Genomic DNA, 115,343 nt, shown 5'->3' with positions numbered 1-115,343 from the left:
TCTACTTTCCGTGAAGGGAAAGCCGTTACTATCCTTACATACGGCACGATGGTTTATGTTGCAGAAGCTGCTGTGAAAGAAACAGGCATTGATGCTGAAATCATTGACCTGCGTTCACTGCTACCGCTTGATGTGGATGCGATTGTTGAATCAGTGAAGAAAACAGGCCGCTGCATGGTGCTTCATGAAGCAACACAAACATCTGGTTTTGGTGCTGAGCTTGCGGCTCAGGTTCAGGAGCGTTGCTTCTACCACCTTGAAAGCCCGGTTGTTCGTGTAGCCGGTTACGACACACCATACCCACACGCACAGGAATGGGATTATTTCCCTGGTCCAGCACGTGTTGGCCGTGAACTCAAAGCTATGATGGAGGCGGTATAATGGGACTGCATAAAATCCAGATGCCAGATGTTGGTGAAGGTATTACCGAAGCTGAAATCGTAGAATGGAATGTAAGCGTTGGTGACGTTGTCAAAGAGGATGACGTTCTCGCTGCTGTAATGACAGACAAAGCAACGGTTGAAATCCCAAGCCCGGTTGATGGTGTGGTGAAAGAAATCTCTGGCACAATCGGTGATATGACACCAGTTGGCGCCGTGATTATCACACTTGAAGTGGAAGGTGAAGGCAACGAAGCGATGATTTCGGCTGAAGCTGACGCGCCAGCACCTGCTGCTGAAGAAGCGCCGAAAGAAGAAGTAAAGCCTGAAGCGAAAGCTGAGCCGGCTCCAGCTCCTGCGCCAAAGAAAACCGCTGTTGTGAAGAAGCCAGTGGCTTCTGCAAAGAAAGCAACATCTGGCGCACCACGCAAGGAAGGTGAGAAGCCAATCGCTTCTCCTGCTGTGCGCAAACGTGCCGCTGATGCAGGTGTGAAACTACAGTATGTTTTTGGTACTGGCCCTGTAGGCCGTATCACGCACGAAGATCTTGAAGATTATATCTCTGGCGCTTCTGCACCGGTTGGTGGTTCATCAAAGCGTGCTGATACATCTGTTGAAGAGACAAAAGTTATCGGCCTGCGCCGCAAAATTGCTGAGCGTATGCAGGATGCCAAACAGCGTATTCCGCACATCACTTATGTTGATGAGATTGATGTAACAGCGCTTGAAGAACTGCGTGAGCATATGAACGCGACACGTAAGGAAGATGATCCGAAGCTAACAATCCTGCCTTTCATCATGAAGGCGATGGTTATGGCGATCAAAGATTATCCAAAGCTGAACAGCCACTATGATGACGGCAATGACATGCTTTACACATATGGCGGTGTTCATATTGGTATGGCTGCGCAAACACCAGGCGGCCTTATGGTGCCAGTGCTGAACCACTGTGAAGCAATGGAAATCAATGATTTTGCGAACGAGGCAAAACGCCTTGCAAATGCTGCGCGTGATGGTTCTATCTCTCGCGAGGAATTGACAGGCTCAACAATCACGCTTTCAAGCCTCGGTAAGATGGGCGGCATTGTTTCTACACCTGTGATGAACAGCCCAGAAGTTGCGATTGTTGGCGTGAACAAAGTAGCGACCCGCCCTGAATGGCGTGATGGTGGTTTTGTACCGCGTAAGATGATGAACCTTTCTTCATCGTTTGATCACCGCATTATTGATGGTTGGGATGCTGCTGAATTTATCCAGCGTATTAAGCAACTGCTTGAAAACCCTGCAACTCTCTTCATGGAGCGCTAATTATGAAAACGATTAACTGTAAAGTTCTCGTGCTTGGCGCGGGGCCGGGGGGCTATGTTGCTGCTATTCGTGCGGGGCAGCTTGGTCTTGATACCGTGATTGTAGATGGGCAGGCACCGGGCGGTACATGCCTGAATGTTGGCTGTATTCCGTCTAAAGCCCTTATTCACGCTGCTGATGAATTTGAAAAATCCATGCATTTCACTGGTGAAAATGTGCTGGGTATCAGTGTTCGGGCGCCATCTATTGATTTGTCTAAAACCATTGAATGGAAAGACAGCATCGTAAAGCGCTTGAACAGTGGTGTTGCTGGCCTTCTTAAAAAGAACAAAGCACAGCTTGTTAAAGGCTGGGGCAAGATGGTTGACGGTAAAACTTGTTTGGTGGCAACCGATGAGGGCGACGTAACTATCAAGGCTGAGAATGTAATCTTGGCAACTGGTAGTGTGCCTGTTGAAATCCCAAGCCTGCCATTTGGTGGTAATATTATTTCTTCTACAGAAGCGCTTTCGCTTGATGGTGTGCCTGAGAAGTTGGTGGTTATCGGCGGTGGTTATATCGGCCTTGAGCTAGGTACAGCATACGCGAAAATGGGTGCGAAAGTTACAGTTGTTGAAGCTGCTGAGCGTATCCTGCCACAGTATGATGCTGATCTTTCTAAGCCGATTATGGCGAGCCTTAAAGACCTTGGTATTGAAGTGCTTCTGAATACGAAGGCTAAAGCAGCTAACGAAGACGGTACCGCGCTTACTGTTGAAACAACAGATGGTGATAAAACACTGGAAGCAAGTAAAATTCTCGTAACTGTTGGTCGCCGTGCGAAAACAGAAGGCTTTGGTCTTGAAGAGCTTGATCTAACCATGAATGGCCGCGTTGTTGCGATTAACGACAAATGCGAAACATCCATGACAGGCGTTTATGCGATTGGTGACCTAACAGGCGAGCCAATGCTGGCCCACCGTGCCATGGCACAGGGTGAAATGGTTGCTGAGATCATCTCTGGCATGAACCGCACGTTCGATAAAGTTTCTATCCCAGCCGTTTGTTTCACAGACCCTGAAATCGTGACAGCTGGCCTATCACCTGAAGAAGCGGAAGCTGCGGGTTATGAAACTAAAATCGGTGTCTTCCCGTTCGCAGCTAATGGCCGAGCGATGACAATGGAAGCTGAAACTGGTTTTGTTCGTATCGTTGCGCGTAAAGATAACCACCTTGTGCTTGGTATTCAGGCTGTGGGTAAAGGTGTTGCTGAACTTTCAGCGGCCTTCTCACTTGCCCTTGAAATGGGTGCATGTCTTGAAGATGTGGCAGGTACAATTCATGCGCACCCAACACAAAGTGAAGGTTTCCAGGAAGCAGCGCTTAAAGCCCTTGGACACGCTCTACATATCTAAGGTCTGGAGCTCCTTAAATTCCAAAGCCGGGCACTCAGGTGCTCGGCTTTTTGCATTTCTAACCTAATAATTTCCGCTAGATAGAATGTAGTTAAAAATAATTTCTAAAATACAGTATTAGTATTTCACAAAACTGTTGTTTTTTATGTTTCTTCTTGCGTTTAATTCTTCTCTGTAAGAGCTTGCTACTAATTTACCGAGTTTTGGGAGGCAAACATGGCAGATAAAAAGGCGGCAATGAATATTTCACGCAGAAAGCTGTTGTTGGGGGGCGTTGGTTCCGCCGCTTTCATGCTTGGCACAGATATTCCATTTTTGAAGAACATGCCTAAAGGCCTATTGCCTGTCGCTTATGCGAATGACGATGTTGGGTTGGATGATGAAGCGCTTATTGTCCAGAAGGAAGGTCTCACGCTGCTCAATGCTCGCCCGATTAACATGGAAACACCAGCGCATTTGTTGGATGATGCTATCACACCTGCAAGCAGGTTGTTTGTACGCAATAACGGTATTGTGCCGGATTATGAAGAGCACCCAGCTGATAGTTGGACAATCACTATTGATGGTGAAGTTGAAACGCCTCTAACGTTGTCGATTGCAGACCTAAAACGTAATTTTGAAGTGGTTACCAAACAGCTGTGGATAGAATGCGGCGGCAATGGCCGTAAGTTCTATGAACCGGGCGCTTCTGGTAACCAGTGGTCGTTAGGTGCTATCGGGTGCCCTCAGTGGACAGGGGTACGCCTCCGTGACGTGCTGAAGAAAGCTGGCGTTAAAGATACAGCCGTTTACACAGCCCACCACAGTGTGGATATGCACTTGTCTGGTGATCCTGAGAAAGCGCCAATCTCGCGAGGTGTTCCAATTGCTAAAGCCTTAGAAGAAGATAGCATCATTGCGTTCGAGATGAACGGTGAACCGCTTCCTGTGCTTAATGGTTTTCCGATGCGTCTAGTGGTGCCGGGTTGGCCGGGCTCATGCTCACAGAAATGGCTTAAGCGTATTCAAATCAGAGACCAAATCCATGATGGTCCGAAGATGACAGGTACGGCATACCGTATGCCTGCGTACCCTGTTAGCCCGGGTACGGAAGTGCCAAAGGAGGATATGGTTATCATCCACGAAATGCCTGTGAAATCGCTGGTTACATACCCTGTAACGGGTAGTCGCGTGAAGCTGGGGGAAGAGATTGAAATCCGCGGTCATGCATGGTCCGGGCAGGGTGATGTATCTGAGATGGAAGTCTCTATTGATTTCGGCGCTACATGGCAAAAAGCGAAACTGGATAAACCAGTGAATAAATTCGCGTGGCAGCACTGGAAGGCAATGCTTACCTTCCCGAAGGCTGGATATTATGAGGTTTGGGCACGAGCTACAGATCATACTGGAACAAGCCAGCCTTCAGTGGTGCCTGGCTGGAACCCTAAAGGATATCTGAATAACATGCAGCACCGTGTTGCTGTATTTGCGGTTTAGGTGCTTTGATGCGTGCTGTTATAATCAGTGTATTGATGCTCGCTGCGTGTAGCGAAGCAGAGATACCGGAAGTAGATAAGGAGCTGCAAGAGCACCGGAATACTCGTGTGGAAGCTATGGCCGCTGTCTATGATGGCTCTATCCAGTACAAAGATACCTTTAACGCCCTTGATCCTTTGATTAAACGTTCTGCGATCGCGCGTAGTAGCAAGTTTGACCCGAATGATGATTATTGGGGTTTACCGCGCACAGAAGGGTATGAAGAGGTGGCTGCTTACTGTGCTTCTTGCCATAGTTTGGCGATTGTGATGCAGCAGCGTGTGACGCCAGAACGATGGGATTATCTTCTCAATTGGATGGTTGAAAAGCAGAATATGCCAGAACTGGAAGCAGAAGAACGTGCGCTTATCCATCGTTATCTCGTAGAACATTTTTCTTCAAATAAGGAATAGTGTTCCAAATTTTGGAACGCATTGTCGCAAAAATCGCGCTTTTGTGAGCAGAAAAATCTCCCTAAGTTTGTAATGTGAAAATTTGCAGGTTTGTCGGTGTTGAGTATTCGGGCCTGTCGTTTGTCAATAAAATCAGAATGTTGATACATTTTTTGTAGGTTCTCGTGATTGAATTCGCACTGTGAGAGTATGCAAAACACATTCAGACGAGGAGTTTTATAATGAAGTTACTAAAAACGGCTGTAATTGGTGCATCTCTCGCACTTGGTTCAATCGCTGCGCCTGTAATGGCAGCTGATGTAGCGGCGCCATCAGGTGTTTATAAAGTTGATCCAACACATGCGAGCGTGACATGGAAAATCAGCCACCTGGGCCTCTCAGTTTACAATGCACGTTTTACTAAGTTTGATATTGATCTAAACCTTGATGTAGATGATGTAAGCAAATCATCTGTGAAGGCAGTGATTGATGTGACATCTGTTGAAACAGATTATCCGGGCGAGACCGATTTCAACGGTGAAATCGCGAACGATCCTAAATTTTTGAACAGCAGCAAGTTCCCGAAGATTGAGTTTGTTTCCAAATCTGTTGAAAAAACAGGCGATAAAACAGCGAAAATCCACGGCACAGTAACAATGCTGGGTGTTTCAAAAGATATGACACTTGATGCAACGCTTATTGGCGCAACAGATGCTCATCCATTTGCGAAAGTACCAGCGGTTGGTTTTAACGCAACAGGTACATTGAAGCGTTCTGAATTTGGTTTCACACACCTTGTGCCTTACATCGGTGATGAAGTTACCTTCAATATCGACGCTGAATTTCAGAAAGCTAAGTAATTATGAGCGCGGCGAATAATACAGAGCGTTACACCAAAGTTGCCATCCTTCTGCACTGGTTGATTGCTTTTGCGATTATTGGTTTGATGGCAGCAGGTATCTGGATGACAGGCGCGATTAAGGAAAAGGAAACTCAGGCAACTGCGTTTGAGGTTTACCAAATCCATAAATCAATCGGCCTTACGGTGTTGGTGCTTAGTGTTGTTCGCCTTATCTGGCGCTTTACCCATAAGGCGCCAGCAATGCCGTCAGGCATGGTTGCATGGGAACGTATGGCGGCACACACCACTCATTTTCTGTTTTATGCCTTGATGATTGGCCTTCCCATAACGGGGTGGTTGATGGTTTCTGCAAGCCCGTGGGGCCTTCCAACCATGTATTTCAACCAGTTTGAAGTACCGCATCTGCATGCGCTTTCAAGCCTTGATATGGCGGGCAAACAGGAATGGGAAGGTGTGTTCAAGGAAATGCATGAAGTGATTGCATATGGCGGTATCGCACTTATCGTTCTGCATATTGGTGCAGCACTGAAGCATCATGTAATTGCAAAAGATAATACGCTTGTGCGCATGCTGCCGTTCCTGAAAACTCCAGTACAGCGAGAAGAAGAATAATGATAAAAAACTTTATAATTGGTGCCATTGCATCTGTATTGATTGCTGGCGCTTCTTTTGCGGCGGATTGGAAAGTGGATCACAGCAAAAGCGAGGTACGTTTTGGCGGTACCCATGCAGGGAATGAATTTACCGGCGTATTTGAAAAATGGCAGGCAGATATCAATTTTGATGCCTCGAATCTTGCGGCTTCAAAGGTGAAAGTAACTTTTGATCCATCAACAGCGAAAACAGGCAACGGCCTTTATGACGGTACTTTGAAAGGTGAGGACTGGTTCAAGGTTGATACGTTTAAAACAGCTGTTTTTGAAGCGGTAACTTTCGCCCACACAGGCGGGAATGCTTATACGGCTGAAGGAACACTTCAAATCCGTGATAAAACCTTACCGCTTACCCTTGCGTTTACGCTGGATACGAGCGGCAATATTGCCGAAATGAATGCGAGCCATTCGATTGATCGTATCGCTTACGATCTTGGTGTGCAGTCAGACGCCGATGCTGCGTGGGTTTCAAAAAATATTGAGCTGAAGATTAAAGTGGTGGCTTCCCACTAATCAGTGTTTTCGGTCTGTCAGCTTATTCAGTGTAAGTACCGGGATCAGGCCAATTAAAACAATCGCGATGGCGGCAGTGGAAGCTTCCGCCAAGCGTTCATCCCCCGCCAAACGGTAAACTCGTGTTGCCAGCGTTTCAAAATTAAACGGCCTTAGAAGTAGAGTTGCCGGTAGCTCTCGCATTGTATCCACGAAAATTAAAATACCTGCTGCTACCACTGAGCGCTGCATTAGGGGGAAATGGATTTCTTTCACTAGTCTGAATGGTTTTGCGCCAAGGCTGCGTGCCGCTTGATCATAAATCGGTGGTATCTGCTCAAGTCCGCTTGAGGTGGTGTTGTAGGCTACTGTCAGGAAGCGTACTACATAGGCATATACCAGTGTTGTCACTGTGCCAGTAAGCAAAAGGCCAGAGCGCCAATCAAAGGTGGTTTCAAAGAATTCAGCCAACCAGCGATCAAGTTGGGAAAGTGGCGCAAGTAAGCCGATCGCGAGCATCGCACCGGGAAGAGCATAGCCAAGAGTGGAGATTTGAATGGCGCCCGTCGTTGTTTTTGTTGGTGCAATACGCTGTGCATACGTAAGCATAAGTGCCGCAATGAGGGCGACACCAACGGCCATCCCTGCAACCGAAATGCTGTTAATGGTGAATTCGCTGAAATCATAACCGAGTTTTGGGTCACCCACAGTGATGGCTAGATTGCCGAGAACTGCGAGCGGAATTACACATCCAAGAAGCACAGGAAGCGCGCAGATTAAAACAGCACCAACGGCTTGCATGCCCTTAAGTGGTGCGCGGTTCATGGCAGCATCACGGGCATGGGCGCTTTGCGTGGTCCCCTTACGGCTCCATTTCTCAAGCACAACAAGGAATGCCACGATAATGAACATCACGGCTGCCAGTTTCATGGCTGCCATTTTCTCCCCCATCGCGAACCATGTTCTGAAAATACCTGTGGAGAAGGTGGGGATGCCGAAGTATTCCACCACGCCAAAATCAGCGAGTGTTTCCATCAGTACAAGCGCTAGGCCCGCGGCGATTGCGGGGCGCGCAGCAGGTAGAGCGATTTTGAAGAATGCCTTTAGTGGACGGGCGCCCAGCGTGCGTGCGGCATCAAACAGGGTAGCGGATCGCTGAACAAAGGAAGCTCGCGCCAGCATATAAACATAAGGATAGAGCACAAGGCTCAGCATAAGGGCTGCACCTGTTAATGACCGAATTTGCGGGAACATATAATCCCCCGCTTCATAGCCAGTGATCGCTCTGAAAGCAGTTTGCACGGGGCCACTGAAATCAAGCAGGTCGGTATACACATAGGCCACGATATAAGCAGGGGCAGCGAGCGGCAGCATAAGCGCCCAGGAGAAGAATTTCCTACCCGGGAACTGTGTGGCTGCAGTTAACCATGCGGTGGAGACACCTATAATGGTGGAATAGAGGGCAACCTGTGCCATCAATAGAACTGTGTTGCCAATATAGCTTGGTAGGATTGTTTCCTTCAGGTGGGTCCATGCAGGGTCAGAACCGGAAAACAGGCTTATGATAATAAACACCATTGGCACAGCGATAAGAGTGGAAATCAGCAAACTTGAAAGCTGCCATCCATAACTTGTGCCACTGAGTTTTTTCATAAAACAATCCCGAACTAAAAAGCGCCTATCTTCTTGGTGAAATGAATACCCTGTGATAATCCGTCTCACACTATGAAGCAGGCTTGGAATATCTTCTTCATTAGATTAGGGTTCAATTTCAAGTAAAAAGACAAAGCATTTCCTGTTTATGACCTTAACTTTCCAAAATATTTCTCATGCTTACGGTGATAACGCCGTTCTGAAGAATGTAAACCTCGAAGCAAAAGCTGGTGAAATCACCTGTCTTTTAGGCCCGTCAGGTGGCGGTAAAAGTACTATGTTGCGTTTAGCTGCTGGCCTTGAGCCACTTCAGGCTGGTGAGATTTTGGTAGACGGTGAAACACTGGCAACACCGGGGGATGAACCCGCGCCAGAAGATCGCCCTGTTGGTTTAATGTTTCAGGAAAATGCACTGTTTCCGCATATGACCCTTGCGGAGAATATCGCTTTTGGTCTTGAGGGAAAGACCAGAGCGGAAAAAGAGGCAATTGCTTCAAGCCTCTTGAAGTCCATCGGGCTGCCGGATTTTGAAAACAGGTATCCCCACACCCTTTCAGGTGGGCAGCAACAACGTGTAGCGCTGGCAAGATCACTCGCACCAAAGCCGCGCGTTCTGTTGATGGATGAACCATACGCAAGTATTGATAGCACACTCCGCCGTGCGCTCAGGGAATCTGCGCGCCGTACGCTTAAGGAAAGTGGGACAACCACAATCCTTGTAACGCATGATCCATCAGAGGCGATGGAAATGGCGGATGTGATCGCAGTGCTTGATGCCGGGAAAATTGTTCAGGCGGCTACGCCTAAGGAACTGTATGAAAACCCGGTTGATCCAACGGTGGCTGGGCTGTTTGGGAATGCGCAAACCATTCCCGCGCTTTGCACAGAAACTGGTTACCTCACGGATTACGGCAGCATTGGCTGCCCTAAGGCTGACACATCTGAACGTAAGAATTGTACGCTCGTTGTACGGCCAAGTGGCCTTAAGTTAGAAAAGGTGGAAGAAGCATCGCTTCGTATTGCAGATATTCGCTTTGTTGGAAGCAGTTGGTTGGTGTTTTTGTTGCCGGTTGAGGCGGCACCATCCCTTGCTCCACTTCGAGTGTCGGTTCCAAACGCAGATAACCTTTCAGTAGGGGATAATGTTCGTCTCTCTGCTGCTTCGAAGGAATTCTTCGTTTTCCATCACCAAAAATAATCCAGAGGCTGGACAATTAATTTTGTTATTGATAATTACTATCAATAAATATGAAAGAAAATAGGGGATACCATGATTCGCCAATTTACGAAGACAGCAATGGCCGCAGCGATGGCAGTAACAGGCTTGTTCGCGAGCTCAGCAAATGCGGATGGTGTTGTGAATGTATATAGCGCACGCCACTATGATACTGATCTCGCGCTTTACGCTGATTTTGAAAAACAGACAGGCGTTAAAGTTAACTTGATTGAAGCAGCGAGCGATACGCTCATTGAACGTATCCTGAACGAAGGTAAATACAGCCCTGCTGATATTCTCATTACTGTGGATGCTGGGCGTCTGTACCGCGCAGAGCAAAAAGGTATCTTCGCACCGTTTACGTCTGCTGTTCTGGAAGAGCGTGTGCCAGCACATCTTCGTCACCCGAAAGGTCAGTGGTATGGTCTTTCCAAGCGTGCTCGCGTGATTATTTATAATGCCGCAAAAGGTAAGCCTGAAGGCCTGAACACTTATGAAGATCTGGCGAAGCCTGAGTTTAAAGGTCAGATTTGCGTTCGTTCGTCTTCCAATATTTATAATATCTCGCTTCTCGCTGCTATGGTTGGCCGCGTTGGTGAAGAGAAAGCGGAAGAATGGACAAAAGGCGTTGTGGCAAACTTCCGCCGCCGTCCACAAGGGAATGATACAGCAAACATCCGTGCGGTGGCTTCCGGTGAGTGTGAACTTTCAATTGTGAACACCTATTATCTGGCACGTTTGCTTGCAAGCGGTAATGAAGTGGGCAAACAGGTTGGTGTGATCTATCCGAACCAGGAAACATCAGGTACACACGTGAACATCAGCGGTGCGGGTGTGCTTAAGTATGCACCAAACCGTGAAAACGCGATCAAATTCATTGAATACCTAACAGAAAACCGTGCTCAATACCTGTTTGTTGAAGGTAATAATGAGTACCCGGTTGTTAAGGGCGCGAATGTTACTGATGTTGTGAAGCAGATGGGCGAGTTCAAGGAAGATACAATTAATGCAAGTGAACTGGGTATAAACCAAGCTGCTGCTGTACGTATCTTTGACCGCGCGGGCTGGAACTAGGTTTTAAACGCCATAGAGTGATTTAAGGGAGCTGTTTAGCTCCCTTTTTTATTTGCCTAATCTGCCCAAAGGCGGGTGAGGTTGCTTTTTGCCTTGAGAGTTTGCATGCGAGCCTCGAGGTTTTCGTCTGTGTCTGGCAGCTGCGCGAGCGCCGTATGCAGGTCAAACAGAATTTCTCTATGCTCGGCAAGGCGAACACGGCTTTGCACCCACCCAACGGCGGCGATGCGGGTGCCTTCTGTTACTTCAGCTACATGGTGTAGTGTGGTGGACGGGTAGAGGGTAAGCGCGCCCTTAGGCAGTTTTACCTTTTCTTCCCCATCATGCTTGCAGAGTACCAGCTCACCACCTTCGTATGTTTTTGGATCAGACAAGAACAAGGTGAAAGAAAGATCAGTGCGTGTGCCAGCGATAATCGGGTCATCCACATGCGTGCCATACTGCATACCGGGGCCGTACCGGTTGATCATGAGTTTCGCGAATTTCTGAGGGAGTGCAGCCGCTTTGAATACAGGATGATTCATCAGCGCTTTCTCAATAAGTTTTAAGGCCCCTTTCACTTCAACAGCATCAGGGCGAGCCTGAAGGTTTGATTTCACCCGGCGCGCGGTGCGGCCTGCGGTTTTCTTTCCGTCCTCATAAAGCGCATCATTTGATAAAGAATCTGTAATGGCCTTGAGTGTGTGGGAATCTAAGATATTATCGAGAAAAATTTGCATGATCTTTTATAATAATGAGAATTGTTTGCAAAATAGATTAATCATGATTAATCTGCCGATCAACTAAATTAAACCCGCATGTTTTTTTGTCAATTTTGAAGGGGTAGGATCAATGGAAAAGCGTACCAAGCTTTGGACGAATATGAGCGCTATTGCCTTTGCTAGTGTTACAGCGCTGAGCGGCTGTGCCACAGGCGGAGAAGGTGAAGGCGAGGGGGAAGGTGAAGGCGAAGGCCATCAGGTTGTTGTTGACGGTTCCCAAACATCACAAGTTGCTTCTTCTGGCGGTGAAGGCGAAGGAGAAGGTGAGGGCGAGGGTGACGCTGCCCCTGCCCCTGCTGGTGAAGGCGAGGGAGAAGGAGAGGGCGAAGGCGCTGCTTCTGATGCTGAACTCGCGAAAGATGATCTGGCATACCTAACACAACTTGGCCTTATGCGCGGCCACCTTTTTGTGGGTAATGAGCTTTATAAAGCAGGCCATATCGATCACGCTAAAATGCATATGAAGCACCCGAAGAGTGAGCTTTATGCTGAAGTTGTACCTGCGTTTGAAGCACGCGGCTCTAAAGGATTTGCTGAAGAGCTTGAAATGCTTGCAACAGCTGTTGAGGGCGAAAAAGGTGATGCGGCCGTGGCTGCTGGTTATGCAACTGTAACAGCCGCAATTGCGAAGAATGAAGGCTTTGTATCTGCGGCAAGCGGCACTGCTGCTGAAAAGTTGAAGCTTGCTGTTGCGCTTCTCCGCACGGCTGGTGAAGAGTATGCAATTGCTGTTGTAGACGGTAAAATGCAGAATGCACACGAATATCAGGATGCATTCGGTTTCACAAACATCGCGAAGGCTATTCTTGAGACATCTTCTAAATCTACTGCTGCTGAGGAAGAGGTTGTTGGTAAAGCGGTAGCTATCATTGAAGGTTTGAAACCACTTTGGCCGGGTATTATGCCTCCAGAAACGTTGACAACAGAAGCTGGCCAGCTTTATGGCGCCGCTTCACAGATTGAGCTCTTGGCGCTTGGCCTAGAATAAATCTACAAAAGCATAGAAAAGACGAAGCCTCGGTTTTTCCGGGGCTTTTTTTATGCCGAACAGTATAAATCTTGGTTTTGTTCACATATTCGCAATAAAATCTCTGCAACTACTTTCTAAATATGGTAGGCAAATATCCAATCGTATAAGTGAAGGTGTTAAACCTTTAGGGGTGTTGGCCTTGTATAAATTAAAGACTATGGATGTGTGATGAGTAAGCAGGACATATACCAAACCACAGAAAGCCAGATTTTGGCGGTTCTTGAAGGCGAAGAGAATGTAACAGCGCAAATGGCAACTGTTTCTTGCCTGCTATCGCTCGCCTTTCCGGAAACTTATTTCTGGACTGGCTTTTATGTAGTTGATCCAGCGCAGGAACGTGTGCTGGTTGTTGGGCCTTATCAAGGTACGCTTGGGTGTTTGCGCATTCCATTTGGTCGCGGTGTATGTGGTACAGCTGCTGAAACCCTTGAAACCCAAGTGGTTGAAGATGTGCATGCATTAGCAAATCATATTGCCTGTGATAGCCGCTCGAACAGTGAAATTGTTGTGCCAGTGATAAACACAGCTGGTGAGCTAATCGCTGTGTTTGATGTGGATTCAGAACAGCACGCAGCATTTGATGAAACAGATAAAGAATGGCTCGAACGCATTCTTGGTAAAGTTTTCTCAGGAAAATAAGATGAAATATCTCCATACAATGGTTCGGGTAACGAACCTTGAAGAATCTATGGATTTCTACTGTAACAAGCTTGGGCTTAGGGAAGTAGGCCGGAAAGAAGTGGAAGCAGGGCGTTTCACGCTTGTTTTCCTCGCGGCTGAAGGCAACGAGGATGCTCAGGTAGAGCTTACATATAACTGGGATCCGGAAGAATATGATGAGGGCCGTAACTTTGGTCATCTAGCTTATGCGGTGGATGATATTTACGAAACCTGTCAACGTTTGATGGATAAAGGCGTGGTTATTAATCGCCCTCCGCGCGATGGATATATGGCCTTTATCAGGAGCCCGGATAATATTTCTATCGAGCTATTACAAAAAGGTGGACGCCTAGAACCGCAGGAACCGTGGGCTTCGATGGAGAATATCGGCAAGTGGTAAAAAAAATACCGTTTTTTTTGTCAATAGGCGAGATTATCGGTTTCTGTAAACCGAATATTTAGGGTTGTTCACCAAGGTATAATGTTAAGAGTGGAATCGCAGGGGATTTTTTCTTGAAACTGCATTGGTCAGACAGATTATCGTTTAAGCTAGCGCGTACAGCAGTAATTATTGCATTTGTTGTAGGTTTAATCTTATCAGCCGGTCAGGTGTATCTTGATTATCTTGAAGAAGGTGATCTGCTTGATCAGAAGGTGAATAAAAGTTTGGCGGTGGCGCAAAAAGCTGCGACACGAGCTGTACTTATCCTTGATTCCGATTTGGCGACAGAGGTTGTCTCCGGCCTGATGGAATATGATTATATCGCGGAAGCGGCTATCCTTGATGATCACGGAGCCGTACTTTCTGCAGACCAGCAGGATACCTCAGGTTTCGGCACAAATAGTGTACGGGTCGCCAGGCAGTTAATCACAGATATTTCCACCTACGAACGTGAACTTGAACTACCAGATACCATGGCGGATCAGCCAGGCAGCTTGCGCGTTGTAGTTGACCGAGCTGTGGGTTTGCAGCCTTTCTTCTCGCGTGCTGTAACAACCTTTATGTCAGGGCTTGTACGCAACCTTTTGCTCGTGCTTCTCCTTTATTTCGCGTTCCACCAAGGGCTTACAAAATCCCTTGTTCAGATTGTGGAAAAGATTTCTGCGATTAACCCTGAACAACCTAGAGAACAAAGGATCGCGGTTCATAAAAAACACCGCAAAGATGAGCTTGGCCTTCTTGCGAGCCAGATTAACCTGTCTTTTGATGCGGTGCAGGTGCTTATTGATAACCTTAGATCAACAAACAAAGCACTTTCATCGTCTGAGGAAACACTACGTAAACGGTCCTGGGAACTTGAACAGGAAGTTGAGCGTACCAAGAAAACCACTATGGAGCTTTTGGTTACTAAAGAGCAGGCCGAAGCCGCGAACCGAGCGAAAAGTGTGTTCCTTGCAAACGTGAGCCACGAACTCCGCACACCGCTTAATGCGATTATTGGTTTCTCAAGCATTATGGCTGATCAGATGTTCGGGCCAATTGGTCATGAAAAATACCGTGAGTATCTTCAGGACATTCGAAACTCCAGTGAACATCTCTCCGATATTCTGGGTGAGGTGCTTGATTTGGCTAAAATTGAAGCTGGCCAGTTCAACATGGAAGAAGAAACTGTTGATGTGGTGAAAATGTTCCATGAAAGCCTTGCGCTTATTGGTGGGCAGGCGCTGCAAAAAGGTTTCCAGATCGACCTGAAGTTACCCCCAAATGAAGACCTACCTAAAGTTAACGGAGACCGTTTACGTCTTAAACAATCTGTTCTTAACCTCCTGTCTAATGCTGTGAAATTTACTCCGGCAGGTGGCAATAATGTGCAAATCGCCTCTTGGGTTACAGATAGCGGTGAGTTAGCAATTAACGTTAAAGACAGCGGTATTGGTATTCCAAAAGAAGATCAGGAATTGGTTTTCTCACCATTTGTACGAGCTGCATCAGCGCTTAGTAAAAACCATGAAGGCACAGGCCTTGGTCTTGCATTGGTGAAGGTTTTTGTTGATATGCATGATGGCAGGGTTGAGCTTGAAAGCACCATGGATGTTGGCTCGAGCTTTACCATTTACCTTCCAAATGAACGCATTATCGAAGAAGCTTAAGCCGTTTTAACCTTCGTTTAGCAAGGAATAATATCGCTTTTGTTTCGCTCGTTCTTTCTATATCGGTGAATGTGGAAGTGAGGGGAAATACGGTGATTAAGAAACATGTAATGGTTGGGGCACTTATGGCTCTTTCATCAACCGCTGCAGGGGCAAGTGACGTAAGTCCTGAAGATATGGTTATCAAACTTTTTGATGCGATGCGCGCCGGTAATGGTGGTGCTATCCGCGAAATGGTGGTGGCAGACGCACGGCTTGACCGTTTGAAACCAGATGGCACGTTACAGCAAGGCACTTTTGAACGCTGGATTAGTTGGGTTGATACGCAGGAAGATGGCGATGCTGATGAACAGGTGTTTGGTGTGAAAACACTTTCTGCATCACCAGAACTGGCGACTGTTTGGGCGCCGTTTGAGCTTACTTATAAAGGTAAGTTTGTTGGGTGCGGTATTAACCAGTTCACATTGGCTAAATCGAAGGATGGTTGGAAATTCCTGTACGGCATTGATATGCACCATGATGGTGATTGCGCCGAGTTTAAGAAAGAAATTATGAAGTAGCCCGAGGAAAACGGGCGAGGGTAGAAAGGGAAGCAAGCGGTGGGCTTACTTCCCTTTTTTAATTACATTGCGTCTAGCGCTTGGGATAGATCAGCGATCAGATCATCAGCGTTTTCAACACCAACAGAAATGCGGAGCATGGACTCTGTAATACCGAGGCGTTCTTTTACGTCATCAGGTACATCAGAGTGTGTCATAGCGAATGGATGTTCCATAAGGCTTTCTGTACCGCCTAGACTTACCGCAAGTTTAATAACCTGGAGTGCATCAAGCACGCGGAACGCCGCAGCTTCATCACCGTTTACATCAAAGGCAAATGTTGCACCTGCGTGACCGCCACATTGCTCTTTGAAAATGCGGTAACATGGGTGGTTTTCTTCAAGGAAACCAAGGTAATGAACTTTACCGACCTTAGGGTGATCTCGGAGGAATTCAGCAATCTTTTTAGCATTCTCAGAAGCAGCTGACATACGGAGTTTAAGCGTTTCAAGAGAGCGCATAATCAGCCAACCAGTGTGCGGATCACACATTGTGCCGAGGATTGTACGGAAGCCTGCGACAGGGCCCATACGTTCAGCGCTACCGACAGCTGCACCTGCTACAACATCAGAGTGGCCAGCCACATATTTTGTAAGTGAGTAGATAACAATATCCGCACCATGCTCAAGCGGGTGCTGCCATACTGGGCCAAGGAAGGTGTTATCTGTCATAATAACAGGGCGTGTGCCTGTTTCTTCACCAAGTTTATCGGCAGCGTCACGGCAGGCATTTAGATCAACAAGGCCATTCGTTGGATTGGCTGGTGTTTCTGTATAAATTACTGCAACACGGCCAAGCTTTTTCGCTTCTTCGATAGCTGGTTCAAGTGTTGGCTCTGTGCCGCCAGATTCAAATTCAACAGCTTTGATGCCGTATTCCGGTAGAATATTACGGATAAGATACTCTGTACCGCCATAGATTGGCGCAGAATACACAATCACATCACCAGGGCGAAGATGCGCCCAAAGACAAGTAGAAATCGCCGCCATGCCGCTTGAGAAAGTAAGGCCTTTATCAGCGTTTTCCCACAATGCCAACCGATCTTCTAGAACTTCTAGGTTTGGATTATTGATACGGGAATAAATCAGGCCTGGCTCTTCACCTTGTTCCGCTTCGCGTTTGCCGTATGCAAGCTCAAAAAACTCTTTACCGTCTTGTGCTTTATCAAACACGAATGTGGATGTCATAAATACCGGTGGCTTTAGAGAACCTTCCGAGAGTTTTGGGTCATAGCCATAACCCATCATTTGTGTTTCGGGGCTCAGGCGGTGGTTACCGATTGATTTTTTACGGTAATCTTTTGTCATTGGGATATCCCTCTGTTGGATTTTATTATTGTTCTTCGGTTGTTTCTTTAGGTGCAAACTTTGCTTTTAGAATATCAAGGTTTTGGCTGAATACGTAGGTGGAAAGTGCATATGTCGTGATCGCGGGAATTGCTTCTGCAACACTGTCGTATATCAAATGAAAACCAATGGCGCCGATAGATGTGATCATAATGCCCAAAGCGCCATATGAAGCAATCCAGTGTCTGCGGTACAACACCAAGGTAACCGCACTGAAGGTTTCAATAGCGCCGACTATTGCCATAAGTTCACGGTTCAAGCCAAAACGCTCGAAATAGCCAAGGAAGTTCTGTGTCATCTCAACATGCCAGCCAACGAATTTGATACTACCAACAAATCCGAAAAAGATAATAAGGATGATGGCAGCAACCCAGCCGAATACTGAAAAGAAAGTGGACCTGTTCATAAGCGTTATTTCCTTGACGTTTAGAAATCTTTGTCGGTGAAAAAAGTTTCCTTTGCAACTGAAATCTGCACTTGTGGGCTAATTAATGGAATCCCTTAATTTGTGCGGGTTTTCAGCACTTAATGGAAAGTGTTATAGGGCTTTGGGCGAATTTGTTTGCGCAATCAGCCACTAATGTTTAGCCATTGAATATTCAATAATTCAGAGAGTTTTACGCGTGCTTCAGAATAGAAATGTTTTTTTACTTTTGTTTGCCCAAGCTTGTTTTCTAGCCGTGTCCATGACAGCGGTAACCTTCTCTGGTCTTGCCGGGAAATTATTGGCTGCTGACCCAAAGTTTGCCACGCTTCCAACCTCGCTGGTAATTGCAGCCACAGCACTTTCAACCGGGCCTATGTCAATGCTCATGCAGCGGTATTCTAGGCGATTTGGTTTTCGGCTTGGTGCCGGGTTTGGTTTACTCGCGGGGCTTGTTGCTTCGGCGTCTCTGTATTTTGGTGATTTTTATATGCTCTGTGCAGCGATGGCACTGTTGGGGCCGTTTCAGTCAAGCGCGCAATATTACCGTTTTGCTGCTGCTGAAAGCGTTCCTGCGACCCATGCACCACGTGCGCTTTCTCTCGTGCTTGTTGGTGGGCTTATTGCTGCGGTATTTGCTCCGTCCGCAACACTTTATCTGAATGATAGTTTTGCACCGTACAGTTTTATGGGCGCGTTTGTTTTTGTTGTGATGATGACAACACTGATTTTTGTACCCATTGCTTTTCTTAAGCCTCTGGATAAGCCGCTAACTGTTCAGAACACTGAAGATAAAGGGGAAACTCGCCCGCTATCAAAAATTGTCAGAACACCTAAATTTATTGTGGCCGTCATAAACGGCGCATTAGGCTTCGCGATGATGAGTTTTGTGATGACAGCAACCCCACTTGCTATTGAGGCTTGCGGGTTTGGTACAAATGTGAGCGCCAGAGTTATTCAGGGGCATGTTATTGCCATGTTTCTGCCAAGCCTATTTACGGGGCATTTAATCAGCCGTTTCGGACTGGTTCCAATTTTGTTATTAGGGCATGTGATGTTTGCTATCGCTTTTATAACGGCTCTTTCAGGTATTCAGATTTGGCAGTTTTCTGTGGCACTTATTGCTCTTGGTCTTGGGTGGAATTTCTGTTTTATCGGAGGCAGTAGTTTACTCACTCAAGTTCATTCAGATGCAGAGAAAGGGAGAGTGCAGGGGCTTAATGAATTTCTCGTGTTCGGCATGTCTGCGGTTGCATCCTTCGCTGCGGGCATTATCTTGGATACATATGGTTGGAGCCTCGTTAATCAGGCCGCGTTTGTGATGCTGGTAATAGCCTCACTGGTGACGCTCTGGTGGGCTTTGTGGTTAGAGCCTCGTAAGGCAGCATCATTAGTTAATTAAAGTGGAAATTCGTCATGCTTATCGTTCTTTCTCCCGCAAAGAAACTTGATTTCGAAAGTGAAAACCTCCGTACGGATGCAGATACCCCTGCGATGCTTACACAGGCTAAAAAACTGGTGAAAGTAGCTAAAACTCTGAAGGCTGAAGACCTCAAGGCTATGATGGGGATTTCGGATAATCTCGCGGAGTTGAATGTGCAGCGGTTTAAGGCTTTTAAAACGCCTTTCACTCCAACTAACGCACGTCCAGCCATAGATGCATTTCAGGGTGATGTATATGTAGGCCTTGATGCCGCAACATTGAACGACGAAGACCGCGAGTATGCAAATGGCCGCATTCGTATTCTGTCAGGCCTTTACGGGCTATTGAAGCCGCTTGATTTGATGCAGGCCTACAGGCTGGAGATGGGTACCAAGTTTACAAGTGAGCGCGGTGCTAATCTATACGCCTTCTGGGGCGACCTGATTTCAAAGGCACTGAATAAGGATATGGCAGGCGTAGAGCACCAAGTGCTGATCAATCTGGCATCTAATGAATATTTTAAGGCTGTAGATCAAAAGGCTCTCAAGGCCGAGATCATTACGCCCGTGTTTCAGGATGTAAAAGATGGTAAAGCACGTGTGGTATCTTTCCTTGCCAAAAAGGCCCGCGGTATGATGGCTCGCTATGTAATTGATAACCGCATTGATAACCCTGAAGCACTAAAAGCTTTCAGTGAAGGTGGTTATACATTCCAACCTGATTTGTCTGACGGTAAAAAGTGGGTATTCCAGCGCCCACAGCCATAGATCTTTTAAAAGTGCATTAATTGCCCGGTAAAGTGGGGCTCTGCATTGAAATCATGTTTAGTATCTACTTCGTGTCAGCATAACCAGGCGCGAAGAGTTCCATCGATTGCGCGTATTCTATTTGTGATGCTGCTTTAACTATATTTAATACAATTAAAGCAGGTTTAGGGCTGGTATAAACTTAGTTTATATAATAACATTACATTCATCGTAAACTTTCACTTGATTGACTGGGGAGGGTCGTGATGAAGCGTATCCTGATGATAACGGGAACAATTCTAGTTGTGTTAAGTGGTGTCGTATATGCAATGCAGCGAGATAATCCTGCTCCGTACAGTGCAGAGGAATATATTCAGTTTCTCACCATTGAAGAATTGTATGCTGGTAGAGGCAATGTGGGAGAGACCACAGGAATGCCAATTGTATGGTTTAAGGTGCGCAATAATGGGGTATCTACCATTGAGCATATTCAGGTAACTGTTGAGTTTCTCAATGATGAAAATCAGGTGGTGTTTGAAAAGAAGCTACATCCTGTACACCAGGGAAGGGAGTCTGGTGAACCTGTACAGCCTCTTGGGCCAAATGAAGTTTGGCAAATGTCTGCTATACGGTACTATATTGTTAGGCAAGTGCCGCATACATGGCAACTGGGCAATGTAAGAGCGAAGATTACCGAGATTGAATTCAAAACATAAAAAAAGCCCGATTCACGGGCTTTTTCATTTATTAAATCTATGCGTTTTTGCTTCTACGGCGGGCCATAACCATTCCCATCACCGGTAGTAGCAATAGTGCTGCACTTGGCTCAGGAATTGTGGCTGGATTGATCGTTAGGGATGTGGAGGCAAAACCTGTGTTTCTGTGACCATTAATGTTTGGAGAGAAACTGAGGCTACATGTTGGGTTTGTGCCGTATGTAATGCCATCAATCCGAATACCAGCATCACACTGTGAAAAACCAATGTTTGAATCCGGAAGAACAAAGCTTGCTGCAGTGCTTGGAATATCAACAATCAGACCAAGCTGATAAGTACCAGGTGCGGTGAAAAGTGACCCAATGCCTGTATTCACTGCAAGGTTCAACACACTTGAAGCGTTCGCGCCGGAGCCTGAGGCGATAATTTGCGTAACGTTGTTGATAGTGAGATTCCAGGTTATTGTGAAATCTGTAAGATCATCAAGTGTACAGAGGCCATAAATTCTGTTGGCCGAGGGCGTAGACCCACCACGAACTGATTGGCGGACATCTGAACCACACGCACTAAGATTAAGTGTTTCGCCTAAAGCTACAGGATCATATGTCCCGGGATCAGAAAATACATCAACACCGATGTTGAAAGTTGCATGAGCACTATTAAGCCCAAGAAGTGCAACTGAAATTGTTGCGGCTAGTCGCTTTACAAACTTATACATACTATATTCCTAAAAAGGAACGACCCCTACTGCGCGCATATTTCAATACGATTCTGTTCATCTGTAACTAAAAGTAGTGATTATTGCAATGATCACTTCATCAACGCTTTGTGAGTTTTCGAGAGGTTGGCGGGAAATATTGAGCTTTAGCGCAAAATGAAAGCCCCATAATTAGATGGAGCTTTCGAATTTTTCTAACAGATTGCCAGGTTTATTTGGCTGTCTTTCTTCTGCGTCTGGCAGCAATTGCGGCAAAAGCAGGCAAAAGCAGTAACGCAGCGCTTGGTTCCGGAATCGTCGCAGGGTTGATTGTAAGTTCCGAGAAGGCAACACCAGTATTACGAAAGCCATTGATATTAGGTGAGCCACTAGTGGCACCACTATAGTTTCCGTAGGTGATTCCATTGATAACAATACCGGAATCGCTACCAGCACGGTACCAATAGCCGTTCGGAAGTAAAACCCAGTCATAACTATCAGGGATATCAATGATCAGGCCTAAAGTATATGTGCCTGCAACTGTAATGGCAGAACCAACACCTGTGTTTATCGTATGATTTAAACCGTTAACCGCGTTTGAACCGGAATAAGTGGTTGTCGATACAACAGTATTGTTCAGTGATAACTGCCACGTGAGCGAGAACTCACCAAGATAGGAAAGGGTGCAGAGACCGTAACTGCCACCATAGGTCACATCATTAACCGATGAACCGCAGGCAGAAACGTTAATATCATCACCCAGTGTAACGGGACTATATGTGCCTGGGTCTGATTCAGCATCAATATACCCATATGTTGCTTGAGCTGCTGTACTGCACATAGCAATGCCGCAGATAACCCCTATCTTCTTCAGCAAATTATTCATGTTTATTGTGCCTTTTCATCACACAAATTTTACGTTCTTAGGATTACACCAAGAACAATGTACGCGTAGATTGTTAACAATAATGTAAATATACTAAATTTGCGAGGAAAAAGCGTTTTTGATGCTTCTTTGTAGTGATGAGATAAACATAAGTTGTTTAGACAAATGATCCTCTTGATATATAGTAACGTCTCTTAGGAAGACAATTCAGAGGGGAAATCTCCATGGACTTTAAAGTCAATGGTAAGGCCGTGTCATATGGTGGTGATGCGGAAATGCCGCTTCTTTGGTATCTACGAGACATCGCGGGCATGACTGGAACCAAGTTTGGTTGTGGTGAAGGGCTGTGTGGCGCTTGTACGGTGCATGTTGATGGTGCTGCTGTACGTTCTTGTCAAACGTTTATGGAAGATGTTGAAGGGTCAAACATCACAACGATCGAAGGATTGGGGAGTGGTGATAAGCTGACTGCGCTTCAAAAGGCATGGGCAGAAAATGATGTGCCGCAGTGTGGTTATTGTCAGTCCGGCCAGCTTATGCAGGCGGCGTCTCTTTTGAGTGAAAACCCGAATCCGAGTGATGAAGAAATTGTTGATGCGATGGAAGGTAATATCTGTCGCTGTGGTACGTATGAGCGTATTAAAAAGGCTATTCGCCAGGCAGCGGGGGCATAGTCATGAGCAAGCATCTTGAAAATGTATCACGTCGAGGTTTTCTTAAAACTGCTGGTGTTACTTCAGGCCTTATTCTCGCTGCGCCGATGTTATCCAACCATGTTATGGCAGCCGCACGGGGTGAGGAAGAATTAGTGTCCTCAGGGTATTTAGCAATTAAGCCTGATGGTACTGCTCATGTATTCGTTCACCGCGTAGAAATGGGACAGGGTAGCCGTACGGGTTTGCCACAAGTTGTCGCTGATGAGCTTGAAGCTGATTGGGGTCGTCTTCATATTGAAGCTGCTTTTGGTGATAAAGCTCGCTTTGGTGATCAGAACACTGATGGTTCTACCTCTATCCGGAAATTCTATGATGCTTTTCGTCAGGCAGGCGCTGCGGCGCGTATGATGATTGAGCAGGCGGCAGCTAACGAATGGGGTGTCTCAGTTTCCGATGTGGAAGCTAAAAAACACAGAGTGATCAATAAGATCACCGGTAAATCTGAAGACTTCTCTAAGTTTGTTGTGGCAGCTTCAAAACTTGAGGTACCAAAAGATGTGCAGTTGAAGAAAAAGGCAGACCGCACGTTTATCGGTAAACCTCAACGTAACATCTATATGAAGCAGATTTTAACCGGGGGTACCCAGTTCGGTCAGGATACCATTCGTCCAAATATGGTGTTTGCCGTTGCAGCGCGCCCGCCAGTTGTGGGGGGCAAGGTAACGTCATACGATAAAGCAGCGGCTATGGCTGTGGATGGTGTGCTTGATGTAGTTGAGCTTCCTGCGCTTGAAATGCCTGCACTCTTTAAGCCGGTTGGTGGTGTTGCTGTTGTGGCTTCAAATACATGGGCTGCGATGAAGGGCCGTGAAGCACTGAATGCGCAGTTTGAAGACGGGGCAAACGCTTCTTACGATTCCGCTGAATATGAAAAACAGCTCTGGAAATCCATTGATGGTGATAGCGTAACACATATGAAACGCGGTGATGTGGATGCAGCTCTTGAAGGAGCATCAAAAACATATAGCGCAGATTATTATGTACCGCACCAACATCATATCCCGATGGAGCCGCCAGCCGCGACGGCTGAGTGGAATGGTGATGATCTGAAGATGTGGGTTTGCTGTCAGGATCCAACATCTGTACAGGAAACAGTTGCTGCATTCGTTGGCAAAAAACCTGAAGAAATTTATGTAGAAGCAACACTGCTTGGTGGTGCGTTTGGCCGTAAATCTAAGCCTGATTTCGCCGTTGAAGCAGCGCTTGTTGCTAAAGCTGTTGGGCGCCCGGTTAAAATGGTGTGGAGCCGTGAAGATGATGTTCGCCACGGCTACTATCACACCGTTGCAGCACAGCGTGTGAATGTTGGTGTGAAAGACGGCAAGGTAACCGCTTGGAAGCATAAAGCCGCGTATCCATCTATTGGTGCTACCTTTAACCCTGCAGCTGACCAGCCGGGTGCTTTCGAGCTTGGCCTTGGTCTTCTTGATATGCCATTTGATACAGCAAATATGCAGGTGGATACCGGTAAAGCGCCAGCTCATGTACGTATTGGCTGGATGCGATCAGTAGCTAATATCCAGCAGGCATTCGCCGTTGGTTCAATGGTAGATGAAATTGCACAAGGCGAAGGCAAAAATACTGCTGATATGTGGATGGAATTGATTGGTTTTGACCGCAAGATCAACCCAAGTGTTGATCTGGTGAAACAGCCTGGCGCCCCACGTGATCCTCAATACAGCAACTATGGTGAAAGCCTAGAGCGCCATCCTGTTGATACAGCCCGCTTGAAAGCTGTGCTTGATAAAGTGGTGCAGATGTCTGGTTACGGTAAAGATATGCCAAAAGGCAAAGGTATTGGTATTAGTGTGCACCGTAGTTTCGTTTCCTATGTTGCTTGCGCTGCTGAAGTTGAGGTGACTGACGGTGAGCTAAAGGTAACAAATGCCTGGATGGCGGTTGATTGTGGTGTTGCAGTGAACCCGGACCGTGTGAAAGCGCAGATGGAAGGGGCTGTCCTCTTCGGTATGTCTATTGCGATGCATGGTGAGATTACAGCGAAAGATGGCGCTATCGTTGAAGGAAACTTTGATGGTTACCCTGTGTGCCGCATGAGTGAATGCCCGCCGGTAGAAACAGCGATCATTGAAAGCGATGCAGTTCCGGGTGGTGTAGGTGAGCCAGGTGTGCCGCCAGTGGCACCAGCCATTACTAATGCGATCTTTGCGGCCACTGGTAAGCGTATTCGCAGGCTGCCAATCAAAGATCAGTTAAGTACTTGATCTGATATACTCACGGAAACAGAAAACGCCGCTCTGTATAGGGCGGCGTTTTTATTTGGGAAAAGATATATGAATTAAACGGTGGCTGTTTTTCGTCTTCGAAGATAGGCCATACCGCCTAGGCCACTTAATAACAGGAATGCTGATGTAGGCTCTGGGACAGGGGCTGCAGAGCGAAGAGCGCTGAAGTTGCTTACATTGCGTGTGTTACCTTCTGCGATAGCAATTTCCAGTAATCCAGGACCGCCCTGATCAAAGTGTTCAAGTGTAAAGTGATTGAGGCCTGCTGCAAGTTCAACAGTATGGAAGGTAATGCCAAAGTTGATCTGTGTCAGCGTGCGTTGTCCACTGTTGATGTTGAAGCGGGTTGAATCGTCCGAACGAAATAAAAGGGAATATGTCCCTGTTTCTGCCACATTAAAATACCCGCTGGTACGGGATACAAATGCGTTTGATGTATTGCTTGGCAGAACCACTGGAGGACCAAAAAGAGGACGTAACGCACCGCTGTTCAGAACAGCATCGTTATAGGAAATCACTTCATTTTCGAAGCTGAAATCAGGTGTTCCAGAAAGTAGGCTGGTCAATCGAGGATCAGAAAAAATGCTGGAAGTGCTAAACTGTCTGTTTGCCACATGAAATACATCAATGTTGAATGTTGCTTGTGCTGACGTGGAGAATAAAGAAGAACAAACTATAGCTGCTGATACAATAAAACTCTTTAAACGCTTCATACTAAATACCTTTTCCCCCCAATAGAATCTATACTACTTCAAATTTTAGAGAAAATCCATCCGAGGCAGATTAAATTATCTGTGATCGGCTATTGATGTGGAAAAAAAGGGGCATGATGCCCCTTAATATATTCTCTATTCCCCATTTTCGTCAGATGTTTCATCATCTTCAAGTTCATCAAAGAGATCATCGTCCTCTGATGGAGGGTTGCCATCATGGATTTCAAACAGGCGGTTTTGGCGATACGCTGAGCGCATTAGTTCATACCCATTTTCATCTTCATAAATGGAATTGATTACGTTATGAGCACGTGCACGCTGATCAAGCGCATCTACACCCGTACGAGTCAGGTTCAGGCCTTTCACATTAAGCTTTGCGATACCGATTGTAACGGGATCTGCAAAAACATAGGTGCCGAAACCGATAGCATCTCTACCATTTGATGGACCTACAAATGGGATGATGAAATATGGACCATCCCCAACACCCCAGGCTGCTAGCGTTTGGCCAAGGTCTTCAGAGTGGTACGGAATGCCCATACTTTCAGAAATTTTGAAAATACCGCCGAGGCCAATTGTTGTGTTTACAACTAAACGGCTCAGTGTTGTGCCTGCGCGCTTAAACTTAAACTGAAGAATGTCATTCACCAAAACCCAAGGCTCACGAAGGTTGCGCATAATGTTGCTTATACCCTGTCGTGGCGGCTCTGGGATAACTGTCTGGTAAACGGAGGCAACAGGGCGATAGATGTTTTGATCAACAGCCTTATTGAAACCATAAGCCGCACGATTATAGCCTTCCCATGGGTCATTCGGGTCAGTCGTTCCTTGAGTGGAAGCACAAGCGCTGGTGAGAGCGATTAATGCAGCGGCAGCCAACTTTTTAGGGGAAAAAATAGTGGGCATAGTTTCCTCATACATTCTTCATATATTTATCAATACTTAAAACAGGTGCAGTAGCCGTACAATATGGCTAAGGTGTGACGCACTTTAAAGTCTCTTTACCATCCTTTGATGAAAAGCTTCATTCACAAAAAGATGAAGTGTGGTTAATGGATGGTTAATAAAATAAAGCTTTACTTATATAAAGAAACCTTTATATTGAGTCTCGTTTGAAAATGAGGGTCATGTATGGAACTGCTTTTATCAGCTCTGCGAGCCGCGGCAGAGGCTACTCGCCTTAGGATATTGGCACTGCTTGCTAAAGGTGAACTTACTGTTGGTGAGCTTGTTAATATTCTCGATCAAAGCCAGCCTCGTGTATCTCGTCATTTAAAGCTCATGTGTGAAGCAGGTGTGCTTGATCGTTTTCAGGAAGGCACCACAGTTTTTTACCGTTTGGCAGACCAAGGTAAAAATGGTGCTTTGAATAAGGCGATTATTGATTTGGTGCCTTTGGGCGACCCTGAGTTTTCAAAAGATTTACTGGCACTTGCCGATATCCGTGAAGAGCGTTTTGAAAAGGCACAGTCTTATTTCAGGGAAAATGCAGCAAGTTGGGGCGAAATTCGTTCTCTTCATGTTGCAGAAGGGCAGGTTGAAGAAGCGCTGATAGAGCTTCAAGGGAAAAAGCAGGTTTCCCGTTTGCTTGATGTTGGGACAGGCACAGGGCGGATGCTTGAACTATTTGCGCCTTACGCATCTCAAGGGCTAGGGCTTGATGTTTCTCGCGAAATGCTGGCAGTGGCACGTGGTAACCTTGCTAATAAAGGGCTTGAGAACAGCCAGGTTCGCCAAGGTGATATGTATGAACTGGGTGTTGGGGATGCTAGCCAGGATCTCGTGGTTTTTCATCAGGTACTTCATTTCGCTGATGAGCCATCAAAAGCCATTAAGGAAGCTGCAAGAGCGTTGGTGCACAATGGTGAACTGTTGATTGCAGATTTTGCACCACATCAGGAAGAGTTTTTGCGCGCGGATCATGCGCACCGCAGGCTTGGTTTTGCGGAAGAGGAAATGATCCAAATGGGGGAGCAGGCTGGGCTGGCTTGTAAAGCAGTGAAGCATCTGGATGGTGGTAAACTGCGCGTTACACTTTGGCAATTTGGGCAAGTATCATCAGGTGAGGAGTAGGCCAGTGGCCCCTATTAATGACCCATACGGACGTGCGAGTTCGCTTTTCGCTGAACCCGTGAAAGACGTGAATGTATCTTTCGAATTTTTCCCGCCCAAAACGGAGAAAATGGAAGAAACATTATGGGCTTCTGTGAAAAAGCTTGAGGAGCTTAACCCAAGTTTTGTTTCTGTTACATACGGTGCTGGTGGTTCTACCCGTGAGCGTACCCATAAAACAGTGAAGCGTATTCTGGATGAAACATCCTTGAAACCGGCAGCTCATCTTACATGTGTTGGTGCTTCCAAAGGTGAAGTGGATGAAGTTATTCAGGACTATTGGGATGCTGGTGTTCGTCATATTGTGGCGCTGCGTGGTGATCCAGAAGAGGGTGCTGATAAATATGTGCCGCATCCAGATGGATACCAAAACGCAGCGGATATTATTTCAGGTATCAAGAAAATTGGTGATTTTGATATCTCCGTCGGCGCTTACCCGGAAATTCACCCTGATAGCCCCAATTTGGCCGCTGACCTAGATAACTTGAAGCGCAAGATTGATGCTGGCGCGACGCGAGCTATCACTCAGTTTTTCTTTGAGGCAGACAGCTATTTCCGGTTTGTGGACCACTGCCAATCTTTTGGAATTGATGTGCCGATCGTGCCTGGCATTCTCCCAGTAACAAATTTCAAAACATTGAAGAATTTTGCCGGTGCATGCGGGGCAAACGTTCCAGCATGGCTGGGTGATATCTTCGAAGGGCTTGATGATCGCCCGCAAACGAGGAACCTGGTAGCCGCGAGTGTAGCAAGTGAAATGTGCCGCCGCTTATATACTGGTGGTGTGAGAGATTTCCATTTCTACACACTTAACCGTGCAGAGCTAACATATGCAATTTGCCATATGCTGGGGCTTAGGCCTCCAGTTGGGTTAGGAACAGAATAATGAGTATAGTAACAGAAACGCTCACGAAACTTGCCAAAGAACGTATCCTTATTATGGATGGTGCCATGGGCACAATGATCCAGAAAGAAGGGCTTGAGGAAGCAGATTATCGTGGTGAGCGATTTAAAGATTATCATCTTGATCTCAAAGGCAATAACGATTTGCTCGTTATCACGAAGCCTGATGTGATTGCGAAAATCCATGGCGAGTTTCTTGCTGCTGGTGCTGATATCATTGAGACAGACACCTTTAACGCAACCAGCGTTTCTATGGCGGACTATGATATGCAGTCTCTTGCCAAAGAAATTAACGTTGAGGGCGCGAAGCTTGCACGCCGTGTAGCGGATGAATGGACAGCGAAAACTCCTGAAAAACCGCGTTTTGTTGCAGGTTCTATCGGGCCGATGAACCAGTCGCTTTCCGTATCACCAGATGTGAATAACCCGGGGTACCGTTCTGTTACATTTGATGAAGTAGCTGCTGCTTATAAAGAACAGGTTGAGGGCCTAATTGAAGGCGGGGTGGATATCATCCTGATTGAAACAGTGTTTGATACCTTGAATTCAAAAGCTGCAATTTTCGCGACAGAAGAAGTATTTGAAGAAAAAGGTGTACGTCTTCCGGTGATGCTTTCCTGTACAATCACGGATATGTCTGGCCGGAATCTTTCAGGGCAAACTATCGAGGCTTACTGGAACAGCGTTCGCCATGCCAAACCTTGGTCTATCGGTCTTAACTGTGCCTTTGGCGCAGAACAGCTAAGACCGCATGCGGTAACCATTTCAGATATCGCTGATACACTGGTGTGCGTATATCCGAATGCGGGCCTGCCGAACGAGATGGGTGAGTATGATGAAACGCCTGAAATTACGGGTGGATTGCTTGGTGGCTGGGCTGAAGAGGGCTTGCTGAATATTACAGGTGGGTGTTGTGGCACTACACCGGATCATATTGTAGCTATCGCGAAGGCGGCGGAAGGTAAAGCCCCGCGCAAGGTACCGGTATTTGAGCCTGTTATGAAACTTTCAGGTATTGACCCTGTTAAAATTAACTGTATGGAACCTGTTGAGTAGCTGATATGACCAAGCCAATTGCACAGTTTATCAATGTTGGTGAACGCACAAACGTTGCGGGTTCCGCCAAGTTCAAAAAACTGATTTTTGAAGAGAATTACGAAGAAGCAGTAACTGTTGCCCGCCATCAGGTAGAAGGTGGCGCGCAGATTATCGATATCAACATGGATGACGCCATGCTTGATGCTGAGGATACGATAGAGAGATTCTTGAAGTTGATCGCTGCGGAACCGGATATTTCCAGAGTTCCGGTTATGATTGATAGCTCCAAATGGTCTGTGATTGAAACAGGCTTAAAGTGTGTTCAGGGTAAAGCTGTGGTGAATTCTATCAGCTTGAAGGAGGGCAAGGAGCCTTTCGTTGAACAGGCGAAACGAATTATGCGCTATGGTGCCGCTGTTGTTGTGATGGCGTTTGATGAGCAGGGGCAGGCCGATACTATCGAGCGCAAATTTGAGATTTGTAAGCGCTCTTATGACGTGCTGGTGAATGAAGTTGGCTTCCCGCCCGAGGATATCATCTTTGATCCAAATATCTTCGCGGTGGCGACGGGTATCGAAGAGCATAACAATTATGGTGTGGATTTCATTGAAGCGACGCGCCTGATTAAAACCCATCTGCCATACGCCAAAGTTTCCGGCGGTGTATCTAATATCTCTTTCTCTTTCCGTGGTAATAACCCGGTGCGTGAGGCAATGCACAGTGTGTTCCTGTATCACGCCATTAAGGCTGGTATGGATATGGGGATTGTGAATGCGGGCCAGCTTACGGTCTATTCAGATATCCCTGATGAGCTTCGTGAGCGGGTGGAAGATGTAATCCTGAACCGCCGTGATGATGCGACTGAGCGTCTTCTTGATGTGGCAGATGAATACCGTGGTCTTATCAAAGAACGTAAGGAAGATCTTTCCTGGAGGGAAGAGCCTGTTGCCAAGCGGATAGAACATGCGCTCGTTAAAGGTATCAATGATTTCATTGAAGAAGATGCAGAGGAAGCACGTCAGCAGTTTGCGCGCCCTATTCAGGTAATTGAAGGTCCACTGATGGACGGCATGAACGTGGTGGGTGATCTGTTTGGTTCCGGTGAGATGTTCCTGCCGCAAGTGGTGAAGTCCGCACGCGTTATGAAACAGGCGGTAAATTATCTTCAGCCTTTCATTGAAGATGAAAAAGAAGAGGGTTCCAAAGCCAAAGGCAAGATCATCATGGCAACCGTAAAAGGTGATGTTCATGATATCGGTAAAAACATCGTTGGTGTTGTGCTGCAATGTAACAACTTCGAAGTGATTGATATGGGCGTGATGGTGCCGTGGGCTGATATCCTCAAGGCTGCGAATGATCATGATGCTGATATGATTGGTCTTTCTGGCCTTATCACACCATCTCTTGACGAAATGGTAACTGTCGCGACCGAGATGGAGCGTAAAGGCATGGATATGCCGCTTCTTATTGGTGGAGCCACGACAAGCAAGGTGCATACGGCGGTTAAGATTGCCCCGACTTACACAGGGCCAATTACCCACGTACTTGATGCATCTCGCGCAGTAGGTGTTGCCAGTACGCTGGTATCTGAAGACCTGAAGGCTGGTTTTGTGACCAACACCAAAGCTGAATATGCTGATATCCTTGAAAAACGCCTTGCGAAACCAAAGGCAGACAGGCTTGTCAGCATAGAAGCCGCTCGTGAAAATAAAGCGATGCCAGATTTTGAGGCTTTCACACCGGTGAAGCCAAGTTTCCTTGGTACAAAAGTATTTGAAGATTATCCACTTGAAGATCTAGTTGAGCGTATTGACTGGACACCTTTCTTCCGCACATGGGAGCTTGCGGGTTCATTCCCTGCAATCCTCGAAGATGAAGTTGTTGGTGAAAGTGCTACAAGCCTTTACGCAGACGCACAAGCGATGCTGAAGCAGATTGTGGATGAAAAATGGCTTACGGCAAAAGGTGTGATTGGTTTCTGGCCCGCGAACAGTGAAGGCGATGATATCAAGCTCTACACGGGTGATAACCGAGGTGAGGAACTGTCAACTATCCACTGCCTAAGGCAGCAGGTATCAAAGCGCGCTGGGCGCACAAATGATTGTCTCTCTGATTTCATCGCGCCAGTTGGGTCGAAGCCTGATTATATGGGCGGTTTTGCGGTAACTGCTGGCCACGGTATTGATGAGCATGTAGAGCGCTATAAAGCTGCGCATGATGATTATAATGAAATCATGCTCAAGGCACTTGCTGATCGCCTTGCTGAAGCGTTTGCTGAACGTATGCACGAGCGCGTTCGGAAAGAGTTTTGGGCGTATGCGCGGGATGAAAACCTCACAAACAAAGAGCTTATTCAGGAACGTTATCAAGGTATTCGCCCGGCTCCCGGTTATCCCGCATGCCCAGACCATTCAGAAAAGCCTGAGCTTTTTCGTCTACTGAATGCACAGGAAGAGACAGGTATCGAACTTACTGATAGCTTTGCCATGATGCCAACAGCCTCAGTATCCGGCTATTATTTTGCCCATCCAGAGGTGCGTTATTTTGGTGTAGGTAAAGTTGGTAAAGATCAGGTTGAAGATTATGTGGAGCGTCGTGACAGTGATATTGAAACGATTGAGCGTTGGATCAGGCCTAATCTCGGTTACTAATTAAAAAAAGCCGCTTCATATCGGAGTGGCTTTTTGTTTAAGGCTTTAACTCTGGAAAATCACTAAACAACCGCTCGTTGATGGCGTGTCTGTTGTTCCAGAGATGCTGGTACCACTCAAGCCGTTTATGGGCATGCTGCATAAGCATACGATTTCTCGTAACGTAATTTTTGGCATTGCGGCCCAGTTTTTCACGTAGAGCTTTATCTTCGATTAAGCGTCGAAAGCCTTGTTCCCACTCTTCAGGTGTATCTGCAATCAAGCCATTATGTTCATGGACAATGGTATCCGCATAAACGGTTGGGCTAGCGATCATCGCAGCTCCGCCAGAACCTGCTTCCAGAAATTTAATATCGCTTTTGTAGCGGTTGAACACTGAACCATCAAGCGGGGTGAGAACAACGTCGCAGCTGCTAATAATACGAATATATTCATTATATTTCACAAGAGGGCTGAACTTTTTATTGGGGCTTTCAATAGCCTCAAAAAATTCTTTATCGAATAGGATAACAGGCTCGATCTCTGGGTGATCAGCGATAACCTTATTGTATACATCAATAAGGGGTTCCCAGGCGTTCTTGCGGTTAAGTGCACCAAAGAAAACACGGATACTATCTTTTGGTTTCAAGGCCGGTGCTGGCATGCGCATCAACTGGTTTTCGAATAGGGCAACTTCGCTATTATGAGTTAGAAATGCATCGGCTAGTGGTTTAGTGCTGCACTGGACGCCGTGACACATCTGGAAACGTACCCAATCAAGTGATGCAGCGCGTTTTGCTGCATTAAATGGATTTTCCGGGTAATCATCATATTCAACAACAAAGACCCAATCCCGTTCAATGCAGCTTTTTACGGCCTTCGGCCAATCTGTCTTACTAAGAAAGGAACGCTGAAGTACAAGCACTTTGGGTTCATCTTGTGGTACATCGCTAATGAATTTTAACGATCTTTCATTCAATTGGATGTTGGCGCCTAACATGCGCAAGGCCTCAACAGGTTGGCCGACACGTACATCCATTGCAGCTGTTGCGTACGCGCAGAAAGAAACATGGATGTTATTATTAAAACCGCTCGAATACATTCTAAATTCCCCAGAAATATCAGCGGCACCATACACTTGGAAGATGTAGCAGCCAAGATAGAAATAAAACTCTGATGCACCTCATTTGTTTTGTATGCTTAATGATGTTGCCTGTCTATCCAGTCAGTTACGGTATTGAATGTCTCAGTCATATTGTTATGACCAAGGTTGGAGAATAATATATATTCATACGGTTTGCCTGCGCTAATGAGGGTTTTCAGACGCGATACCGAGAGGTCAATTGGTACGCTGCCGTCTTGTTCTCCGAATACCCAGAGACCAGGAATAGCAAGGCGCGCTAAATTTTCAGATGGATCGCTGTTTTTACCCAGAAAGTCTGGCCAAATGTATTCTCTGGTTCTGGCATTTAATGCCTCTGCGTAACTAGGTACACGCTTACTATCTAAATCGCGCGTGTATTTACTATAGATATCTTCTTCGCTGACTTTGCAAACTGGCCCACTCCACAACACCATAAAATCCACATTGTCCGCTTTTTCAGCAGCAATAGGTACGATCCAGCCTGCTTGGCTTATACCAGTTAGTCCAACCGGGATGGTGCTGGTATTTGGGTGTGTTTGAACCGCTTTCACTGCAGCGACGGCATCGTCTGCAAGCAAGGCGATGTTTGGTCCGCTTACGCTTTGGTTGCTTTCATATATGCCGCCAGATTTACCTGCTCCGCGTTTATCATAAACGAGTGCAGCAATGCCAGCATCAGCAAAACGTTTGGCCCAGTGTAGGTTTCGGGTTTGTTTGCCTGAACCATGAACAAATACAACAGTAGCTTTTATAGGTTTATCGGTGGGCAACACTAGCGAACCAGAAAGCTGTATGCCTTGACTAGGGAATTCTATTTCTTCAATGAGATAATCGTCGGCAAAAGTGGCTGTGCTAAAGAGCAGTATTATGGCTGCAAACAGAAGCTTCTTCATTACTTTATCCTCGCTATGTTTTATATTTTTATAAAACCAGCTTAAAGGATGAGTTGAAAAGCTCAACCGAGAACTCAATACAGCATACTAAAGTGCTATATGTGTATATAAGTTTGAGAGAGGTTTTTGAGGAAAGTGGTGCCCGCACACGGACTTGAACCGCGGACCTGATGATTACAAATCAACTGCTCTACCAACTGAGCTATACGGGCATGCTTGAAAAAGCATCTCTGTTTCAGGATGGTGCCCGCACACGGACTCGAACCGCGGGCCTGATGATTACAAATCAACTGCTCTACCAACTGAGCTATACGGGCATGTAACCATCCTAAACAGGGTGCTTCCTGCGGAAGCGAGCTAGGGTATAATCCGAAGATTTCCTATGCGCAAGAGAAAACGTCAAAAAAATTACACTAATATCGCCGCGCCAAGGGAAGTGGGCGATTTTCCACGAATTTTGTGGGGTTTAAAGACAGAAAAACTACCTGATTGAAAGAGTAAATAGTCAGAGCAGGCAGATAAAAAATAACTTGTGTGAGTTTAAAGGTTGAATCAATCGTATCAGCTGTTGGATTTTAGGTATTTTATAGCACCGCGCGCTGCTTGCCTGCCTTGTGCCATACAGGCCGTTAGAAGGTAGCCACCAGTAGGCGCATCCCAATCCAGCATTTCTCCAGCGCAGAAGGTGCCGGGAATAACTTTCAGCATTAGATCTTTATCCAAACTGTTCCACATCACACCGCCAGCCGTACTGATGGCTTCCTCGATAGGTCGCGGAGCGTCAATATGGATGGGAAGGGCTTTAATGGCTGCAGCTAATAGCGCTGGATCATTTCGAGTGGTTTCATCCAGACACTCACGTATCAATGCAGCTTTAACACCACTGAGACCAGTTGTTCGTTTGAGGTGTGTGGAAAAGCTTTTTTTGCCCTTAGATCTGCTGAGTGAGGCTTTTAAGCGTTCAAGGCTGCGGTCTGGTGTTAGGTCTAATGTCAAAATGGCCGACTGTTTGCCAGTACTGATAGCTCTGCGGATATGGGAAGAGAGAGCATAGATTGCACTGCCTTCCAAACCGTATCCACTTATCACAAAATCGCCCTGAACCCGGTTGGAGCTAAAGCTTAAAATAGTATTCTTAATTGGTTCGCCTGCATTACGTTCCTTGAAGTGATCAGACCAGTTCACCTCAAAGCCACAATTAGATGGCTGAAATTCGGTGGCATTTACGCCGTATTGTTGAAGTTGCGGAAACCAACTGCCATCAGCGCCAAGTTTAGGCCAGCTGCTACCACCAAGCGCGAGAATGGTTGCTTTTGTCTTTATATATCGGGGGCCTTCACTGGTGTTAAAATGGAGTGCTTCGTCGTTCCAGCCCTGCCAGTGACAGCGTGTGTGAAGTGTCGTACCAAGGTTTTCCAGCTTTTTTAGCCACGCGCGTAGGAGTGGAGAGGCCTTCATAACCTTTGGGAACACTCTACCAGAGGAGCCAACGAAGGTTTCTGTACCCAGTTCGTCAGCCCAGACTCTCATATCACTGGGGGTGAAAGCTTTAATTGCAGGTTTAATTTCTTCTGAGCCTTCTGAATAGCGTGTTAGAAATTTATCCAGTGGCTCGCCGTGAGTGATATTAAGGCCAGATTTTCCAGCCATAAGGAATTTGCGAGCTGGAGTAGGCATGCGTTCAAAAATATGCGGTTTAAAGCCAGCTTCAGCACAAACTTCTGCCGCCATAAGACCTGCTGGGCCGCCGCCAATAATAGCAATTTCAACTTCACTTGGCAGCGATGGCATTTCTGTTTCCTGTCATTAGGGTGCATTCAGGCGCACCCTAATGTTTTTGCTTTCAGGCAGCAAGTGTTTGCTTATTCGGTCCTGAGTGCATCAATCGGATCAAGTTGGGATGCTCGACGGGCAGGGTAGAAACCAAAGAAAACGCCCACAAAGGCGGCTGCGCCAACGGCGATCAAAATTGTGGTACTTTTGATGAGTACAGGCCATTCGCCAAGTGAACCAATAAGCTCCGTTAGGCCAAAGCCAATGCCAATACCAATCACGCTACCTACAAGGCAGAGTACGACAGATTCCACAAGGAACTGATTCAGAATATCAATGCCCCTCGCACCTACAGCCATCCTGAGGCCAATTTCTTTCGTACGTTCCGTCACCGATACCAGCATGATGTTCATGATGCCGATGCCGCCAACTACGAGAGAAATCGCAGCTGTCGCAGCAAGTAAAACGCCCAGTGTTCGCTGGGTAGCCGAACGAGCTTCAATAAACTCAGATAGATTTCTTACCGAAAAATTATCTTCTGAACCCGGTGAAATTTTGCGTTTGTCTCGCATCACATATTTAATTTCTTCTTCAGCTTCAGAGATATCGAACCCCGGATCGACCGTAAGAGATATTGAACCAACAGAATTAACAGATGCGCTAGACCTACGACCGCTTACCCGCATTCGGTGAGTTGAAATAGGCACCATGACAATATCATCCTGGTCTTGACCCCAGGAAGATTGCCCTTTGCCTTTCAGGGTGCCAACCACAGTAAAAGGGATGTTTTTGATGCGGAAACGCTGGCCGATGGGATCATTGCCACTGAAAAGTTCGTTAATGATGGTTTGGCCTACTAGAGCAACCTTGCCGCCAGTTTTTACCTCTCGTTCAGTAAAGTTTCGGCCTTCTTCTATTTCCCACTGGCGAACATCAATATAATCTGGGTGAATACCCGCAACTTCTGCCTGCCAGTTGGTGCCGGAAAATACCATAGCGCCACTTGAACGTAGATAGCCTGATACACCTTCCACAAAGTTTAGTTCCTTTAGTACTGAAACATCGGTTTCCGTCATCGGAGGGGCAGAACCGGCGCCGCCTCTTCGCCCACCAAAGAAACTGGAGCCCGGGCGTACCATCAGCATGTTAGTGCCAAGACTGTTGATGCGTTCGTCAATTTGCTGTTGGGCACCATCTGAAATTGATACCATGACAATAACAGACGCGATGCCGATGATAATGCCGAGCATGGTTAATAAGCTACGGAGTGCGTTCAGGCGCAGTGCAATAAACGCGATCTGGAAGCATTTGATAATACTCATTCTGCGGCTCCCATACTCTGTAGATTATTACTGTCTGATAGGAGTTTCCCATCACGAAAAACAAGCTGGCGATCGCAGAATTCGCCTACTTCCTGATCGTGGGTAACAATAATCATGGTGATCCCGCTCTCATTCAGCTTCCTGAACAGTTGAAGAATTTCCTTGCCGGTTTTGTAATCAAGTGCACCAGTTGGCTCATCGGCAAGAATAATGCGTGGGCCATTCACGAGTGCGCGTGCAATGGCAACCCGTTGTTGTTGACCGCCCGAAAGCTGGTTGGGATGGTGGTCCATTCTGTCACCAAGGCCGACTAACTCTAGGCATTCTTTTGCTCGTTCATCGGCGTTAAAACCATGAAGGTTGCCGTACATAAGTGGCAGCTTCACATTCTCAACAGCTGATGTGCGAGGTAACAGATTGAAGTTTTGAAATACAAAACCGAGTGTGTGATTTCTGAGGCGGGCGAGATCATCACGATTCATTTTTGCTATATCATTCCCTTCAATATGAAGACCACCGGATGTTGGTGTATCAAGTACGCCAAGCATGTTCATAAGGGTTGATTTCCCGGAACCGGATGCTCCCATAATGGAAATAAGTTCACCTTCGCCAATGTTGAAGCTTACGCCGTCTAGGGCATGAACAACCTCCGATCCCATCCGGTATTCTTTTCTAAGACCATTGCAGGCAATAAGCGGTGCGCCAGTGCTTACCTGTATTGCTGAGGGGCTCATTATTGGGTTGCCTTACGAACGCGGGTGATTACCTCGGCACCTTCGGGCAGATTATCACCGATCACTTCCGTATGGCTGCTATCGGCAATGCCAATACGAACAGGAACAGCTTTGATTGCACCGTTTTCTTCCTTTACCCAAACAGTAGCACGGCGAATTTCAGCTCTTTGGCGCTGAAGTTCTTCATATTTCTTATATTGTTCATCGGTAAGGTGGCGCTTAAGAACTGCTGAAGAACGTGCACGGAACAAATCACGCATTGCGCTTCTATCACCGCCATTTTGCATTTGAGCTCTCAGGCTTTGCATTGCCTGCTGCATGTCAGCTTGAATGGCAGACCGCTGTTCATCACTAGCTCCAATCGCTTCAAACATTTGTGCAAAACGTGCGCCGCCACGACCGCCGCGTTGGCCCTGTGGTTTTGCTGCTTCTTGCGCTGCTTGTTGGGCAGCTTTCATTTCATCAGAAGCACGTACCCGGAGCGCTGTATTTGGAATTCTGAGTACATCAGAACGCTGTCCGGTTTTAATTTCCATATTCGCGGTCATACCCGGGAGCAGAAGTTGACGGTCATTCCGAGCATTGATGATAACGGTGTAGGTTACTACGTTATTTAGCTCCAGTGGTGATAGGCGAACCTGAGCCACGGTACCGGTGAACTCTGTACCTTCATGCGCATCCACTTGGAATGTAACCTCGTTGCCTTCACGCACTCGGCCGATATCAGATTCGTCAACGCTGGCTTCAATCTGTATTTGTTTCAGGTCTTGTGCGATTTTGAATAGTACTGGGGCTGAGAAGCTTGCGGCAACAGTTTGTCCCTGATCCACATTTCGTTCAATGATAACTCCATCAATCGGAGAACGAATGTCAGTACGCTCAAGGTCAATTTGGGCATTCGCTAGAGATGCCTCACGCTGTTTAATGGATGCTTTGGCGCTGATCACCTGAGCTTCCGCAATCTGCACGCCTGCTTTGGCACTTTCCAGAGCTGCACGGGTAGCATCAAGTGCGGCTTCCGATATGGCCCCATCTTTCTGGAGAGGAAGCTGTCGATCATAATCGCGTTGTGCTTGCACAAGAGTGGCGTTTGCGCGAAGAACAGTTGCTTCCTGAACGGCTAAATTCGCTCTTGCTGCTTCAAGGTCTGCTTGGGATTGGTGTACCCTCTGTTGAAAGGTTTGCGGGTCAATTTTGGCGACGAGTTGGCCTTTTTTTACTTCATCGTTAAAGTCGGCATGGAGTTCTTCAATGTTGCCTGAAAGCTGAGAGCCAACTTCAACAGTGACCAACGCTTCTACTCGACCTGTAGAAGCAATTGAACGGGTGATATCACCTCTGTTGGTTGGCGATGTTTCGTAAGTGGTACCAGTTGCGACTGCTTCCGTGGATGATGATTGAAAGGCATATGCGCTACCTGCAACAATACATGCGCCTATCCATAAATATTTGTTTTTTATTAGTTTTTTCATTGGCCCCATTTCCTCAAAGCAAGTTTAGAAGCGCGCTTTTAGAAGCGCTGCCGTTATTCTCTATTAGTTTGTACGTAAGAGAAGGCTAAACCATTCACTAAAATATGCTTTTTAAAAATTATGTGATTGAGGAAGCCATAAGTTTCAGGCCTATAACGAAGGCAGCGGCATAGATAATTCTGTAAAATATTGCCTCAGGAACACGTTTGTTCATCCACACCCCAAGGAAAAAACCTATTGGCACTAATGGTAAAAGCGATGCTGATATAACCAGAGTTTCGATACTTATTTGCGATGCTAGAAAATATGCAGGCAGTTTTACCAAGTTTACAATTGCGAAAAACCAAACTGCTGTAGCTGTAAGCATACGGGGCGATAGCTGTTTCGGGAGGATATATACGTGAAATGGCGGAGAGCCTGCGTGAGCAATAAAACTGGTATAACCAGCGATGCTACCCCAAAAAATCCCTAAAGGTGTTGGAGCATCGGAACCATCAGTATTCTTTTGCTTGGGCCACCAGCGGTAGAGCACGAACACAACTGCTATGACGCCAACAATAAACTGGATGATCTGATCATTTACAAAAGAAGCAGTGAGGGTACCAACTATGATACCAACAATGGCGCCGGGTAATAGTAATTTCAGATGGCTCCAGTCAGCCTCGCGTCGATATTCCCAGATACCTAAAGCATCCATAGCGAGAAGAAGAGGGAGCATAACAGCCGCAGCGGTAGTTGCAGGCATTACAAGCGCTAATAGGGGCACCGCTAACAGTGCAACACCACCAAACCCACCTTTTGATATACCGGTAAAAATAACGGCAATGGCAGCTACCAGATAGAATGTAGTATCAGTTTCCACGCAACATGCTCCAAAATTTACGAGGCCACCATACACGTTATTTAGTGTGGAAGTGTTGCAAATTATGAAACGTAATGTGTGATAAAAGCGTGATTGGTAGCGCTACCAATAATACAGGCCTCCGAGGAGCTAACGGAGGCCTGATAGTGCTTATAGGCTTGTGCCTAAGCAAGCGAGTAAGCAGTTTTTACAGTTGTGTAAAACTCTGCGGCATAGCGGCCTTGTTCTCTGGAACCATAGCTTGAACCTTTAGTGCCGCCAAATGGAACATGGTAATCAACACCAGCTGTTGGCAGGTTCACCATCACCATGCCGGCGCGGCTCATTTGCTTGAAATGGTTCGACGATTTTAAGGATGTGGTGCAAATACCTGCAGATAGACCGAAGTCGGTATCGTTTGCGAGGGATATTGCTTCATCTAGATTGTTTGCTTTTAGTACTGTCGCGACTGGGCCGAAGATTTCTTCGCGGTTAATCCGCATATCATTGTTTGTATCTGCAAAGAGAGCCGGCGCCATATAGAAGCCCGGTGTTTCTCTTTCAAGCAGTTCACCACCACAAAGAAGGTTTGCGCCTTCCTGTTTTCCGATATCTACATATTTCTGGTTCTGGTCAAGTTGACGCTGATCAACAACTGGGCCAATTTGGGTGCCTTCCGCCAGTGCATCACCTACTTTAAGGCCAGCTACTTGCGCATGAAGCTTTTCTGTGAATTCATCATAAACGGATGCTTCAACGATCAGTCGTGAAGAGGCGGTACAGCGCTGACCTGTGGAGAAGAAGGCGCCGTTGAGTGCACATCCAAGTGCGTTGTCAATATCAGCGTCATTCAGCACAATAAGAGGGTTTTTACCTCCCATTTCAAGCTGATACTTTGCGTTTCGTGCGCTACATGCAGCTGCAACGCGAGAGCCTGTACCAACTGAGCCAGTGAAAGAAACCGCATTTACACGCGGGTCATCCAGAAGTGTTTGGCCTACTTCGCGACCAGCACCCATTACCATGTTGAAAACACCGTTAGGCAGGCCTGCGCGAGAAATAATTTCTGTAAGTGCCCATGTGCTGCCAGGTACGAGCTCAGCAGGCTTGATAACCACTGTGTTGCCGTATGCGAGCGCGGGTGCAATTTTCCATGCTGGGATTGCAATTGGGAAGTTCCACGGAGTGATAATACCCACAACACCAACGGCCTCGCGGGTTACATCAACAGTAACACCCGGGCGGACAGAGGCCAGCATATCACCTTGGATACGAAGCGTTTCGCCCGCGAAAAACTTGAATATCTGCCCCGCACGAGCTACTTCGCCAATCGCTTCTGGAAGAGTTTTGCCTTCTTCCCGAGCAAGAAGTTCACCAAGTTCAGCTTTACGGGCAAGGATTTCAGAACCGATGAAATCAAGTGCATCGAAACGTGCCTGAATATTGCTGTAACGCCATGTCTTGCTGGCGTCCTCTGCTGCAGCAATTGCATCAAGTGTCTGCGATTGGCCAGCACGTGCATATTCACCAACAATGTCATTTGTATTTGATGGGTTGATGTTTGAGATAGCATTGTCAGCGGCTACCCATTCACCGTTGATATAGTTTTTAAAAATCGACATGGTTTTATCTCCGTTCAAATATCTAGATGTCACTCAGAAGCTGCTTATCCAAAGCGAGCAGGGCAATAAGGTGCTTCTGGGATGTAGCGTTCTTTCTCGGTCATAATTTCAGCAATTAGTCGGCCTGTTGCAGGGGCAAGCATTACCCCCATCATACCGTGACCCGTTGCGATGCATGTGTTTTCTAAACCCGGTAATCGTCCAATCATCGGTAAGCTATCCCATGTCATGGGACGCCATCCGTACCATTGTTTTTCTTCAAGGCTAGAAATATCTGACAGCAGGTAATCATCAACACTTGTGCGTAGTTGTTCTATTCTGTGAGCAGGCACGGTGCGGTCAAAGCCTACAAATTCCATCATGGAACCTATCCGTAATTCATTCTTAAAGGGCGTTATAGCCACATTCTTTTCTGGTATGATCAATGATGTTCTTGGGGATACTTCAGGTTTTGGTAAGGTTATGGAATACCCTTTGCCCGGTAGAACTGGGATCGAGCATTTGAGATCACGCGCGAAACTATTTGATAACGCTCCTGATGCGATAACAAGTTGCCCGACATCAAGAACGCCCGAGGAAGTTTTTAGTCTGCTTGCAACCCTGCCATTGAGTTCAATCCCTAAAACCTCGCAATTCTCAATAAAGGAAACACCACGCTTTTTGAGGTGTTGTGCCCAGGATAATGTTAGGTTTTCTGGCTCCAGCAAGGCATCGTCTTTATAGAAAAAGCCTCCTGCGAGGTCTTCTTTTAAAGCAGGGTCATATTGCTTTAAATTATTTCCCTCGTACCTTTCGGCTTTAAGCCCAAAATTCTTGTTGAGAAGGTCATCTGTTTTGGCAAAACCATCCAGAGCTTTTTGATTTTTAAAAGCATACATTAAGCCGGATTTATGCCAGTTGCAGTCAAAAACTTTAGCTGCGATTAGTTGTTCATATTCAGCAAAAGCGGCGTCTAAAATAGCCTTTAAATGGCTTGCTGTATCCAGCATTTTATCAGTTTTGCAGTTTATGGCGAACTGAAACATCCAGTTTAAGAAAGATGGTTTTAGCTGTGGTTTTATCCTGAAGGGAGATTTGCTGTTAACAAGTGATAGCAGGCCAGTTTTTAAGGCTTCCGGTGAGTTAAGTGGCAGGATGTGGCTGGGGATAATATGGCCACAGTTGCCAGCTGAACAACCAGAAGCAATAGTGCCGCTATCAAGCACAAGAACTTTATGGCCTTCGGCAGATAGATAATGTGCACAAGCGAGGCCAATGATACCAGCCCCGATTATGATGGTAGGTCTATCTGATAGTTCTTGTGTCATGGCATTCCCAAGCGGAATGGATCGTTCTCATCAAAAATTAATCTTGCTTCACCGCAGATATAGGCACTGCCAGTAATGGAAGGGATGATCTCGCCAGCACTGTTTTTTCTATATGAGGCCTCAAATACACTGCCTACAATACTTTCCTGTAGCCAGCTTTCGCCTTCATTTAATTTACCATCATCAGCAAGGCAGGCCACCTTGGCGCTGGTGCCTGTGCCGCATGGAGATCTGTCATAAGCGCCCCCAGGGCACATAACAAAGTTCTTGCTGTTAACACCGTTAAGTTTTGAGGGGCCAAAAAACTCAATATGATCAATTTCCGCACCGTTTTTGCCAGTAATGTTATTAGCAGCTAATGCACGGCGGACACAGAGCGATTTGTAAGTAAGATCAATGATGTTATCGGTGATCAGCTCTACAGGGCTATCCTGTACCAGAAAGAACCAGTTGCCTCCCCAGGCAATATCTCCCGTTACGTCACCTATTTCAGGCACATGGACAGTTACATTTTTCCTGAACCGGTAGCTGGCAACATTTTCGATGCGCACTTTGTTATCAGAGAGAAGCTCAGCTTGCACGACGCCAACTGGCGTCTCTATATAATGAATGCCTTCACTAATTTTCCCCAGATATGCCAGTGTGTTGATCAGGCCAATAGTGCCATGACCACACATTCCAAGAAACCCTGCAGTATTGAAGAAAATCACACCTGCAGTATTCTTTGGATCGACCGGTTCGCACAAAAGGGCACCAACCGCCGCGTCCGAACTTCGCGGTTCACGGATGGACTTCGTACGGAAATTATCAAATTTGCGTGCGAATAATTTGCGGCGTTCTGCCATAGAGTTGTGGCCCAAATCTGGGCCACCTTCAATAATAACGCGGGTGGGCTCACCCCCGGTATGTGAATCTATAACTCGCATTTAAGGTATTACCCTACCTTGCCTGGCCAGCTATCCCACCAGTTTCTGAACTGTTGCCATGCTTGTTCGATAAAAGCTTTTTGAGAACTGGAAAGCTGGTCAAAATCATTTAATTGGTGCGTATATTCAGGGTTGCCTTCCAGCACCATCAAATGTTTGTAGTAGAGAACCAGATCAGGGCCTTCATCAAAGGTAGCTAATACCTGCAAGGCAGAATCGAGTTCGTAGGCAAGGCGGCGCGCTTCTGCATCGCCCTTCGCTGCCCGCTGACAAAGCTCAACAAGACGCAAGACTTCCGTTGGCAGAGCGTTACCAACACCGGTAATCGCGCCACCTGCGCCACAGTTTACAAACCCGTGGAATGCCTGAGTATCTACACCTACCATGAGAATGAGATTGTCATCACCTGAAGTGATGTTTTCTGCTGCATAAGTAAGGGATTGAGCACCGCCAAATTCCTTGAAGCCAACAAGGTTTGAATTTTCTTCTCTTAGTTTAAAGAAGAGGTCCGCTTTGGTTTCATAGCCATAATAAGGGCTGTTATAAATAACAGCAGGAAGTTCAGGTGCTGCCTTTAGTACAGCCGAGAAATGATGATACTGTGCGGTGGGAGAAATCCCTCGGGAAAGAACCCGAGGGATAACCATTAGGCCCGCGGCGCCAACGTCAGCCCCGTGTGCGGCTAGGGCTGCCGCACGTTTAGTGTTTTGGGCGCCAGTGCCTACAATAACCGGTACACCTGCTTCACAAAGGGCTTCCACCCCTTGCATTCGCTCTTCATCAGTGAGAAGCGGCCAATCCCCCATCGATCCGCAGTAAACAACAGCACTCATGCCAGCGTCGATCTGCTCACGACCCTTCTGCGCCAAAGCAGCGAAATCGGGCGTTCCGCTATTGTCGCAGGGTGTCATCAACGCCGGCATACAGCCAGAAAAAATACTGTTGTTTGTCATAGTAAACGTCCTCTTGACTACCGTGTTATTGCAGTATTGATAATATCATCGGGGTTCTTTTACGTCTTGGCAATTATCTTGATATAAACTTGATTTTTTGCATAAAATGAATTTCTTAAACCACCAGAAAATAGGTTTTGTGTATGGTTGACAAGCGTTATTGCCCGACAGAGGAATTATTTGATTGTTTGCCAGATACTGTGTTTTTCATCAAAAACACAGCTGGACAATATGCTGTGGTGAATGAAACTCTTGTTAAAAGATGTGGCCTCCGCAGAAAGAGCGAACTGATAGGAAAAAAACCGTCAGAGGTGCAGGGACGTTCGCTTGGTGCTGATTATGAAAAGCAAGACCTGAAGGTTTTATCTAGCGGCCAACCCATCGTAAACCAGCTGGAACTTCATACTTATCCGGATCGTTCTCTCGGATGGTGTATGACTAACAAGTATGCAGTTTATGATGATGAGGGTATCCTGTTAGGGCTCGCTGGGGTTTCACAGGATTTGCGTGCTCCTGATGAAAATCATGCAGATTATGCCCAATTGCAATCAGTTATTGAGTATACGGAAAATCATCTATACTTACCACCGGACGTGAAAAGTTTGTCGGAAAGAGCTGGTTTTTCTCCTTATCAGCTCGATCGTCGTATCCGTGATATCTTTGGTCTTTCCACGGGGCAATGGATACTTAAGTTGAGATTGGACCTGGCTCGAAAACAGTTGCTTACAACAAAACTTCCCATTGCGGAAATCGCGAATAATGTTGGCTATGCAGACCAGAGCGCATTTAGCCGGCAGTTTTATCGAGCAACCGGTTTCTCTCCGCTTGCTTTCAGGAAAACTGGAAAATACTAAGCACCTTTAAAGTATCTAATGTTGCATTTTCTGGAACGCTAAGTGTCAGTTATCGCTGCTTGTGCCTAGTCCTCTAACGCCTATTTCTTCAACATGTTTAAGAATAAGGAGATGCGAAATGCTGACAGTGAGAAGAAGCGAGGATCGTGGTTATTTTGATCATGGCTGGCTTAAGAGCCATCACAGTTTTTCCTTTGGTGATTATTATGACCCACAGTTTATGGGGTTTGGTTCCCTACGTGTGATTAATGATGATATTATTGCCCCGAATATGGGGTTTCCAACTCATCCTCATCAGGAGATGGAGATTGTTTCCTACGTGGTGCGTGGTGGTTTGAAACACAAAGATACACTAGGTAATGGCTCGGTGATTAAAGCTGGTGATGTGCAGCGCATGACAGCAGGTACGGGTATTCGCCATAGCGAGTTTGCAGGTGATGAAGAAGTTCATCTCTATCAAATATGGATATTGCCGGGCACAAAGGGCCTTGAACCATCCTATGAGCAAAAACAGTTTTCAGCGTCGGAAAAGCAAGGCGCCTGGAAACTGGTTGGTAGTGAGGATGGGCGGCATGGTTCTGTGACTATTCACCAAGATATCTCAATGTATTCAACGTTGGTTGATGCTGGTGATACAGTTTCCTATGCTCCTGAAGATAATAGAAAGCTCTGGCTACAAATGGTTTCCGGTGAAGCCGAGGTAAATGGCGAAGTCCTTTTCGCGGGTGATGCCGTAGCGATGGCTTTCGAAGATGAAGTTAGTTTTAAAGCCCTTAAAGACAGTGAAGCACTGCTGTTTGATATGGCAATGTAAATGAAAAAGCCCCGTATTGTACGGGGCTTCTGCTATTTCGTTTTAAGGTAGGTATAACCCTTAAGGCAATTCTCATAAAAGTCTGTGAGTTTCACGCCTTGCCTGGATTTAATTGTGCCTGCTGCGATTTCCTGATCAATGGCATCTTTCACGCGGTCAGCCATAGCACCCGGGTTATACTGCATGATCTTCAGTACCTGAGCTGCCGTGGAACCAGTTACCACTTCCTCGATATAAAAATCGTTCGGATCATCATCATCGCAGGAAACATGTACCTCATTCAGGCGACCAAAGAGATTATGCATATCGCCCATCACATCTTGATAGGCCCCAGTCAGGAATAAGCCAATATAATATGGTTCTTCTTCGTTAAGCGCGTGAAGAGGCAGGGTGCTGTTGGTAACAGTATCGCCTATGAACTGTGCGATTTTACCGTCGCTGTCACAGGTGATGTCCACGAGCGAGCAGTTTTTTGTCGGTTCTTCATTCAAACGGCTGATGGGCACAACTGGGAGTACCTGATCAATCGCCCAGCTATCAGCTGCAGATTGGAAGACGGAGAAGTTGCAGAGATATTGGCTAGAGAGGCGCTCAGTAAGGCTGGTGCTTTCTTCTGCCATACTGTCGTGGGTATCCAGGTTACCTTCCACCCGGCGCATTACAGTCCAATACATGGTTTCAATGCGACCAAGTTCCTTAAGGCCGATCACACCCAGTTTGAAACCAGCTTCCGCATCTTCCTTGATTTTCTGAGCTTCGTTATGAGCAGCCTGATAGTTTTGAAGGTCATGCAGATTTTCAACCAGATCACGCATGTTGGTTACAAGAATATGTTCATCTTCAACAGCTGCAGTTGGCACAAGGCCAGTATCGTTTTTAATCTCACCGATCACTTTGGTTACAACGCAGCTATGATGTGCGGTGATGGCGCGGCCGCTTTCGCTAACCAGCGTTGGGTGTGGTGCTCCTTCAAGGTCACATACCTGCTTGGTGCCATACACCACAGATTCTACATATTCCTGTAGGGAATAATTGCGAGAGCTTTCGCTGGTTGAACGGGTGCCGTCATAATCAATGCCGAGGCCGCCACCTACATCCAGATATTTGAGCGGTACACCAAGTTTATAGAGCTTGGCATAAATGCGTGCAGCTTCGTCTATAGCATCCTGTACTGAGCGAATATCAGTGAGCTGGCTACCGATATGGAAATGGAGCAGGGAAATGCTGTCTAAGTATCCCTCAGCTTCGATAAGCTCAACGGCATTCAGGATTTCAGAAATACTGAGGCCAAATTTAGCGCGTTCTCCGCTAGAGCTTTCCCATTTGCCTCGGCCTGTAACGCGCATCTTAGTGCGAAGGCCGATAATCGGCTTCACTTTCATCTCAGTTGCGAGATCCAGAAGCGGCTTGATTTCAGAAAACTTCTCAATAACCACCACTGTGTTACGGCGAAGTTTATTACCAAGCAGGGCAAGGCGCAGGAACTCTTCATCTTTATAGCCGTTACAAATGGTAAGTGCTTCAGAGCTGGTTTGGTAAGCTAGAACAGAAAGAAGCTCGGCTTTTGAACCAGCCTCCAGGCCAAAATGGAAAGGCGCACCAGCACGGGTGATTTCATCCACCACTTCACGCATTTGGTTCACTTTTATTGGGTAAACACCGCGGTAGGGTGCGCCGTATTCTGCTTCTGCGATTACTTCACCAAAGGTGCGGTTCAAGCGTTCCACCTGACTGCGGAGAATATCATGGAACCTGAGTACTACGGGAAATTGGATACCTTCCTGAACAATCTCATCAAGCACAGCACGCATATCAATACGAACGCTGTGATCTGTTTCAACGGGTAAAACATGCATATTGCCGTTTTCGCCAATATCAAAGAATGTGCCACCCCACCGGCTTACACGGTAGATGTCTTCAGATTGTTCAATAGTCCAGTTTTCCAATTCAGATAATCCTTACTTATCAAGAACAAGAATAAGTTCACGTACCACTTTTGCAGCAAATACTTCGCTGTTGCCAGTGCTGTCGATGGGCGGTGATAGTTCAACTACGTCTGCACCCACAAGGTTTTTCTCGCGGAGAATTTTCATAAGACTGATAAACGAGTGGAAATCCTCACCACCCGGTTCTGGCGTGCCTGTGCCCGGGAAAATGCCCGGATCAAAATAATCCAGATCAAGGGTCAGGTAAATTGGGCGTTCAGCAGGAATAGCTTTCACTCGTTCGAGAAACTCGTCACGGCTGGTGGCGATGGTTTTATGCTCACGCATATAATCATATTCTTCGCGAGTGCCGGAGCGGATACCGTACTGAATAAGTTCGTTCTGATCTGTGAAATGATCAAGCGAGCGGCGAATGATGGATGCGTGGCTATAGTGATAGCCTTCATAGCCATCCCGTAGGTCAGCATGAGCATCAAGATGCAATAGTACCATATCAGGGTATGCTTCTAAATGCCGCTTGATAGGAGCGTATGAAATGCTGTGTTCACCGCCAATCGTTAGGATTCGCACTTTGTCACCAGCCAGATCAATATCTTTGAAGATAGTTTCGAAATCACTGGATGCTGATTTCCACTGTTCTTCAATACCTGTTGAGGCATCAAGCTTCAGATTACCTAGATCATAAAACTTGCGGTCTTCCGTGCAGCCGTTCTGGTAGGGTGAAAAGCTTTCAATACCGTCTGATACGTACCTGAGAGCATCGGGGCCAAAGCGGGTTCCCTTGCGAAAACAAGCAGTTCCATCAAATCCGAAGCCGATCAAGTGCGTGCTGTTTCGGTATAGGCCACTACCTTCTTCGGCACAGTAATAAAGATCATCTGGTGTGTTCAGTGCGACAGTGATGTCGCAAATCTTTTCGCTCATTTTTACTTTCCTCAGCAGAAGAATACTGACAGTATCATTTTCTTGCTCGCATACCTTAAAAAGTTAGGGTATGTCATCCCCCCAATTTTACCGAGGACTATTTCTTTGTGGAGCTAGGCATTGTTCTTTGAAGGATCAGAAAAAAAAGCTGAAATTATCTTAAGCAGTAACAAGATCAATCTGCTTGATGATACTTATAATGATTTCTGGGCAGATATGGTGGAAAAATGCCATGCACAGATACTTTCCAGCACAACGAATGATCGCTGTAAGGCGTTTCTCTTATCAGAATCTAGTTTGTTTGTTTGGTCAGACAGACTGCTTATTCTTACGTGTGGAACAACGCGTCTTGTGAAGGCTGTGGAATATTTCCTGCAAAAGTTTGGAACAGATGCAGTGGAGCAGGTGATTTACCAGCGCAAGAATGAATATTTTAGCCACAAACAGCATAGCAATGTTCTTGACGATGTGGCGCTGCTTAATGAATATGTGCCGGGTTCAACTTTCCGTTTCGGAGAGCTTGATAGCCATCATGGGTATCTTTTCAGTGTGGATAATGATTTCCGTTCGCAGGATAGCGACCGCACATACGAATTGCTCGTGTACCAGATTGGCCGTGAAGCTTCCACGAAGTTGACAGACCCATCCCTTTCGTGCGCCGATGTGTTTGAATTCCTTGAGCTCGACGAGATTATCCCGGGCTTTCAGGTGGATGATTTTCTCTTCGAACCATTTGGTTACTCACTGAATGCTATCAAAGGGGATGATTACCTGACCATTCATATTACACCGCAGGCGAACAGCAGCTATGTGAGCTTTGAAAGCAGTGTAGACCTTATCGAACATGCGCCGCGTATCCTGAAGGTTCTGCGCCCGGCGTCGTTTGATTTGATGACGTATAATGATTTTGATTTTGCTGACCGCATCAGTGAAATGATCCCTGAAGAATATGTAAGCAAGGAGCTGGTGAGCTATAAAATGCCATCTGGCTATGATGTGAAATTCGCAAGCTTCCTGCGCCCACAAACAAAATTTACTGAACCAACCAAGGTTTTTGCCCAAGGAGAAGATTATGTACTCTGATCTATGGATTGAAGAAAAATTTGAAGACTTCCTAGGCCTGCGCCTGAAGGTTGAAAAAGTGCTGTTCTCAGGCAAAAGTGAGTTCCAGAGCGTGGATGTGGTGGAAACCAAGGGGCACGGTAAAATGCTCTTGAACGACGGCCTGATTATGGTGACGGAAAAAGATGAAATCGCCTACCATGATATGATTGCGCACGTGCCGCTTTTCACGCACCCAAACCCGAAGAAGGTTTTGGTAATCGGTGGTGGTGATGGTGGTACTGCCCGTGAAGTGATCCGCCATAAAGGCGTTGAAAAATGCGTGATGGTAGAAATTGATGCGATGGTGGTTAATGCCTGCAAAGAGCATATCCCGCAAACATCTTCTGCGCTTGATGACCCACGCATAGAACTTATCATCGGGGACGGTGTGAAATATGTGAAGGAAGCATCAGAAAAGTTTGATGTGATCCTTGTCGATTCAACAGACCCGATTGGTCCAGCTGCGCCGCTTTTTGGTGCTGAGTTTTATACCGATGTTATGAACTGCCTTTCTGATGATGGTATCGTTGTTTCGCAAGGTGAAAACAGCTGGTATGCCCTTGATGTGCAGCAGTCACTCCTCAAAGTGCTGAACGGTGTGTTTGAAAATGTATGGCTTTATAACTTCTCAAACCTCACATACCCGGGCGGGATGTGGAGCTTTACGTTTGCATCGAAGAAATATGATCCGATCAAAGATTTTGATGCGAGCCGTGTGGCAGCTTCTGGCCTTGAATTTGATTATTATAATGTCCCACTTCATACAGGTGCATTTGCTATCCCGAGCTTTGCCGTGAAAGGCCTTGATGGGCTTATCAAAAACGGTAAGTAGATTTTTGCGCCATATAAAATAAAGCAGGGCTACAGACGAATCTGTAGCCCTTTTTTTAGCTTCTGTAGAACAAGTAGCGCTGCGTTTTAGAAACGGAAGCGTGCCCGGATTGTGGCTGCGTGACTATCAAAGCCAGACCGGAACTCCCCATCGTAGCCGAGGGAAATTGTAGTGCCGCGCTCGGCGAGCAGCGCAACAGAAGCATCCACTTCAAAACTTGATTGGCTAGGGTCAGCACCAATCAGGTTGAAGTTGTTGGAGCCAGCGAAAGAAGCACCCAATGTGCGCTCATCACCAGCAAAGTCGTAGTAATATCCAACAGAAAGTTGAGGCAGGAGCTTGTAGCTGCCGAAGTCAGTCGGAGCAGCGAATTTCACGCCCACACCACCTTCGAAGTAGCTTACACTATCTGCTTCAATATTAAGGCCAAGGCCGCCAGTTTCCTGATAATCATCTTGATCAACAGATGCGTACTGAAGGCTTGCAAATGGTGTTACCTCAATGCCTGAGAAATCAGTTTTGATACCACCAACAACCTTTGCGGAGAATTCGTTCACATCAAACTCACCACGGATAGTTTCATCAAGTGTGCTGAGGCGTGCGCTGTCCGCATTACCAAACACATAAGAAAGTGAGCTGTTCAGGAAGGATGTGCCGTCATCAAAACCAGCGTAAGCGTTGATGCTGTAGCTGTCGATGCCAGTTACTTCACCAGCGCCGCCTACCTCATCGATATCAATATCTGAGTATGAGAAAGCTACACCAGCTCGAACATCATCACTAATCGGTGTATCAAGACCAATCACAAAACCATATGCATCAGCATCATAGCCAGTTTGGGAAAGATTGTTTTCGCCGTCTTGATCAGCTGTACGGCCAAATGCCTGACCCCACAGACCAAAGCCTGCGCTTTCACCGAAACCGGAGAAACGATCTTCGATCAGAGATAGAACCTGGTTTTGGGTTTCATACACCTCACGAACGATACCAGTATTCAGTGTTGGTAGAAGGCTTTCAGCTGCACCAGTAAACTGATCGTTGCTTGTAAAGCCGTTTACAGCGTTTGCGACTGTACCAAAAGCGGCATCGCCTGAGCCTGATGTAAGCGCACCAGTGAAAGCAGAAGCGAAGCCGTTGATGTTTGCATCTGAAGATACGTTGCTTAGGTTAGCAACTGTTGGTGTAAGCGTGATGCTGTTACCTGTCGTTGCCAAGGCAAAATCAACAAGGAAACTGTTATCCCCGGTGAAGTTTACCGAACCTGTTAGATCACCTGTTGCTGTAAGCAGTGTCTGTGTTGTGCCAAAGTTCACTTGGGTTACATCAGCGATATCTTGCGCAATTGTGCTGTTAGCTCCAAGAGCCACATCACCAGTTACCGCCAGCGTACCGTCCTGTGTGAAATTCAGGCCACCATTTACTGCAACATCGCTGTTGATAGTGCGTGCCGCATCAACAACAAGGTTCTCTGCATTGATGTTTACCTGATTATCACCAGTGCCCAGATCAATGTTACCGTTGATCGCGCCGCCCGTGATGTTCAGAACATCGTTACCGCTACCTGTTAAAACGTCACCGTTCAGTGCACCACCAGTTTGGTTGATGATTACATTACCTAGAGATGTACGTGTATCAATCGCTGCTGTTGCACCGCTGATGGTACCTGAGTTGGTAATAGAACCCGTGAACGTGATATTTTCAAGCAAGATACCTGCTGAGGTTTCAGAAGCAACTGTGCCTGAGTTATCAATTGTTAGGTCCACCTCAGGGCGCATCATGTTTGGTGGGTAGAAGGCACGGATACCAGCAGAAGCACCAGATGCCAGAGCATCACCACGGCCCTGAATTGTGCCGGAGTTAGTGATTGTGTGCGTGCGAGTGCCAGCTAGTGCCTGAATGGATACACCAGAACCGTTGTTGCCAGCGCCTGCGTCAATAGTACCAGTGTTATTCAGGGTGATGTTGTTTGCAGTGCCGTCAAAGTAAACAGTACCATTACGCTGGTCACCAGTACCGAGAATGGAACCAGAGTTATTAACAACAAGGCCTGTACCGTCGATGTTAAGCGCGCGGCTATCTGATGAGATCGTACCAGCGTTGTTTACAACACCGCCTGTGTGATCAGCACCACCAGCTGGAACTGGATTACCAAAGTATAGGCCATTGTTCACACCAGAGATTGTGCCGCCAGCTTCGTTGGTAAGTGTACCTTGGAAGCTCACACCGTTCACGAAACGGATACCAGCTGTTGTGCCTTCGGTAGCTTCGCTGTTGATCAGGCCAGAGTTGGTGATTGTACCAGTGAATAGGCCTGTTGTTGAACCGTCCAGCGCACCGTCAATACGTGTGCGTTCAAAACGGATGCCGTCACCAGCTGTTGCTACTCCTGCGCTTGCCTGACCGCGGCCTTGGATTGTGCCTGAGTTTGTGATGGTGAAATCGTTCCCATCTGCAGAAAGTTGCGCAGAGAAACCTGCACCTTCATTGCCTGCGCCAGCATCAATTGTGCCGCTGTTGTTCAGGTTGAAATCCTGAGCAGTGATGTCAGCATACACAGTACCGTTACGCTGGTTGCCAGTACCAAGGATGTTGCCTGAGTTAACGACTGAAAGATTTGTGCCGTCAATGTTCAGAGCGCGGCTGTCAGATGAGATCGTGCCTCGGTTGGTAAGGCCACCACCGAAATCTACGCCGTCAACCAAACCACCATCGTGGTTACCTGTGCCGAAATATACACCGTTATTAACGCCAGAGATTGTGCCGCCTTCTTCGTTTACAAGCGCGCCTTGGAAGTTAACACCATTCACCGCTCTGAAGCCGCCTGTTGTGCCAGCAGTTGCTTCACTGTTGATTGTGCCTGAGTTCGAGATAACACCAGTGAATGTACCCGTTGTGGAGCCGTCGAATGCACCGTCAACACGGGTGCGTTCGAGCCTGATACCATCACCTGCAGTTGCTGCGCCTGCGCTCGCCTGACCGCGGCCTTGAATAGTGCCTGAGTTATCGATCACAAAGTTGCTGCCATCAGCAGATAACTGTGCAGAGAAGCCTGCACCTTCATTGCCTTCGCCAGCATCGATTGTACCGCTGTTGTTTAGGGCGAAATTCTGGGCAGTAATGTCACTGTATACAGTACCGTTACGTTGGTTGCCTGTACCTACGATATCGCCAGAGTTATTAACTACGAGGCCAGAACCATCGATGTTCAGGGCACGGCTATCGGATGAGATTGTACCAGCATTGTTTACAACGCCACCTGTGTGATCTGCACCACCAGCAGGAACTGGGTTACCAAAGTAAAGGCCATTGTTCACGCCAGAGATAACACCGTCTGCTTCATTGGTAAGCGTACCTTGGAAGCTCACGCCATTCACGAAGCGGATACCAGCTGTTGTGCCGGCAGTTGCTTCGCTATCAATCGTGCCAGAGTTGGTGATTGTACCAGTGAACAAGCCTGTTGTTGAACCGTCTAGCGCACCGTCAACACGTGTACGTTCAAAACGAAGGCCATCACCTGCAGTTGCTGCGCCCGCGCTTGCCTGACCGCGACCTTGGATTGTACCTGCGTTTGTAATGGTGAAGTCATTACCCTCAGCGGATAGTTCAACTGAGAAGCCTGCACCCTCGTTGCCTTCGCCAGCGTCTATTGTGCCACCTGTTTGGTTGTTCAGTGTGAAGTTTTGTGCTGTGCCATCAGCATATACAGTACCATTACGCTGGTTACCTGTGCCTATGATATTGCCTGAGTTGTTGATCGTTAGATCAGAACCATCAATGTTTAGCGCACGGCTACCAGACGAAATTGTACCCGTGTTTGTTAGTGTACCGCCTGTGTGTTCGCTATCACCAAAATAAACACCGTTGTTCACACCGGAAATAGTGCCGCTGTTCTCGAAAGTGCCTTGGAAGGCAATAGCGTTATTGAAGCGTACGCCAGCAACTGGGCCAGAAGCGCCTTCAGAACTAATTGTACCTGAGTTGTTGATTGTACCTGTGAATAGATAAATTGGAGCAAGGCCAGGACCCTGGAAACGAAGACCATCACCAGCTGTGTTAGCCGGGGCAGCATCTTGCCCGCGACCTTGGATAGTACCAGCATTATTGATTGTTGCGTTAACGGAACCGTCTAGTTCCAGAGCAACACCCGCGCCATTATTGCCTGAGCCTGCATCAATCAGGCCACCAGCATTGTTGTTGATAGTATAGTTGTCAGCTGTGCGGTTGGCATAAATTGTACCGTTACGCTGATCACCTGTACCCAGAATACTACCTGAATTGTTTAGCGTGGTGCCATCAACTGTTAGGTTAACCGCACGGGATTCGCCTTGAATAATGGCACCAGCCGCGTTGTTAATAGTAGCATTCAGGCCACCGGTACCGACATTTACAGTCTGTGTTACACCAGTTGTAGAGATTGTTCCGTTGTTATTAAAAATTACACCGCTGTTGATAATGTTGACCACAGGGTTACCAGCGACTGTGCTGCTGTTACCCGACGTTACAACTATAATTTCATTGTCTGCTGTGCTGTTAACAGTGGCGGTGTTGCCGTTCGGCACTTCTGTTTGCGCAGCTGCAGCTGTGGAAAGAAAAGCGATAGTGGAGACAGAGGCCGCCAGCATCAGCTTTCTACTTTTATTATGACTTAATGAATAACTCATTTTTCTTCCTTCCGAGGAACCTATACCTTCGTAAGAAAATGCATTGGGGGCATTTCCTGAACGAGGCAAAGGTCATGGTGGGAGGAAAAAATATCTAATTCTATTTAGTTATAGAAAATATTACTTTGTAAAATAGCTGTTTAATTTCAGTGCTTTAGATTGATGTATATCACATCCATGTGTATGCTCTAGTATAGTTTCGTGATTGGCTGTGAACTGAGTTGTTTAAAATTTTACGTAATTTAGAAAATTTCTTACCTATTCATAACTGTATTGTTAATCTGGCGTTCATATTACTTAACAGTTTTCACCTATACTAGGGAAATAACCTGTGGAGGCATGTATTTACCTAGCGCTTCAATAATGCCGGGAACTAGGTTCAAGCGCGGGCAGCTGCTGCGGTATGCAAAACCAATAGTTCGGATAAATCTTTCCGAATTTATGCGGATATAAGCGCAGTTCAGATCCCGTTTTTTACACTCTTCAACGCCCATTGCAGGAAGAAGTGTGCAGCCCATACCTTTTGATACATACTGAACTAATGTTTCAAGGCTGGTGGCGGAAAGGTCTGACGGAAGGTTGGAGCCTACTGATTTGTCCTTGCAAAGTGCCAGTGCACTATCTTTTAGGCAGTGCCCACCCGCGAGCAGGATAATATCTCTGTATGGTAATTCGCTTTCTTCCACACTTTCTTGCCCTGCAAGAGGGTGATCTTTGTGAACCGTGAGGTAAAGTTCTTCATCGTACAAATCAACGGTTTCGACACCATCGCGCCGTTGCGGCATGGCCATCATCGCGATGTCTACTTTACGGTCTATCAGGTTATCTAGAAGAACTGCGGGCCCTTGTTCACTGAAAACCAGTTGAACGCCTTCAAATTCCCTGCGAAGGGCATCGCAAATGGTCGGCAGCATATAAGGGGCCACCGTTGGGAAGATGCCTATCCTGATCGGCACGGCAAGAGGATCACTGTATAGCTTCACCAGATCAGACATTTCCTGCATGCCAACAAGCACGGAGGCTGCGGCATCCATAAACTTGCCACCTGCATCGGTTAAACTAATACCAGTTTTCTTGCGGTCGAACAGAGTGAGGCCGATGCGGGTTTCTATCCGCTTTATCTGATTTGAAAGCGCGGGCTGTGTAACATTACAGGCTTGTGCAGCTCGGCTGAAACTTTGGTGTTGTACAACAGCGGAAATATATTCAAGATCGCGCTGGTTTACCTGCATCGTATAATCCTTCAATTTAAAAAATTAATAGAATATTAACTATGCTGGAACCGAAACAAAAATAACAATACTGTAATATGTGTTTAGTTTAGGGTCGGGGAAGCAGGGTTTTATGAACGGATCGTCAGGAAAAATTACCAGATGGCTTGAAAAAGCCCCTGCACCTTTATTTGTCCTATATGCTACCAGCGCGGCATTTATTACTTATTTTTGTATGTATGCTTTCAGGAAGCCTCTTACCGTCGGCACCTTTGAGAATGTTGTCGGTTGGGAAGGGGGTATTGATTTTAAAACCGCTTTGGTGATCTCTCAGCTTGTTGGGTATGCCGCTTCCAAGTGGATCGGGATTAAGGTTGTTTCTGAGATGACTGCTGCAAGGCGCGCACTTGCAATTTTGTTATTGATTGGGATAGCAGAAATCGCGCTTGTCCTTTTCGCATTATTGCCAACGCCACTGAACCTTATTCCTTTGTTTTTCAATGGTTTGATGCTTGGCATGATATGGGGGCTGGTATTTTCCTACCTTGAAGGACGACGCACCAGTGAAATTTTGGGAGCAGGGCTGGCGACCAGCTTTATCGTGTCGTCTGGCGTAGTGAAATCAGTTGGGAAATACTTGATCCTTGATTGGAATGTATCTGAATACTGGATGCCAGCCTTAACGGGAGCTTTGTTCTTTGTGCCATTATTCATTGCTGTTTTCTTTCTTTCCAAACTGCCGCAGCCAACTGAAGAAGATGAGATGGAGCGATCAGCGCGAACTCCAATGCATAAGGCAGAGCGATTATCATTTTTGAAAGATTATATGGTAGGACTGTTAGCTCTCGTGCTTGCCTATGTGGTTTTCACAGCTTTCCGGGATTTCCGGGATAATTTTGCTGCTGAGATCTGGATAGCGCTTGGTTTTGGTGATGCGCCGAGCATGTTTACCCTTTCTGAAGCACCAGCCACACTTATAGTTCTTGTGGTGCTTGGTGCGACTATGTGGATTAAAAGCAGCAAGTTTGCATTAAAGCTCTATCATATGATTATTGCCGTAGGCGCTGGTATTTTGGCTCTCGCTACCTATGCTTTTCAGGCAGGCATAATTGGGGGCGCGCTATGGATGGTGCTTTTGAGCTTGGGATTATACCTCGCCTATGTACCATTCAACTGTATCCTTTTTGACCGTATGATGGCAGCAGTGAAAAAGCCAGGGAATGCGGGTTTTCTTATCTATCTGGCTGATGCTTCGGGCTATGTGGGAAGTGTTGGGTTAATGCTCTATAAAAGCCTTGCAGCGCCTGATTTGAATTGGATCGAATTCCTGGAAGGGTTTGCCTATATAACTGCCGCTGTTGGTCTAATTTTGGTGGTTTTATCAAATTTATATTTCAGTAAGCGTATTCATACATAGAAACGTCATATTAAGTTTGTTATGTAGTAACGAAATTACCTGAGAGGCCATGATGAAGCTGGATAGAAGACAATTTAATAAAGCTATTGGATCAATTGCATTTGCTGGGCTTGCGGCAAGTATGGCGGGCTGTAGCCCATCTGTTGCGAGAGAGAAACTACAAGCTTATGGCCCGCTTATTAAAGATCCTGATGGCCTTCTCGATCTGCCACAAGGCTTTAGCTACAAGGTTATCTCCAAACTTGGCGATAAGATGAGTGATGGCTGGACGGTACCTGACCGTGCTGATGGTATGGGTTGCTTTGCGCTCAGTGGCTCAGAAGTAGCACTTGTGCGAAACCATGAATTAAAGATTGGTCACACGGGTGAGGGGGCTTTTGGTGAAACAATACCGGAAGGTGTTGAAGTTTATGACACCAATGATGATGGTGAGATCATGGCAGGCGGCACTACCACCATTGTGTATGATGTGATGAGCGGTGAACGTGTGAGAGAATATGTAAGCCTTGCAGGTACGATCAGGAACTGTTCTGGTGGTGTAACACCGTGGGGGAGCTGGCTGACCTGTGAAGAAGATGTAACGAATGCGGGTGATGGCGCTCATCGCGATCATGGCTATGTTTTTGAAGTGCCGGCGGATGCAGGCGGCGTAGTTAACCCTGTGCCTCTTAAGGAAATGGGGCGTTTCAATCATGAAGCTGCGGCGGTGGACCCTCGCACCGGCATTGTTTACCTGACTGAAGATCGTGACAACAGCCTCTTTTACCGTTTTATTCCAAAGGTAAAAGGTAAGCTTGCAGAGGGTGGAAAACTGCAGGCGCTAGTTCTCAAGAAAGCCAAGGGTATGGAAACCCATAACTGGAATGATAAAAATCTGACAGTAGGTGTTTGGGAAGCTTCAGAGTGGGTTGACCTGGATAATCCTGAAAGCCCGGAAGATGATCTTCGTTATCGCGGGCAGGAAAAAGGCGCGGCAACCTTCGCTCGTGGTGAAGGTATTCACTGGGGTGATGGTGAGCTTTACTTCTGCTGCACCTCCGGCGGTGCTGAAGGTTATGGACAGATTATGCGCTATAAACCTTCTGAACATGAAGGCGAGAGCGGTGAGGCTGATAATCCGGGGCAGTTGCAGTTGTTCCTTGAATCCAGAACATCTGAAGAATTTAACTTTGGCGATAACCTTACTGTAGCACCAAACGGGCACCTGATTGTGTGTGAAGACCAATATAGTCTTGTTGTGGATAACCATCTGCGCGGTGTTACCCCTGAAGGTAAGTTATATGATTTCGCGAAATTACAGTCTCAGACAGAACTTGCGGGCGCTTGTTTCTCACCTGATGGTTCTACACTATTCGTGAATGTTTATAGCCCTGCAAAAACACTGGCAATTACGGGGCCGTGGGTGGATTTTAAAAACGCTTAATGGAGAAGGGGCTTAAGCCCCTTTTTTTATGCTGACACGACGGCTTTAATCAGCGCCAGCGTTTCTTCGTTCCATTCAATATCTGATGTCTCTAAACGGTTAAGGCGGTGGTATTCCGCAGCAGCGAATTTGCTTTCACCTAAACCGTTTTCTTTCTGGTCAGCGGCCTCCAGCAGTGTAATGACATAATAAAAGATATCTGCCATCTGTTCGATTAGCTTCTTTAACTTCATGGACTGCAATGCCGTGCTGGATGATTTGCATGCTTCCATATCTTTCCTGAGAATGGTGAGATAGCTTTCTGCCTTTGCTTTTTCAGATGTGACAGAAGCGGGAAGCATAGCTAGATAATCTTCCATTGCTTTAAAGTAAGCTTTATCATGAGCATAGCGAGCGATATCCCGCTGCACCTGCACGATAAGCGTATTATGGGTGCCTTCCCAGTTCTCGTAAATCACACTGTCCCTGAGTAGACGCGGCAGGCTTGATTGTGTTTCAATAGCGCCGTTACCGCCCAAAGTGTCAATTGAATGGTGGACATTATCAACCACGCGTTTTGAGATAATGCTTTTGCTGATGTTGGTCATCAGGCGGAGGAAGGCATGCATATAGTCGGGCATCTCTTTACCTGTGTCCGCATCGTCCTGTCCAGCAAGCAGTGCGTACATACCAGCAAGACCAACGGTTACGTCAGTTTTTATGCCCGCAAGGTTTTCCTGTACTAGCGGATAATCAATGATGGTATTTCCAAAGGCTTCCCGGGTATCTGCATAGTTTCTAGCAGTTTGATACGCACGCTCGTTCATGCCGAGAACGGAGATTGCTAGTGAAATGCGGGAGAAATGAACCACCTGTTCCATCATGCGGTTAAAGCCGCGCTCTACGCTGCCCGCAGGCACTGCATAGGCATCGTGAAAATCAATCTCGGAAGAGGCAAGGGCTTTTGTACCCATTTTTTCCTTCAGGCGGCGGAAGGTGAAGTCATTCTTGCTGCCATCAGGTTTACGTGCTGGTACGATGAAGACTGACAGCCCTTTGGTGCCTTTAAATTCTTCGCTGTGGCGAGCAGTGATAACCATTAATTCAGCATTAGCGTTAGAGCAGAACCATTTTTCGCCGCGAATACGCCAGTTGCCGTCGCTGTCCTTCCAGGCCTTGGTCGCGTTTTTACCAACGTCTGATCCGCCCTGAACTTCTGTAAGGAACTGGGATGACGTGAAGTTATCGTCGTAGTTTGGCACTTCAAGCATATCAATCCAGTGCTGACGCTCAGGAAAATCATCTACATAACGGAGCAGGCGAACAGTCTCAAACGTGCAGGCAATTGGGCAGTTATGGCCAGCTTCACCGGAATATGAAGACAGAAGGAAAAAAGCCATTCCTTCTTTCAGGCCACCCATCGTGCCGAGCCGCTTGATCATGCCAGAGCCGTAGATGATATTCCCAGCTTCGTTATATTTGGGGTGGTGGATGATGCGGTCATCCCGGTCACCAATACCGTTAAAATGTTCAACACGCGGGTTGTTGAAGCGGAGGTCATTTTCCATCACGGCCGGTTCAAGTTCAGCTGGAACTCGCGCGCCGAAAGAAACTAATTCCGGGTGCAGTTCCTCATATTCATCGCCAAGCCAATACCGGAATGTGTGAACAATATCTGGGTCAGTCAGGTAAGCATTTTCTTGCATTTTTGCCATCCACTGGCGCATGCCTTCTCGACCTTTGTTCTGTTCAGGACGCGTTTCTGCAGCCCCCATACGTTTTTCATCCAGTGCGGCTGCCGCATCTTTGGCTAAATTCTGGTTCATGTTCATCTTTCGTCCTCCAACCCGCAGAAATGAGCGATTTTCATCATTATCTTCTTGAATTTGGCTGAAATACTATGGTATTTAGGACAAAATGTTTGGTGTACAGGTCAAAGGAATATGATCATATGAGCGGTAAGAAGATTCTGGTGTATTGCCCGAAAGAAAGCCTTGGGTTCAGCGCTTATATGATTCAGGAGCTTTGCTGGGCTGCTATTCAGATCGCTGGAAAAATGAGCGCAGGTCTCGCCATGCACATCAATAAGCCGCAGCATAGCGTTCAGCTTGTAAGTGCAACTGGGGAAGCGTCTGCATCTTCCTCTGGCGTTACCATTGTTCCTGATGCTTCTATTGCGGATGTGGAAGACGCTGATGTGGTGTTTCTTTCTGCTTTTTGGGGGAGTGGGGATAAAGCGCTTGAAGCGGAACAAGATTTAGTCCCGTGGCTACAGAAGCTTGCGAAGAATAAATGTATGATCGCCGCTATCAGTAACAGCCCACTATTTCTTGCAGAAGCGGGGCTGTTGAATGGCGAAGCAGCAACCATTTATGCCCCCTATGCGGATGAATTTAAGGCGAAATATCCGGTAGTAGACCTAAAGCTTGAGCGTGCGATCACGAGTGCTGGTAATATTTACTGCGCAGACGGTATAGCTTCCAGCTGTGATATGATTGTTCTTATTCTCGAAACTTTATTTGGCCCCAGCGTTGCGCGTGAAGTAGAGCGCAGGTTCCTTATCGGTTTTAACCGTAGTTACATGGTGAATACCATTGATTTTGATGGGCAAAAATTCCATCAGGATACAAAAATTCTAGCAGCGCAAAAATGGATTGAGCGCCATTATGCACAGGATATCTCTATTGCAGGTGCTGCGGATATGGCGGGAATGAGTACGCGTAATTTCAGCCGGCGCTTTAAAGGCGCTACGGGAGATACACCAAATGAGTATCTCCAGCGTGTACGGGTTGGGGCGGCAAAGCTACTGTTAAAGAATGGGCGTGATCGAATTATCGATGTTTCCCACAAAGTGGGTTATACGGACCTCGGTTCCTTTAACCGTATATTCCTGCGTATTGTGGGAGAAACCCCTAGTGAGTACCGGAAAAGCCAGTTGCAGTAAGTTGCTGTTTTTCAGCCATCTTATACATAAGCGGCAGGATATTCTTTTGGTCCATAATAGAGGGATCAAATTTATCCTGACTACTGTATTTCAGGATTAGCTGTTGGTTGCTCATGCTATCCCCAAGGAAAGCCATAGACCAATCATGGAATGTACGCGTGTCAATACGGTTGACACTGATAAGATCAATGGCGCCATGTCGGTGGTCGGCGCAGATATGATTGCAGAAGATGTTACTTACTTTCCTGCGCTGCCCTTCAAGAATTTGCACGAAATACTTACCGTGGAGCCATAGGGCACCAGTAACATTTTCGGCTTTATTACGTTTTCTAGCGGACTGGAGCAATTGCTCCATATCCAGCTCGGTTGAGCGGTTCACTTTGCTTGCGTAAGTAAGCTGTATCAAGGAATTTGGCATAACTCTCTCCCACGGGCCCCCAACGCCTTTTACGTATTTGTACAGTGGTGGATCACTAATTATGACAAATTTTGTAAGATTTAAGTGTTAACAAAAAATTACCAGCTCAAAAACTAGCTAATAAAGCTAGAGGGGGTGATCTGAGTCGTCATTTTTCGAGACAATCAGATTGTACAGATTTGCCTTATATTAAGAATGGTTCTTAAATACTGTGCAGCGTGATGTAGTTTTTTCTATTAATTATATAGCTTTACCTAGTGCTCGCCGCTTATTTACAAAATTGTCAATGTTTACGTAGTTGACAAACTTACGAGTTTTTGTCAACTACGTCTCATGGAACAAGATCTTTTACTTATAAATGCGATGGATGTGTTCATCCGTTACGGTTTTAAAAAAGCTTCAATGGATGATGTAGCAGCGGCTGTTGGTATGTCCCGGCAGGCGATTTACAAACGCTACCGCAATAAGAAAGACCTGTTTCGGTCTGTCATTGAGTTTGGCATGAGAAGCTCGAAAGAGGCTGCGATAGCATCTCTTAGTATCAAAGGGCTTTCGCCAAAAGAAAGACTGCTTCAAAGCTGTTTTTGCTGGGGCGGGCAACATATCGAACGTATGCGGTCTTCACCGCATAGTTTCGAGGTGATTGCTTTTGCCAATGCTGAAATGAAAGACCACGCCAGAGCAATGGAGGAAGAATATACGGAAGCAGGCATTGAAATGCTGCTGAGAGAAGGGCTTTGCTCAAGCAAAGATGAAGCCTTCAATATTCTCTTCACCATTGAGATGGCATCTAAAGGGTTATTCCATTGGGGTGAAGATTTGCGCTCCTACATGGAAGGTGTTGCACAGGTAATAAACACGCTTTTGCCACGGGGGGAGCCGTGTGAGGTTAACGAAAGCCTTGATGTTTATACCCAGGTAATGAACCCGAGTTGCGACGAAGCGAGTGAGATATAGCCCCGATAAAGAGGGTAACAAGCTCACCGTACATATGGCGAAAGCCAACGGAATGTTGTTCAGAGTGCTCATTATGAGTGCTCTTGAGCAGGTTATGAATGTTTGAATATTGAGTAGAGAGGGCGCTATGCCACAAGTGGAAAAGAAATCTATCTCCTCCCGTTTTTCTTTTGTTTACGGTCTCGTTGCACTGGCGGGCGGTGTTTTTGTTATGATGGCGGCAGGCGCCAGCAATAATGTTGCAGATGCCGCGGCTCAAAACCGCCCGGTTGATAAAGGGCAGCTTGTTGAAACCATGACGGCAAGTGCGGTAGATGGAAAATATGTGGTGGAAGCACCAGGTCGGCTTCAGTCGCGCCAAAACCTTCTTATTGTTGGTGAAGTTGCCGGTAAGATCACTTATGTGAACCCTAAATTTGTTCTTGGAGGCCGTTTTGCTGAAGGCGAAACATTCTTCCAGATCAACAAAGCAGATTATGAAGCTGAGGTAGCTCGTTCTAAAGCAGGTGTTGCAAGCGCTGAAGCTTCCCTTGTTCAGGCTCGCCTTGATAATGAGCGCCGTCTTGATCTTGTTAAAACGGGTGCTGTTTCGGAAGCATCACGGGATCAGGCTGTTGCTAATCTCGCTGCGGCAGAAGCTGGTGTTGCGCAGGCGAAAGCAAGTCTTATTCGTGCTCAGGAAAATCTGGAGCGGACCACCGTTAAAGCGCCATTTCCTGCGCTTGTAACATCAGAAAATATTTCACTGGATTCCTATGTTTCACCAGGGCAGGAGCTAGCTCGTATTCTTGATACACGCGCCGGCGAACTGGTAGCAGGGCTTTCCCCCCGAAAGGCCGCAGCGGTAACGAGAGCGCTTTCAATCCTCGCTGAAAGTAAACTCGTTGCCGTTGCCAAGCCTAATGAAGGCTCGGTAGGTTCCGGTACATTAACTGGTTATGTGGATCAGTTTTCACCATCCATTGATGCAGCGTCACGTACGGCTCTTGTAGTTGCTGTATTTCCTGAAGCCTTTAGCGCTGAAAACGCAGGCCGCGTGTTTGCGAACGATTTCATGACCCTTGAAATTGCTGTTGAGGCTGATCAGCAGGTATGGCGTGTGCCAGTTGGTGCTGTGCGCAAAGACAGCTATGTATGGGTGGTGAAAGATAGCAAGCTTTCAAAACGTTTGATTACGGTGATTGACCATGAAGGCGAAAATGCGCTTGTAGCGTCTACAGACGGCCTGGAAGGCGAGCAGCTAGTGCTTTCTATCCTTTCTGAAGAGCATGAAGGCCTTAAGGTGCGTGCTGCTTCAACTGCTGTTGCGCAATTGCAGTAGGGAGCAAGGACCATGAAGGGTTTAATCAAAGGCGCTCTCGAAAACCGGGTAGCTGCCACACTTTTTGCTTTTGTATTGATTATGGCGGGTTTGCTTTCATTGCAGACGCTGAATGCTCGCTTGTTCCCTGAAATTATCATTCAGGGGGTAACAATCACTGTTCCTTATCCAGGTGCAACTCCGACTGAGGTGGAAACTTCAATTGTTAAGCCAATTGAAGAGCGCCTTGAGGGTATGGAAGGTGTTCGTAAAATCACGGCCCTAGCAGCAACAGGTGTTGCTAGCGTGCTGGTAGATATTGAAGACGGTGAAAGCATTCCGGATATGCTGGATGATATCCAGACAGAGATTAACCGGATTACTGTATTCCCACAACGTTCTGAACGCCCGCAAGTGGTTCATACAGAGCAAGACGAGCTTATTGCACTGTTGATTATCTATGGTGATAAGAGTGTCGAGGAATTGAAGCGTGTTGCGGAACGAGTGCGCTCTGACCTTACTGATTTAGATGAAATCTCCCGTGCAGCTGTGAATGGTGCACCTCCATATTTGATCGATATCTCAATCAGTGAAAACACACTGCAATCTCTTGGTTTATCCCTTGGTAATATCTCTGATCGTATTGGCGAGCAAAGCCTTGATCTATCGGGTGGTGAAATTGAAAACAACAGGCAGAAACTTCTTGTTCGTTCAACAGGTGAACGCCGGACAGGCGACCAGTTCAGGAATGTTGTGTTGGGTTCTGGTGAAACAGGTACACCGATCCTTCTTGAAGATGTAGCTGATATTAACGACGGTATTTCCGAAGCCCCTATTCAGGCAATTTATAAAGGTAAGCCTGCAACGTTTGTAACGGTATTCCGTACGGGTGATGAACAGATTCTCGATCTGGCAAATGCTGTGCGTGGGTATTTCGCTGAAGATATTCAGGGCGTTCTTCCTGAAGGTATAGAAACTGCCTTCTGGCGCGATGAAGCGTCTATTCTTGAGCAGCGTATGAGCCTGCTTTCTGAGAACGCGATCCTTGGTTTGATCCTTGTGTTCCTTCTTCTTATGGCATTTCTTGATATCCGTATCGCGGGATGGGTGGCTTTTGGTGTGACCGTGGCTTTCGTTGGTTCGTTTACACTGATGAGCATCTTTGGTGTAACCATCAACATGCTTACGCTTTTTGGCTTTATTCTCGCGATTGGTATCGTGGTGGATGATGCGATTGTGGTGGGTGAAAATATTCATGGTACTTGGCGCAACCAAGGTGTAACGCCCAAGGAAGCAGCGAAAATTGGTGTGCTCCGTGTATCGACGCCCGTTCTGTTCTCTGTGACCACAACCATTGTAGCTTTTGTGCCGCTCCTGTTCCTGCCGGGTACGTTTGGGCAGTTCCTTGGCCCAATTGCCGCTGTTGTGATTTGTGTGCTCGTGCTTTCGCTGTTTGATAGTTTCTTCATCCTACCCAAGCACTTGTCACATCTGCGTGTTGAAGGCCCGCGTCGTTTCTCACCGCGCAAGATTGCTGATCCGTTCCGTAACTGGTTTGCGTCTCGTCTGCGTAGGTTTACAGAGGGCCCAATTCGCCGTGCGGTAACAACTACTGCTGCCCACCCACTTGCAACAGTACTTGTGGCATTTGGTATCTTTATGGGTTCTATGTCGCTTTTGACAGGTGGTGTTGTGAAGGTGGTTTTCTTCCCTGCGGTGGAAGGCGATTATATCACTGCAGAACTTGAACTATCTGAAGCAACGTCCAAAGAACAAACTCTTCGCTATGCGGATTACATTGCGAAAGCAGCTGAAGAAGCTGCGAAGGATTTTGAGCTGGATGATGATCCGCTCCGCGGTGTGTTCACATCGCTTGGCCGTACAGTAGCACCAGCTACAGCGGCACCTTCGACAGATGGCGGTGCTGCATCGAATAAGGCTTATATCGAACTACTCTTAAAAGATGCATCTTCTCGTAATTTCTCAACAAGCGATTTTGAGAAGCTATGGCGCGAAAAAGTAGGTGAAATCCCGGGTGCGCAGAAACTTACTTTCACGGCTGATCTGGTCTCACCTGGTGCGCCAATTCAGCTTGAAGTTAGTACGCGCCTTGATAGCGATACCAGATCAGCGGTGGCTGAAATTGTACGTGAGCTAAAATCGTTGCCAGGTGTATATGATGTGCGGGATGATCGTTTCCGCACAACTGATGAAGTGCAGATTTCATTGAAGCCTCTCGCGCGTTCGTATGGCATTTCACAGGAAGATCTGGCTCGTGAAATCCGTGCAACTTTCTTTGGTGCTGAAGTAACACGTGTTCAGCGTGATCGTGAGGAAATTCAGGTGCGTGTGCGCTTGCCGAAGCAGGAGCGCCTTTCTGTTGAAGCAATGAAAAACCTGCGTATCCGTGTGGGTGATGGCTTCATTCCAGTAACAAGTCTTGCTGATATCAATATTGAACCAGCACCAGCGGCTATCAACCGCATTAATTCGCGCCGTGTTTATACGGTTTCGGGGTATGTTGATACTGCGCTGATTACTGCAGGTGAAGCGACTAACTATATCCTCAATGAGGTCCTGCCACGTGAAGCTGAGAACTTTGATGGCCTTCATATTACGCTTTCTGGTAACCAGGAAGAACAGGCTAAAACGGTTCCAGCTATTGCCCGTAACTTTATGATGGCGATGATGGTGATCTATACGCTTCTTGCGCTGAGTTTTAAGTCATACTCTCAGCCGGTTATTGTGATGATGGCGATCCCGTTTGGCTTTATGGGCGCGCTTATTGGTCACGGCTTGCTTGGTATGGATATGACGCTTCTTAGCATGTTTGGTGTGATCGGCCTTAGTGGTGTGATTATCAACAACTCTTTGATGGTAGTTAGCTTCATCAATGACCGTATTGCGGAAGGTGAAGAGTACCACACAGCGGTAGTTGAAAGTGTGCTGGAACGTTTCCGTGCGATCCTTCTTACGACATTAACAACCTTCCTTGGTGTGACACCAATTATCCTTGAGACAAGCGTACAGGCGCAGTTCCTTGTGCCAACGGCGGTATCTCTTGGCTTTGGTATTATCATTGGTACATCAGTGTTGATTTTCACAATTCCAGCGCTTTCTATGATGCATCTGAAGGTGTTTGGCCATCATAGCCGGAGAGGCAAGAAGAAAGCAGTTGCTGCGGCAGCTGCTGAATAAACCTCAACCAATAACTTTTAAGGCGCGGGCGGCTTCGGCTGCCTGCGCCTAATTATAATAACCAGATTGGGGGATGGAGAAGGCAGTGTTGAAAGTGTTAAAGGGTATTTTGATTGTTCTGGTGTTGTTGATCGTTATCGCAGCCGCCGTGATTTATTCTATAAATGCAAAAAATATTGGTGAAGATAAACTTGCCCGATCTACTGCATTCAATGGTGAGAAGTTCGTCAATATTGATGAAAATAAAAAAGCCGCTGGCGATATCTGGAAGATTATCTCAGCCTACCGTGGACTTGATACAACAGACCACGAGCCTACTGTTACAATCCCAGTTCAGAAAGTAACACGAGCGCAGTTGGATGCGCTGCCAGATAATAAAACCCATATTATCAAGCTTGGTCATTCAAGCCTGCTGATAAAAGGCGCAGGTAAATACTGGCTTGTTGACCCGGTGTTTTCAGAACGTGCATCGCCCTTCAGTTTTCTTGGTCCCAAGCGTTTTCATGAAGCGCCGATCAGTATGGATGCATTGCCTGAAATCGAAGGTATTATCATCAGCCATAACCACTATGATCACTTAGATAAAGGGGCCATCCAAACCTTAAAGGCGAAAACAAACCGCTATTTTGTACCGCTCGGTATTAGTGGTGATCTCATTTCCTGGGGTGTTGATGAAAACCGTATCGAAGAGTTGGTGTGGTGGGAGAGTATAGAGCATGCAGGCCTCAAGCTTACATCTGTACCAGCTCAGCATTTCTCAGGCCGAGGGGTAGGGGATAGTAATATCACGCTCTGGACTGCTTGGGTGCTTGATTTCGGTGGTGATAAAATTTTCTATAGCGGTGATGGCGGTTATGCGAAGGAATTTGCAAGAATTGGTGAAAAGCTTGGCCCGTTTGATATCACCTTTATGGAGGTTGGTGCCTATAATGAATTATGGCCTGATATCCATATGACACCAGAGCAAGCTGTGCAGGCACATGTTGATTTAAATGGGCGTTTTATGGTGCCAGTTCATAACGGAACTTTCAATCTGGCAATGCATACATGGTATGAACCGTTTGACTGTGTGCTCGTGGAGGCAGATCAGAAAAATATAGAATTGATAATACCAAAGTTTGGTCATGTTATTACTTTAGATTATCTGGATAGCTATAGTCAGGATCGTTGGTGGCAAAAGCTTAAATAACTTAGAAAAATTGCTACGCCGTATCTTGAAAGTTCGGAAAAAGCTTGTAGTTTCCTCACAAAATTTTTGCACAGCAATAAAGCTCGGGTGGTATGCCGCTCGGGCAATTCAGTGGGGGTAGTATGTTTGAGTTTTTAGTTGCGCCGTCGTTTATGATGGCGACGGTTTCCATGGCCGAAGTTAATTTCAATACTGTCGATGATGATATCGAAGTGATCGAGATTAAAGGGCGTAATGTCGAAAACATTGGTAAGGTAACAGCGGGTTCAAGCGGGCTTGTTGGTTACGATGATCTGAAAAATCGCCCAATTTCCCGTGTTGGGGAAATTCTTGAAGTTATCCCTGGGCTTGTGGCTACCCAGCACTCTGGTACTGGTAAAGCAAACCAGTTTTTCCTTCGTGGGTTCAATCTTGATCACGGCACTGATTTCGCGACATTCGTTGATGGTGCACCAATCAATATGCGTACACACGGTCACGGCCAAGGGTACACAGATCTGAATTTCATTATCCCTGAACTTGTTGAACGCGTGGAGTTTAAAAAAGGGCCATACCATACTGACGTTGGTGATTTTGGTTCTGCGGGTAGCTCTTCCATTTCCACCTACAATCGACTTGATAAAAATATCGCAAGCGTAACGTTTGGTGAAAATGGTTTTGCGCGCGGCCTGGTTGCGGCAAGTTTTGATATTGCCGAAGATGTTCACTTGCTTACAGCAATTGAAGGTAACCTGTATGATAGCCCATTCGAACGTGAAGAAGATCTTGAAAAGTTGAATGCATTTGCAAAACTTTCCGGCACTTCTGACGATCTTCGTTGGAATGTTGGTTTCAACTATTATGATGCTAGCTGGAACGCTACAGATCAGGTCGCTAACCGCGCGGTAGAAAGTGGTTTAATTGGCCGTTTGGGTACGCTTGATGAAGACTTGGGCGGTAATACCGAGCGCTTTGCCATTACAGCGAATGTTGCAACAGAAGATACAAGTTTTTCTGCCTATTATGTCAACTATAGCTTCAACCTTTTTTCTAACTTCACATATTTTCTGAATGACTCAGTGCGTGGTGATGAATTTGAGCAGTTTGATGACCGCTCCATCTTTGGCGGTAATATTCAGCGCCACTGGCATTTGGATGCGCCTGTACCAGTTAAGTTTACGGTAGGTGCAGATATCAGGCATGATGATATTGGTGCTGTTGGGCTTTACGGTACTGAAGGTAGGGTTCGCCACACGCTTATTCGTGATGATGAAGTTTCTTCAACCAGTTATGCAGGTTTCGCTAAGGCTCAGTTCGAGCTTGCGGAGAATGTAAGGTTTGAAACAGGCGCAAGGCTGGATCATATCGCTGTAGATGTAAATGCAACGATTAACGAAAACAGTGGTACGGAAACTGATACAATCGTATCGCCTTCAGCTTCTCTGGCGTGGCGTGTTGCTCCAGAGATTGAATTGTATGCTAACTACGGCGAAGGTTTCCATTCTAATGACGCCCGTGGCGGTACAATTAATGTGGACCCTGTTACTGGCGACGCAGTTGATGCTGTACCGCTTTATGTGAAATCACGTGGTGCTGAAATTGGCGCACGCTATGAAACAGAAAGATTTAAAGCAGCTTTAGTTGGTTTTTGGCTAAACCTTGATTCTGAACTTGTGTTCGTGGGCGATGCTGGCACAACAGAAGTGAATGATGGCACACGCCGATTTGGTGTAGAAGCCAGCGTGTTCTGGCAGGCAGCAGACTGGCTGAATATGCATGCATCCTATGCCTACACTCGTGCTCGCTTCCGTGGCGGTGTAGCTGAGGACCGTATTCCGAATGCTGTACCAAGTGTGTTTAGTGCGGGTGTAGATATTGATCCTGCTGATAATATCTCCACCAGCTTTATTCTTCGTCATTTTGGTGGTGCGCCACTTATTGAAGACGGTTCTGTTAAATCAGAGAGTACAACAACAGTAAACTGGGGTGGTTATTATAGCTTCAGCAATTTCAAATTGGGTGTTGAGGTCCTGAACCTGTTTGATAGTAAAGACCCGGATATTAGCTATTTCTTTGAAAGTCGTCTCCCAGGTGAAGCAGCCGGTGTTGAAGATCTTCACACACATCCGCTTGAACCAAGGCAGCTTCGCGTGACCTTGCAGGCGACATTTTAAATAACTGGTCTCGAGCAATTATATATAAAGCTGCTCGTCTTTTGAAGGTGAGCAGCTTTTAGCGGGTTATTGTTTTTGTAGTGCAGCAATTTGTGCTTTTGCATTTGCACACCAGGTACAGCCTTCATCTGGTGCAATATCTAGCGACCGCTGATAACTGGCGATAGCTTGAGCTTTATCGCCTTTAGTCCGATACCCTTCGCCCAAACTTTCCCACAGATTGCCTTTTCCGGGGAACAATTCGATATTAAGTTTGAACAAAGCGATCGAAGTTTCGTATTGGCCTTGTTCTTCAAACGCGATGCCCACCCGGTTTAATAAAGATGGTTGCATTATCGGTTTGCCAGTTTGCTTCTCAAAATATTCTGGCAATTTCGCTGCATCAGCTGCAGGCTTGGATTGCATAAATTCATAGACCACTCGATGTGGAGAAACTGTAAAGGCTTTTGGCACATAATCTGGTTCAAAAATCATGCGGTGTATCTGGTAGGTTGGCCATTCTGCTGTGGAGGTGTTGCTCGCATATATAATGGTTACGTCACCTTCTGGATACCAGGCAAGTCCAGAGAAAAATATGCCGTTTCCTCCGTTGTGAGTGATTAAATCTTTTCCGTCGTAACCAGACCGAACGCCCCAGCCATACCCGTTGTAGCCGTTAGATCGATTAGGAATTGGCACGTGCCTGGTGAAGAGCTGATCTCGGGTAGATTCCGACAGTATCTTATCTGTCTTCAGGGCCTCCAACCACATGTAGAGCTCGTTGGACGTGGTTGCCAGACCACCATTGCCTACTAGATTCCATGATACGCTATCATCTTTAAGGTACCGCTCTAATGTTGTTCCTCTAGGGATGATACCGTGCCAGTATTGTTGCGCTAAAGATTGTCCTTTCCGTTCTGGCAAGAGATAGCCTGTTTGCTCTAGTCCCGCAGGCTTGAAAATGTTTTCGTTTAGGTAGGTTTCGTAGGAAGTTCCGGAAACCTCCTCAATGATGGCAGCTAGCAAGCTATAGCCCGCGTTGGAATATTTATAATCCCCAAGTTCTAATATTAACTTGCTGGCTAATGCTTTTTTCAAGAACTCGTTTTTAGTAGTGCCGTCAAAGTCACCACCAAAACCAAAATCAAGGCCAGAGGTGTGGGTTAATAGATGATGGACAGTTATGTCTTTTTTATCATCAGGGGTATTAGGAAAAAACTTATCTAAGCGATGGGTAGTGGATAATTTCTTTTGGTCCACCAATTTCATAATAGCTGCAGCGGTAAACTGCTTGGTGTTTGAGCCAATATCAAAGACTGTGTCGGGAGTATTATCTACACCATTTTCCTTATTGGCAAAGCCGTATCCTTTGTTCAGGATAATCTTACCATCTTTTGCGACCAAAAGAGTTCCCGCATACCCTTTCTCTACCCCTGATATCATATAATTGTCTATTCGCGCGGCGAGCGCTTTATCAGAAGGGTTATATTCTGGATCGGAGGCTTGTGAATGTGAGGCGGCAAAAATGCAGGTGATTAACGCAAATATATGTTTCATTTCCTTTGAATCCCCGTGAAGTGCTGTCGTTATATTTGTTTGTTTTATTGATGTGTTAGTACGTCTCATAATTTACTAATCACAATTAATTGTTGTGATGATATATACCGTTATTTATTTGTGTTTACAGGCGTAAACAAAAAGGCTTTACATTACCGATTACATGTGTAATCAATAAGCCTATGACAGATTCAAATACACATATCAGTGAAGCTGAAAGCAAGGTTATGGAGGCGCTGTGGCGCACCTATCCTTTAAGCGCAGAAGATATTACCGGTAGCGTTGGTGAAGAGCAGAACTGGCGCACGGGCACGGTGAAGACTCTTCTTAATCGCCTGCTTTCCAAAGGGGCTATTTCAGCGGAGAAACAGGGTAAGAAATACCTCTACAGCCCAGTGCTTGCGCGTGATGAGTATCTCAGTACCGAAGGTGAAAGCGTGCTGAACCGCTTGTTCGGAGGTAGTGTGTCTTCATTGGTATCCCACTTTTCCAAACATGAAAAGCTGGACCAGAAGGATATTGCTGAACTTAAGAAGCTGATTGGGGAATTAGGCGATGATTGATTTTCTGATGTCTGTAGCTTCCATGGCTGTGGCTGCCACGTTTGCAATTATTTTGGTGCTTTTATGCAGAAAACATCTTCAGGATTTTTTTGGAGCACGTATTGCATATGCGTTTTGGGCGATTGTTCCGATTGCCATGATCGCCAGTATGTTGCCCGCTGATGTTGTTTATAAAGTAAATGTTCTGCCAGAGATTGAAGTAGCAACCATAAAAGATAGCACGGTAGCTGTTCAACCTCGTGAGATGGCGGAAAGTGCATTTGTACCGGAAGGTAATAAGCCCTTCTTCTATTCCCTCAGCATACTTGGTGGGATGTCTGTTTTCTGGATTGTTGGTGTTGGACTGAAGGTAATCCGTATGACCGTTCAGCAGCGACAGATTATGAAGCAGAGCGGGCTTAAGAAAATACATGGCAATGTGTTCAAGGCATCCAGAAATGATGTTGGGCCGGCGGTGGTTGGTATTTTAAAGCCTCGCATTATTGTGCCAGAGAATTTTCATTCTGTTTTCTCAGAAGAAGAACAGAAGCTTATTTTGGCGCATGAACAATCTCATATTCAGGCGGGTGATCTGCGGGCTAATTTGGTGGCCGCTGCTATCAAAGCCGTGAACTGGTTTAATCCACTTGTTTATGTAGCCTTTAATTATTTCAGAATGGATCAAGAATTTGCGTGCGACGAACGGGTGATGCGCACGCACCATACTCAGCGAAAGCTATATGCAGAAACGCTGTTGAAGTCCCAACTGATGTTCCAGCATACAGCGCCTTTCAGCTGTGCGTGGAAACCATCTGGTATGCACCCACTTACACAACGAGTTGGCAAATTAAAAAACGGAGAACCAACCATGACACGACGCACACTTGGATTAACTGCTCTAGCGGTATCTGCTCTCACGATTGGTAGCAGCGCATGGGCAACACTGGCTTCAAATACGGTTTATATTGAAAGCCCTTCAGCAAGAGTTGCTGAAGTTACGGATAGTGAAGAAGCTGAGCTGGGTTCGGCATTGGTGACTACGCTTCTTGAAGGGCAACGTCAGGCAGCACGCGTACTTGTAAAATCGGGCGCTAACGTAAATTATTTCATGCCGGGTGATGGTACACCACTTTTAATCGCTGCTGATAATGGTGATTTAGGCATGGTTAATATGTTGATTGAAGCTGGCGCTGATGTAAATAAGCCCGCACCGGGTGACGGAAATCCGCTGATTGCCGCAGCTGGTTCTCGGAATCTAGATATAGCTGGCCTGTTGGTTAAGCACGGTGCTGATGTGAATGGTTTTGTTCTTGGTGATGAAACACCACTTATTCAAGCTGTTCAAAACAATGATTATGCGATGACGAAGTTCCTCGTTGAGAACGGTGCAGATGTGAACCTTCGTGTGAAAACTGGCAACGAGATATATGGCCGGGCAGAGTACCGTTCACCTCTTGGGCAGGCTGAGCTGAAAGCATCCAGCAAAATTGTTAATTATCTAAAACGGCAGGGTGCAACGCCTGTTGTCGGTAAAGAAGATTAATCCAAACACTTCCAAACATCTGGCTGCTTTAATTCTAAACTAAGGTGGCCCTCAATAAAGCCCGAACTCTGCTGTAGACTATGCGGCAGAGAACGGAAAACCTATGTCACGACAGTAAGGAATTCTTATGTCTATGTTTTCAAAACGGTTGCAAAAAGCCGGGAAAACCATCGTTGGTGCTGTGCTCGCAACCAGCATGCTTTCATCAGGCCAGGTATTAGCGGTTTCAAACCTTGATAAACTGGAGCAAAACCTGCGGCCTCGTTATGCGGTTGGCTCAGAAATGCCTCGCTTTAACCTGGCTGAACGTATGAAGCATTACGGTGTGCCAGGTGTTGCGATTGCTATCATTAAAGATGGCAGGCTCCATGAGGCAAAAGGTTTTGGTGTGCTGCAAGCCGGAAATGCTACGCCTGTGGATGGTGATACACTTTTCTCTGTTGGTTCTGTTAGTAAGGTGGTGACAGCCGCGCTTATTCACCGAATGCAGGATGAAGGAAAACTGAATGTTGATAGAGATATCAATGATTTCCTGAAAACATGGAAACTACCTGATGATCGGAAGTGGGATGATGGTAAAATTAACCTGCGTATGATCCTTTCTCACACGGCTGGCTTTAACGTTCACGGTTTCCCAGATTTTCTGCCTGGAGAGGAATTGCCAACGGTTTATGATACCCTGAACGGCACCGCGCCTGCACGGACGGATGCTTTAAGGCAGGTTTATAAACCGGGTAGCCGTTACCGTTATTCTGGCGGTGGTTACACTCTTGCTCAACTACTCGTGTCAGATGTTTCAGGTAAATCATTTGAAGATACTGCAAAGGGCACACTTTTGACCCCACTAAGTATGAACAGAAGTAGTTTTGAAAACCCTCTGCCCGAAACTGTGCCCAATGTTGCGAAAGCGCATAACCGGAACGGCGAAGCGGTCGCGCTGCCAAGAGGATATGAAGCTATGCCAGAAATGGCTGCATCAGGTTTTTGGACAAGCGCGAATGAGCTCGGAACCTTAGTTGCTGCACTCATCGAGAGCTACCGAACCAATGAAGGTTTCCTGAAGCAGGCAACAGCAGTGGACATGATGACAAAGGTAGCAACTTCTGTTCACGGAATGGGCCCGCGGCTGCAGGGCTCTGGTTTGAAACGGGTTTTCCATCATGGTGGCGCGAATGATAGTTATCGGGCCTGGATTGAAGGTAATCTGGCAACTGGTGATGGGCTTGTGGTGCTCACCAACGGTTCCGGTGGCAATAACCTGTATGTAGAGATTAGAAATGCGGCTGCCGATACCTATGATTGGGTGATTAACGAACCTGTATTGATCCCAGAGATCAAATTGCCTGAGGCCATGATGGCAAGCTATACTGGAACGTTCAAACCATCTGAAGAATTCACCAAGTTACACCGTGAAAACCTGATTGATTATTTTTATGATATGCCGCTCATTATCTCAGCAGAAAACGGGAAGTTAATGGTGGGGAGAGAAGGCTCAGACAGGAAAAGTGAGCTTGTTCCAACCGCAGGTAACCGGTTTATGGTGCCAGCCCTTAATGGCCGGATGGGGACTGCAGAGCTAATTTTCCACAGAGATGGCCATAAGAATGTAATCGGGATGACACTTAGTAATGACGGGAAACGTTCTTACTACGATTATATAAACGAATAAATATTGGCTCCCCTACATGATGTGGGGGAACATTTCTTCTGCGAGAGTTTTCAAAAGTTCAGCTGCGGGCATAGACCGAATACGTGCTACTTCTGATCCGGCCCACTGAGCCCCAAAGCCGTTTTCACGCATGGCTTTCGCAGCTGTATTTATAGCTTTTCCTGCATCATATGCGATGGGATAGTCTGGGATAACACTGCCGGAGATTGCTTCCCCAAATTCTGTGAAACGATTTCGAATGGATCTGGCTGGTCGCCCAGATACAACGCGTGTCATTGTCGTTTCCTGTGCGCTTTCGACTGCAATGCGGTGGTCTGCGTTAATGCAGGTTTCAGGGCAGGTAACAAAGGCTGTGCCCAGCTGTGCAGCTGCAGCTCCGCTGTTCAGAGCTGCGGATATATCTTTCCCATCCATCAAGCCACCTGCGGCTATGACGGGCATAGAGATATGTTTGGTTAGAAGCCTTAGCAATTCACCAAGGGGTAGCTTTTCATCTGCCGCATCCGGGTTAAAGCAACCACGATGGCCGCCAGCTTCCCAGCCTTGTGCAACAATTGCATCTATCCCTTTTTCTTCAGTAAGCTTCGCTTCTGAAAGGTTTGTCGCCGATGCCAGCAAATAAATGCCAGCATTCTTTAGCGCATCTATTGTGGTTTGGGAAGGAAGGCCAAAATGAAAGCTAACAACAGCAGGCTTTTCTTCCAGAACCATGTGAAGCATGTCTGGGTTCTCATTGAAGGTTAAATATATTTCCTTCAATTCCTCTGGTGCGTCTGCGTCAAATTCGTCAAAGAGCGGCTTGAGTGTTTCCAGCCAAACCTGTTCTTTCTCTTTGTTTTGCCGTGCGGGTGCATGACAAAAGAGATTAACGTTAAAAGACTGATTTGTGAGGGCTTTAAGCTGCTGGATATCACTTCGAGCTTTTTCAACACTGGAAGCCCCCAGTGCAATAGAACCCAACCCACCTGCGTTTGAAACAGCCGCAGCTAGTTCTGGCGTGGAGACACCGGCCATTGGCGCCTGAATAATAGGAAGTTTCAGGGAAAGCTTCGCCATAAGAGAATTTGAGTATGTTAGTGTCATTACTATCTATTTAGGTTTTGAGATGATTTTACAAGGAGTGCCTTGAGGAATTCTCCTTCGGCAAGACCATTTATCCTATGATCTTGCCGAAGATATAATAATGACAGGCCCATGGTATTAAGGCTGGTAAGGAAGTGAAGAATGGTGGTGTACGATACGGAGTGTACCTTCTTCATCCTTCTTGTAACCCCAGCTTTTGTCTACTTTCGTAACGTTGCCGTCTTTGTCTGTGAAGGTTACCCAACCCATCCACATGCCAACATCACCTTCAATGAAGCTCGCTGATGTTTCTGATACTACTTCGCGCCAGCCTTTGATGCCGAAACCGCCATCAAGTGGGAAGTTTTCATCATGACCAACGAAGTAGGCTAGGGCGCCTTCTTTTGTTGGGCGGAATGTTTTCTCACCGCTTGCAAGCGTTGGTTTGAATAGAACCGGGCCAAGGTTATAGCCGTATGCCGCGTCAAGTACGTCATTCGCTAGCGCTCTGGCTGCATCAATGCCGCCTTCTTCATATGCTTTTGAAATAGCAATAAGCGCATTTCCCCATGCTTCGCGGGCTTGTGTTAATTCTGTTTCTGTAATTGGCATCATGTCCTCCATTGATTAGATTTAGATATATAAAAAAATCCCGATGCTACAATACGGCTACATAATTTATTTGGATTGTAACTTATTGGTTATTCACAGCAGATGCAGCAGTAATTCGGTAAAACATCCCCATTGAAAAATCTTGCAGCAACTCGAAATGCCCCTCAATTAATATTGGGTCGTAGGTGAATTTTACGGGTATATCCGTGATTACCTCTACGAAACCTCCGGGGCCACCAGGCATATGGAAAGGGCAGGCGTGTGGATATGCCATCAGGATAAAGTGGCTTTGAAACTCTCCTGCATCAAGAGGTAATAAATAGCCATTGAGTTTTACGGATGAGTTATCAAGAGATTTGAGAACTGGTGTAAACGTAGGCACATATTGAACAAAGTTATTAATCTCTTCCTGCCTAACATCAATATCTGTCAAAATGCTCCAATCAATTGAGCCCTGGGTACTTGGTGCAGGTTTCCATATTTCAGGAATATTTTGTTCAGCGAAGGGGCGGAGAAGGTCATCCTGAGCAGTTACATTTATGCTTATAAAAAAGCAGAGAAAAATCAGGATGAGGTATGTGAACTTATTTTCCATTCTAGCGCCCTCTTTTTAACAATATAGATGGATCAACGCGGTAGGCAGTAAGAGCTGGCCACAGTGATGCAGCAGCCCCAGTCAGAACGGCTCCTATTATCAGACCAAGTTCGGTTGAATATAATCGCATGCCCGTAAGTCCAAATACTGCAGCAGGGGCGTAGGTTTCATGAAGAACCAGTAGTAAAAGATGGGCTAAGGAAACACCAATAACGGCACTGGTTATGGCGATTAGCAACCCTTCCAGAAGGCGTTGGCTGATAGTAAATGTGGAACTGGCTCCAACTGCTCTCATAAGCGCCATATCGTATAATCCCGCGGCTGAAGAATGGCTGACTGTTATAAATATACTCACGCCGCCAATCACCGTGAGTATTATAGCAACAGCCTGAATGGTTTCTGAGATGCCAGTGGTGAGGTCAAAAAGCCTAGTGATTTCAATAGCAGGTGCTGCTGCTTGCAATCCGGGTGTTGAATTGACCATGCGGGGCATATGAACGGCTGCGATTGGCGATTTGTACCGAATAAGAAGAGCAGTGATTTCAAGACCTGTCGGGTCTATTGATTGTAAATCTGGGACGGGCTGAGATAGTATATCTTTTTCATGATGATGGGCCTCATCCTCATGTTCGCTGTGTTCTTCTAGGGTGTCATGTGCTTCTTCACCGTGGGCAAGCCATATGCTATCTATAGACGTTAAAATCAGGCGATCTAAAATACTGTAAGTTGGCTCCATGATGCCGATTACTTCATAGGGAGCGTGTTGGTGTTGAGCTTCATTGGTTCCGGAGGAAGACAGGCCGTGGGAACTGTAAAACTTTTGGCCCAAGTTCATTTTAAGCGCCTTATGTACCGATGAACCAATGACCACCTGCTGAGCTTCATGCCATATTTCGCCAGAAGCTAAACGAGCATCATAGAATTCCATAATATTAGGCGTTGTTCCTACAACCCTGAATCTTCTGAAACTATCCCCGAGTGCGAGCGGCAATGTTTCAGAGACATAGGGGTGTTTCATTATGGTTTGGGCATCCGTAAGTGGGATATTGCCTGTTGGGATATCTATGTGAAGTAAACTTGAAAGAACAAGCTGAAGAGGGCTGCCTTTAGCTCCAACAACCAAATCAACATCAGCAATATCCTGTTTAAGCCGGTATGCTGTATGTTCTCTTATTTGAATAAGTAATGACATCAGGGCAACCGCAGCAGCAAGCGTAGCCATGGTAAGAAATGTGCTCAATGGACGGTGCAGCATGTTTGCCAATGTTAATTTGAAAATGAGCTTCATCATGCTGGGCTCGTTTCTTGGCTTTTCAAAATGAGGCGCTTTTCAAAGAAAGGTTTAATGCGCTTATCATGGCTTGCCACCAGCAGTGTTGCACCCCATTCGGCACACAAGTTATTTAGCAATTCCATAACGTGTGCTGTATTTTCATCATCAAGAGCTGACGTTGGTTCATCCGCAATAACGACTGGTGGTTGGCACATCGCGGCTCGAGCAATTGCCACACGCTGTGCTTCACCATGGCTTAAAGCTGAAGGCTTGGTATGTTTCTTATCGGTTAAACCTAAGCGCTTTAGAAGATGTTCAGCCCAGCCTTTATCAGTAGGCTGGTTGGTGAATTGTTGGGGCAGGGTTATGTTTTCGTAAACGTTTAGGCTGGAAACTAAATGATAGTCCTGAAAAATTAAACCGAACATTGATGCTCTCAGGCGGTCTATTTCTCCGGATTGTAAACCAGATAGTAGTATACCGTTTACCCAAATATCACCGGAAGAAGGTTTGGACAGGCCAGATAATAGCGAGATTAATGTAGTTTTTCCGCATCCTGATGCGCCTAGCAGAAGTTGGTTTTCGCCTTCATGCAAGCACCAACTTTTAATGTATAGTATCTCCTGGTCGCTATAGCTGTGACGTAGTTCTTTAGTTTCGATTAGCGGCGTTTCACTATCTGTAGGCATGAGCGATATATTAGCGTTGGTTATATTAATTTATACGATTAATGATGTTATATAATCACTTTTTTAAATGAGCAAGCTCCAAGAATATGGCTATAACTATAGTAAGAAGCGGGGAGTGTGCGGTAAATGAGGTTCCCTAGATAAACAAAAGGCAGCGCTACAGCACTGCCTGTTTCATTGGAAAATTAATCGATATCAATAGCCTATGGCCTGGCCATCTTTGCGCATCTCAGTTGCGCCTGTGTAAACCCCGGTTTTAGGGTTACGCATAATGGCCTGATATCCACCAAACATAATGCCGTTATCAATAACCTGAACCCGGTGCCCCATTGCTTTCAGTTTTGCCACTGTTGCAGCGCTGATGCCTGGTTCAAGGTTTAGGGTTCCGATTAAATCCACACTGTTATCACCGATGCGGCCAGTTGGCTCGCGGCCACCGATATGATTAAGCCTTGCTGCATCACCTGCTTCTTGCAGATTCATGCCGTAATCAACAATATTGATCAGTACCTGAACGTGGCCTTGGGGCTGCATACCACCGCCCATTAAGCCGAAGCTGATATACGGCTGGCCGTCTTTCATTACAAAAGCTGGGATAATAGTATTAAAGGGCCTTTTCCCCGGTGCGTAAACATTCGGGTGATTAGGGTCCATAGAGAATAATTGACCGCGGTCCTGAAGCATAAAGCCGAGGCCGTCCGGCACCAGCCCAGACCCCATACCACGATAATTAGATTGAATGAGCGAAACCATCATGCCGTTTTTATCAGCCACAGTCAGATAAGTGGTATCCCCTTCACCTTCAATTCTTGGGTCACCCGGTTTAGGATTAGGGTTAACCTTGGTGGCGTCAATAAGAGCAAAGCGCTTACGGCCATATTCGTCGGTTAACAGGCTTTTGATATCAAAATCACTGAAGGCCGGATCAGCATAGAAGCGACCTAGGTCTTCAAAGGCAAGGCGTTTCGCTTCCGTAATGTAATGTAGCACCTCTGCGCTGCCGCGTGACCATTGGGTTAGGTCTACATTTTTCAAAATGTTAGCCATTTGAAGGGCTGCAAAGCCTTGGCTGTTTGGCGGCAGTTCACAAAGTTCATGGCCTCGATAGTCAACACAAGCAGGGTCTACCCATTCGCTTTTATGGCTTGCAAAATCCTCGTAGCGCAGGTCTCCGCCAATGCGTTTCATATAGGCATCAATAGTTTTCGCTATTTCACCTTTGTAGTAAGCGTCTCTGCCTTCGCTGGCTAACATCTTAAAGGTACGTGCCAGGTCAGGGTTTTTGAAAAGTGATCCTGCTTTCGGTGCACCATTTTTGAAATAAGTAGCGCGGGCATTATCAAATTCATTTATTGTCGCAATGCGTTCTTCAAAGCGTGCCAGGTTCATCTGGAAATAACGTGCGATTACTGGCGATACTGGAAAACCATTTTCCGCATAGTCAATTGCAGGCTTTAAAACGTCTGACATGGGTTTGTTGCCAAAGCGTTTGTGAAGCTCGAACCAACCATCTACAGCACCGGGTACACTCACAGGTAAATCCCCAAATGGTGGTAGTGTGTCCTTGCCCTTCAGTCTCGCCGCTAATTCATCATAAGAGCGGCCTTTTGGGCTCCTGCCTGATGCATTAAGGCCATAAAGCTTCTTGGTTTTCGGATCCCATACAATAGCGAATAAATCACCGCCCATGCCGTTGCCAGTAGGCTCCATAAGTCCGATAGCAGCGTTTGCTGCAATGGCTGCATCTACTGCATTCCCACCTGATTTGAGGATATCTATCGCAACCTGGCTTGCAAGTGGGTGCGCGGTGGCTGCCATGCCGTGTTCTGCATAAACTGGGCTTCTGGACCAAAGCGCACCAACAGGTCTGCCGCCAGCGCCAATATCATCGATAACTGGTTTATCGTCAGCTGCGGTTGCCGCCAGTGAAGCTGCCAGCATTATCGTGACAGCGCCTTTTTTAAGAAACTTCATTTTTCACTCCCCTCATAAGCAGCGTGGTGTGGCTGCAATTTGCCCCTGAGTTTTCAGACCGAAGGTTACCGCAAACCAGACGATTGCCAATACAAACACGAAAAGGTGATTGCCTCTAACTGAAGTTATAGAGATATGGGTATTGCTTGACATAAGGGCCAAAGGCTTGTGTGTTACCGGGCAATGTAAGCGAAAGTACGGTTTGGGACGTGCTTTGGAGCTTGCAAAGGGAATGTTCATCCCATGGGGGCGGGGGATATACATGAAGAGATAATTTTGTGTGTTTTATTAGTGATCGCGTGTTTCGCGATTAAATCCTGAACTATTGCCTAAATTGCCCCGATATGCCGTTTCCTCAGACTATAAAATTTAATCAAAACACCAAAATTGTCAGGCCTCACAGCTTAGCTGTTCTGTCAGTATTATTACCTGCTTTTATTACTCTTGATGCGCAAGCCGATGCTACAGAGTTTTATGATTTGAAGGAAATCAGCGTAACAGCCGTTAGAAGCAAGGATAGAGTTCTGCAGCCGGCACTTGATCTTGATCAGGCATATTTTGAACAGACTGTTCCAACAGATTTTACTGATGTTTTCCGAGGGGTGCTCGGCGTTGGTATTCGGACTAATTCACGGGGTGAAGCAGTACTGAGGTTGCGCGGTTCGGAAGAGCGCCAGTCGCAGGTGTTTATTGATGGCGCGCCAATCAGTGTTCCTTGGGATGGTCGCGCTGACCTTTCCCTGTTTCCTGCTAGTTTGATTAGAAGCGCGCGGGTTATCAAAAGCGCAGCACCTATTGAATACGGCGCAAACGCAGTTTTAGGTGTTGTCGATATATCTACTCTTGTTGATAGTGATGAGTTCCGTTTGAACGCGCGCACGGAATACGGCACCCATGATACCTTCACGTTGGAAGGTGATGTCTATATTCCAATTGGCAATTGGGCGCTTCAGTTTGGTGCAAACCATTTCGAGCGTGATGCCATCAGTGTTGCTGATGCAGATGTTATCCCGTTTGATCCGCTAGAAGGTGAAGGCAGAACCAACACTGACTTGGAAAGTACAAGCCTTTTTGCAGCCGTATCACTGGATGAAGAATGGGGAACAGTGCGTGCGTCTGTTTTTGATATCAATTCGGAAAAAGGTATTGCGGCTGCTGCTCATATTGACCCCGCTGTTGGAAATCCGCGTTTTTGGCGATATCCAAACTGGCATATGACACAAATGAACTTGGCTGCAGACATCAATTTGAACGATACCACAAGCCTGAGGGTAAATACCTGGCGGCAGGATTTCGAACAAACCATACTGTCTTTCACGGATGCGAATTATAACGAGCTTGAAGACAGACAGGATGATGAAGATAACACATGGGGCGGGCGCGTTGTACTTTCTCATGAGCAGCCGCTCATCACTACACGACTGGTAGCGTCCTTACAGCAAAGCACCCATGAGCAAACCGAAGACGATGTACTCGGCGGCGTGAACGGGGAACTGGAAAGGTTTCGCCAGCGTTTGTTCAGTGTTGGTGGCGAAGTTGATGTGCCTTTAAGCGAAAATGTGAAAACATCTTTTGCACTTGCTTATGACAGAGCAGCAACACCGCTAACGGGTGGCCGACCAGACCAGCCTGCCATTGGGAAATGGGCGGCAAGCGGAGCATTGGAATGGCAGGCATCACCAGATTTAACTATTACTGCAACGGTAGGACAGCGCCTTAGATTTCCAACCATGCGGGAGTTATATGGCACGGCGCTTGGGCGTTTTCTTTTGAATCCTGACCTAAGGCCAGAAACAGCTTTATTGGCTGATATTACCGTTGATTGGGCTCCAGCTGATTTACCAATTACACTAACGGTTACACCGTGGGTTTCGCGTATCGATGATACGCTTTCACGTCGGAATGTAACAGTGGATGGTTCAGTTCTTCGTCAGCGGTTTAATCTGGAAGGTTCACGCGGTATTGGCCTTGAGGCGGCATTCACTTGGGCGGTGAGTGACGGACTAAGCTTTGAAGCAAATATGCTTCTACAAGACTTGGAAGCAAATCGGGATGAAGAAGGTAATCGTCCAGTATTGTTTCAGCGACCTAATAGCCAGATATTGCTGGCCGCGAACTATAGGTTCGAAGGCGGAGCTAATATACGCGCTGAAATGAACCACACTGGTCGCGCTTTTGATGAGGATGAAGACGATAGTGTTGTGGCACTTAACAGATCAAATGAATTTAATGTGCAGTTTTATGTGCCTCTCAAGGAAACCAGCTTTGGCTCTTTGCAATTTTATGGTGCCTTGAACAATATTACGGATACGGTTGTCTTGCCGCAGTTAGGCCTACCTGCGCCAGGACGGACTATAAAATTTGGTATTAGGCTTAATGGAGGATAATGCCATCAAAGATCACAAGCATGTGACGTGCAGGAGCTGTGAAAAGAGGCCATCTTCTTTCACGCATACTTGAGTATATAAAATGTTATTTTATAACGTTCCTGTATTCTGGAATAGAAGTTCGCTATGAAATGGGTAAAGCGTTCTCGCTGTTTCAATCGAGTAGACCAACAAAGCATAAGGGGGAGACCTATGAAGCTTGGGATTAACTTAGGGCTGGCACTGATGATGGCTACATCACCACTGCTGGCTGCAGACGATGATTTGATGTCTGCAAAAACTTTTGCTGGTATGAAAGTTCGGAATATTGGTCCGGCTTACATGTCTGGACGTGTATCTGATATCGCAGTTGATCAGACCGATCCATCTACATGGTATGTTGCTATGGGATCTGGTGGTGTTTGGAAAACAGTGAATGCAGGTACAACATGGAAGCCGATCTTTGACGATCAGGATGTTTATTCCATTGGTGATGTTACCATTGATCCTAGCAACCCAAACATTATCTGGGTTGGTACAGGTGAGAATAATGGTGGTCGCCATATCTCATTCGGTGATGGTGTTTATAAATCGCTTGATGGCGGTAAAACATGGAAGAACATGGGGCTGAAAGCTTCGGAGCATATTGGCGATATTGTTATTCACCCAACAGATTCAAATACAGTTTGGGTTTCTGCTCAGGGACCGCTTTGGTCAAAAGGCGGTGAGCGCGGTGTTTATAAAACTACGGACGGTGGTAAAACATGGCGCAATGTTCTTGAGGGCGACGAATGGACTGGTGTAGGCACACTGGCAATCGATCCGAGCAACCCAGATAAGCTTTATGCCGCTAAATGGCAGCGCCAACGTACTGTCGCAGCGTTAATTGATACAGGTCCGGGATCTGGCCTATTCACATCTGATGATGGTGGTGAAACTTGGGTGAAGATGAAAACAGGTTTGCCGGGGGGAGATCTTGGTAAATCAAGCATCGCTGTATCACCAATTGATCCAAACGTTGTGTATGCAGCAATTGAAACAAATGGCCGTAAAGGTGGTTTCTGGCGTTCTTCAGACAAGGGTGCAAGCTGGAAGAAAATGTCTGATATCGTTGGTGGTGGTACAGGACCTCACTATTATCAGGAAATCTTCGTAGATCCTGACACGTTTGACATGGTTTATATGTCAAGTAACGTAAGTTCTTTCTCAATGGATGGCGGTAAAACATGGAAGAACGTGAACCTAAAGAACCGCCACGTTGATGATCATGCTTTTGCTTTCCACCCAACTGACCCTGATTTCATTTTGGTAGGTTCAGATGGCGGTCTTTATGAGAGCCGCGATAACATGGCAACATGGCGCTTTATGGAGGGTATCCCTGTAACGCAGTTCTACAAGATTGCGGCTGATGATGATTACCCATTCTATAATGTTTATGGTGGTACACAGGATAACTCCACTCAAGGTGGCCCAAGCCGTACACGCCGTGAAGATGGTATCAAAAATTCAGATTGGTATCTGATTATGGGTGGTGATGGTCACCAGCCTGCAACAGAGCCTGGCAATCCAGATATTGTTTATGCGCAGTGGCAGCAGGGTAACCTGAACCGTTATGACCGCAAAACACGGGAAACAATCTACATTCAGCCGCAAGGTAAACCGGGTGACCCGGCAGAGCGCTTCAACTGGGATGCGCCGATCAACGTTTCTCATCATGATCCGAAACGCCTATATCACGCATCACAGCGCCTATGGCGTTCTGATGATCGTGGTGATAGCTGGACAGCGATTTCCCCTGATCTGACCCGCAATGAGAACCGCTTGCACATTCCGATGATGGACCGCAAGTGGGGTGCTGAAGCAGGTTGGGATCTTTATGCGATGTCCAACTACAACACGATTGCGAACGTGGCTGAAAGCCCAGTGGATGAAAATATCCTTTATGTGGGTACAGATGATGGCCTTATTCAGGCTACGTCTGACGGCGGTGAGAACTGGACACGTTACGAGATTGGTAAAATCAAAGGCGTTCCTGCGCGTGCATACGTGAATGATATCCGTGCTGACCGTTTCGATGCCGATACAGTTTACGCAGCACTCGATAACCATAAGGAAGGTGATTATAAGCCTTACCTTATTAAAAGTACAAACCGTGGTAAAAGCTGGAAAATGATCACAGGTGGTCTGCCAGAGAAGAACCTCGTATGGCGTATTACACAGGACCATGTGAATAAAGACCTTATGTTCATTGGTACTGAGTTTGGCCTTTATTTCACAGTTGATGGTGGTTCAAACTGGGTAGAGCTAACAGGCGGTGTTCCAACAATTTCTTTCCGTGATGTTCGCATTCAGCGTAGAGAAAATGATCTGGTAGCAGGTAGCTTTGGCCGTGGTATCTTCATTCTTGATGATTATTCAGCTCTTCGTGGTTTGAATAACGATACACTTGATCAGGAAGCGCTCCTATTTGCTAAAGATAAAACGCTTCTTTTCAATGAAGATGGCCTTCATAGTGATAATCAGGGTGCTAACCAGTGGGTTGCTGATAACCCACCATACGGTGCAACCTTTACATATTATCTGAAAGACACGTTTAAAACATCTAAGCAAAAGCGTGTTGCTGCAGATAAAAAACTCGCTAAAGATGGCAAAGATGTATTGTTCCCGGCCTGGGATGTGCTTGAAGCTGAGCTTCGTGAAGCAAAACCAAAGGTATTTGTAACCATTAAGGATGCTTCTGGAAAAGTGATCCGTCATGTAGCAGCTGCAAACAAAAAAGGTGTGCAGCGGGTAACATGGGACCTTCACCATGCGGCACAGGAAGCGATTACTTATGCGGCGAGTTCTTCACGTGCGAAGAATGCGAACGGTGTAAAAGCTATTCCTGGTACATATACAGCAACACTGAATGTGCGGGAGAACGGCAATATTCGCCAGCTGGCACAGCCGGTTTCTTTCGAAGTGGTAGCCGATGTTGCACCAACGCTTCAGAAAGCATCAGCTGCTGAAGTGCAGGCCTTCCAGCAGAAGGTTAGCAAAGCTGGTGCTGCTGTTCGCGCGGCAAGTGCTGTGATCAGTGACCTACAGAAGCAGCTTAAAGTCTACCGCGTGGCGATGGACCGTACAGCTGATCAGGCAGCTCTTGAAACACAGTATGAAGCTATTCGTGCAGAGCTGTTCAGCTTAGCTGAACTGTTGAATGGTAAGAAGGCGGATGACCGTAAAGGTGCTGAGCCGGAAACTATTTCAAGCCGTATTGGTTTTGCACAGTTTAACAGTGGTAGTTCTTACGGGCCTACACCACAGAGCCATGAGCAAATGGGCTACGCGCTTGAAGCCTTCCGAGATGTGCGCCGTCGCCTTGGTATCATGACTGAGCAGACAATCCCTGCGTTTGAGAAAGCTCTGGAAGATGCTGGTGCCCCTTGGGTGCGCGGCTCAATGAAGCTGCCAAGCGCTGAGTAATTCCAGTGCTTGAATATCACATAAGTGATTAAATGAAGGAGCCACCGGTAATTATCGCCGGTGGCTCTTTTTATTGAACGTGTGGTTATTGTCTAGCAGTTTGCCGGTTTTTAGTTTGCTGTGCGTCCTGCAATAATTTTTTCCGCTAGATCAGCTACCTCAGCTTCTGGATTTATAGGGTTACTAGAAATAATGAGATCTGGTGTCATGGGCTGTTGGCATAAAGCATCCCCCGATGACCGGGTAAAGATAGCTGTTGGTAAAGTCACTTCGAGTTTGGACCCGGATAAAATAAGTGGCTGAATACGGCCAGTTGTGCATGATCGAACGCCACTTGATGGGCCTGCTATCACTGCTTGTTTTGAATCCTGAAACGCCGTTAAAAATAAAATGGATGATGAATAACTGAGTGGCCCCATTAGCAAGTATGCTTGGCCCGGTATTTTTAACTCTTCTTGTCCATCAACAGGGATCATATAGTCAAAGGGCGCTTCAACGATGGAACCAAGCTCCCCCTTCACCGGGCCGAGACGAAGGTTTCTTTCCGTCAGCCGTACTTTGAATTTCGAAACAAAAGAAAATGGTTCAGAAGCTACATAAGGCGCAATGCCTAGATGCCAATAGTGATCAGTGCCACCAGGGTTCTTGCGTACATCAATAATTACATCTTTTACGCCCTTATCGTGGAACTCCTGCCATGTCGCTTTCATGAAATTGAAAAAGGCTTCTTCATGGGCTGGCTTATAGTAAAAACGGTCAATTCGCAGATACCCAATATCATTATCAAGTACTTTTCGCTGAACCAGTTCTTCAAGCTCCGGATCTACTGCTCTTGGGTTTTGATCACTACCAATGACCGTGTGTGTGTAGGGCTGTCCATTTTTTTTGGTTTCAATCTTGTAATAACCGCTGTCCCCATAAAGCATCCAATACATCTGGGAAAACCTGTCAGAAGCTAAGGCAAGGCGGTGGTTTGGAGAATCGCCGTGCATTCTACTTGAAATAGCTTTTATAATCTCTGCTGATTTGAGGCCGTTAATTCGTGTTATTTCATCACCTGCTTTGAAGCCTTCAACTGTCCCTTGGGTATCAGTAATATAAATATGGTTTGCTGTATCTATTTGTACTTTAAAGGGGAATAGACGGCCGCCGCTTTCTATATGGTTTTGAAGATATTTGCCTGCTTCGGGAAAGAAGACAGCCATATGGCCGTCTTGAAAATATGGGTTTAACTGCGCGAAATATTGCCAAGCTTCATAGTGGCTCAGCGGTTTCTTTAATCCTTCCGAAAGTCTCTCTATTTGAAACTTCACCTGTTCCACATCCATGGTGAACCTTGGATCGGGATGAGTAGTCTCCAGCAGATCTTTTAGCTGTGCCAAGTCCTCTCTAAGTGCCTCAGCTGAAACTAATTCGCCTTCCGGCAGTCGTTTTGTTTGTACTTCGGTTTGTTGAGAAGATGTCTGAGCAGTACTGTTTACAGGGGTCGCTGTTGCGCAAACGCTAAAGAGCATAGCGCTTGAAGCGATTAGGGTCGTTTTCATTTTCTGAGCCTCGCATGAAGGTATAGTTTATTATAATTTATAAGCTTTAACTTATGTTTAGCTGATGGTGGTCGTTTTCAAGCCATTTTTAAAAAATGTTGAACCGAAGAGTTAAAAGCGGGGAAAACTTGGCGATATAGCTGAGATCACCTATCGCTTTAGCTATTTTCGGGTGTTCGCTATCTAGGCTTCGGTCATTCTGTTTTTGATAAAACAGGAGGTCTGTGATGATTAAGAACAAGATAGCTTGGCCAGAAGGTGCTAAATGCGCGGCTGCCATTACGTTTGATATTGATGCGGACAGTTTGATCCATATTTCTAAACCTAATGACGGCCATGATCGACTGTGCCCGCTTTCTATGGGACTTTACGGTCCAACTGCTGCAATGCACCGCATATTGGATACCTATAAAAAATTTGGCATTAGACAGACATTCTTTATTCCTGCGTGGTGTATGGAACAATATCCAGAGATGGTGGAAAATATCCTGGAGGGGGGGCATGAAATCGCACACCACGGCTATATTCATGAAGATCCTACTACGCATTCAGCAGAAGAACAGCGTTACTGGTTTGAAAAAGCCCTAGACGTGCATGTGCGTATGACCGGCAGTAAGCCGAAAGGTTATCGGGCACCTGTTTACAACGTAAACATGGCTGTGGTTGATCTGCTGATTGAACACGGCTTTCTTTATGAAAGCTCTATGATGGCGGATGATACACCATACATTCTGCAGACAGATAAGGGTAGCTTGGTGGAAGCGCCTGTTCATTGGGCTGTTGATGATTGGCCACCTTTCGCACATTACCCTGAAATTGATTATATGATGCATGTTCAGCCCGCGTCACATGGCCTTCAGGGGTTCTGGGAAGAGTTTGAAGCACAGCACAAATATGGTGGTTTTTGGATGTCTATCTGGCACCCATTCCTGACTGGACGGTTATCCCGCTGGTCGATGGTGGAGGAATGGCTTGAACGGGTGCTTGAACGCGGTGATGTATGGTTTGCTCCGGTTCATGAAATCGCTTCATATGTTCAAAACCAGCATGAAACAGGTGCACAGGATATAAGGGTGGACAGGTTGCCTTATTATCCACAGGCACAGTTTCCAGCGGCGCGAGAACATAAAAAGTAGCACTGATCTTCAGGCGCTCAGAGAGACATCTTGCCCCGAAACCTTTGTTGGTTTCGGGGCTTTTCTTTGGATGTGAACTCCTTTGCGAAGAGTAACCTTAGGATGCTTATAAAACATTTGTAATCAATGCTTTAGTTTGTGTTTTGAGTGCATTCATCTATAGGCTGAATTTATCTCACATGATGTCAGGGGAGTCTTCTTTCATACTCAGTGTCGGGGAAAAGGGTGCCCGATGATGGGCTGCGGCAGCTGCTCCCGGAGTGCCTGCTGATTAATTTCTGATGTATGGGAGGATGATAATGCGCAAGCATTTCGTACCGAGCACGTTGCACCGGCAGCTGATGAGTGCTGTTGCTGTTACTACCGTTCTGGCAACACAAGCGTGGGGACAGGATGATGGAAAAGAACGTGAGCAAAAATATGCTCTTGAAGAGGTTGTTGTAACCGCACAAAAACGCTCTGAATCTCAGCAGAGTGTTGGTGTTACACTTTCTGCTTTTTCTGGCGATGTAATGAAAGAACTGAATGTTGATGATATCGCTGATGTAGCGGCAAATATCCCCAACGTTCAGGTGAACTACGGTTTTGGCCCTACGAACTTTAACGTACGCGGCCTTGGTGTGAATGAATTTTCCAGTAATTTGGATTCACCAATCGCCGTACATGTTGATGAAAGCTATATTTCGAAGAGCTTCACCACGAGCTTGCTTTTGTTTGATATTGGCCGAGTTGAAGCGCTTAAAGGTCCGCAAGGTACGCTCTTTGGTCGGAATGCCACAGGTGGCGCGGTAAACTTTTTCACAAATAAGCCGCATAATGAGTTTGAAGCTAGCATTAATGCTGGGTTTGATACTTATGAAACGCTCCGTGTTGAAGGTGTATACAATACACCACTTACTGATAGCCTAAGCCTCCGCCTGTCTGGTTTTGTTATTAATCAGGGGCAGGGTTTTTATGAAAATACCACACGAAATGAGGATGAAGGCAAAACTGATAAGTGGGCAGTGCGTGGCCAGCTTAATTGGGCTGGTGAAAACACTGAGGTGAACTTGTCACTTTCTTACGGTCAGGATCGTTCCGACTTTATTCCGTATGAAGGTGTAGGTGTTGCAACTCCTGAATCGGTAGCTGCTGGTGCACCTGAATTCTGCCCTGAGTATCTGAATGGTACTGCGCGCGGTAATACAGCTAATTGTGTACGTACAATTGATGGTTTGAACCCGGGTGACGATGATCCTTTCACATCAGAAGGTGATGTGGAACACCAAGTGAATAACGAATCTTTCATCGGCCAACTTCGCATTGATCATGATTTCTCAATTGGTACATTCTCTTCCATATCAACTTACCAAACATTTGAACGCGACCAGCGTGAAGATGCTGATGGTACGCCTGGACCGGGTATTGAGAATTTCTACTATGATAAAGTAGAAGTATTTGGTCAGGAACTGCGCCTTGCTTCAGATAATGCTGGTGTTTGGAACTATGTTGCGGGCCTTTACTATCTGAAAGATGATTTCCGTCAATCAGAATACCTACGTGTTGCAGGTGGTGCTGTACCAGGCTTGTTCTCTAGCTTTACGCAGAGCAATGAAGCCGTTGCGGCTTTCTTGCACAATAACTTCCAACTTACTGACTCTTTTAGCCTTACAGGCGGCATTCGATGGAGTAGAGAAGAAGTAACTATCGTTGGCGGTACGGATGCGGGCTTAGGCTCTATCGACTTTGGTGATGGTGAAGATGGCCCAGAAACAATCGTTGCTACGCTTGCAACACATACACTGTTGCCAGATGGTGGTGAGCGTACAGACGAAAACGTAAACTTCAAAGTAGGTTTCGAATGGGAACCAGAGCTGGAAGCTTTTGATCAGTTCTTGTTCTTTGGTAATGTTTCTACAGGTTTCCGTTCAGGCGGTTATAACGCGACATTTGTTTCTGCACAGGAAGGTTTCACGTCTCTTGAGCCTGAAACAATCACTGCTTATGAAGCTGGTTTCAAAACTACATTCCTTGATAACCGTGCTCGAGTAAATGTATCTGGTTTCATTTATGATTTCTCTAATGGTATCGTAAATGTGGATACACCTTTCGCGGTTCTTCCAGTTGCTGTGAACGCTGCCTCTATTGATACCAAAGGTATTGAGATTGATGGTCAGTTCCTTCTTGCGCCTGGCCTTGAACTGAACGTTGCAGGCGGTTGGCTTGATTCTGAAATCGTAAGCGATATTACGGCGGCTGGTGTAAGCCTTAATGGCTTTACGCCGGTAAATGCGCCTGAGTGGACCTTCAATGGTCAGCTTCGCTATGAGTTCGAAGTAAGTGATGATTGGAACATGATTGTTTCAACAGATTGGAGCTGGCGCGATGACCAGTTCCTGGAAACAGTGAACGCACCGTCTAACCTTGAAGATGCTTACTGGATTGGTAATGCCCGTATCACGCTTACCGATGTCACCGAGAAATACAGCGTTTCCATTTACGGCAGTAACATAACCAATACCACATACCGGACTTATGCGAATGACCTACCAAGCTTTGGCTGGCTCTTGAATATCTATGGTCCACCAAGAGTGTTTGGTGTTTCCGCAGGCGTACGCTTCTAAACATTGAGATAGAAATCATCAGGGGCTTACGGGCCTCTGAAAACCGTTTAGTTTGAGGGTTGGAGACCGATCAATGACCAATGATTTTGCATATATGGCGGCTTATGAAATCGCTGATTTAATCCGAGCGCGGGAAGTGTCTCCGGTGGAAGTAATGTTAAGTACTATCAACCGCATTGAAGCACGAAATGCATCTATGAATGCTTTTGTGTTTACGGCTTTTGAAGAAGCCCTCGAAAATGCTAAGGCGGCTGAAGATGAGATAATGCGCGGTGATTACAAAGGCCCACTTCACGGTATTCCAACAGCTATGAAAGACCTCTTTGATTTTAAGGAAGGATGGCCGTCCACACTTGGTGGTGTTCCAGCGATGAAGGATAACATTGCAGAAAACAACTGCGCTTATACAGAACGCATGGAAGCGGCTGGTGCGATTATTGTTGGTAAAACAAATAGCCCTACGTTTGGTTATAGAGGTACTTGTGACAATTTCCTTTTTGGTCCTACGGGAAACCCATTTAACACCAACTACAACAGCGGCGGTTCGTCAGGTGGTAGTGCTGCAGCGGTAGCTGATGGTTTAGTACCAATAGCGGAAGGAACTGATGGGGGTGGTTCTATTCGTATTCCAGCTGCCTGGTGTAACAATTATGGGTTCAAGCCTTCTTTTGGTCGCTCACCTATTCTTATAAGGCCAAATGCTTTTGGTGCTTCCACACCGTTCATTCATATGGGTCCAATCACGCGTAATGTTAAAGATGCCGTAAATACGCTTAATGCCTTATGTGGGCCGCATCCGGGTGATCCTTTAGCTGTTATGCCAAAGGAAGATCTGAGTGGATATGTTGGCCGCCCGGTTAGCGGCATGAAAGTAGCGTTTACTGAAGATTTTGGAATTTTCCCGGTTGTTCCGGAAGTACGAGCCGCAGTTCGCCGTACAGCTGAAAAACTACGGGAAGCGGGTGTTGTCGTTGAGGATGTGAAGTTTGACATTAAGCACTCTGCTTATGAACTGGGTGAACTTTGGTGCAAATTATTTGCTCCGCTCAACAATCATGTGCTCGATAGCTTGAAGCAAAATGGCGTCGATCTCTTGAGCGGTGATATGCAACAGGTGCCTGATGAATTCATTAAATGGTCAAAATATGCTTCGGAAGAGCTCACATTTGTAGAGCATCACCGCCAACAAAGTATTCGCGGTGAAATCTTTGATGAATTCCAGCGCGTACTGGAAGGTTATGACGCTATTGTCTCTCCCACTCTTGCTTGTTTACCCGTTTTGAATGAGCAAAATGGCGATACTATGGGGCCAATAGAACTTGAGGGTGAACAGGTTGAACCTCTTATTGGTTGGTGTATGACATACTTCAATAATTTCACAGGGCATCCTGCTGCAAATGTGCCAGCGGGGCTTAGCAAAGATGGATTGCCAATTGGGCTTCATATCACGGGCCGGATGGGGGCAGATGGTGATGTTATCGCGCTCAGCAGTGCCTTTGAGCTAGTTGCCCCGTGGCAGCAACATTATGATGTGTGTAAAGCGCGTGTGTTGTAAGAACGGCTGAATGGAGTGGGGCATACGTGCCCCATCATACTTCACCGCTGGCATATAGACTTTATTATTAAATTCTGGCTAACATACTTTAATCAGACGGGAAATTTGAGGCTTTAACATATGGCAAGACTTCCGCAGCTTAGAGGACTTCAGGCATTTGATGCTGCAGCAAGGCACTTGAGCTTCAAAAAGGCGGCTGAAGAATTAAACGTTACGCCTACAGCGATTAGCCATTTGATCAAAGCCCTTGAAGATGATCTTGGTCTAAAGCTGTTTAACCGGTTGACCCGGTCTTTATCCCTTACTCAGGCTGGTGAAGTATACGCACCGCATGTGCATGAAGCTTTTCGTAAGCTTGAAGAAGCTTCACTTGCTATTACGGATAGTGATGCCAGTGGTCCTATCCATATCACCACGACAAAGACATTCGCCAGTAAATGGCTATCGCCTCGTTTGCATACCTTTAGCGCTGAAAATCAGGAGTTCCGGGTAAAGCTTGATGCCAGTGATATGGTACGCGATTTTGCTGTAAACAATATTGATATTGCAATCAGGCACGGTACTGGTGATTACGGCGATCAATATTATTCTTGGATACTCGATAACTATGTAGCGCCAGTTTGTTCGCCTGATTTATTTGAAAGTGGCGATATTACGCCGGAAGATCTGCTCAAACATCCGCTAATTGTTTATGAATGGAGTGGGTTTTGTGAAGAAGATCCTGACTGGGAAAAATGGTTCGCTGAATGTGGCATTGAAAAACCTAATCTGGATTTAGCAGAAACCTATAGTGACGAGCATATTTGTGTTCAGGCAGCTTTAGACGGTCGTGGTATTGCGCTCACAAGTCTACTGGCTAGCGCTTCTCACATTGAAGCAGGGCGATTGATCGTGCCTGTTCCTGAGCTGTTGAAAGATAAAAGTTATTATCTCGTTTGCAATCAGCTTCATTCCGAGAGCAAGAAGGTAAAAGCTTTTGAAAACTGGCTATTGGAAGAGGCTGATACTTTCAGGGATACAGCCGTTGGCGCTCTTATGGAAAAAGAGTGGTTAAAGGACAATGAACCTTCTGAATAGTCCTCAAATAACTTTAACTCATCTAAAGGTCTAAATTCCTCAGCTATCAGATTAGCTCTTATCGCTCGTAGATTAAGCCAATTAATCGTTACTCTTAAAATAGAGAAAATCCGAGCTGGGAAGCGGCTTTATCATCTGTATATCCACAATAAAGCCGGGCTTTTCGCTATCAGAGAAATGAGGCTTTATCCGGATGACACAAGAGTTGAACGGGAAGATCGCGTTAGTTACAGGTTCTTGCAGAGGTATTGGCCGGGCATGCGCCAAGGCACTAGCAATAGCAGGTGCTCAAGTGGTCTTGAACTGGAATGAATCTGAAGACGACATCAATAATGTTGTAACCGAGATACGGTCTTTAGGGGGGAAGTGCATGCCTGTGCGTGCTGATGTCTCCAATGAGATCGATGTTCGGCAGATGTTCAACTATATTGATGAAGTCTGGGGCGCGATTGATATTGTGGTGAATAATGCCGGCGTTGCGCTTAGCAAGCCGTTTCTTGATAGTACGGAAGAAGATTTCCAGTATATTTTTGATACCAATGTAAGAGGTGCTTTCTTTGTCGGAAAAGAAGCGCTGAGGCGTATGCAAGGCCGAAGCGATCTCCCGCGGCTGATCAATATTGGATCAGAGCTGGGATACCTTGGACGTCCGAACAATGCCCTCTATGCAGCATCAAAAGCAGCTATGATGAACCTTACAAAGTCCTGGGCTACAGAATTTGCACCTTATGTGTTGGTTAATACCATTGCACCAGGGCCTATCTCCACACGTATGTTAGATCCAAAGCGTATGTCTGAGGAAAGTTTGGAACTTGAACTGAACAACCCAATGGGGCGTTTGGGTACGGTTGATGAAGTAGCTGGCTGTGTCAGGTTTTTAAGTGGCCCGGAGGCCACTTTCATAACTGGTCAAACTCTAGGGCCCAACGGTGGTGCCGTTATGCCGTAAGGGAGCTTGCGGGTTTTACAATAAAATCGAGTGGATGAGTGGTTTTACTGTCACCATTCACCACCGTGATATCCTGTGGGCATGCTGACATTGCAATGATAGTTGGCATACAGGCCTTAAGGACTATCTCATCCCGTTCTTTTGAAACCGGTGGTAGCCAGCGAAAAGCACCATTTTCCTCGACTGGAACATTCATCCACACATTGAAAGGGCTCGGCACGTAGGCCTGCGTTCTGCCGATAGCGTACATGGCCATTCGCATGTTATCGGAACAATTATCATGATATCCTTCAACGCCCAATTCTTCATATCGGTACACATCACAGGCCGCGATTACTGTATCGTGAATGCCAGCTGATGAATCTGCGACAACTTCAAGAATAGGCCGACGGCGGTTGGTAACAAGCTTATCTCCTTCTCTGGGAATAGTTCGATTTAACGCAGTTCGGCTATGTTCCATGGACATATATTCAGCCTGATTTTCGGCATTAAAGGCCCATAGATCACATACTTGACGCCCCGTTGGGTTTGCCAGAACCAGATATTCGTTTTTCTTGAGAATAACCGCACGGCCTTGTCTGGCAGGTATACGGTAAGTTTTGTTAAACTCGACACGGCCACTCGGTGATGCAGAGGTAACCAGGGTATCATTAAAGCCTTTTAATTCTGCAGCAGACCCTAGCGCGCTGCGCAGCTTTTCTTCTTCAGTGGTATAACACATTCTGGAGCCTTTCTTATTGGGGCTGTGCGCTTTGCTCAGCCAAAACCACTGTTCCAGTTTGCTCATACTTTTTAATGGTCCCGCTAATGATCATTTTTCATGTAACGCTGCATTTTTGATCAGTTTATCTGCGGCGTCCCTGAAGCTATATTTTCTGTGTTGATACGGCGTGAGGTATCGACAGCATTTCCCAGCGTATCGGGGATTGCAGTTCCATGTTTCATGGAATGAGTTTTAGTCTCCCGAGGATGTGGTAGGCGCGGAAAATTGGAGCTCTCCCTCCCCCTGAGCGTTTCCTATCAGTTGGCAGTAGCCTACGCATCCCAACTTAACCTTTCGAAGGTTAGCTACCTTTAGCCCCGGGTTGGCTTCAGGTAGACGCCCACCATCCTTGAGTCTTGGATGGTGGGCTTTTTTATTAAATCATGAATAATCAAGGATGATCGGATGACGGATGAAGAACAGATAAAAGGCATTATTCGGGCTCAGTTTGCGGCCCTGAAGTGGGGAGTAGATATCAAACCAAATTGGCCAAGTTTTGAGGCGGGGTTTACGGAAGGAGCCTACCTTATTCCTGCAAAGCGCCCAGCGAAGCCGATTAGTGTTTTTGATTTTATTCAACGAATGGAGGGGTTACGAAAAGACGGTAGTCTTGAAAGCTTTTCTGAACAAGAAAAGGGTACGTTTATTAAAGTGGTGGGCAATATAGCAATTGCACTTGCCGGCTGTGAGATGACAGAGAATAAAGCAGAGGTGACCAAAGATATAAGCGCATTTTTGCTTGTTAAAACAAATGGTGAATGGTCAATAGCGGCGCAAGCTTGGGATATTGTGGAAGATTTTACTGCGCTTGCCTAATTAAAGAGCCCACAGATATCACCTGAATGGATTCTGGCTTTATCTGTGGGAAGTGTTGGGAACTTAAAGGGGCTCCCAAGGACAATGCTTGAATATTAATCGGCGGAAACATCAACGCCTGCGATTTCGTCCTGATTAAGCGGCATTACACCAATCTGGAAGAAAAGCCCGAGCGCATCTTCGTGGTAAAGATAATCAACCACTTTACCGTCTTTAAAAGTGAACATTTCACCGCCAAAGATATCGATTTTTTTGCCTGTACCTGGGATGCCGTAGAAATCACCTTTGTGGGTGCCGCGTAGACGGAAGCGGCTTGCAACTTTATTACCTTCGGCAATGAGCTCAATTGCATCTTCGTGAATATCAGGGAAGGCTTCGCGCCAGAATCTCACAAGAGTTTTGAACCCTTCGCGCCCTGTCGGCCAGCCCTCAAGAAATTGCTCATGGTTTACGTTTTCGTCAAAGATTTCATCAATCATGTCCATGTCTCCATGGTTCCAGCAGATTGAGTAAATTTTCTCGACGATTTCTTTATTTCTTTCCTGTTCGGACATGGATGATCTCCTGTTCAGATAACCGTTAAATGCTTACTTTTCTCCGCGCTAAAAGCGCTGCGCGAGAAAGCTCTGCCTGCAATCATTGGTCTGATGCTCTCTTGTGTCACCTTACTATTCATCAAGGATTGGGTGAGGCTGGTTCACCTCAACGGTTATTGGAAACTCATCATCTGTTGGATGAATTTTGCGGTGTTGTAGCTTTGGCCTGCTGTTCATAGCCTAATCACAAAATAACTGAATTTTATCGCTGTGTTGAACAGATGAAAAAGGAACGGGATGTGAGCTTCTTGAGTTTTAAAGATCAAACCGTATTGGTAACTGGTGGAAGTAGCGGTATTGGTTTTGGTGTGGCCCAAGCTTTCGCTGAAGCTGGTGCAATACTGCATATTATGTCGCAAAGCTCAGACATTGTTGCAGCCGCCGAAAAGCTCTCACTAAACTCTTCCGTGCCTGTTACCGCACATCAATGCGATATTCAGAATTCGGAAGCTGTGAAAGAGGCGCTTGCATCAATAGGACAACTGGATGTGCTTGTAGCCAATGCTGGCGTGGAACGTGTTACCCCTATTACGGACTTATCTTCGCAAACTGAGGAAGATTTCAGAACCATTATAAATACCAATATTCTGGGTACATATTATGTAACTCGGGAAGCCGTGAGATATATGAAGCAGGGTAGTAATATCATTATCACCGCATCTATCTGGGGCCGCACCGGTGTTGCTGAATTCAGTGGTTATGTAGCCTCCAAGCACGCTAATATTGGGTTTATGCGCAGCCTTGCCCGTGAACTAGGGCCCGAGGGTATCAGGGTAAACTGCGTATGCCCTGGCTGGGTGAAAACGGGCCCTGCGATGCAATCCCTAAAAGAAATCGCTGAAGATAAGCAAGTAAGCGAAGAGGAAGCTCTGTCTGAAATTACGGCAAACCAGTGTTTGCCAGGGATTCAGGAGCCCTCTGATATCGCGGGATTATATCTCTATCTAGCGTCACCATTTGCCAGCAATATTACTGGTCAATCTATCAACGCGGATAGAGGTGAGCGACTTTCATGAATGGGAAGCTGGATAAGATGGATCTCTTAACACCTCATTATGCACTACGGTTTCTGGATGCTGTTGAAATAGTGGGTCTAGTAAAAGAAGGCCATCTGTCCACGCAAGAGTTGATAGAATGTTCTACCCGGTCAGCGGAAGATGAGCAGAAGAATATTTTTATTCGCACGTCAAAGCCCGAGAAAATCGGGCTACACACAGATATCTCAATCCTCAATCAAAAACTCGGTGCTGTACGCAGTATGCTGGATGGTATTCCTATTGCTTGGAAAGATAATTTCAAACATAAGAATGAGCCATTAACCGCGGGCCAAAAGTCCCCGAGAATGCACCCGAAGGATAATGTCACTGCAGTATCAGTTGAATTTGCAGAAGCAGCTGGTCTTATTCCTGTTGGCGCAACTAACATGAGCGAATTGGCTTTTTCAGGACTTGGGCTTAATGCACATCATGGTACACCGTGTAATCCATATTCAGCTGCACGACGGCTTATTCCTGGTGGATCATCAAGTGGATCTGCTTCCGCTGTTTCGATGGGCGTAGTACCCATAGGAATTGGAACAGATACATCCGGTTCGGTTCGTATCCCCGCTTCTATGCAGAATTTGGTGGGTTTTAAGCCGTCTTTTGGAAGGTACCCGATTGAAGGTGTAACACCACTGGCACCCAGCTTAGATACCATTGGTTTCCTCACTCGCAGTGTAAGGGACTGTATTCTCTTGGACGATATATTCAGGGGACACAGTTCGTTATTTGCGGGGCTGACTTGGTCACAATACGAAGCAAAAAAAAGAACAACCCATGCGCTGAAGAAGACAATTTTTGTTCCCGAAAATTATATCTGGGATCAGGCCTCGGAAAATGTTGTCGAACGGTTTGAAGCCGCTCTCACAATCCTTGATGAAGCTGGATATTCTATTGTTCGAAAGGAATTTAATGTCTTTGACCGTGTGGCTAGTCTGTTTCGTGATAACGGTACCCTGGTGGCCTTTGAAGCAGGTAGATTATACAGAGATTACGCATATAGCTCGAAGTCAAAGTCTATGGACCCATTTGTGGTATCCAGGCTTCGGGATGCTATAGAATTGAAAGACCGTCACGGAGCAATGCTTCTTTCATACAGGAATGAGCTGATCAAAGATATGAACCGTGAACTGGCAGGCGGAATGTTGGCGATGCCTACAGTAGCTATCGATATACCTACGATGGTTGATGTGCAGAAATCAGCTAAAGCGTTTCACCGTTATAACCAAGTATGCCTCAGAAACACGATGCTGGGGAGTTTCCTGAATTTACCGGGGGTATCGCTTCCTATGGAAATGGGCAGAAAAGAACTGCCTGCTGGATTACTTCTCTCTGCAAACAGCGAAAATGATCGCGCCCTGTTGTGGGAAGCTCATAGCATGCTTCACATCATTAACCCCCAGTATGTTGCCAATACCAGATACTCATAAGAAGCTGATTTCAAAATAGATTATTGGCACCTCAATAGTGCTCAGCCATCGAATTAGGACATGTCGTTCGCGGATTTGAAGGCAGGCCCCATATTTTTTGGGTGATCAAGTGGCGGGCTTTTCTCCCGAAAAACTGATCACCGAATGAGTATGTAAGGAGGAGAATAATCCTGATGTCTGTAATCAACAAAGATGACCGGCAAGTAGCTCCCACGGCAACTTCTGAGACAGAGTTATCCAATACCTTTCTTGGTGACGCCATTGAAATAGCGATTGTAACGCCTGACCATAAGAAAACGATGGAAGGCCTGGTGAAAATGGGTATTGGCCCATGGCGTGTTTATACCTTTTCACCAGAAAACACCACGGAGCAAACCTATCGAGGTGAACCAGCTGAGTTTGAAATCAAGGTTTGTTTCGCCAGAAGCGGCAACATCATCTGGGAACTGATGCAGCCTCTCTCAGGACCAACAATTTTTGATGAGTACCTGAAGAGAAACCCAGAAGGGGGCATTCAACATATTGCTTATGATTGTGGTGATATTCCGCTTGAAGAACGCTTTGCTGAATTCGAACGCAGAGGCTTTAAGTGCATCCAATCAGGCAAGTGGATGGATAAGAACCACTTCGCTTTCTTCGATACAGAAGAGAAAACGTCAACCGTATTTGAAACCTATTATTTCCCTGCGGACTTTGAATATCCGGAACCGGAGGAATGGTATCCGTCGGCCCCACCTGAAGTGGATAACAAAGTTTATAGCAGCGGCGGCGCGCCAAAAAACCGCGACTAATCAAAGATAAGGAATAGAAATCATGAAAAAACCAATGAACCCCGAAGACGTAGATTTTGCACTGGTTGAAGCGTTCCATGCAGGCGATCTGGATGCAGCAATCGAGCTTCACGAGCCAGACTGTGTAACATGGGCATTGCCTCATGAAGGTGCTCGTTTACTTGAAGGCCGCGATGCCATTCGTGCAGGCTTTGAAAATGGCTTGTTTGGTATCACGGGTAAAATGTCTCTTATTGTAAGGCACATCACCCGCGCTGGTGATCTGGCGCTCATGCGTTCAAGCTGGAAAGTGGTAGGCAAGCTTAAAGACGGCACGCCTGTGGAACTTGGTCATTCTGGTATTGAAGTTGTACGCCAGCAGGCTGATGGCTCGTGGAAGTTCGCGATTGATCACCCATGGGGCTGTAACCCGAATGTAAATGATCATTTCGCATCTCCGCCCGTTCCTGGCGAAATCGTAAAATAATTCTCTAGCTGCTCCTCCTCCAGACCACTGAGAAGTGAGGAATAAAGCTTTTGTCAGCGGCATCCATATGTTTTGGGTGCCGCGCATTTTTTTAGGTTCAGACACAGAAAGAAATCCGATGGCCAATATTCTTGTTATTGACTCGTCAGCGCGTTTTGAACGCTCCCTCAGTCGCCAATTATCAGATGCTTTTGTAAAATCATGGAAGGATCAATATCCTGATTATGTTTTTACCTTCAGAGATGTTGCGAAAAATCCCCCGCCACATGTAACGGAAGAATGGATTGCAGCAGCATTTACTGATGAAGCAGACCGCACTGATACCCAGCAGAAAGTGCTATTAACTTCTGATGAAATTACGCAGGAAGTACTTGATGCAGACGTGATTGTTATAAGTGCCCCCATGTACAACTACGGCATGCCTTCCACCCTTAAAGCCTGGGTTGATCAAGTGGTGCGAATTGGTAAGACCTTTAGTTTTGACCTGTCTCGTGGAGCTAAGCCTATCGAGCCGATTCAAACAGGTAAATCAATGGTTATTCTTACCTCGTCTGGTGAAGGAAACTTCGCAGCACTTGGTTTGCAGGATCATTTGGATGTTCACATGAAATCAGCTTCTCATTTAATGGGTGTTAGTCACCATCATTCAATTCGTATTGAATTTCAGGAATATGGTGATGAAGACAAGCGCTTCCAAAATTCCCATAAAGCGGCACTTGCAAACATTCCAAGTGTTATTGAGGCTGTTATAGGCGAGCAATCGATTTAGGCTTCTAGTATATAGGTTACCTTCCTCGTTTGTTAGGGAGGTAACCTAATTCAAGCTTTCCTCATTGAACAGGTGAATACACATCACCTGACCTGCACAGCCATATCCTGCAGTATTTGAGTGATACGCTCGCCTGATTTTTGTCTAGTTAAAAGAGGCGAGCCAGTTCTGCAATATAAAGGAGAATGTGGTGATGATTGCAAAAGGGATGAACTATGTTTTCGGGCTAGCGCTGCTCGCAATTTCAACAACTGCAACGGTGCAGGCCGAAGAAAACAAGGCACTTTATAATTTTGTGCACGATAATAATCAGGCAATTGCTAAGGCTATTCTTGAAGGCGACGCAGATTTTCTATCGTCTGGGTATACTGATGATAGCTATCTGATGGCGCCTGATACACCTCTGTTACGTGGTCCGGCTGGTGCACATGGTTATTGGCAGGCAGTGATCGATTCAAAACCAGCCGAAGTAAAACTCGTTACAACAGAAGTGCATGAATCTGGCGATCTGGCATACGGCACAGGCACCCTTGCAGTAACAGCGCACGACGGTAAAGTTTATAATAGTAATTATGTTTTGGTGTTTAAGAAGATCGGCGGTGAATGGCGCTTGCATCTGGATATTTGGACACCAACACCTGCCGCAGGTAAGTAATAAGCTATCAAGCTATAGCTAAATGAACGGCAGCTACCTATTCGGGTAGCTGTTTTTTTATGGATAGAGTTCATAAAGAAAAACACCTGATGAAATGATCCATCAGGTGTTTTTTCGTAGGTGTTTCTGAGGTTAGGGTTCTGGATATGCGCGCGAGATAGCCGGAGAAGCTTGCTTAAGCTTCCATTTTACCATCACGACATATACGGCCGCTGAGACAATCATGGACGGTACAGTGGCTGTCAGATACTGGAAGCTTATTTCGCCGGAGGAGAAGCTGAAGTTGGATAAGCCAGATAGCCAACCGCCGAGCCACATCCACAGAACCATACCAACCAACTGTGCGGCTACAGCTATATAGTTCACGCCGTGAGTATACGAATAAATACCAGCGGGTTCATAGCAGGCTTCCGTCGAAATTTTCTCTTTTCTGAGAAAGAAATAATCTGCCATCACTACGGCCCAATAAGGTCCGGCGAGTAATCCAACGAATAATAGGATAATACCAAACAGGCTTTGAAGCTGTGCGTCATAGACAAATACCAAAGACGGTAGTGCGACCAGCATTGTTGCAAGTTTGTATGGTAATTTCGGTATAAGTGAAAGCAAAGCCATTACGCCCGCATAGAGCAGGAGTGAGCATGTGGTGATGGTGCCTAAAATGATGATGATAGTTGCCAAAAAACCAAGCTCTAGTTTCACGGTCCAAATGGCTGGATCAATTTCACCGGTTGCCAGAGTTGCAACGCCGCCTGTTATTGAGAATAAGATAGCGATAAGGCCAAGACCCCAGAAACTACCCCAATAAGCTGCTTTTTCTGTTTTTGCGAACTTATTCCACGCACCCAAATATGGCTGCCAGGCAACAGCCCACACCACGCATGTTTCAATTGCGAATGCCCAGCCAAATTCACCAGTTGGTTTGTGCGAGAGCACTTTCTCCATATGACCACTGCTCAGGAGCTCATATAGGATATAAAGGGAAAAGCCACCGAGAATTGGGACTGTGATGGAAGAGAGATAAAAGCCTGTCTTAGGTGAACTCATAACCAGAAGCATAGGAATGAGAATCCCCCCGCCAACGGCATAGAGTGTGAAATCCCCTGTAAAACTAGCAGAGGGGCCAATGAGCTCTGTAACTGCATTTAACGAGGCCGTACCCGTCATAGAAGACAGAAGGCCAATCCAGCCGAAGTTGATGAAGATAAGAACAAAGGCGCCGTAGTATGCACCTCTAAACCCAAAGGTAGGGCGGAGTACGAGTATTTCATCCATGCCGTATTTAGCACCGCGCTGCGAGGAAACAGCGCACAGAGCACAAGCGGTCAGATTGGCGGTCACGCAAACCACAATAGTGGGCCAGAACCCCAAACTCTCAGAGAAGTAACTGCCGACCATGAAAGTGGCTAGAAGGATATTGCCCCCCGCCCATAACCAGAACATGGACCAGAAATTTGCGTGCCGATCTGATTGAGGAATAGGCTTTAAACTAATGCCTGATGACTGTTCCATAGAATTACCTTTCCGCAACGGGATTATAAAGCACTGAACCAAATGGTTGCGATAAGAAGGGGGATAACACCTACCACTAGCAGTAATAGGTGATCTCGGAGCTTCACGGATCCGGTTGGTTTTTCTGGATTAGAACTGTTCATCAAATGATCCTCCGAAACTGTTCAAAATATTTCGAAACACGCGATTTGAGACGTGTTTCGTCATTAAACAGCTTATTCAGAGGAGGGTGTTTGTCAGGTGATGTGTCTTCAGGTTACCGATGATGGTGGGTAATCTGTCGGACAGTGTTTATAGCGTCGCCCAATTCCACAGGTGTTATATACGGTGTATTACACCCCTATGGAATCAGTCCAAATATTGGGTGTTTTAGGGGGTGTATAACACCTAGTAACACACCTATTACACCTGTATCTAAAAATACCTGAAAAATAAAAACCTTCAAAATCAATACCTTAACTTATTTTTGTGAAGTTTTTTGATATTGCCTCTTGTCAAATGTGAGGTGGTGTTATACATAACTAATACACCGGCACGATAAAACGCCCAAACAGAGACATAAGTCCACGGGGGTTAGCCAAGAGAAGCCTAAAGGCTCAGATGGTATGCGAGGAAAAAGTGCTGGTAACGGGAACAGATAAAATATCGGCCCGGGAACGACAGCACTAATAATAAGAAAGACCACAAGGTCTCATACAGCGAGGAAAAAATTGGGGGAGCCAGAGATAAAAATAAAATCTGGCCCCCTGATCTTAAAAAAAAAGAAACACGACAGTTTAACAATAAGCCTGAAAACAGGCGCCGCCCAATGAGGCAAACAGCGAGGAGAATAAAAAATGACAACCCGCACTTATTCATCAACAAAACGTATGGTTCGTCGTAGCCGCCGTGTTGCGCGTGCAACTGCAAAGCTTGTGGCCCAGCCGCTCTTTGCTGGCAACGTTAATCTTCTTGCAACTTCTGCGTAAGAAAGGGAGTTTTTATGACGCCGGATTGGAGCGATGATCAGCCAATTTACCGGCAACTGAAGGACAAAGTGGTGACAGCCATTATGGAAGGTAATCTCCCTGAAGGAGAGGCACTTCCATCAGTAAGAAATGTCGCTGTGGATTTACAAATTAATCCTATCACTGCATCAAAAGCCTATCAGGAGCTAGTAATGGACGGACTTGTTGAAAAACGACGCGGACTGGGCATGTTCGTGATCGAAGGAGCTCGGGAAAAGCTGCTTGAAGCAGAACGAGCTAAGTTTATTGAAGAAGAGTGGCCACGGGTTCTAGAAACAATTCGTCGGCTTGGTTTTGAACCGGAAGACCTGCTTAAAAGCGGGCTTGCCAACTAGGAGGGGGCCAATATGACAGAATATGTTGTTGAAGCACGAGGGCTTTCAAAGTCATTCGGCAAATTCCAGGCCCTTAAACCAGTTGATTTCAATATCCCACTTGGCAGAATTGTTGGTGTGATTGGCGCAAATGGCGCTGGGAAAACCACAATGCTGAACGCGGTTCTAGGCCTTACCACATATGATGGTAGCCTGAGTGTGATGGGCCATGACCCAGCAAAAGAACGCGATGCATTGATGCAGGATGTTTGCTTCATTGCGGACGTTGCGACACTACCGAAATGGATGAAGGTTTCAGACGTTCTTGATTATGTAGAACGTGTGCACCCGAAATTTGATCGCTCTAAAGCGCTTGATTTCCTAAGCCGTACGAAAGTGCCGATGGACCGTAAGGTGCGAGCTCTTTCAAAAGGTATGACGGTACAGGTACATCTAGCGGTGGTGATGGCGATTGATGCTAAGCTGCTTGTACTGGATGAACCAACACTTGGTCTGGATATTATTTTCCGGAAGCAATTCTACCAAAGCCTGCTTGAAGAATACTTCGATGAAGACCGCACGGTAGTTATTACAACGCACCAAGTGGAAGAAATCGAACATATCCTCACTGATGTGATTTTCATCAAGGATGGCGGTATCGTTCTACAGAGCGATATGGAAGAACTTTCTGAGCAGTTTGTTGAAGTAATGGTGGAGCCGGGTAAAGAAGAAGAAGCGACAGCTCTTGGCCCAATCCGCGAAAGCTCAACGTTCGGTAAGAAAACATGCGTGTATAAAAATGCTGATCACGATGCGCTGGCTAAATTGGGTGAAACGCGCCGCCTAGGCCTGGCTGACATTTTCGTGGCGACCATGACAGGAGGTGGGCAATGAAAACCTTTCAGGCCCTGATTAAAAGGGAAATCTTAGACGGCAAAAATGGATACATATGGGCACCAGTGGTGCTCGCAGGTATCACTGTGCTGCTCTTGTTCCTTTCCGTTCTTGGTTTTGGCAACATGATCGAAATTCATGGTATGGAAAGACACGATATCCAGAATTTTGGTGATGCACTTACACGTTTGGCAGAAAAAGAGCCTGCAGAGATTAGTGCCGCAATGACCTTTGGATACTGGAGCATGGGTTCCCTTCCATGGATCGCATTCCCGTTCGTTGTTTTCTTCTCTTTGTTGAGTAGCCTGTATGAAGAACGCCGTGACCGTTCGATCCTGTTCTGGAAGTCTATGCCAGTTGCGGATTGGCAAGAAGTTCTGGCGAAGCTTTTTGTGCCGGTTGTGATTGTTCCAATCATCTTTATGGCTGTTGTTATTGTTTCCCAGCTTGCAATTGCCTTTTTCTTAACCTTCGTGGTTCTGTTTCAAGGTGGTCCTATCCTTGAATTATGGCCGCTAGGTTCGATGATCGGCACATGGTTCTCTGGCCTTGGTATGTACTATGTATATGCGCTATGGGCACTGCCAATGTTGGCTTGGGTATTGTTGGTGTCATCCTTTGCGAACCGCTTGCCTTTCCTTTGGGCGGCACTTGTACCAGCGGTGATGGCGGCAGTAGAGGGTATCTTCTTTGAAACAACAGGCGTGTTGCGCTGGATCGCTATCCATGTTGGTGGTTGGACGGAGTTTGCGTATCGTGATTATGCAAATACGATTAGCATCGACGGCCCAAGAGAGTTGCTTGATTTTGTAGTTGGTGGTCCTCAATTCGATGCCCTTTCATATAGCTTGGGCAGTGGCGAATTTTGGGCGGGGATTGTAGTTGCGGCAGCTTTTGTTTTCGCTGCAATCGAGATCCGGAAGAAAGCAGTTTAATAACCGACCCAAACCTCTAAAAAAGAAAAGAGCCATCAAGTGATGGCTCTTTTTTTGTGCTTGGGTAGCTCTCTAAAGTTTAAAAATTGTATTTTTGATTGGTTGCAGTATGAAAGATGTTCTTGTTTGATATTTGTGCGGCCTTTTGGGCTTTGGGGTTTATTTATGGAATTTCTTTTGGTCTCAGGTGAGTTGGCATCTCGAGCAGCTGTGATTGAACAGGCATGTCGAGAGGCTAGACGCATAGCGCCGGTGGATGGGCCCCTAAATTTTTTCCAGAGCTCTGGTTTACTGGTTGGCGGTGCGAAGCCTCTAGAAGATAATGGATACTGTTTCTATTGGGATGGCCACGGTATGGATGGTGAAACAGTGTTTTCATCCGGTACCTGTTTGGCCCCAAATCCTTTAATGTTATCGCGATATCACGAAGCATGTATGTCAGGAGGGGGTGATAGCCAGATGCGCGGTGTGTTTGCCAGCGTGTCGGTGGATAAAAATGCAGCCAATTTCTCCGTTGTTGTTGATCCGTTATCACAATATTCTTTGTTTACTTGGCAATCTGGTTCAAGTTTGTGTGTTTCATCAAGTATTTACTTCATCGAAGCCGTGGCAAAAGCAGTGGGCGAGACGTTATCCCGCAATCCCTATGTTGGCTGCTTTGAAACAGCTTGTACCGTAGGCGCTGACACTAAAACCGGTTATAAGGATGTTTTTGTCCAGCCTTTCGGTACCGGTGTTTTGGGGCAGGGTGCTAATTGGAAAATATCAGAAAGTAAGTTTCAAGCCTTTCCAGAGGGGGCCAGTTACGAAGAATTATTAGATTTATCTGCTGAACGCCTAACGGGATATGCTGCAGCTTTGGATAAGGCCCTTCCGGAAAATGGGATTATCTATGACCTGACCGGTGGTCAGGACTCTCGTATATGTTTTGCAGCAGCTGTTGGAGCTGGTGTTAAAGGGTTAAACTTCTTTGTTGGAGGCAATGAAGGGGACGACGATAAATATGTTGCTCGGCGTTTGGCAAAAACGTTTGGTGCAAGGGAAGGAAATTTTCCGGAAAACTATACTGAAACATATGTTTCTGCTCAAGAACAGGCAAGACGTTCAGCTTTTCGTCAGCAAGGGCATTCAACCTTACATCACTATGCTTTGGGCAAAGGGCGACTTGAAAATGTAGGACGGGTTCGTGGCGGCGCGGGAGAATTGTCAAGATCTCATATGACAGGACCTGATATGGGATGCTTTCTTACAGGTAAACCGAAAGCTGCTTTGAAAGTGTTTGCTCAAAGAGATGCAGTTTATACAGAAGCTCTAGCCTCTTATTGGGGGGGCGTTTTTGATGAAAAGAAACGCTACGCGGCAAGATGGGCCTATAAGGTAGGGAATAATCTACGAGGGCAAAAAAAGCTTTATACCAAAACATTCAGGCGTCATGCGGTGCATAGTTTAATGCAAGAGCATTATGACTATGCAGACACCATCGATAGCATGGGGATGGATACTTACTTTAGGGATCGAACCCGTCGCCATTTCGCCTTCTTAGCTCGCGCTTTAAATTATTCTTCGGGAGCTTTTGAGTTTCTATATGACCCGGTTATGATTGCAGCTGCACAGGCGCTTTCGTGGGAAGATAGAGCCAGTGGCCGTTTTGTTTTTGATTTGATGGAGAAAATGGCAGGCCAGCGTATCCTAAGTATCCCATTTGCTGCCAAGTCAATGCAGGTGAAGCCACGAAGACATCTCGCCCACCGTCTTGATTGTTCGGCTGAGGCAATAACAGCAGTGGACCGTAGTAGTATGCCAGAGGTTGATCGTATCTCAATTATAACTGGGTGCGGCATGAATCAGTGGGCAGACTTCGATGGTCCAAAATCATTAGGTATTCATGGAAAGTATCTATGGCAAAACCGTAAATTTATGGCCGAACTAGCAACGGATTTACCGGTAAACCACGAGCTTTGGACACTTTTAAATCGCGAAAATTTTCTTGAAGCCGTAAATGGAGAGTATTTCTTTGGGGGAGGGCATAAGCCAACACATGGTTTAAGATTTCTTCATATGCTTGTTTGGCTGTCGGGTGAAGAAAGCGCCGCAGGTATCGAAGAAATAATAAGCTAGAGGCAAGCCCCCATATTTATTTTTTGAGATCAGGATGCCAGTTTTCATCTTCGATCAGCTCATAGCTGTCAAACAGGAAGCCTGGGCTGACCATACAGCTTACAAGGGTCCAGTCACCGTTGGAGCGTGCGCGCTGCCAGTTATCCGCTGGTACGAGAATTTGAGGGGCCTGTCCGTGGAAGATATCAGGGCCAAGTTCATATGATTGAACTCCCTTGTGGTGGAGGTCGATTTCAAGTGTTAAAGCTGCACCTGCGTGCCAATACCAGATTTCATCACCGTCAGTACTATGCCATTTGGCAAAATCCGTACCCTCTAGAAAATAGTAGATAGATGTTGCCCGACCTCTTGTTTCAGCACCGCCTTCGTTTTGATAAGTACGGCGGTAGTAGCCGCCTTCTGGATGAGGGGAGAGGTCAAGTTTCTTAATAACGTCTTTAGCGGTTACCATAATCTACTTCTTAATTAGCTCTGGTCTGCAATTTCATATAGAGCGATTGCCGCAGCATTCGAAACATTCAGGCTTTCAATCTGGCCTGACATAGGAATCTTTGCAATCATATCACATGATTTACGTGTGAGGGGGCGCATACCCTTTCCTTCGGAACCCATAACAATAACTATATTGTCGCCTAGTTTTACATCGCGGATTTTGGTTTCAGTATTACCGTCGAGGCCCACGTGCCAGTACCCCATTTCTTTAAGGGTGTCTAAGGCCTGTGAAAGGTTGGCTACACGAAGCCAATCCAGGGTCTCCAAGCCGCCAGCGGCAGAACGGGCAAGTGTACCGCTTTCTGATGGACTGTTACGGTCCTGTGTAATTAGCGCACGCGCGCCAAAAGCAGCTGCGGAGCGCATACAGGCGCCAACATTATGAGGGTCAGTTACCTGATCGAGCATAAGGATGATATTTTTTTTGCCATCAACGGGGTGGAGGCTTTCGATATCAGTACCAGGCAGAGGCCGTACCTCAAGTAGAATACCTTGATGTGGAGAGTCTGTGCCAACAGTGGCGTCTAAAATGCCTGTGTCATTGATTACGACCGTTTCAATATTTGGCCTGATAGAGGTAATGCGCTCATTTGAAAGTGCTTTTTCCGTTCCGATGAGCCGAACACATTCACGGTTTTTATTCTGGAGCGCAGTTTCCACGGAATTGCGACCAAACAGAAAATAACCGTTTGAAGCTTTTGGTTTCAGATTGCTATCTGCGTGAGATCTAAAGCTTTTATCTCGGTGTGGGCCTTGATTCCGATTTCGCGCGCCTTGATTATTTTTTTTGCGCGGCATTTGATTTGTCTTTTGTCCAGAGTGTCGTTTTTTATTCATCATATTCACTTGTTATCTGGGTGTCTTTTTTTGGCTCAACACCTAAGGTTCAGAGGGGCTATAAATCACTCTGCAACAAAGCTCATCAAAAAAAATACATTTTTTTAATTCGTTTGTGTTGACACCGAGTAAGATATGGGCATATTGCGCCTCACCGCGACGCTGATCAAGGTCAGCGTGACGAACTCGATTTTGGAGAGATGGCCGAGCGGTTAAAGGCGACGGATTGTAAATCCGTTCTCGTATGAGTACGCAGGTTCGAATCCTGCTCTCTCCACCATCACCTTCCCTAGATGCATTTCTTCGGAGGGTTTTGTTATGTTCGGGGGATCGCGATGATTGTGCGGGTGTAGCTCAATGGTAGAGCAGAAGATTTCCAATCTTACGACGAGGGTTCGATTCCCTTCACCCGCTCCAAATATTTTAAATGCCTCTTCTGGGGCGGCTTATTGAATGTGATTACTCCTAGGGTGGGGTGTCACGGGGTATGAAAGTTCGTCTGAATATATTTTACGCGCACGCGCGCGTGTTCAGGCGTAAATGCTTGCAAGGATTACGGGCATGGCTAAAGAAAAGTTTGAGCGTAATAAGCCGCACTGTAACGTTGGTACTATTGGTCACGTTGACCATGGTAAGACGACGCTTACAGCTGCGATTACAAAAGTTCTAGCTGAAGCAACAGGCGGTGAAGCTGTTGATTTCGCGAACATCGATAAGGCTCCTGAAGAGCGTGA

Annotated in this window: 95 protein-coding genes, 4 tRNA genes and 1 pseudogene (1 of these 100 running past the window's edge); 60 read left to right on the top strand and 40 right to left on the bottom strand. The window is 46.4% G+C overall.

Annotated features, from left to right (window positions below; translation table 11 throughout):
- From MF542_RS14615 to MF542_RS14580, 8 genes are all read left to right on the top strand, one after another.
- Positions 1-381, top strand: the end of a protein-coding gene (locus tag MF542_RS14615) for an alpha-ketoacid dehydrogenase subunit beta (protein ID WP_247020758.1). The gene continues 636 nt to the left of window position 1, outside the view; 381 of the gene's 1,017 nt are visible here — the last part of the coding sequence; its start codon lies beyond the left edge, outside the window; it ends in the stop codon at positions 379-381.
- A complete protein-coding gene (locus MF542_RS14610) occupies positions 381-1,688 on the top strand; it encodes a dihydrolipoamide acetyltransferase family protein (RefSeq protein WP_247020756.1) in 1,308 nt (435 codons plus the stop codon). Before MF542_RS14615 ends, MF542_RS14610 begins: the two co-directional genes overlap by 1 nt.
- A gap of 2 nt (positions 1,689-1,690) precedes the next feature.
- Positions 1,691-3,082 carry a dihydrolipoyl dehydrogenase gene (gene lpdA, locus MF542_RS14605; RefSeq protein WP_247020754.1) on the top strand — a complete coding sequence of 464 codons (1,392 nt, stop codon included), beginning with the start codon at positions 1,691-1,693 and terminating at the stop codon, positions 3,080-3,082.
- 216 nt (positions 3,083-3,298) lie between these two features.
- Positions 3,299-4,558 carry a sulfite oxidase gene (locus MF542_RS14600; RefSeq protein ID WP_247020753.1) on the top strand — a complete coding sequence of 420 codons (1,260 nt, stop codon included), beginning with the start codon at positions 3,299-3,301 and terminating at the stop codon, positions 4,556-4,558.
- A gap of 8 nt (positions 4,559-4,566) precedes the next feature.
- On the top strand, positions 4,567-5,010 hold the full coding sequence (locus tag MF542_RS14595) for a hypothetical protein (protein WP_247020751.1): 444 nt from the start codon (positions 4,567-4,569) through the stop codon (positions 5,008-5,010).
- 221 nt (positions 5,011-5,231) lie between these two features.
- Entirely contained in the window at positions 5,232-5,849 is a 618-nt protein-coding gene (locus tag MF542_RS14590) for a YceI family protein (RefSeq protein WP_247020749.1), read from the top strand.
- Positions 5,850-5,851: 2 nt separating this feature from the next.
- Complete coding sequence (locus MF542_RS14585; protein ID WP_247020747.1) at positions 5,852-6,463, top strand: cytochrome b; 612 nt, start codon at positions 5,852-5,854, stop codon at positions 6,461-6,463.
- Complete coding sequence (locus tag MF542_RS14580; RefSeq protein WP_247020745.1) at positions 6,463-7,017, top strand: YceI family protein; 555 nt, start codon at positions 6,463-6,465, stop codon at positions 7,015-7,017. Before MF542_RS14585 ends, MF542_RS14580 begins: the two co-directional genes overlap by 1 nt.
- Here MF542_RS14580 and MF542_RS14575 read toward each other — a convergent pair whose 3' ends face one another.
- A complete protein-coding gene (locus MF542_RS14575) occupies positions 7,018-8,649 on the bottom strand; it encodes an ABC transporter permease (RefSeq protein WP_247020744.1) in 1,632 nt (543 codons plus the stop codon). It lies immediately after the preceding gene.
- A 148-nt stretch (positions 8,650-8,797) separates the two neighbouring features.
- On the opposite strand from MF542_RS14575, the gene MF542_RS14570 reads away from it, so the two are divergent.
- Together MF542_RS14570 and MF542_RS14565 are read left to right on the top strand one after the other, a co-directional pair.
- A complete protein-coding gene (locus MF542_RS14570) occupies positions 8,798-9,847 on the top strand; it encodes an ABC transporter ATP-binding protein (protein ID WP_247020742.1) in 1,050 nt (349 codons plus the stop codon).
- A 72-nt stretch (positions 9,848-9,919) separates the two neighbouring features.
- The gene (locus MF542_RS14565) at positions 9,920-10,939 is read left to right on the top strand and encodes a Fe(3+) ABC transporter substrate-binding protein (protein ID WP_247020741.1); all 1,020 of its coding nucleotides are present in this window, start codon (positions 9,920-9,922) and stop codon (positions 10,937-10,939) included.
- Between the two features lie 56 nt (positions 10,940-10,995).
- Here MF542_RS14565 and MF542_RS14560 read toward each other — a convergent pair whose 3' ends face one another.
- Positions 10,996-11,658: a Fe2+-dependent dioxygenase gene (locus MF542_RS14560; protein WP_247020739.1), complete on the bottom strand. Its 663-nt coding sequence runs from the start codon at positions 11,656-11,658 to the stop codon at positions 10,996-10,998.
- A gap of 112 nt (positions 11,659-11,770) precedes the next feature.
- Here MF542_RS14560 and MF542_RS14555 point away from each other — a divergent pair, with 112 nt between their 5' ends.
- The 5 genes from MF542_RS14555 to MF542_RS14535 all read left to right on the top strand — a co-directional run bounded on the left by MF542_RS14555 (position 11,771) and on the right by MF542_RS14535 (position 16,041).
- A complete protein-coding gene (locus MF542_RS14555; protein ID WP_247020737.1) occupies positions 11,771-12,688 on the top strand; it encodes a hypothetical protein in 918 nt (305 codons plus the stop codon).
- 210 nt (positions 12,689-12,898) lie between these two features.
- Positions 12,899-13,369 carry a GAF domain-containing protein gene (locus MF542_RS14550; RefSeq protein ID WP_247020735.1) on the top strand — a complete coding sequence of 157 codons (471 nt, stop codon included), beginning with the start codon at positions 12,899-12,901 and terminating at the stop codon, positions 13,367-13,369.
- Position 13,370: 1 nt separating this feature from the next.
- Complete coding sequence (locus MF542_RS14545) at positions 13,371-13,790, top strand: VOC family protein (RefSeq protein ID WP_247020733.1); 420 nt, start codon at positions 13,371-13,373, stop codon at positions 13,788-13,790.
- A gap of 113 nt (positions 13,791-13,903) precedes the next feature.
- Positions 13,904-15,481 (top strand): sensor histidine kinase, encoded by a 1,578-nt coding sequence (locus tag MF542_RS14540; protein ID WP_247020731.1) that lies wholly within the window; start codon positions 13,904-13,906, stop codon positions 15,479-15,481.
- Between the two features lie 92 nt (positions 15,482-15,573).
- Positions 15,574-16,041, top strand: coding sequence for a hypothetical protein (locus MF542_RS14535; RefSeq protein WP_247020730.1), 468 nt, complete (start codon positions 15,574-15,576; stop codon positions 16,039-16,041).
- 62 nt (positions 16,042-16,103) lie between these two features.
- Here the strand turns inward: MF542_RS14535 and MF542_RS14530 are convergent, their stop codons facing one another.
- Positions 16,104-17,387 (bottom strand): cystathionine gamma-synthase family protein, encoded by a 1,284-nt coding sequence (locus MF542_RS14530; protein WP_247020728.1) that lies wholly within the window; start codon positions 17,385-17,387, stop codon positions 16,104-16,106.
- A gap of 25 nt (positions 17,388-17,412) precedes the next feature.
- The gene (locus MF542_RS14525; RefSeq protein ID WP_247020726.1) at positions 17,413-17,832 is read right to left on the bottom strand and encodes a DoxX family protein; all 420 of its coding nucleotides are present in this window, start codon (positions 17,830-17,832) and stop codon (positions 17,413-17,415) included.
- 217 nt (positions 17,833-18,049) lie between these two features.
- Here MF542_RS14525 and MF542_RS14520 point away from each other — a divergent pair, with 217 nt between their 5' ends.
- The 3 genes from MF542_RS14520 (at position 18,050) to MF542_RS14510 (ending at position 20,735) form a co-directional block, all read left to right on the top strand.
- Entirely contained in the window at positions 18,050-19,252 is a 1,203-nt protein-coding gene (locus MF542_RS14520) for an MFS transporter (RefSeq protein ID WP_343264895.1), read from the top strand.
- A 14-nt stretch (positions 19,253-19,266) separates the two neighbouring features.
- Positions 19,267-20,040 (top strand): peroxide stress protein YaaA, encoded by a 774-nt coding sequence (gene yaaA / locus MF542_RS14515; RefSeq protein ID WP_247020722.1) that lies wholly within the window; start codon positions 19,267-19,269, stop codon positions 20,038-20,040.
- Between the two features lie 245 nt (positions 20,041-20,285).
- Positions 20,286-20,735 (top strand): hypothetical protein, encoded by a 450-nt coding sequence (locus MF542_RS14510; RefSeq protein ID WP_247020720.1) that lies wholly within the window; start codon positions 20,286-20,288, stop codon positions 20,733-20,735.
- A gap of 37 nt (positions 20,736-20,772) precedes the next feature.
- Here the strand turns inward: MF542_RS14510 and MF542_RS14505 are convergent, their stop codons facing one another.
- Both MF542_RS14505 and MF542_RS14500 read right to left on the bottom strand, forming a co-directional pair.
- Positions 20,773-21,453 (bottom strand): PEP-CTERM sorting domain-containing protein, encoded by a 681-nt coding sequence (locus MF542_RS14505; protein WP_247020718.1) that lies wholly within the window; start codon positions 21,451-21,453, stop codon positions 20,773-20,775.
- A gap of 211 nt (positions 21,454-21,664) precedes the next feature.
- Positions 21,665-22,318 carry a hypothetical protein gene (locus MF542_RS14500; RefSeq protein WP_247020716.1) on the bottom strand — a complete coding sequence of 218 codons (654 nt, stop codon included), beginning with the start codon at positions 22,316-22,318 and terminating at the stop codon, positions 21,665-21,667.
- A gap of 224 nt (positions 22,319-22,542) precedes the next feature.
- Between MF542_RS14500 and MF542_RS14495 the strand changes: the two genes are divergently transcribed.
- The gene (locus MF542_RS14495) at positions 22,543-22,992 is read left to right on the top strand and encodes a (2Fe-2S)-binding protein (RefSeq protein ID WP_247020714.1); all 450 of its coding nucleotides are present in this window, start codon (positions 22,543-22,545) and stop codon (positions 22,990-22,992) included.
- A gap of 2 nt (positions 22,993-22,994) precedes the next feature.
- On the top strand, positions 22,995-25,256 hold the full coding sequence (locus MF542_RS14490; RefSeq protein WP_247020712.1) for a xanthine dehydrogenase family protein molybdopterin-binding subunit: 2,262 nt from the start codon (positions 22,995-22,997) through the stop codon (positions 25,254-25,256).
- A 74-nt stretch (positions 25,257-25,330) separates the two neighbouring features.
- Here MF542_RS14490 and MF542_RS14485 read toward each other — a convergent pair whose 3' ends face one another.
- Both MF542_RS14485 and MF542_RS14480 read right to left on the bottom strand, forming a co-directional pair.
- The gene (locus tag MF542_RS14485; protein WP_247020710.1) at positions 25,331-25,990 is read right to left on the bottom strand and encodes a PEP-CTERM sorting domain-containing protein; all 660 of its coding nucleotides are present in this window, start codon (positions 25,988-25,990) and stop codon (positions 25,331-25,333) included.
- Between the two features lie 135 nt (positions 25,991-26,125).
- Positions 26,126-26,896, bottom strand: a complete 771-nt coding sequence (locus MF542_RS14480) for an MlaA family lipoprotein (RefSeq protein WP_247020708.1) — start codon at positions 26,894-26,896, stop codon at positions 26,126-26,128.
- A gap of 225 nt (positions 26,897-27,121) precedes the next feature.
- On the opposite strand from MF542_RS14480, the gene MF542_RS14475 reads away from it, so the two are divergent.
- From MF542_RS14475 to metH, 3 genes and pseudogenes are all read left to right on the top strand, one after another.
- Positions 27,122-28,063, top strand: a complete 942-nt coding sequence (locus MF542_RS14475) for an ArsR/SmtB family transcription factor (protein WP_247020706.1) — start codon at positions 27,122-27,124, stop codon at positions 28,061-28,063.
- Positions 28,064-28,067: 4 nt separating this feature from the next.
- A complete protein-coding gene (metF, locus tag MF542_RS14470; RefSeq protein ID WP_247020704.1) occupies positions 28,068-28,988 on the top strand; it encodes a methylenetetrahydrofolate reductase in 921 nt (306 codons plus the stop codon).
- Positions 28,988-32,694: pseudogene (metH, locus tag MF542_RS14460) on the top strand (methionine synthase). The gene metF and the pseudogene metH overlap by 1 nt, the downstream one beginning before the upstream one ends.
- A gap of 37 nt (positions 32,695-32,731) precedes the next feature.
- Here metH and MF542_RS14455 read toward each other — a convergent pair.
- The 13 genes from MF542_RS14455 to MF542_RS14395 form a co-directional block, all read right to left on the bottom strand.
- Positions 32,732-33,775 carry a glycosyltransferase family protein gene (locus tag MF542_RS14455; protein ID WP_247020698.1) on the bottom strand — a complete coding sequence of 348 codons (1,044 nt, stop codon included), beginning with the start codon at positions 33,773-33,775 and terminating at the stop codon, positions 32,732-32,734.
- Positions 33,776-33,873: 98 nt separating this feature from the next.
- Positions 33,874-34,710 carry an alpha/beta hydrolase family protein gene (locus MF542_RS14450; protein WP_247020696.1) on the bottom strand — a complete coding sequence of 279 codons (837 nt, stop codon included), beginning with the start codon at positions 34,708-34,710 and terminating at the stop codon, positions 33,874-33,876.
- Between the two features lie 136 nt (positions 34,711-34,846).
- A tRNA-Thr gene (locus MF542_RS14445) sits at positions 34,847-34,922 on the bottom strand.
- A gap of 29 nt (positions 34,923-34,951) precedes the next feature.
- Positions 34,952-35,027, bottom strand: a tRNA-Thr gene (locus MF542_RS14440).
- Positions 35,028-35,271: 244 nt separating this feature from the next.
- Positions 35,272-36,501 carry a TIGR03862 family flavoprotein gene (locus MF542_RS14435; RefSeq protein WP_247020694.1) on the bottom strand — a complete coding sequence of 410 codons (1,230 nt, stop codon included), beginning with the start codon at positions 36,499-36,501 and terminating at the stop codon, positions 35,272-35,274.
- 71 nt (positions 36,502-36,572) lie between these two features.
- Positions 36,573-37,805, bottom strand: coding sequence for an ABC transporter permease (locus MF542_RS14430; RefSeq protein WP_247020692.1), 1,233 nt, complete (start codon positions 37,803-37,805; stop codon positions 36,573-36,575).
- Entirely contained in the window at positions 37,802-38,539 is a 738-nt protein-coding gene (locus tag MF542_RS14425) for an ABC transporter ATP-binding protein (RefSeq protein WP_247020690.1), read from the bottom strand. Before MF542_RS14425 ends, MF542_RS14430 begins: the two co-directional genes overlap by 4 nt.
- Positions 38,539-40,011: an efflux RND transporter periplasmic adaptor subunit gene (locus tag MF542_RS14420; RefSeq protein ID WP_247020688.1), complete on the bottom strand. Its 1,473-nt coding sequence runs from the start codon at positions 40,009-40,011 to the stop codon at positions 38,539-38,541. Before MF542_RS14420 ends, MF542_RS14425 begins: the two co-directional genes overlap by 1 nt.
- A 118-nt stretch (positions 40,012-40,129) precedes the next feature.
- Complete coding sequence (locus tag MF542_RS14415) at positions 40,130-40,873, bottom strand: sulfite exporter TauE/SafE family protein (protein WP_247020686.1); 744 nt, start codon at positions 40,871-40,873, stop codon at positions 40,130-40,132.
- A gap of 164 nt (positions 40,874-41,037) precedes the next feature.
- Positions 41,038-42,474, bottom strand: a complete 1,437-nt coding sequence (locus tag MF542_RS14410) for an aldehyde dehydrogenase family protein (RefSeq protein WP_247020684.1) — start codon at positions 42,472-42,474, stop codon at positions 41,038-41,040.
- Positions 42,475-42,518: 44 nt separating this feature from the next.
- The gene (locus MF542_RS14405; RefSeq protein WP_247020682.1) at positions 42,519-43,781 is read right to left on the bottom strand and encodes an NAD(P)/FAD-dependent oxidoreductase; all 1,263 of its coding nucleotides are present in this window, start codon (positions 43,779-43,781) and stop codon (positions 42,519-42,521) included.
- Entirely contained in the window at positions 43,778-44,707 is a 930-nt protein-coding gene (locus tag MF542_RS14400; RefSeq protein ID WP_247020680.1) for a proline racemase family protein, read from the bottom strand. Before MF542_RS14400 ends, MF542_RS14405 begins: the two co-directional genes overlap by 4 nt.
- An 8-nt stretch (positions 44,708-44,715) precedes the next feature.
- Positions 44,716-45,660, bottom strand: coding sequence for a dihydrodipicolinate synthase family protein (locus MF542_RS14395; RefSeq protein WP_247020678.1), 945 nt, complete (start codon positions 45,658-45,660; stop codon positions 44,716-44,718).
- 143 nt (positions 45,661-45,803) lie between these two features.
- On the opposite strand from MF542_RS14395, the gene MF542_RS14390 reads away from it, so the two are divergent.
- Positions 45,804-46,514 carry an AraC family transcriptional regulator gene (locus tag MF542_RS14390; RefSeq protein WP_247020676.1) on the top strand — a complete coding sequence of 237 codons (711 nt, stop codon included), beginning with the start codon at positions 45,804-45,806 and terminating at the stop codon, positions 46,512-46,514.
- Between the two features lie 118 nt (positions 46,515-46,632).
- Positions 46,633-47,328, top strand: a complete 696-nt coding sequence (locus MF542_RS14385) for a pirin family protein (protein ID WP_247020674.1) — start codon at positions 46,633-46,635, stop codon at positions 47,326-47,328.
- A 32-nt stretch (positions 47,329-47,360) separates the two neighbouring features.
- Here MF542_RS14385 and speA read toward each other — a convergent pair whose 3' ends face one another.
- Entirely contained in the window at positions 47,361-49,274 is a 1,914-nt protein-coding gene (gene speA / locus MF542_RS14380) for a biosynthetic arginine decarboxylase (RefSeq protein ID WP_247020672.1), read from the bottom strand.
- Between the two features lie 12 nt (positions 49,275-49,286).
- Complete coding sequence (gene speB, locus MF542_RS14375) at positions 49,287-50,198, bottom strand: agmatinase (RefSeq protein WP_247020670.1); 912 nt, start codon at positions 50,196-50,198, stop codon at positions 49,287-49,289.
- Positions 50,199-50,318: 120 nt separating this feature from the next.
- Between speB and MF542_RS14370 the strand changes: the two genes are divergently transcribed.
- Entirely contained in the window at positions 50,319-51,281 is a 963-nt protein-coding gene (locus MF542_RS14370) for an S-adenosylmethionine decarboxylase proenzyme (RefSeq protein WP_247020668.1), read from the top strand.
- The gene (gene speE / locus MF542_RS14365) at positions 51,271-52,134 is read left to right on the top strand and encodes a polyamine aminopropyltransferase (protein WP_247020666.1); all 864 of its coding nucleotides are present in this window, start codon (positions 51,271-51,273) and stop codon (positions 52,132-52,134) included. Before MF542_RS14370 ends, speE begins: the two co-directional genes overlap by 11 nt.
- An 86-nt stretch (positions 52,135-52,220) precedes the next feature.
- Here speE and MF542_RS14360 read toward each other — a convergent pair whose 3' ends face one another.
- Positions 52,221-56,795, bottom strand: a complete 4,575-nt coding sequence (locus tag MF542_RS14360; protein WP_247020664.1) for an autotransporter domain-containing protein — start codon at positions 56,793-56,795, stop codon at positions 52,221-52,223.
- A gap of 311 nt (positions 56,796-57,106) precedes the next feature.
- Positions 57,107-58,027 (bottom strand): LysR substrate-binding domain-containing protein, encoded by a 921-nt coding sequence (locus tag MF542_RS14355; RefSeq protein ID WP_247020662.1) that lies wholly within the window; start codon positions 58,025-58,027, stop codon positions 57,107-57,109.
- Positions 58,028-58,139: 112 nt separating this feature from the next.
- Between MF542_RS14355 and MF542_RS14350 the strand changes: the two genes are divergently transcribed.
- Complete coding sequence (locus MF542_RS14350) at positions 58,140-59,423, top strand: DUF5690 family protein (protein WP_247020659.1); 1,284 nt, start codon at positions 58,140-58,142, stop codon at positions 59,421-59,423.
- A gap of 52 nt (positions 59,424-59,475) precedes the next feature.
- Positions 59,476-60,846, top strand: coding sequence for an alkaline phosphatase PhoX (locus MF542_RS14345; RefSeq protein WP_247020657.1), 1,371 nt, complete (start codon positions 59,476-59,478; stop codon positions 60,844-60,846).
- A gap of 26 nt (positions 60,847-60,872) precedes the next feature.
- Here the strand turns inward: MF542_RS14345 and MF542_RS14340 are convergent, their stop codons facing one another.
- Positions 60,873-62,651, bottom strand: a complete 1,779-nt coding sequence (locus MF542_RS14340; RefSeq protein ID WP_247020655.1) for an acyl-CoA dehydrogenase family protein — start codon at positions 62,649-62,651, stop codon at positions 60,873-60,875.
- 125 nt (positions 62,652-62,776) lie between these two features.
- On the opposite strand from MF542_RS14340, the gene MF542_RS14335 reads away from it, so the two are divergent.
- Positions 62,777-63,769 (top strand): GlxA family transcriptional regulator, encoded by a 993-nt coding sequence (locus MF542_RS14335; protein ID WP_247020653.1) that lies wholly within the window; start codon positions 62,777-62,779, stop codon positions 63,767-63,769.
- Here the strand turns inward: MF542_RS14335 and MF542_RS14330 are convergent.
- Positions 63,738-64,187 (bottom strand): BLUF domain-containing protein, encoded by a 450-nt coding sequence (locus MF542_RS14330; protein WP_247020651.1) that lies wholly within the window; start codon positions 64,185-64,187, stop codon positions 63,738-63,740. The genes MF542_RS14335 and MF542_RS14330 overlap by 32 nt on opposite strands.
- 333 nt (positions 64,188-64,520) lie before the next feature.
- On the opposite strand from MF542_RS14330, the gene MF542_RS14325 reads away from it, so the two are divergent.
- The 5 genes from MF542_RS14325 (at position 64,521) to MF542_RS14305 (ending at position 72,984) form a co-directional block, all read left to right on the top strand.
- Entirely contained in the window at positions 64,521-65,144 is a 624-nt protein-coding gene (locus tag MF542_RS14325; RefSeq protein WP_247020649.1) for a TetR/AcrR family transcriptional regulator, read from the top strand.
- 127 nt (positions 65,145-65,271) lie between these two features.
- Positions 65,272-66,465, top strand: coding sequence for an efflux RND transporter periplasmic adaptor subunit (locus tag MF542_RS14320; protein ID WP_247020647.1), 1,194 nt, complete (start codon positions 65,272-65,274; stop codon positions 66,463-66,465).
- A 12-nt stretch (positions 66,466-66,477) separates the two neighbouring features.
- Entirely contained in the window at positions 66,478-69,642 is a 3,165-nt protein-coding gene (locus MF542_RS14315) for an efflux RND transporter permease subunit (protein WP_247020644.1), read from the top strand.
- Between the two features lie 85 nt (positions 69,643-69,727).
- A complete protein-coding gene (locus tag MF542_RS14310) occupies positions 69,728-70,831 on the top strand; it encodes an MBL fold metallo-hydrolase (RefSeq protein WP_247020642.1) in 1,104 nt (367 codons plus the stop codon).
- Positions 70,832-70,953: 122 nt separating this feature from the next.
- Complete coding sequence (locus MF542_RS14305; RefSeq protein ID WP_247020640.1) at positions 70,954-72,984, top strand: TonB-dependent receptor; 2,031 nt, start codon at positions 70,954-70,956, stop codon at positions 72,982-72,984.
- Between the two features lie 66 nt (positions 72,985-73,050).
- Here MF542_RS14305 and MF542_RS14300 read toward each other — a convergent pair whose 3' ends face one another.
- Complete coding sequence (locus MF542_RS14300) at positions 73,051-74,520, bottom strand: serine hydrolase domain-containing protein (RefSeq protein ID WP_247020638.1); 1,470 nt, start codon at positions 74,518-74,520, stop codon at positions 73,051-73,053.
- 182 nt (positions 74,521-74,702) lie between these two features.
- Between MF542_RS14300 and MF542_RS14295 the strand changes: the two genes are divergently transcribed.
- From MF542_RS14295 to MF542_RS14285, 3 genes are all read left to right on the top strand, one after another.
- Positions 74,703-75,083, top strand: a complete 381-nt coding sequence (locus MF542_RS14295) for a BlaI/MecI/CopY family transcriptional regulator (protein WP_247020636.1) — start codon at positions 74,703-74,705, stop codon at positions 75,081-75,083.
- Positions 75,076-76,605, top strand: coding sequence for a M56 family metallopeptidase (locus tag MF542_RS14290; protein WP_247020634.1), 1,530 nt, complete (start codon positions 75,076-75,078; stop codon positions 76,603-76,605). The genes MF542_RS14295 and MF542_RS14290 overlap by 8 nt, the downstream gene beginning before the upstream one ends.
- A 127-nt stretch (positions 76,606-76,732) precedes the next feature.
- Positions 76,733-78,274 (top strand): serine hydrolase domain-containing protein, encoded by a 1,542-nt coding sequence (locus tag MF542_RS14285; protein WP_247020632.1) that lies wholly within the window; start codon positions 76,733-76,735, stop codon positions 78,272-78,274.
- Positions 78,275-78,286: 12 nt separating this feature from the next.
- Here MF542_RS14285 and MF542_RS14280 read toward each other — a convergent pair whose 3' ends face one another.
- The 6 genes from MF542_RS14280 to ggt form a co-directional block, all read right to left on the bottom strand.
- Positions 78,287-79,357 (bottom strand): NAD(P)H-dependent flavin oxidoreductase, encoded by a 1,071-nt coding sequence (locus MF542_RS14280; RefSeq protein ID WP_247020631.1) that lies wholly within the window; start codon positions 79,355-79,357, stop codon positions 78,287-78,289.
- 117 nt (positions 79,358-79,474) lie between these two features.
- Positions 79,475-79,948 (bottom strand): phosphoribosyl-AMP cyclohydrolase, encoded by a 474-nt coding sequence (locus MF542_RS14275; RefSeq protein WP_247020629.1) that lies wholly within the window; start codon positions 79,946-79,948, stop codon positions 79,475-79,477.
- 82 nt (positions 79,949-80,030) lie between these two features.
- On the bottom strand, positions 80,031-80,543 hold the full coding sequence (locus MF542_RS14270; RefSeq protein ID WP_247020627.1) for a DUF3299 domain-containing protein: 513 nt from the start codon (positions 80,541-80,543) through the stop codon (positions 80,031-80,033).
- A gap of 1 nt (position 80,544) precedes the next feature.
- On the bottom strand, positions 80,545-81,834 hold the full coding sequence (locus MF542_RS14265; RefSeq protein ID WP_247020625.1) for an ABC transporter permease: 1,290 nt from the start codon (positions 81,832-81,834) through the stop codon (positions 80,545-80,547).
- A complete protein-coding gene (locus MF542_RS14260; protein WP_247020623.1) occupies positions 81,831-82,505 on the bottom strand; it encodes an ABC transporter ATP-binding protein in 675 nt (224 codons plus the stop codon). The genes MF542_RS14265 and MF542_RS14260 overlap by 4 nt, the downstream gene beginning before the upstream one ends.
- 195 nt (positions 82,506-82,700) lie before the next feature.
- Positions 82,701-84,479 (bottom strand): gamma-glutamyltransferase, encoded by a 1,779-nt coding sequence (ggt, locus tag MF542_RS14255; RefSeq protein WP_247020621.1) that lies wholly within the window; start codon positions 84,477-84,479, stop codon positions 82,701-82,703.
- Between the two features lie 344 nt (positions 84,480-84,823).
- On the opposite strand from ggt, the gene MF542_RS14250 reads away from it, so the two are divergent.
- Together MF542_RS14250 and MF542_RS14245 are read left to right on the top strand one after the other, a co-directional pair.
- A complete protein-coding gene (locus tag MF542_RS14250; protein ID WP_247020619.1) occupies positions 84,824-86,866 on the top strand; it encodes a TonB-dependent receptor plug domain-containing protein in 2,043 nt (680 codons plus the stop codon).
- Between the two features lie 192 nt (positions 86,867-87,058).
- Positions 87,059-90,310, top strand: a complete 3,252-nt coding sequence (locus MF542_RS14245) for a VPS10 domain-containing protein (RefSeq protein WP_247020617.1) — start codon at positions 87,059-87,061, stop codon at positions 90,308-90,310.
- 110 nt (positions 90,311-90,420) lie between these two features.
- Here the strand turns inward: MF542_RS14245 and MF542_RS14240 are convergent, their stop codons facing one another.
- Positions 90,421-91,854 (bottom strand): S41 family peptidase, encoded by a 1,434-nt coding sequence (locus MF542_RS14240; RefSeq protein ID WP_247020615.1) that lies wholly within the window; start codon positions 91,852-91,854, stop codon positions 90,421-90,423.
- Between the two features lie 227 nt (positions 91,855-92,081).
- Here MF542_RS14240 and MF542_RS14235 point away from each other — a divergent pair, with 227 nt between their 5' ends.
- The 5 genes from MF542_RS14235 (at position 92,082) to MF542_RS14215 (ending at position 99,174) form a co-directional block, all read left to right on the top strand.
- The gene (locus tag MF542_RS14235; protein WP_247020613.1) at positions 92,082-92,990 is read left to right on the top strand and encodes a polysaccharide deacetylase family protein; all 909 of its coding nucleotides are present in this window, start codon (positions 92,082-92,084) and stop codon (positions 92,988-92,990) included.
- A gap of 299 nt (positions 92,991-93,289) precedes the next feature.
- Positions 93,290-95,593 (top strand): TonB-dependent receptor, encoded by a 2,304-nt coding sequence (locus MF542_RS14230; RefSeq protein ID WP_247020611.1) that lies wholly within the window; start codon positions 93,290-93,292, stop codon positions 95,591-95,593.
- Positions 95,594-95,666: 73 nt separating this feature from the next.
- Positions 95,667-97,148, top strand: coding sequence for an amidase (locus tag MF542_RS14225; protein ID WP_247020609.1), 1,482 nt, complete (start codon positions 95,667-95,669; stop codon positions 97,146-97,148).
- Positions 97,149-97,268: 120 nt separating this feature from the next.
- Complete coding sequence (gene gcvA / locus MF542_RS14220; protein WP_247020607.1) at positions 97,269-98,225, top strand: transcriptional regulator GcvA; 957 nt, start codon at positions 97,269-97,271, stop codon at positions 98,223-98,225.
- A 193-nt stretch (positions 98,226-98,418) separates the two neighbouring features.
- Positions 98,419-99,174 carry an SDR family NAD(P)-dependent oxidoreductase gene (locus tag MF542_RS14215; protein ID WP_247020605.1) on the top strand — a complete coding sequence of 252 codons (756 nt, stop codon included), beginning with the start codon at positions 98,419-98,421 and terminating at the stop codon, positions 99,172-99,174.
- Here MF542_RS14215 and MF542_RS14210 read toward each other — a convergent pair.
- The gene (locus MF542_RS14210; protein ID WP_247020603.1) at positions 99,164-99,961 is read right to left on the bottom strand and encodes a DUF1989 domain-containing protein; all 798 of its coding nucleotides are present in this window, start codon (positions 99,959-99,961) and stop codon (positions 99,164-99,166) included. The two genes, MF542_RS14215 and MF542_RS14210, sit on opposite strands and share 11 nt — an antisense overlap.
- Before the next feature lie 381 nt (positions 99,962-100,342).
- Here MF542_RS14210 and MF542_RS14205 point away from each other — a divergent pair, with 381 nt between their 5' ends.
- Complete coding sequence (locus tag MF542_RS14205) at positions 100,343-100,753, top strand: hypothetical protein (protein ID WP_247020601.1); 411 nt, start codon at positions 100,343-100,345, stop codon at positions 100,751-100,753.
- Positions 100,754-100,848: 95 nt separating this feature from the next.
- Here MF542_RS14205 and MF542_RS14200 read toward each other — a convergent pair whose 3' ends face one another.
- Positions 100,849-101,307, bottom strand: a complete 459-nt coding sequence (locus tag MF542_RS14200) for an ester cyclase (protein ID WP_247020599.1) — start codon at positions 101,305-101,307, stop codon at positions 100,849-100,851.
- Between the two features lie 281 nt (positions 101,308-101,588).
- Between MF542_RS14200 and MF542_RS14195 the strand changes: the two genes are divergently transcribed.
- The 6 genes from MF542_RS14195 to MF542_RS14170 all read left to right on the top strand — a co-directional run bounded on the left by MF542_RS14195 (position 101,589) and on the right by MF542_RS14170 (position 106,500).
- The gene (locus tag MF542_RS14195; protein WP_247020597.1) at positions 101,589-102,365 is read left to right on the top strand and encodes an SDR family NAD(P)-dependent oxidoreductase; all 777 of its coding nucleotides are present in this window, start codon (positions 101,589-101,591) and stop codon (positions 102,363-102,365) included.
- Positions 102,362-103,819 (top strand): amidase family protein, encoded by a 1,458-nt coding sequence (locus MF542_RS14190; RefSeq protein WP_247020595.1) that lies wholly within the window; start codon positions 102,362-102,364, stop codon positions 103,817-103,819. Before MF542_RS14195 ends, MF542_RS14190 begins: the two co-directional genes overlap by 4 nt.
- A 173-nt stretch (positions 103,820-103,992) precedes the next feature.
- Positions 103,993-104,610: a VOC family protein gene (locus MF542_RS14185; protein WP_247020593.1), complete on the top strand. Its 618-nt coding sequence runs from the start codon at positions 103,993-103,995 to the stop codon at positions 104,608-104,610.
- Positions 104,611-104,632: 22 nt separating this feature from the next.
- Positions 104,633-105,076, top strand: a complete 444-nt coding sequence (locus MF542_RS14180) for a YybH family protein (protein WP_247020591.1) — start codon at positions 104,633-104,635, stop codon at positions 105,074-105,076.
- A gap of 118 nt (positions 105,077-105,194) precedes the next feature.
- Positions 105,195-105,845: an FMN-dependent NADH-azoreductase gene (locus MF542_RS14175; protein ID WP_247020589.1), complete on the top strand. Its 651-nt coding sequence runs from the start codon at positions 105,195-105,197 to the stop codon at positions 105,843-105,845.
- A 193-nt stretch (positions 105,846-106,038) separates the two neighbouring features.
- Entirely contained in the window at positions 106,039-106,500 is a 462-nt protein-coding gene (locus MF542_RS14170) for a YybH family protein (RefSeq protein WP_247020846.1), read from the top strand.
- Between the two features lie 132 nt (positions 106,501-106,632).
- Here the strand turns inward: MF542_RS14170 and MF542_RS14165 are convergent, their stop codons facing one another.
- Positions 106,633-108,012 (bottom strand): purine-cytosine permease family protein, encoded by a 1,380-nt coding sequence (locus tag MF542_RS14165; RefSeq protein ID WP_247020587.1) that lies wholly within the window; start codon positions 108,010-108,012, stop codon positions 106,633-106,635.
- Between the two features lie 836 nt (positions 108,013-108,848).
- Here MF542_RS14165 and MF542_RS17690 point away from each other — a divergent pair.
- The 5 genes from MF542_RS17690 to MF542_RS14145 all read left to right on the top strand — a co-directional run bounded on the left by MF542_RS17690 (position 108,849) and on the right by MF542_RS14145 (position 113,280).
- Complete coding sequence (locus tag MF542_RS17690) at positions 108,849-108,980, top strand: hypothetical protein (protein WP_281501718.1); 132 nt, start codon at positions 108,849-108,851, stop codon at positions 108,978-108,980.
- 14 nt (positions 108,981-108,994) lie between these two features.
- A complete protein-coding gene (locus MF542_RS14160; protein ID WP_247020585.1) occupies positions 108,995-109,354 on the top strand; it encodes a GntR family transcriptional regulator in 360 nt (119 codons plus the stop codon).
- Positions 109,355-109,366: 12 nt separating this feature from the next.
- Positions 109,367-110,227 carry an ABC transporter ATP-binding protein gene (locus tag MF542_RS14155; protein WP_247020583.1) on the top strand — a complete coding sequence of 287 codons (861 nt, stop codon included), beginning with the start codon at positions 109,367-109,369 and terminating at the stop codon, positions 110,225-110,227.
- Positions 110,224-111,162, top strand: a complete 939-nt coding sequence (locus tag MF542_RS14150) for a hypothetical protein (protein WP_247020581.1) — start codon at positions 110,224-110,226, stop codon at positions 111,160-111,162. Before MF542_RS14155 ends, MF542_RS14150 begins: the two co-directional genes overlap by 4 nt.
- A 354-nt stretch (positions 111,163-111,516) precedes the next feature.
- Positions 111,517-113,280, top strand: coding sequence for a hypothetical protein (locus MF542_RS14145; RefSeq protein ID WP_247020579.1), 1,764 nt, complete (start codon positions 111,517-111,519; stop codon positions 113,278-113,280).
- 16 nt (positions 113,281-113,296) lie between these two features.
- Here the strand turns inward: MF542_RS14145 and MF542_RS14140 are convergent, their stop codons facing one another.
- Both MF542_RS14140 and rlmB read right to left on the bottom strand, forming a co-directional pair.
- Positions 113,297-113,731: a cupin domain-containing protein gene (locus tag MF542_RS14140; protein WP_247020577.1), complete on the bottom strand. Its 435-nt coding sequence runs from the start codon at positions 113,729-113,731 to the stop codon at positions 113,297-113,299.
- A 14-nt stretch (positions 113,732-113,745) separates the two neighbouring features.
- Positions 113,746-114,570 carry a 23S rRNA (guanosine(2251)-2'-O)-methyltransferase RlmB gene (gene rlmB / locus MF542_RS14135; RefSeq protein ID WP_247020575.1) on the bottom strand — a complete coding sequence of 275 codons (825 nt, stop codon included), beginning with the start codon at positions 114,568-114,570 and terminating at the stop codon, positions 113,746-113,748.
- Positions 114,571-114,803: 233 nt separating this feature from the next.
- Here rlmB and MF542_RS14130 point away from each other — a divergent pair.
- From MF542_RS14130 to MF542_RS14120, 3 genes are all read left to right on the top strand, one after another.
- Positions 114,804-114,889 (top strand) — tRNA-Tyr (locus tag MF542_RS14130).
- Between the two features lie 63 nt (positions 114,890-114,952).
- Positions 114,953-115,026, top strand: a tRNA-Gly gene (locus tag MF542_RS14125).
- A 144-nt stretch (positions 115,027-115,170) separates the two neighbouring features.
- Positions 115,171-115,343 (top strand): GTP-binding protein (locus MF542_RS14120; RefSeq protein ID WP_247020845.1); only part of this gene is annotated, 173 nt, incomplete at its 3' end.

Source organism: Kordiimonas laminariae (assembly GCF_023008165.1).
Taxonomy (GTDB): domain Bacteria; phylum Pseudomonadota; class Alphaproteobacteria; order Sphingomonadales; family Kordiimonadaceae; genus Kordiimonas; species Kordiimonas laminariae.
The sequence above is the reverse complement of the archived record's forward strand: the minus strand, read 5'-3'. Positions and strand labels throughout refer to the sequence as shown.

What these genes read in the sequence shown, in the direction of transcription:
- MF542_RS14140 (WP_247020577.1), bottom strand. Translation starts at nt 113,731, where the DNA reads ATGGTAACCGCTAAAGACGTTATTAAGAAACTTGACCTCTCCCCTCAT.
- MF542_RS14350 (WP_247020659.1), top strand. Translation starts at nt 58,140, where the DNA reads ATGAACGGATCGTCAGGAAAAATTACCAGATGGCTTGAAAAAGCCCCT.
- MF542_RS14325 (WP_247020649.1), top strand. Translation starts at nt 64,521, where the DNA reads ATGGAACAAGATCTTTTACTTATAAATGCGATGGATGTGTTCATCCGT.
- MF542_RS14285 (WP_247020632.1), top strand. Translation starts at nt 76,733, where the DNA reads ATGTCTATGTTTTCAAAACGGTTGCAAAAAGCCGGGAAAACCATCGTT.
- MF542_RS14395 (WP_247020678.1), bottom strand. Translation starts at nt 45,660, where the DNA reads ATGACAAACAACAGTATTTTTTCTGGCTGTATGCCGGCGTTGATGACA.
- MF542_RS14580 (WP_247020745.1), top strand. Translation starts at nt 6,463, where the DNA reads ATGATAAAAAACTTTATAATTGGTGCCATTGCATCTGTATTGATTGCT.
- MF542_RS14400 (WP_247020680.1), bottom strand. Translation starts at nt 44,707, where the DNA reads ATGCGAGTTATAGATTCACATACCGGGGGTGAGCCCACCCGCGTTATT.
- MF542_RS14295 (WP_247020636.1), top strand. Translation starts at nt 74,703, where the DNA reads ATGACAGATTCAAATACACATATCAGTGAAGCTGAAAGCAAGGTTATG.
- MF542_RS14570 (WP_247020742.1), top strand. Translation starts at nt 8,798, where the DNA reads ATGACCTTAACTTTCCAAAATATTTCTCATGCTTACGGTGATAACGCC.
- MF542_RS14320 (WP_247020647.1), top strand. Translation starts at nt 65,272, where the DNA reads ATGCCACAAGTGGAAAAGAAATCTATCTCCTCCCGTTTTTCTTTTGTT.
- MF542_RS14340 (WP_247020655.1), bottom strand. Translation starts at nt 62,651, where the DNA reads ATGAACCAGAATTTAGCCAAAGATGCGGCAGCCGCACTGGATGAAAAA.
- MF542_RS14600 (WP_247020753.1), top strand. Translation starts at nt 3,299, where the DNA reads ATGGCAGATAAAAAGGCGGCAATGAATATTTCACGCAGAAAGCTGTTG.
- MF542_RS14590 (WP_247020749.1), top strand. Translation starts at nt 5,232, where the DNA reads ATGAAGTTACTAAAAACGGCTGTAATTGGTGCATCTCTCGCACTTGGT.
- MF542_RS14550 (WP_247020735.1), top strand. Translation starts at nt 12,899, where the DNA reads ATGAGTAAGCAGGACATATACCAAACCACAGAAAGCCAGATTTTGGCG.
- MF542_RS14245 (WP_247020617.1), top strand. Translation starts at nt 87,059, where the DNA reads ATGAAGCTTGGGATTAACTTAGGGCTGGCACTGATGATGGCTACATCA.
- MF542_RS14235 (WP_247020613.1), top strand. Translation starts at nt 92,082, where the DNA reads ATGATTAAGAACAAGATAGCTTGGCCAGAAGGTGCTAAATGCGCGGCT.
- speE (WP_247020666.1), top strand. Translation starts at nt 51,271, where the DNA reads ATGTACTCTGATCTATGGATTGAAGAAAAATTTGAAGACTTCCTAGGC.
- MF542_RS14215 (WP_247020605.1), top strand. Translation starts at nt 98,419, where the DNA reads ATGACACAAGAGTTGAACGGGAAGATCGCGTTAGTTACAGGTTCTTGC.
- MF542_RS14455 (WP_247020698.1), bottom strand. Translation starts at nt 33,775, where the DNA reads ATGTATTCGAGCGGTTTTAATAATAACATCCATGTTTCTTTCTGCGCG.
- MF542_RS14260 (WP_247020623.1), bottom strand. Translation starts at nt 82,505, where the DNA reads ATGCCTACAGATAGTGAAACGCCGCTAATCGAAACTAAAGAACTACGT.
- MF542_RS14575 (WP_247020744.1), bottom strand. Translation starts at nt 8,649, where the DNA reads ATGAAAAAACTCAGTGGCACAAGTTATGGATGGCAGCTTTCAAGTTTG.
- MF542_RS14485 (WP_247020710.1), bottom strand. Translation starts at nt 25,990, where the DNA reads ATGAAGCGTTTAAAGAGTTTTATTGTATCAGCAGCTATAGTTTGTTCT.
- MF542_RS14500 (WP_247020716.1), bottom strand. Translation starts at nt 22,318, where the DNA reads ATGAATAATTTGCTGAAGAAGATAGGGGTTATCTGCGGCATTGCTATG.
- MF542_RS14450 (WP_247020696.1), bottom strand. Translation starts at nt 34,710, where the DNA reads ATGAAGAAGCTTCTGTTTGCAGCCATAATACTGCTCTTTAGCACAGCC.
- MF542_RS14315 (WP_247020644.1), top strand. Translation starts at nt 66,478, where the DNA reads ATGAAGGGTTTAATCAAAGGCGCTCTCGAAAACCGGGTAGCTGCCACA.
- MF542_RS14530 (WP_247020728.1), bottom strand. Translation starts at nt 17,387, where the DNA reads ATGACAAAAGATTACCGTAAAAAATCAATCGGTAACCACCGCCTGAGC.
- MF542_RS14200 (WP_247020599.1), bottom strand. Translation starts at nt 101,307, where the DNA reads ATGTCCGAACAGGAAAGAAATAAAGAAATCGTCGAGAAAATTTACTCA.
- MF542_RS14265 (WP_247020625.1), bottom strand. Translation starts at nt 81,834, where the DNA reads ATGATGAAGCTCATTTTCAAATTAACATTGGCAAACATGCTGCACCGT.
- MF542_RS14475 (WP_247020706.1), top strand. Translation starts at nt 27,122, where the DNA reads ATGGAACTGCTTTTATCAGCTCTGCGAGCCGCGGCAGAGGCTACTCGC.
- MF542_RS14405 (WP_247020682.1), bottom strand. Translation starts at nt 43,781, where the DNA reads ATGACACAAGAACTATCAGATAGACCTACCATCATAATCGGGGCTGGT.
- MF542_RS14225 (WP_247020609.1), top strand. Translation starts at nt 95,667, where the DNA reads ATGACCAATGATTTTGCATATATGGCGGCTTATGAAATCGCTGATTTA.
- MF542_RS14275 (WP_247020629.1), bottom strand. Translation starts at nt 79,948, where the DNA reads ATGCCAATTACAGAAACAGAATTAACACAAGCCCGCGAAGCATGGGGA.
- MF542_RS14585 (WP_247020747.1), top strand. Translation starts at nt 5,852, where the DNA reads ATGAGCGCGGCGAATAATACAGAGCGTTACACCAAAGTTGCCATCCTT.
- MF542_RS14490 (WP_247020712.1), top strand. Translation starts at nt 22,995, where the DNA reads ATGAGCAAGCATCTTGAAAATGTATCACGTCGAGGTTTTCTTAAAACT.
- MF542_RS14420 (WP_247020688.1), bottom strand. Translation starts at nt 40,011, where the DNA reads ATGAAAAAACTAATAAAAAACAAATATTTATGGATAGGCGCATGTATT.
- MF542_RS14545 (WP_247020733.1), top strand. Translation starts at nt 13,371, where the DNA reads ATGAAATATCTCCATACAATGGTTCGGGTAACGAACCTTGAAGAATCT.
- MF542_RS14240 (WP_247020615.1), bottom strand. Translation starts at nt 91,854, where the DNA reads ATGAAAACGACCCTAATCGCTTCAAGCGCTATGCTCTTTAGCGTTTGC.
- MF542_RS14610 (WP_247020756.1), top strand. Translation starts at nt 381, where the DNA reads ATGGGACTGCATAAAATCCAGATGCCAGATGTTGGTGAAGGTATTACC.
- MF542_RS14175 (WP_247020589.1), top strand. Translation starts at nt 105,195, where the DNA reads ATGGCCAATATTCTTGTTATTGACTCGTCAGCGCGTTTTGAACGCTCC.
- MF542_RS14210 (WP_247020603.1), bottom strand. Translation starts at nt 99,961, where the DNA reads ATGAGCAAACTGGAACAGTGGTTTTGGCTGAGCAAAGCGCACAGCCCC.
- MF542_RS14335 (WP_247020653.1), top strand. Translation starts at nt 62,777, where the DNA reads ATGAGCGGTAAGAAGATTCTGGTGTATTGCCCGAAAGAAAGCCTTGGG.
- MF542_RS14430 (WP_247020692.1), bottom strand. Translation starts at nt 37,805, where the DNA reads ATGAGTATTATCAAATGCTTCCAGATCGCGTTTATTGCACTGCGCCTG.
- MF542_RS14165 (WP_247020587.1), bottom strand. Translation starts at nt 108,012, where the DNA reads ATGGAACAGTCATCAGGCATTAGTTTAAAGCCTATTCCTCAATCAGAT.
- MF542_RS14160 (WP_247020585.1), top strand. Translation starts at nt 108,995, where the DNA reads ATGACGCCGGATTGGAGCGATGATCAGCCAATTTACCGGCAACTGAAG.
- MF542_RS14155 (WP_247020583.1), top strand. Translation starts at nt 109,367, where the DNA reads ATGACAGAATATGTTGTTGAAGCACGAGGGCTTTCAAAGTCATTCGGC.
- MF542_RS17690 (WP_281501718.1), top strand. Translation starts at nt 108,849, where the DNA reads ATGACAACCCGCACTTATTCATCAACAAAACGTATGGTTCGTCGTAGC.
- rlmB (WP_247020575.1), bottom strand. Translation starts at nt 114,570, where the DNA reads ATGCCGCGCAAAAAAAATAATCAAGGCGCGCGAAATCGGAATCAAGGC.
- MF542_RS14230 (WP_247020611.1), top strand. Translation starts at nt 93,290, where the DNA reads ATGCGCAAGCATTTCGTACCGAGCACGTTGCACCGGCAGCTGATGAGT.
- MF542_RS14280 (WP_247020631.1), bottom strand. Translation starts at nt 79,357, where the DNA reads ATGACACTAACATACTCAAATTCTCTTATGGCGAAGCTTTCCCTGAAA.
- MF542_RS14185 (WP_247020593.1), top strand. Translation starts at nt 103,993, where the DNA reads ATGTCTGTAATCAACAAAGATGACCGGCAAGTAGCTCCCACGGCAACT.
- MF542_RS14145 (WP_247020579.1), top strand. Translation starts at nt 111,517, where the DNA reads ATGGATGGTGAAACAGTGTTTTCATCCGGTACCTGTTTGGCCCCAAAT.
- MF542_RS14270 (WP_247020627.1), bottom strand. Translation starts at nt 80,543, where the DNA reads ATGGAAAATAAGTTCACATACCTCATCCTGATTTTTCTCTGCTTTTTT.
- MF542_RS14565 (WP_247020741.1), top strand. Translation starts at nt 9,920, where the DNA reads ATGATTCGCCAATTTACGAAGACAGCAATGGCCGCAGCGATGGCAGTA.
- MF542_RS14180 (WP_247020591.1), top strand. Translation starts at nt 104,633, where the DNA reads ATGAAAAAACCAATGAACCCCGAAGACGTAGATTTTGCACTGGTTGAA.
- MF542_RS14495 (WP_247020714.1), top strand. Translation starts at nt 22,543, where the DNA reads ATGGACTTTAAAGTCAATGGTAAGGCCGTGTCATATGGTGGTGATGCG.
- MF542_RS14360 (WP_247020664.1), bottom strand. Translation starts at nt 56,795, where the DNA reads ATGAGTTATTCATTAAGTCATAATAAAAGTAGAAAGCTGATGCTGGCG.
- MF542_RS14170 (WP_247020846.1), top strand. Translation starts at nt 106,039, where the DNA reads ATGATTGCAAAAGGGATGAACTATGTTTTCGGGCTAGCGCTGCTCGCA.
- yaaA (WP_247020722.1), top strand. Translation starts at nt 19,267, where the DNA reads ATGCTTATCGTTCTTTCTCCCGCAAAGAAACTTGATTTCGAAAGTGAA.
- MF542_RS14510 (WP_247020720.1), top strand. Translation starts at nt 20,286, where the DNA reads ATGAAGCGTATCCTGATGATAACGGGAACAATTCTAGTTGTGTTAAGT.
- MF542_RS14435 (WP_247020694.1), bottom strand. Translation starts at nt 36,501, where the DNA reads ATGCCATCGCTGCCAAGTGAAGTTGAAATTGCTATTATTGGCGGCGGC.
- MF542_RS14355 (WP_247020662.1), bottom strand. Translation starts at nt 58,027, where the DNA reads ATGCAGGTAAACCAGCGCGATCTTGAATATATTTCCGCTGTTGTACAA.
- MF542_RS14250 (WP_247020619.1), top strand. Translation starts at nt 84,824, where the DNA reads ATGCCGTTTCCTCAGACTATAAAATTTAATCAAAACACCAAAATTGTC.
- MF542_RS14480 (WP_247020708.1), bottom strand. Translation starts at nt 26,896, where the DNA reads ATGCCCACTATTTTTTCCCCTAAAAAGTTGGCTGCCGCTGCATTAATC.
- speB (WP_247020670.1), bottom strand. Translation starts at nt 50,198, where the DNA reads ATGAGCGAAAAGATTTGCGACATCACTGTCGCACTGAACACACCAGAT.
- MF542_RS14385 (WP_247020674.1), top strand. Translation starts at nt 46,633, where the DNA reads ATGCTGACAGTGAGAAGAAGCGAGGATCGTGGTTATTTTGATCATGGC.
- MF542_RS14190 (WP_247020595.1), top strand. Translation starts at nt 102,362, where the DNA reads ATGAATGGGAAGCTGGATAAGATGGATCTCTTAACACCTCATTATGCA.
- MF542_RS14205 (WP_247020601.1), top strand. Translation starts at nt 100,343, where the DNA reads ATGACGGATGAAGAACAGATAAAAGGCATTATTCGGGCTCAGTTTGCG.
- MF542_RS14330 (WP_247020651.1), bottom strand. Translation starts at nt 64,187, where the DNA reads ATGCCAAATTCCTTGATACAGCTTACTTACGCAAGCAAAGTGAACCGC.
- MF542_RS14150 (WP_247020581.1), top strand. Translation starts at nt 110,224, where the DNA reads ATGAAAACCTTTCAGGCCCTGATTAAAAGGGAAATCTTAGACGGCAAA.
- MF542_RS14390 (WP_247020676.1), top strand. Translation starts at nt 45,804, where the DNA reads ATGGTTGACAAGCGTTATTGCCCGACAGAGGAATTATTTGATTGTTTG.
- MF542_RS14300 (WP_247020638.1), bottom strand. Translation starts at nt 74,520, where the DNA reads ATGAAACATATATTTGCGTTAATCACCTGCATTTTTGCCGCCTCACAT.
- gcvA (WP_247020607.1), top strand. Translation starts at nt 97,269, where the DNA reads ATGGCAAGACTTCCGCAGCTTAGAGGACTTCAGGCATTTGATGCTGCA.
- MF542_RS14305 (WP_247020640.1), top strand. Translation starts at nt 70,954, where the DNA reads ATGTTTGAGTTTTTAGTTGCGCCGTCGTTTATGATGGCGACGGTTTCC.
- MF542_RS14555 (WP_247020737.1), top strand. Translation starts at nt 11,771, where the DNA reads ATGGAAAAGCGTACCAAGCTTTGGACGAATATGAGCGCTATTGCCTTT.
- MF542_RS14560 (WP_247020739.1), bottom strand. Translation starts at nt 11,658, where the DNA reads ATGCAAATTTTTCTCGATAATATCTTAGATTCCCACACACTCAAGGCC.
- MF542_RS14595 (WP_247020751.1), top strand. Translation starts at nt 4,567, where the DNA reads ATGCGTGCTGTTATAATCAGTGTATTGATGCTCGCTGCGTGTAGCGAA.
- MF542_RS14505 (WP_247020718.1), bottom strand. Translation starts at nt 21,453, where the DNA reads ATGTATAAGTTTGTAAAGCGACTAGCCGCAACAATTTCAGTTGCACTT.
- MF542_RS14410 (WP_247020684.1), bottom strand. Translation starts at nt 42,474, where the DNA reads ATGTCGATTTTTAAAAACTATATCAACGGTGAATGGGTAGCCGCTGAC.
- MF542_RS14525 (WP_247020726.1), bottom strand. Translation starts at nt 17,832, where the DNA reads ATGAACAGGTCCACTTTCTTTTCAGTATTCGGCTGGGTTGCTGCCATC.
- MF542_RS14345 (WP_247020657.1), top strand. Translation starts at nt 59,476, where the DNA reads ATGAAGCTGGATAGAAGACAATTTAATAAAGCTATTGGATCAATTGCA.
- MF542_RS14290 (WP_247020634.1), top strand. Translation starts at nt 75,076, where the DNA reads ATGATTGATTTTCTGATGTCTGTAGCTTCCATGGCTGTGGCTGCCACG.
- lpdA (WP_247020754.1), top strand. Translation starts at nt 1,691, where the DNA reads ATGAAAACGATTAACTGTAAAGTTCTCGTGCTTGGCGCGGGGCCGGGG.
- MF542_RS14425 (WP_247020690.1), bottom strand. Translation starts at nt 38,539, where the DNA reads ATGAGCCCCTCAGCAATACAGGTAAGCACTGGCGCACCGCTTATTGCC.
- ggt (WP_247020621.1), bottom strand. Translation starts at nt 84,479, where the DNA reads ATGAAGTTTCTTAAAAAAGGCGCTGTCACGATAATGCTGGCAGCTTCA.